The following is a 109,497-nucleotide window of genomic DNA, read 5'->3' as shown; positions in this document are numbered from 1 at the left end:
CGGTGTCGCGCGATCGCTTCACGCCGATCGATCTTGCCGAGCTGGTCGAGGAAATCGGCGAGCTCTATGAGCCGGTGGCGGAGGAGGCGGGGTTCACCTTTTCCGTCGTGGTCGAGGACCGGCCGCCGCCGCTCCGCGTCCATCGCGAGCTGCTGAGCCAGGCGCTGACCAACCTGATCGACAATGCGTTGAAGCATGCCGCCGGGGGACGCCAGGCGGTCCTGCGGCTGACCCGCGTCGCCGGCGGCTTCGCCATCCAGGTTGAGGATCGGGGCGAGGGCATCGCCCAGGCCGACCGGGCGCAGGCGATGAAGCGCTTCGGCCGGCTCGACAGCGCCCGCACCACCCCGGGGGCGGGGCTGGGCATGGCGTTGATCGAGGCGGTTGCCCGGCTTCACGGCGGGACGTTCGAATTGGCGGATAACAACCCCGGACTGATCGCCAGGATCCTGCTGCCCGATTGAATTCATCGCGTTTTCGCCCCGGTTGGCGTGGTTAACGTCTTGTCAGCACCCCTTGATCTATGGTGCTGCCCATGAAGGCGGAGCCGGGGGGCGACGCCGTAGCTGGTAGAGCGAGGGATCGAATGCTGGGCGCGGTTGTGTTTACCTATGGGATGTTGATGAGCTTCGTGCTGTCGGGGGCGTCGCGCAATCGCCGCCTGAGCCAGCCCAATCCGCGTAACCTGATCTACGTCGGCTATGTGCTGTGCGGCCTGTCGGCCGGCCTGTCGGTGATGCTGCTGGCAAGCGCGATGCTTGGCCGGGTGCCGCCGGTATTGGCCTGACTTCTTGCGATCGCGATGATCGGGGCGGCGATCGGCCGCCGCGACGAGTACAGCTATAGGCCATTGGCGCGAAAAGGTCTGATCTCGAAGAGACGCTGAACCAAGTTCAGCATGACGGCCCGTAGGAAATGTGGATGAGCGCGCCAATAAGGCCTGCCGTCATCCTGAACTTGTTTCAGGATCTCGGGCGGTAAGCGTCCTCCACGCCGGCGATACTGACGCAACCTCAGCGCGTCGGTGTTGGCAGCGCGTCGTCGTTGGCAGGGGCGAACGTCCCTACGCTGCCCGCCGGTCATGCAGCGCCGCCTCGATCCGCGCGACCAGATCGGGGATCGCCGGCGCGCGCCAGGGCTCGGCGGCCGGCGCTGCGCGGTCCAGCTTGCGCGCGATGTGCTTGATCGGGCGAGTCGCAGGGGTCATGGGCACTATTTGCGCCCGAATTGGTAAACTGGCCGTAAATCCGCACGGATTCAATGGGAACCCGTCGCTTGACACGGCGTTTGCGCGACCCTAGTTGCTCCACCTCTCCGATACACATGATTCCGGCGGCGCATCAGCGTGCTCGCCGTTCTCGTGCGTGGCGGAGTCAACGCGTCGAGATAGCGGTCGTCAGCCATGCCGATCGCTGTGGAGCTAGGAGAATATATTCATGGCACGTATCGCGGGTGTTAACATCCCGACCAACAAGCGCGTTCTGATCGCGCTTCAGTACATTCACGGCATCGGCCCCGCCAAGGCGCAGGAGCTGGTGACCAAGCTTGAGATCGCGCCCGAGCGTCGCGTCCAGGACCTGTCGGACGCCGAAGTCCTGCAGATCCGCGAGGCGATCGACGCCGAGTACACCGTCGAAGGCGATCTCCGTCGCCAGACGGCGATGAACATCAAGCGCCTGATGGATCTGGCCTGCTATCGTGGCCTGCGTCATCGCAAGGGCCTGCCGGTCCGCGGCCAGCGCACGCATACCAATGCGCGCACCCGCAAGGGCAAGGCAAAGCCGATCGCCGGCAAGAAGAAGTAAATCGTCCAGGGGGCGATTTACTCCGCCGGAGGCACCCGCGCTTTCAGTATCGCGGTTTCATCGTTGCCTCGGCGTCACTCTTGAGATTCAGGTCAGGAATACCACATGGCTCAGGCACCGCAGCGCATTCGTCGGCGCGAGCGCAAGAACATCACCGCAGGCGTCGCTCACGTGAACGCCAGCTTCAACAACACCATGATCACCATCACCGATGCGCAGGGCAATGCGATCAGCTGGTCATCGGCCGGCATGATGGGCTTCAAGGGCTCGCGCAAGTCGACCCCGTACGCGGCGCAGGTCGCGGCCGAGGACGCGGGCAAGAAGGCCGCCGAGCACGGCGTCCGTACGCTCGAGGTCGAGGTGAAGGGTCCGGGTTCGGGCCGCGAGTCGGCGCTTCGCGCGCTGCAGGCGGTCGGTTTCCAGATCACGTCGATCCGCGACGTGACCTCGATCCCGCACAACGGCGTGCGTCCGTCGAAGCGTCGCCGCGTCTGATGTGAGCGAGTTGGGGCCGCAGGGTCTCAACTTTCTCGACTTTCGCGCCGGCTGACGAGTCGGCGCTATTAATTCCGAGGCCGGCTCCCCACCGGCCTCCAACCCAGGGGAACCCCGTGGCTGTCAACGCAAAGAACTGGCAGGAACTCAAGAAGCCGAACGGCCTGGAGAAGAAGGGCGGTGACGGCAAGCGGAAGGCGACCTTCGTTGCCGAGCCGCTCGAGCGCGGCTTCGGCCTGACGCTCGGCAACGCGCTGCGCCGCGTGCTTCTCTCGTCGCTGCAGGGTGCTGCGGTGACGTCGATCAAGATCGAAAACGTTCTGCACGAGTTCTCGAGCCTCGCCGGCGTGCGCGAGGACGTGACCGACATCGTCCTGAACGTGAAGCAGGTCGCGATCCGCATGCAGGGCGAAGGCCCGAAGCGTCTCCAGCTGTCCGCCACCGGCCCGGCCGAGGTGAAGGCTGGCGACATCGCGGTGTCGGGCGATATCGAGGTGATGAACCCCGAGCTGGTCATCTGCCACCTCGACGAGGGGGCGACGCTCAACATGGAGCTGACCGCCGACGTCGGTAAGGGCTATGTCGCGGCTGCCGCGAACCGCCCGGTCGATGCGCCGATCGGCCTCATCCCCGTCGACGCGCTCTATTCGCCGGTGCGCCAGGTGTCGTACAAGGTCGATCCGACCCGCGTCGGCCAGGACCTCGACTATGACAAGCTGACGCTGACGATCGAGACCGACGGCACCGTGACCCCGGAAGACGCGGTGGCCTATGCCGGCCGCATCCTCCAGGACCAGCTGGCGCTGTTCGTCCACTTCGACGATTCGTCGATCACCCGCGTCTCGGCGCCGATCGGTCACGCCGCGGTGCCGGCGGCGGGCGAGCCTGCCGGCGACACGCAGCAGATCAACCGCTACCTCCTCAAGAAGGTGGACGAGCTCGAGCTGTCGGTGCGGTCGGCGAACTGCCTGAAGAACGACAACATCATCTACATCGGCGATCTGGTCGGCAAGACCGAGGCCGAGATGCTGCGCACCCCGAACTTCGGCCGCAAGTCGCTCAACGAGATCAAGGAAGTGCTCTCGTCGATGGGCCTGCGCCTCGGCATGGAAATCCCGGGCTGGCCGCCCGAGAACATCGAGGAAATGGCCAAGAAGCTCGAGCAGGAAATCATGGGCTGAGCCTGCACCGTGGCAAGCTCGCTTGCTGCGGAGACAGGCCAGGCCCGGCCAGCGGAGCCGAAAGCTCCGTCTGACGACGCGGGATTTACTCCCGCGTCGTGGCCGCAACTGGACCCCGGCTTCCGTCGGGGTGGCTTAAATCGGGTGGACCATCGCCTCCACCAGTCCCGGGGTTCCGTCAGACGGCCCCCTGACGAACGAAGAAGGAAATACCCATGCGTCATCGTGTTGGCGGTCGTAAGCTTCAGCGTACCTCCGCGCATCGCGCCGCTCTGTTCCGCAACATGGCGGCGGCGCTCATCAAGCATGAGCAGATCACGACCACCGTTGCCAAGGCGAAGGAACTGCGTCCCTACGTCGAGAAGCTGATCACCCTCGCCAAGAAGGGTGGCCTGTCGAACCGTCGTCTGGCGCACGCCCGCCTGCTCGACGACGCGCAGCTGGTGAAGCTGTTCGACGTGCTCGGTGAGCGTTACGCCTCGCGCAACGGCGGCTACACCCGCATCATCAAGGCTGGCATCCGCCAGTCGGATGCGTCGCCGATGGCGATCATCGAGTTCGTCGACCGCGACGTCGCCGCCAAGGGCCAGGATTCGGGCCCGGTGATGACCGACGAGGACTTCGACCAGGCTGCCTGAGACAAAGTCTCACGCGCTTGAGAACGGAGCCGCAACCCCGTAGGGTTGCGGCTCTTCTCGTTTCTGGAGACCTTCATGCGTCGTGCGCTGCTGCTCGCCCTCTGCCTCTCCGCCGCTCCCGTCCTCGCCCAGACCGCTCCGAAGGCCGCCGCACCGATGACCCGCCTCAGCTATCCCGACACCCGCCGCGTCGATCAGGTCGACGAGCAGTTCGGGGTCAAGGTCGCCGATCCCTATCGCTGGCTGGAGAACGACGTGCGCACCGATCCTGCGGTCGCCGCCTGGGTCGCCGAGCAGAACAAGGTCACCGACGCCTATCTGGCAACATTGCCCGGCCGCGACATCTTCAAGGAGCGGCTGAAGACGCTGATCGACTATGAGCGCTTCGGCACCCCGGTGAAGAAGGGCGGGCGCTATTTCTATTCGCGCAACGCGGGCCTGCAGAACCAGTCGCCGATCTACGTCCGCGATACCCTGGCGGGTGAGGGCCGGCTGCTCATCGATCCGAACATGCTGTCGAAGGATGGCGCGACCGCGCTGGGCGAGTGGCTGCCGTCGGAGGATGGCGCCAGGCTGCTCTACACCATCCAGGACGGCGGCACCGACTGGCGCACCGTCCGCGTCCTCGACGTCGCCACCGGCCAGCCGCTGCCCGACACGATCGAATGGTCGAAATTCTCGGCGTACAGCTGGGCCAAGGACGGCAGTGGCTTCTACTATTCGCGCTTCCCCGAACCCGCGAACGGCTCCAAGTTCCAGGCACTGAACGAGAATCAGGCGGTCTATTTCCACCGCATCGGCACGCCGCAGTCGGCCGACCGGCTGATCTGGTCGACCCCCGACAAGCCCAAGTGGGGCAACAGCGCCCGCGTCACCGAAGACGGCAAGTGGCTGGTCATCACCTCGACCGAAGGCACCGATCGCAAGAACGCGGTCGCGGTGCTCGACCTGACGACGCCGGGCGCGAGCCCCAAGGTGCTGATCCCCACGATCGCCAACGATTGGTCGCTGGTCGGCAATACCGGCTCCACCTTCTACTGGACGACCGATCTCGACGCGCCGCGCAAGCGCATCGTCGCGATGGATGTCGCCAAGGGGCCGGCGGTGCGCGAGATCGTGGCGCAAGATCGCTCGGTCCTCGACGGCGCCGATCTGGTCGGCGGCCAGCTGCTGCTCGACTATCTGGTCGATGTGAAGAGCGAGCCGCGCCGCTTCAGCCTCGACGGCAAGCCGCTCGGCACGGTGCCGCTGCCCGGTATCGGCTCGATCGGCGGCTTCAGCGGGTCGCAGGACGATAGCGAGACCTTCTACTCGTTCACCAGCTTCAACCAGCCGACGACGATCTATCGCTACGATGTGAAGACCGGCCAGCAGTCGGTCTGGGCCGCGCCCAAGGTTGCGTTCGACCCGAAGCAATATCAGGTCACCCAGGTCTTCTACCCGTCGAAGGACGGCGCCAAGGTCCCGATGTTCGTGGTCAAGCGCCGCGACGTCACCGGCCCCGCGCCGACGCTGCTGTACGCCTATGGCGGCTTCAACATCTCGGTGACGCCCAGCTTCTCGGCGACGCGGATCGCGTGGCTGGAACAGGGCGGGGTGCTGGCCGTCGCCAACATCCGTGGCGGTGGCGAATATGGCAACGCGTGGCACGATGCCGGGCGGCTGGCGAAGAAGCAGAACGTCTTCGACGACTTCATCGCCGCGGGCGAGTATCTGAAGAAGACGGGCGTCACCACGAAGGACGGGCTCGCCGTCCAGGGCGGGTCGAACGGCGGGCTGTTGATCGGCGCGGTCACCAACCAGCGGCCCGACCTGTTCCAAGCCGCGCTGCCGGCCGTCGGCGTCATGGACATGCTGCGCTTCGACCGCTTCACCGCCGGGCGATATTGGGTCGACGATTACGGCTATCCGTCCAAGGAGGCCGACTTCCGCACACTCTACGCCTATTCTCCCTATCACAACATCAAGGGCGGGCGCGCCTATCCGGCGGTGATGGTGCTGACTGCCGACACCGACGATCGCGTGGTGCCGGGCCACAGCTTCAAATACACCGCTGCGCTGCAGGCCGCCGACACCGGCGACAAGCCGCACATCGCCCGCATCGAGACGCGCGCCGGCCATGGCTCGGGCAAGCCGACCGACAAGGTGATCGCCGAGACGGCCGACGAATGGGCGTTCGCGGCGAAGTGGACGGGCTTGCAGGTCAAGCCGGTCCGATAAGTGGAAAATCCTCCCCCGGAGGGGGAGGGAAACCGCCGCGAAGCGGTGGTGGAGGGGTAATCTCCGGAGCAACACCGCCCTCGGCAAATACCCCTCCGTCAGCCTGCGGCTGCACACCCCCTTCCGGGGGAGGAACTAGGGGTGACCAAACGCGCCCCACCGTTTATCGGCTCGCCATGATCCAGCCTTCTGATTCGATCCTGATCGTCGACTTCGGCAGCCAGGTGACTCAGCTGATCGCCCGCCGCGTGCGCGAGGGCGGTGTCTACAGCGAAGTCGCCCCCTTCCAGTCCGCCGCAGAGGCATTCCGGCGGATGAACCCAGCCGGCGTCATCCTGTCGGGCGGCCCCGCCTCCGTCGTCGACGCGGGTAGCCCGACGATTCCCGACGAGATCCTGAACGCGGGCGTACCGTTGCTCGGCATCTGCTACGGCCAGCAGGCGCTGACCAACCAGCTCGGCGGTCGGGTGGAAAAGGGCAGCAGCGGCGAATTCGGCAGCGCCTTCATCGAGGTGACCGACGGCTGCGCGCTCTTCGATGCGCTGTGGCAGGAGGGCGAGCGCCATCAGGTGTGGATGAGCCACGGCGATAAGGTGACCGAGCTGGCGCCCGGCTTCTGCGCCGTCGCGACGTCGCCCGGCGCGCCCCATGCCGTCATCGCCAACGACGAGCGTCGCATCTACGCGATGCAGTTCCACCCGGAGGTCGTGCATACCCCCGATGGTGCCAAGCTGATCACTAATTTCGCCCGCCACGTCTGCGGCCTGAAGGGCGACTGGACGATGGCCGAATTCCGCGAGGCGAAGATCGCCGACATCCGTGCGCAGGTCGGCAAGGAAAAGGTCATCTGCGGCCTGTCGGGCGGCGTCGATTCGGCGGTGGCGGCGGTGCTGATCCACGAGGCGATCGGCGACCAGCTGACCTGCGTCTTCGTCGACCATGGCCTGATGCGCTCGGGCGAGGCCGACCAGGTCGTCAGCCTGTTCCGCAACCACTACAACATCCCGCTGATCGCGGTGAACGTCGAGACGCTGTTCATGAACGGCCTCGCCGGCGTCACCGATCCTGAGGCGAAGCGCAAGTTCATCGGCAAGACCTTCATCGACGTCTTCGAGGAGGAGGCGAGGAAGATCGGCGGTGCCGCGTTCCTGGCGCAGGGCACGCTGTATCCCGATGTGATCGAGAGCGTCAGCTTCACCGGCGGGCCGTCGGTCACGATCAAGAGCCACCACAACGTCGGTGGCCTGCCCGAGCGGATGAACATGAAGCTCGTCGAGCCGCTGCGCGAGCTGTTCAAGGACGAGGTTCGCGAGCTTGGTCGCGAGCTTGGCCTGCCCGAGGCGTTCGTCGGTCGCCACCCGTTCCCCGGTCCCGGTCTCGCCATCCGCATCCCGGGCGAGGTCAGCAAGGAGCGCTGCGACATCCTGCGCAAGGCCGACGCGATCTATCTCGAGGAGATCCGCGCGGCTGGCCTCTACGACGCGATCTGGCAGGCGTTTGCGGTGCTGCTGCCGGTCAAGACGGTCGGCGTGATGGGCGATGGCCGCACCTACGACCACGTCCTGGCGCTGCGCGCGGTGACCTCGACCGACGGCATGACCGCCGCGGTGTTCGATTTCCCCAGCGACTTCCTGCCGCGCGTGGCGACGCGGATCGTCAACGAGGTGAAGGGCGTCAACCGCGTGGTCTACGACTATACCTCGAAGCCACCGGGCACGATCGAATGGGAGTGACGCGGGTGAGGCTGCGGGGCAGCCTCACCCGCGTCACTCGGCGCTGCCATTAAGTGCTGTCCTACACGGCAGCGATGTGCCAGCGGCATGGTCGTTCTTTGAAACAGCCGTAGCCGTCCTCACCCTTCGTCGCCTTTGGCGACATATTCCCTCTCCCAGCGGGAGAGGGAAGGGGCCCGCTCGGCGAAGCCGACTGGGAAGGGTGAGGGCAGTTATAGCACGTAGGTCTTCCCATCACGCCCGCGCGCGTAGATGTCGCGACTTTTGCGAACTTCGGGTATCCCGCTACCCGCTATGCACCGTCCACGGCCGCTCGCGAAACCATTTGGTGACGATGTACTTCGTCCCCTCGACCACCGGCATGCCCTCGTGCAGCGTCAGTTCGTTGGGGCTGCCGTCAGGCTTCATGTTGTTCCACGTCAGTAACAGGCCGCGCTTGGGCGACACCTTGATCCCCGCCTGCGGAAACCAGGTCGCGCCGCCCTCCTCGACATCGTTCAGATAGATCATCGCGGTCCACGTCCGCTGGCCGCCCGACGCCTGCATCGCCGCCCAATAGCTTTCCTTGTCGTGGAAATAGTCGTGGTGGGCGCGAAACTGCTGGCCGGGGGCGTAGCGCTGGCCCTGCATCGTCTCGCCATGCTCGGGTGGGATGCCGAGCAGGTCGGCGATCGATTCGTCGATCGGCCGGATCGTCGGCGACCAGCGGTCCATGTCGCAGCTCTCGCTGGTGCGAAAGCCGGTGCCCGCGCGGTCGGACAGCAGCGTCGACGGGCGGCGATTGGCATCGATCGTCTCGATCAGTAGCCGGCACAGACCGGGATCGAGGAAGTCGTCATGATAATAGACCTGCGCTGCGCTGGCGCCGGCATTGACGACGCGGGGGTTCGCTTCGACCCGGGCGGCGACGTCGGTGCCGATCCGGGCGCGGAGCTGGATGTCGGGGGCGGGCTTGCGACGGAACATCGCGGCATCTGCCCCCGCGGCGTGCGCAAAGGCAAGAGGGTCTGGCATCGCTGCCGGACCCGCTCGCGCTTCGATCAATAGAAGATGTCGTAGACGATATCGACGACCCGGCCGGTGCGCACGTCGATCAGCATCGCATCGTCGTAATAGCGGACCCAGCGGAAGGGGCCGTAGGCCTCGGGCAGGCGATACGACCAAGGGTCGTCGAGCCAATAGCTCTGGCCCCACAGCTGCGGCGCCAGCGTCACGCCGATCGAGAAGCGGCGATAGCCATAGCCCCAGCCCGGCGGCGCATAGTAGCGCGGCAGGCGATAGGCGCGCTCGTTGCGCGACCGCCAGCTCGACCAGTCGTAGCGCCGATCCTGCCGCCAGTCGCGATCCCAGCCACCCTGGTTGCCGCGCCAGCCGTTGCCGTTGCCGGCGAAGCGATTGCCCGCCCAGCCGCCGTCGTAGCGGCCGCGGTCCTGCCAGGCATCGTCGCGGCGCTGGCGGCGGTCGAACTCGGCGCGCTCGTCGCGGCGGTCGGGGCGCAGGTCGCCGCGCCGGTCGTCACGGTTGCCGTTGCGCCAGTCGGGCCGATCGTTGCCACCGCCGCCAAAGCGCTGCTGGTCGCGCCAGACGCCGCGATCGGGGCGGTCCTGGCCGGCAGCGACGTCGGGGCGCTGCTGGCGCTGCTGGCGATCGCCGCCGTCCCAGCGCTGACCCTGGTCGCGATTGCCGCGCCACTGGCCGCGATCCTGGCGATCGAACGACTGGGCCACCGGCGCGGCGGGGGCGGGGGCGGGGCGCTCGAAACGCGGCGCCTCGGGCATGCCGGGCTGCATCTCGCGACGCTCCTCGCGCATCTGCCGCCATTCGTCGCGGCCTCGACTCTGCTCCTCGCCGGCGTTGGCGCGGCGCATCTCGCGCAGTTCGGCGCGGCGGCTCATGCCGGGGCCTTCCGGCCGCCCCTGCTCCTCCTGTGCCCAGGCCGTCGCCGGCGCCAGTGCCGTCGCCGCCAGCAGCGCCGCAAATATCTTCCTCATAACCCATCCCTCCAACGCCGGCGCACGAGCCGGCCCCGATGATGAGACGGGAATAGAGGCGTGGCGTTGAGCGGAGGCTGAATTGGTCCGTCAGCGTTCCGAAAGCTATCTGGCCGGTGGCACCAGCGCCGGCACCACGCGCGCGGCATCGGCGGGGTCGATCCCGGGCCTGGCGCCCGCCGGGATGACTTCCTCGCCGCGCAGCGCCCGGCCGGCGCGCTGAACCGCCTCGACGACGCGGGGATAGATGCCGCAGCGGCACAGGTTGGTCAGCGTGCTGCGGATCGCTTCCTCGCTGGGATCGGCATCCTTTCGGAGCAGCACCGACGCGGCCATGATGAAGCCGGGGATGCAATAGCCGCACTGCGACACATTCTCGGCGATGAAGGCGAGCTGGAGCGGGTGGTTGCGCTCGCGCGACAGCCCCTCGATCGTGGTGACGTAAGTGCCCTCTGCCTCGGCGATCGTCATCCGGCACGACGGCACCGCGCGGCCGTCGACATCGACGATGCACGCGCCGCACTGCCCCGTGCCGCAGCCATATTTGGTGCCGGTCAGGTTCGATGCGTCGCGCAGCGCCCACAGCAACGGCGTGTCGGGATCGAGGCGGTACTCGACCGGCTGGTTGTTGACGGTGAAGCGGGTCATCGCCGCGCGGGTCTAGCCATGTCCAAGCTTGCTTGCCAGCGCCCCCGCCGCCCGCCTATGCCCGTCCGCATCACGACGACACAAGAGGGCGGGGATTTCATGGTCATGCACGTAGACGCGACGTCGTCGAGCGATCCGGCGGCGGCGGGCGATGCCGCCCACGGCTATGACGCCCCCGACCTGCGCGTCTTCGTCTTCGCGCTGTTCTTCATCTTTGGCGGGATCACGTCGCTCAACGACGTCATCATCCCCAAGCTGAAGGAGCTGTTCACGCTCAACTACGCCCAGGCGTTGCTCGTCCAGTCGGCGTTCTTCGCGGCTTATGCGATCGTGTCGATCCCGGCGGCGGCGATCGTGCGGCGCGCAGGCTACATGCGCTCGGCGGTGATCGGCCTGCTCACGATGATGGTCGGCTGCCTGCTGTTCATCCCGGCCAGTTCGTCGGCGACGTTCGGCGTGTTCCTGTTCGCGCTATTCGTCCTCGCCAGCGGCATCACCATCGTCCAGGTCGTCGCCAACCCGTTGATCTCGCTGCTCGGCAAGCCCAAGACGGCGCACAGCCGCCTGACCTTCGCGCAGGCGTTCAACTCGCTCGGCACGACGATCTTCCCCTATGTCGGCTCGGTCGTGATCCTCGGCGGCCTCGCCACGATCGACCCGGCGACGCTGTCGGGCGCCGCGCTCGACGCCTATCGCGCCGCCGAGACGAAAACGGTGGTCCACACCTATCTCGGCCTCGCCGTCGCGCTGGCGATCGTCGCCGCCGTCGTGTGGACGCGGCGCAACCGGCTGCAGGAAGAGCAGAGCCACCAGGGTTCGATCCTGCAGGCGTTCAATCTGCTCGGCCGCCCGCGCTTCGGTATCGGTGCGCTGTGCATCTTCCTCTACGTCGGTGCGGAGGTCGCGATCGGCTCGCTGATCGTGAACTATCTGATGCAGCCGTCGGTGATGGGGCTGACCGACCAGGCGGCGGGCAAGCATGTGCCCTTCTACTGGGGCGGTGCGCTCGTCGGTCGCTTCATCGGCGCGTATCTGCTGACGCGGGTCTCGCCGGGCAAGGTGCTGGCCGGCGTCGCGACGGGGGCGATCGCGCTGATCCTCATTTCGGCAAACACCAGCGGGCTCGTCTCGGGCTGGACGCTGCTGGCGATCGGGCTGATGAACTCGATCATGTTCCCGACCATCTTCGCCCTGGCGAGCGAAGGGTTGGGCAAGCGTGCCGGCGAGGGATCGGGCGTCATCGCTACCGCGATCGTCGGCGGCGCGATCGTGCCGCCGCTGACCGGCCTGCTCGCCGACAGCTCGGGCAGCCTGCACTTCGCGCTGATCCTGCCGGCGGCCTGCTATGCGGTGATCCTGGCCTATGGCCTTTACGCGCGCCGCCCGGCGCCGGAAGTTGTCGCCGCCTAGGGCGTTTCGCCTAGCCTGGGCGCCGGGCGGCCAAGCGCCAGTTCGGCATCGGAAAAGCGGATCGGCGTGCGCAGCCCGGCGATCCGCTCACCCGCGACGACCATCCCGCGAGCCTGCACCTGCGGGTCGTTCAGCGCCTGTTCGACCGTGTTGATCGGCCCGGCCGGCACGCCCGCCGCCTCCAGCCGCGACAGCAGTTCGTCGCGCGGCACGGCGCGGGTGAGGGCGGTGATCGCGGCGAATAGTGCCGGCTTGTGTTCCAGCCGCTCGGCGTTGGTCGCCCATTCGTCGCGCGCTTCCAGACCGACGGCTTCGCAGAAGCGACGGAACTGGCCGTCGTTGCCGACCGCCAGGATGAACCAGCCGTCCGCCGCCTCGAACACCGCATAGGGCGAGACGTTGACGTGCGCGTTGCCGACACGCGGCGGGGTGACGCCGCTGGCGAAGTAATTGGCGGCCTGGTTGGCGAGGACGCCGGTCATGGTGTCGAGCAGCGCCATGTCGATATGCTGCCCGCGCCCGGTTCGCTCGCGCATCGCCAGCGCCGCCTGGATCGCGATGACGCTATACAGCCCGGTGAAGATGTCGGCGAACGCCACGCCCGACTTCTGCGGCGCGCCGTCCGGCTCGCCGGTCAGGTCCATGATCCCGCCCAGCCCCTGGATGATGAAGTCGTAGCCGGGGCGATGGGCGTATGGCCCGTCCTGGCCGAAGCCGGTGATCGAGCAATAGACTAGCCGCGGATTGATCGCCGACAGGCTGGGATAGTCGAGGCCGTATTTGGTGAGGCCGCCGACCTTGAAATTCTCGATGACGACATCGGCATCGGCGATCAGATCGCGGACCAGCCGTTGCCCATCGGCGGTGGTGAAGTCGGCGACGACCGATCGCTTGCCGCGGTTGGCGGCATGGTAATAGGCGGCGTCGCGCGTACCGTCGGGGTTCTCGATCCACGGCGGCCCCCAGCGGCGGGTGTCGTCGCCCTCGGGGCTTTCGACCTTGACCACATCCGCGCCGAGATCGGCGAGCACCTGTCCTGCCCATGGCCCCGCAAGGATGCGGGCCAGCTCGACGACCTTCAGGCCGGCCAGGGGGAAGCGCGATAGCCCCTCCCCTTCAGGGGAGGGGTTGGGGTGGGGCGGGGCGGCAGGCGATGCACTCTGCAAGGCATCCCCCACCCCCGTCCCCTCCCCTGAAGGGGAGGGGCGTACCTCGATCAAAACGCCGCGATCCCCGTGATCGCGCGGCCCAGGATCAGCGCATGGACGTCGTGCGCGCCTTCATAGGTGTTGACGGTTTCGAGGTTCATCAGGTGGCGCATCACGCCATATTCCCCCGAGATGCCGTTGCCGCCATGCATGTCGCGTGCGTCGCGGGCGATCGCCAGCGCCTTGCCGACATTATTGCGCTTCACCAGGCTGACCATCTCCGGTGCGAAACGACCCTCGTCCATCAGCCGGCCAACGCGCAGGCTTGCCTGCAGCCCGAGTGCGATCTCCGTCTCCATGTCGGCCAGCTTCTTCTGGTAGAGCTGGCGACCCGCCAACGCTGTGCCGAACTGGTTGCGATCGAGACCATATTGCCGCGCGGCGTGGAAGCAGAACTCGGCAGCGCCGAGCGAGCCCCAGCTGATGCCGTAGCGCGCACGATTGAGGCAGCCGAACGGCCCCTTCAGCCCTTCGACATTGGGCAGCAGGGCGTCCTCGCCGACCTCGACCTCGTCCATCATCACCATGCCGGTGATCGAGGCGCGCAGGGACAGCTTGTTCTCGATCTTGGGCGCGCTCAGGCCCTTGGCGCCCTTTTCCAGCACGAAGCCGCGGATCGCGCCGCCATGCTCGTCGCTCTTCGCCCAGACGACGAAGACGTCGGCGATCGGCGCGTTGCTAATCCACGTCTTGGCGCCCGAGATCGAATAGCCGCCGTCGATCTTCCTCGCGCGCGTCGTCATGCCGCCGGGGTCGGAACCGGCATCGGGCTCGGTCAGGCCGAAGCAGCCGATCCACTCGCCGCTCGCCAGTTTGGGCAGGTAGCGATGGCGCTGCTCCTCCGATCCATAGGCATAGATCGGGTACATTACGAGGCTCGACTGGACGCTCATCATCGAGCGATAGCCGGAGTCGATCCGCTCCACCTCGCGCGCGACCAGGCCATAGGCGACATAGCTCGCGCCGACCCCGCCATATTCCTCGGGGATCGTCGGGCCGAGCAGGCCCAGCTCGCCCATCTCGCGGAAGATCGCGGGATCGGTATGTTCCTTGGCGAACGCCTCGACGATCCGGGGGGCGAGCCGATCCTGGGCATAGCCGCGCGCGGTATCGCGAACGAGGCGTTCCTCCTCCGTCAGCTGCTCGTCGAGCAGGAACGGATCCGCCCAGTCGAACTTGCCCATGCCGGCCATGTGGTACTCTCCTTTTTCAAGGATGCGGTACGGCGTCGGGGGGTGGGGGGCAAGGGGTGGTGCTGGCCTGGACGGCCCTTGCACCCCGTTCGGCCTAAGGAGAGGCTGAGCGACGTCGAAGCCTCGTCTCGAAGGGCAGGCCTAGCCACCTGTGCCCTTCGACTGCCTGCAAGGCAGGCGCTCAGGACAGGCTTCGAGACGGCGCTTCGACTTCGCTCAGCGTCTCCTCAGCACGAACGGAGTGGGGTGTTCAGAACCCCACCCGCAACGTCACGCGCAGGTCGCGGCCCGCCAGCGGCGCGAAGTCCTTCAGGAAGCTCGCATGGCGGCGTGCGACGACATCGAAGATGTTGTTCGCGCTCAGCAACAGGCTGGTCTTGTTCGCCTTGCCCCAGGGCGAGATCGCGAGCGAGGCGTTGACCATCGTGTACTCGTTGGTCGTCGTCTCGAACGGCGCGATGCGGTTCTGGTCGAAGACATGCTCCACCTCGACACGGCCGCTCAGCGTGTCGCCCTGCGCCTCGACCCCGCCGAGTACGCGCGGCGCCGGGATCCGCGGGACAGGGCCCTGGTCGACGATCGTCGCACGAACATAATCGCCCAGGATGTCGGCGTTGATCTGATAGCTGCCGATCTGCGCAACACGCACCGAGGCATCGGCCTCGAACCCCCAGTAGCGCGCGTCGCGCTGTTGGTACTGGAAGCAGGGGAGGTCGACCGTGCGGCCGGAGGGCGCGGCGGCCGCCTGGCATATCGCGGCATCGACCTGGTTCTCGGAAATATAGTTGGTGAACCAGTTGTAATAGGCCGACGCGTCGATGCTGAAGCCGTTGCCGTGGGCGTGGATGGTGCCCTCCAGCCCCCACGACTTCTCCAGCCGGAAGTCGGGGCTGCCGAGCTCATAGGCCTGGGTGCCGGCGTGGGCGCCGTTGGCGAACAGCTCCTCGGCCGAAGGCGCGCGCTCGGTACGCGAGCCGTTGACGCCGATGCGGATCGAGTCGGTCGGGGCGTAGCTGGCCCCGAGCGAGGCCGACAGGGCTTCGAAATGCCGATCGCCGCGGAAGAAGCGGTCGTCGTCGCTGGGCGTGCGTGCGGCGAGATCGGTCAACTCGTACCGCAATCCGCCTTCGGCACGGAACGCGCCGTTGCTATACTGCTGCAGCGTGAAGAGCCCGGTCTGGTTGGTCTCGTTGCGCGGCAGGAATGCCTCGTCGCCGACGACGTTGAACTGGCGATTGAAGAACTGCGCCCCCGACGCTCCCGTCCAGCCGCCGTGATTGGCCTGGACCAGCTCGAGCCTGCCCTCCAACCCGTTGTTGTAGAAGGCGGTGCCGACCGCGCCGTCCGGCTCCAGCTCGAAATGGCGATAGCTCGCCTGACCGGCGCGGATGCGGATCCTGTCGAGGAAGCCGCCACCCGTCTCGACCTCGCCGCGCAGGTCGAGGCGGTTCTGGACGACCGACAGCCGCGGCGCCTCCTGCTCCTGGCCGATCTCGGTCGCATAGCGGATCGGCACGCCATAGAGGCTGTCGTAATGGCTATAGGCGATGCCGAGATTGCCGGTATCGGTGATGAGCGAGACGCCGGCACCCGCCGTCCAGGTGCGCGCCGCCGAATTGGGCAGGCGATCGCGCAGCGCGGCGGAGGCGGCGAAGTCGATCGGCTCGTCGGTGTCCTGCGGCTTGCCGACCTGCGACAGCGCGGCGGCGCGCGCCTGGGGCGACAGCAGATAGCCGTTGCCGGTACGCAGGTCGTCGGCCTTCAGATAGGATCCGTCGGCGTGGAGCACGATGTTCTTCGTCACCGCAACGTCGGCGGCGGCGCCGGCACTGCGCTCGGTCGCGGCCGAACCGAAGCTGGCGATGCCGTTGAAGCGATAGCCGTTCTCGGGAACGGTGCGTGGGATGCGCGTATCGATGACGTTGACGACGCCGCCCACCGCCGACGATCCGAACAGCAGCGCGGACGGGCCACGCAGGACTTCGATCCGCTCGGCGAGTAGCGGATCGATGACGACGGCGTGGTCGACGCTGGTGTTCGACACGTCGATCGAACCGATGCCATCGGTCAGTACGCGGATCCGGTCGCCCTGGAAGCCGCGCAGGATCGGCCGCGAGGCGCTGGGGCCGAACGACGTCGCCGAGACGCCGGGCTGACGTGCCAGCGTCTCGCCGATCGTCGGCCGCAACTCGCGCGTCAGCTCTTCGCCCGACAGGATCGACGTGCCCTGCAACACGTCGCGTTCGCTGGTCGTAACCGGCGCGGTGACGATCACGTCGCCACGCGGCGACGCCGGCTGGGGCGCCGGGGTAGCGGTGGTCTGCGCGACGGCAGGGGTCGCCATGGCGAGCGCCACGGTAGACAGGAGGACGGCCTTGATCATCGATATTCCCCGAACGCTTGCTTGTCGTCGGGCGCGACTAACGACCATGTAACGTTATATCAAATGAAAATGCCGTCACGCGGGTAAAGGTAACGAAGGTCACGACCCACTCGCATGGGCATTCAGCCATCCTCGATCGTGACGACCTCGATCGTCGCTTCTATCAAATCCGCTAGCTGCCGGCGCGCGACCAAGGCTGGCTCGCCGGCGACGTGACCGCGCATGAGGAGTGCAGCCGACTCGATGGCGGCAAGCCATTCGTCCGCGTGCTTACCGCTCTCCATGGTGAGCGTCAGGCAGTGACGCGTGCCTGAAAAGGTAAGGCTCGCCCATGGCCGCTCGATCGCCTGCACGATGTCGATCGATATGCCTGCGGCGATCGCCGAACGGCGGAGCGCGCTGGCCAGCAGGGGGGCTGCATCGGTGATGGCGACATTGATCACGGCCGAGCCTCCGCGATGAAGCGCTCGACCCGCTCGACCGTCTTGCGGCGCGGCTGGCGCCCCAGTCGCAGGTCGTGGACGAGCCGGGGATCGTTGACGGCAAGCCGTCCGAACTTGGTCGGTGGCATGTGCGTCGCGCGGCAAAAGCGGTTGATCTTGATGAGCAGGGACATGTGTGTGCCTTTCCGAGTCGGCTTACACGTTCCTGTTCCGTTCCCATTTCCTACTTGTCTAGGAAAATTTCCTAGGCTAGTGTTCGGGCTATGGACACCAACGATCCCCGTGCGTCTCTGCTGGCGCTGGCGACGCGCGATGGCGTCAGCCTGGCAGCCCTGTCCGACCTGATCGGGCGCAACGCGGCCTATCTCCAGCAATATGTGAAGCGCGGTACGCCGCGAGAGCTGGACCGCGAGGATCGCCGGCGGCTCTCCGACTATTTCGGGGTGGCCGAGGCGTTGCTGGGCGCGGAAGCCGGCCCGCGCTCGTTTCCCGTGCCGCGGCTCGACGTCGTCGCCTCGGCCGGCGGCGGCGCCTTCGTCGACGGCGAGGTGCTGCTGGGGACGGAGATGCTCGATCCAGCACTCGCCGCACGACTACGGTTGCGTGAGGGAAAGGCGGGGGTGATCCGCGTGCGCGGCAACTCGATGGAACCGGGACTGCTCGACGGCGACATGATCGTCGTCGATCTCGCGCGGCGGGTGCCAGGCATGCGCGGGGAGCCGTTCGTCATCCAGGTCGACGGCGTGACGATGGTCAAGCGGGTGCGTGCCGGGCTCTCGCGGATCGAGGCGACGAGCGACAATCCCGACGCGCCGCCGATTCCCGACGGCAGCATCGCGGTGATCGGCAAGGTCGTGTGGCTGATGCGCGAGCCGCGCTAGCGACAGGCGCGCCAGCCCATCGCGCCCCGATCGGCCTGGTCTAGGTGAAGGTGATCGCGGTGCGCCGCATTATAGTCGGGCGACAGCGTCGTCGCGAACAGTCGGCAGGCGCCGTCCCGCACCTCGCGCAGGAACGCAGCCTTGTCGCCGCCCTTCGTCCAATCGCGCACGACGGTTACCCGCTGGCCATCGGCCAGGCGAAAGCCGGCGATGTCGATCGCGTCGGCGGTGGCGTGCTCGCTCCAGCTTCCCTGATCGCGGCCATACATGCGGCGGCAGTTGTAGCTGCCGAAATGCTCGATGCTCGCGACGCGCGATCCGAAATGCCGCTGCGCTGCCGGTTGGACGACATTCCACTCCCACATCGCCAGCGCCGCCGCGACCGGGCAGGCGACGCCGACGTCCGCGGGTCGATAGTCGATCCGTCGTGCGCCGCCCGGGGCGAAGCGCACGGCATCGTCATACCCACATTGCGCGCCGTCTCGCCGCGGCGGTAGGGCAACGAAGCGAACGCCGGCGCGGTCCAGCAGCGCGCGACATTGCGGTGCGTCGTTCGTCAGCGCCGCCAGCTTCCGTCCGGTGAACAGGCCGATCGGCTCGCCCAGGTCGAGCGGCGTCCAGGGCAGATCCTGGGGCCGCCCCTTCGCCAGCGCCCAGACCAGAAACGCGGCGGCGAGGACCAGGGTGATTCCCACCAGCCAGCCGATGCCGCGTCGGACGGCACGCATCACCCGCGCAGCGCCGTTTCGACCGGCTCCGACAGCACGGGATAGCCCAGGCGATCCGGGATGGTGAGGATGCGCACGCCATCGCGCTCAACGATGGCGGGCGTGATGACCGGTTGCGGATGCGCCTCGGCGTCGGCGACGGCTTCGGTGAGGCTGGCGAATTGTGCGACGCGTTCGAGATTGCGGCGGGTCGGAAAGATCAGCGACAGCGTCCCCGCCGCGCTGGCCGCCAGCGCGTCAGCCGCGGTGGTCCACGTCAGCCGGGTATTCTCGGTCGCATCGACGCTGGCCTCGATCCCCTCGGGTGCGCGGGCGAGGAAGAAGCGGGTGTCGAAGACGCGGACCTTGTGGAAATCCGGCCGCCACCGCGCGAAGGGATGGAGAACCGTCAGGTCGAGCGAGCACCTCGCGGCGGCCAATGCGTCGGCGATCGGCATGCCATCATGCAACGCGGCACGCAGGCGGGTGAGGGTGGCCTTATTGGGGACCGGCGACAGTCCGAGCGGCAGGCCTACTTCCTCGATTGTCTCACGGATGGCAGCGATGCGCGCGGGCCCGTCCTCGCCAGCGCCAATCTGCTTGGCGAAAGCGACGTCGCCGGGATCGATCCTTCCACCAGGGAAGACCATCGCCCCACCGGCGAACGCCATCGCGCGCGCCCGCTCGACCATCAGCAGTTCCGGCGCGGCGCCTGCACGCTCGCGAAACAGGATGACGGTGGCGGCTGGAATGGCGTCGGTCATGTCCAGGGGCGAACGCGCGAGGCGCGGTTTGGCCGCGTGGCAGCGATGACGGAGTGGGTGGTGGAGCTGAGGGGAATCGAACCCCTGACCTCTGCAGTGCGATTGCAGCGCTCTCCCATCTGAGCTACAGCCCCGCACTCCGCCCCCGGCTTGCCGGGGAGCGACGCCATTAGCCGCCCTGACCGGGCGATGCAACAACCGTGCGGCCGACGCTCTCGAAAATTTTGTCGATCATCCGCGCCACGTTTGCGACAGGTGCCCATTTCGTATCCGTAACAACAGGAACGATCTTTCGCTCCATTCTTTTAACCGACGGCAACATGACGGCGATCAACGCGCCGCCCGCCCCGTACGAATGGAGGAACTGATGGGCTACGAACGTTATCCACGCGGCACGCGCCCCGGCGATTACTATGGTTCTCCGGACATGGATTATGGCGAAGACTACGGCAGCGGCCGCTCGGGCAGCTATAGCAGCGCCCGCGACTATGCCGCATCGGGCCAACTCGGCAATCGCGACCAGCAGGGCAGCTACGGCCAGGGCCGGTCGGGCCAGGGTCAATATGGTCAGCGCGACTATGGACGCAGCGACTATGGCCGCGGCAACGACTATGGTTCGCGCGATCAGGGCTCGAACCAGTATGGCGGCCGCGACTATGGCTTCGAACGCTATGGCCAGCGCGAGCAGTTCAATCGTGGACGCGACCAGTATGGCGCGCGCGGTTACGGCAACCAGGGCTCGCAGGGTTGGGATCGCGACGGTCAGTCGTCGTCCGAGTACCACGGCAGCTACGGTTCGGGTAGCCGTCGCTTCGAGGATTATGGCCGCAGCAAGCACGCCGATGACGATCGCTACAACGATCCCGACCAGCGCTACGAGAACCGCAACCGCAGCGGTAACCAGGGCTATGGCCAGCAGGGCCAGGGCTATGGTCGTCAGCCGCAGGGCTATGACTACGAAGACCGCGGCTTCCTGCAGCGCGCCGGCGACGAGGTCCGTTCGTGGTTCGGCGACGAGGACGCCGAGCGCCGCCGCGAGATGGATTCGCGCTTCGACGAGCGCTATTCCGGTGATCGCGACGACGACTATCGTTCGTGGCGCTCGGGCCAGGTCGCATCGTTCGACCGCGACTATCACGAATATCGCCAGGAAAACCGCACCAAGTTCGAGAATGAATTCTCGTCCTGGCGGACCAATCGCCAGACGCAGCGCGACTCGCTCGACAAGGTGAAGGAGCACATGGAAGTCGTGGGCTCCGACGGCCAGCACGTCGGCACCGTCGACAAGACGCGTGGCGACCGCATCATCCTGACCAAGAATGATAGCGATGCCGGCGGCCGCCACGACTCGATCCCGTCGAGCTGGCTGAAGTCGGTCGATGAGAAGGTCACGCTGACCAAGACCGCCGATGAGGCGAAGAAGGCGTGGCGTGACGAGGAAAACAAGTCGGCGATGTTCGGCGAGGGCGACCGCAACAACGGTGTCCAGGACCGCAACACCGGTTACGGCAACACCGGCGGTGTCGCCTCGAGCAGCAGCACCAGCGGGACGACCGCGGGCTCGAGCAGCACCACCGCCGGCGGCGCCAGTACCGGCGCACAGACGACGGACGCGGATGGTAAGGTCCTGAACAAGAGCTTTTCGGGCACCTACTGACCGCTAGGCAAACGTCGCCTCTCGAAAGAGGGATGACGGGAAAGGCTCCGGGGCGACCCGGGGCCTTTCTTTTGCTTCGCCGAGCGGCCACGACGAACCGCAAGACGATCACGAACGAGGAGAAGATGATGGCGAAGGCTTGGGTGCTGGCGTCGCGGCCGAACGGGATGCCGACGGCGGAAAACTTTCGGCTGGAAGAGCTGCCGAACCGTGAACTGGCGGACGGAGAGGTTCGCGTCACCAATCGCTGGCTGTCGGTCGATCCCTACATGCGCGGCCGGATGAACGACGTGAAGAGCTATGCTCCGCCGTTCCAGCTCGACCAGCCGATGCAGGGCGGGGCGGTTGGCGAGGTCGTCGAAAGCCGGTCCGATCAATTCAAGCCGGGTGACATGGTGCAGCACATGGAGGGCTGGCGCGACGAGGCGGTGATGAAGGCGGAGGCGGTCCGTCCGCTGCCCCAGCTCGACGTGCCGCCCCAGGCGTTTCTCGGCCAGCTCGGGATGCCGGGAATGACCGCCTATGTCGGGCTGACGCGTATCGCCGAGGTGAAGGAGGGCGACACGGTGTTCGTCTCCGCCGCCGCCGGTGCGGTGGGCTCGACGGTCGTGCAGATCGCGAAGGCGATGGGGTGCCATGTCATCGGATCGGCCGGTGGTCCCGATAAATGCGCCTGGGTCCAGTCGCTCGGGGCCGATGCGGTGATCGACTACAAGGGTGACGTGCCGGTCGTGAAAGCGTTGGGCGAGGTCGCCCGCAACGGTATCGACGTCTATTTCGACAATGTCGGTGGCGAGCATCTCGACGCGGCGCTGGCGCACTGCCGCCAGGGTGCGCGCTTCGCGATCTGCGGCATGATCGACGTCTACAACACCGCCGAGCCGACCAAGCTGCGCTATCTGCCGCGGATCATCGCGACGCGCGCGCGCATCCAGGGGTTCCTGGTCAGCGATCATGTCGACTGCGCGGCGGAATTCTACCGCGACATGGGCGGCTGGCTCAGCGACGGCAAGCTGAAGGCACAGGAGACGGTCGTCGACGGTCTTGGCCGGATGCCGGAGGCGTTCCTGGGGCTGTTTCAGGGCGGGAACACCGGAAAGATGCTGGTTCGCGTTTGATCCTGTCAGGGCAGCTCCTCCCCCGGAGGGGGCGGTGGCAGCCGTCAGCCTGACCGAGGGGTATTATCCGCGGGCGATGGTGCTCGTGGAGACTACCCCTCCACCACCGCTATGCGGCGGTCCCCCTCCCCCTCCGGGGAGGATTTTTACGTCCCCGCTGGCGGGTCGATCGGACCCGAGAAGGTATCGCACCGCGCGGGATCGCCGGTCTGATAGCCGCGCTGTAGCCAGTACATCCGCTGCGCCGAGGTGCCGTGGGTGAAGCTGTCGGGAACGACGCGGCCCTGCGCTTCCTTCTGCAACGTATCGTCGCCGATCGCACGCGCGGCGGTTAGGCCCTCCTCCAGGTCGCCCGGATCCATGCGCGAGCGGTTCACCGCGGCCCAGACGCCGGCGTAGCAGTCCGCCTGAAGCTCGAGCCGGACCGAGGCGGCATTGCCCTCGCGCTCGCCCGACGAGCGCTGGACACGCTGCACCTGCTCCGACGTGCCGAGCAGGTTCTGGATATGGTGGCCGAACTCGTGCGCGATGACATAGTCCTGCGCGAAGTCGCCTTGCGCACCGAAGCGTCCGGCCAGTTCGTTGAAGAAGCTGGTGTCGAGATAGATGCCCTCGTCGGTCGGGCAATAGAAGGGACCCATCGCCGACTGCGCCGCGCCGCAGCCCGACTGGCCCGTGCCGCCGTAAAAGACGAGCTTCGGTGCGTCGAAACGCTGGCCCGAGCGGGCGAAAAGCGCTTCCCACGTCTTGTCGGCCGAGCTGAAGGCGTTGCACGCCGCCTTGCTTTGCGCATCGACGGCGCAGGCGCTGGCGGCATTGTCGGGCGAGCCGCCCTGGCGACTGCCGACCTGTGCGGGGCCGCCCGTCTGGTTACCGCCACCGAGCATGCCGCCGAGATTGCCCAACCCGCCGAACACCGCGAACAGCAGCAGGACGACGACGATGCCGCCGCAGCCGAAGCGGCTGCCAATCAGCGGCAGAAGGCCGAACAGCAGGCCACCGCCACCACCGCCGCCAAGGCCACCGAAACTCTCGCCGCGCTGGTCCTCGACCTGAATGTTGGGATCATAATCGTCGAGGCGCATCGGCTTGGTCCCTTTTCCCTGTGAGGCAGAAATGCGCCGCGTGGCTCCGGGTTGCAAGGCTGGCGAACAGGCCGCAGGAGCGGGGGCGAAGGAGAAGCGCGATGTTCCTGAAGGGCAAGACGGCGATCGTAACGGGTTCCACCTCGGGCATCGGCCTCGCCTATGCACGGGCGCTGGCGGCGGAGGGCGCGGCGGTGACGATCAACGGCTTCGGCGATGCCGACGCCATCGAGAGGGCACGCACCGAGCTGGAAGCGACGAGCGGGGCGCCGGCGCGCTACGACGCCGCCGACATGACCAAGCCCGAACAGATCGCGGCGATGGTCGAGGCGACCGCGGCGGCGCAGGGCGGGGTCGACATCCTGATCAACAACGCCGGTATCCAGCATGTCGCGCGGATCGAGGATTTTCCGGGAGAGAAGATGGAGGCGATCATCGCAATCAACCTCACCTCCGCCTGGTATGCGATGCAGGCGGTGGTGCCGCTGATGAAGAAGGCGGGGTGGGGGCGGATCATCTCCACCGCGTCGGCGCATAGCCTGGTCGCGAGCCCCAACAAGTCGGCCTATGTCATGGCGAAGCACGGGCTGGTCGGGCTGACCAAGACGATCGCGCTGGAGACGGCGGCGAACGGCGTGACGGTGAACTGCATCTCGCCGGGCTATGTCTGGACGCCGCTGGTCGAGGCACAGATCCCAGACACGATGGCGTCGCGCGGGCTGACGCGCGAGCAGGTGATGAACGACGTGCTGCTGGCCGCGCAGCCGACCAAGGAGTTCGTGACGCCCGAGCAGGTGGCGGCACTGGCGCTGTTCCTATGCCGTGACGAAGCGGCATCGATGACGGGGGCGAACCTGTCGATGGATGGCGGCTGGACGGCGGCTTGAGACCGGCTGAGCGCTGCTTACAAGAGGTAGCGGTAAAGCGATTTTGTCGAAGACGTTAGCCTTGCGTTTGGCAAACTGAAAACGCCGATCTTAGTTAGACTCTCACTATTTGGTACGAAGATATAGCATCTGGACGACCCGAATCCCTATGATATGTTCCTGGCGTTCCCGGTGCTCGCTCAGCGCGTGACCGGGTGGCGACGGCTCAAGCCAAGAGTGGCGGGTCGTCAGGGAGAATGCCCCCCGGGATAGCCGGGTGGCGATGGGGGGATGCGATGTTGAAGGACCCGTTGAATCTCGAACTCCGTTCGGGTGCATGCCGTCGGATGTTGGCCGTCGCGTTGCTGGCTACGTCCGCCTGGACTCAGCCCGTGCTGGCCCAGGCAATGACGCCGGCCGATGCGTCGCGCGCTCAGTCGCCGGCCCAGCAGGCTGCGGCATCGTCCAGCCCGACCCAGGAGGCGGCTGAACGAAGCGGCGATGATACGAGCGGCGGTGACATCGTCGTCACCGGCTTTCGCGCCGCACTGGAGGGTGCGATCGACACCAAGCGCCGCTCGGCCAACATCATCGACGCCATCAAGGCGGACGACATGGCGAGCTTTCCTGATGCGAACCTCGCGGAATCGATTCAGCGTATCCCCGGCGTCTCGATCCAGCGCGACGCTGGCGAAGGCCGCAACGTCACCGTTCGCGGTCTGGGCGGCGACTTCGTTCGCACGCTGCTGAACGGGATCGAGGCCTTTTCGGCGACCACGGGGTCGACGCTGGGCGTGGTAGCCGGCATCAACCGCACACGCGGCTTCGACTATTCGACCTTCGCCTCCGAGCTGTTCAGCGGGGTAACCGTCAGCAAGTCGCAATCGGCCGACATGGACGAAGGCTCGCTTGCCGCAACCATCGACCTGCAAACCGCCAAGCCCTTCGACAAGAAGGGCGTTCGCGGTGCGGTGTCCGTGCAAGGCGCCTATTACGACGCCAACAAGTCGTACGCGCCACGCCTCGCCGGTTTGCTCAGCGCCACCTCCGGATCCTTCGGTGCCCTGATCTCCGGTGCCTACAGCAAACGCCGCGCACAGGAAGAGGGATATAGCGACACGTCGCAGTCCGATTACTCCGACGCGCTCAACGGCTTCTGCGGTCGGGCCACCGACGACCCGAACCAGGCCGGCAGCCAGGTCATCAACACGGCGATCCCCTTCGTCAACACGTTGTCGGGTGCCGGCAACCGACCGGCGAACCAGTGCTTCTCGGGCAAGCCGTCGGACCCGACTGCCTATTCGAAGATCAATCAGCCCAACGTCTTCCTACCGCGAAATCCCGGCCTTGGTCGCTTCGAGCTCGATCAGGAACGCATCGGGCTGACCGCGGCACTGCAATATGTGCCCTCGAGCGATACCAAGGTGACGCTGGATGCGGTTTATTCGCAGTTCAAGCAGGACCGCCGCGATTATGCGCTGTCGCTCGCGTCGAATAATCGGAACGTGAACGGCGCATCGGCTGCCTTTCCGCTATTTGCCGGCCGTGTCGACTCGCAGATCATCGACGTCAACGTCGATCCGAACGGTCAAGTCGACTATATGAAGTTGAACAACGTCGACATCAAGCACATCCAGGAGGTTACCAGGTCTACCACCAAGACGTATGAGATCGGACTGACCTTCGAGCAGAATATCGGTGACCGGCTGAAGCTGCGCGCTCGGGCGGGTAAGGCGGGGTCGGACTATAACCAGCCCTATACCGTGCTGATATCGTACGACGGGTTCAACAAGGACGGCTATATCTGGGATGCGCGCAACGATCCGCGTCGGCCGCTGATCAACTATGGCTACGACGTCACCAACCTGGCCAACGTCACCTTTACCAACGCCGGGACCGGGCTGACCCCTGACATCCGCGTCGTCCGTGCCGGCGTGAGGAACGACCTGACGACCGGCGCCCTCGATGCGGAATATGAGCTGACCAATGCGTTGAGCCTGAAGGTTGGCGGAATGTACAAGAAGTTCCGCTTCGTTTCGACGCAGGACCAGCGCTTCTTCGCCAACAACGGTCCGCCTTGCGTGGTCAGCGCCTCTAACAACGCGGCGGTAGCGGGGAGCCCGCCCGCTGCCTGCGCCGGCTACTCGACCTTCAACCTCGCGCAGTTCGCCAGCGATTTCCCGACGCTCGAATCGCTCAGCCAGACGCTGACCGGTTTCGGGCGGCAACTCGACCTGCCGGCGGGTTCGGTCACCAGCTTCGTCGTGCCTGACGTGCAGGCGTTCATCGACAAGGTCGGTGTCACCTGCAACTGCGCCAACAAATACGGCGACTTCCGTCTGAGCTACGTCACGGCGCTCGGCAACAATCGTCGCGTCGGAGAGGACGACAAGGCGCTGTATGCCCAGCTGAACTTCGACGTCGACGTGCTCGGCGGGCGTCAGCTGCGGGGCAATGCGGGCGTGCGCTACGTCAAGACCGACGTCGCATCGACCGGCTATACGTCGGCGACGTCGCAGATCACGGTGCCCAACAGCTATACCGACTGGCTGCCGTCTCTGAACGCTTCGATCGACGTCGTCCCCAACCTGATGGCACGCTTCGCCTTCGCGAAGGTCATGGCGCGACCGGGCTTCAACGCGCTGACGCCCGGTGGGTCGGTTAATACTACCTTCGGCGCGCAGTCGGCGACGATCGGTAATCCGTTGCTCGATCCATACCGTGCCAAAAACTATGACCTGAGCTTCGAATATTATCCGCAGAAGGGCGCCTTCTATGGCGTCGCACTATTCTACAAGGACATCGGGTCGACGATCCAGAATCTGGCGGCGCAAGAAGCGTACAGCAATACCGGTTTGCCGCTAAGCCTGCTGCCGGCGGGACAGGACGGTACGACGATCTATACCGTGACCCGGTTCCGCAACACCTCGGGCGGATCGATCAAAGGCGTCGAGGTCAATATCCAGCAGCCCTTCACTTTCCTGCCCGGAGCCCTGAAGAAATTCGGTTTCGCGGGAAACTATACTTATGTGCAGTCGCGCGTGCTCTACTATCTGTCTGCGGGGCTGACGGCGACGACGACGTACGACCAATTCATCAACGTCTCGCCGAATTCCGTGAATGCCACGCTGTTTTACGATGACAATCGCTTCTCGACGCGGGTGTCGGTGGCTTATCGAGACGCCTATCTGACGGCGCTACCCTTCAAGGCGGAAGTACCCGACGGCAACTACAGCTATTCGACGACCAACGTGGACGCGAACATCTCGTACAAGATTGTGCCGGGACTGACGCTGACGCTCGACATGCTGAACCTGACCAATCAGGCAGCGGACCAATATAGCGGGGCGATCCGCAAGGCTCAGCGCGTCTACAGCGTCACTGGGCGTCAGTTCTTCCTGGGGGCGTCGTTCAGCTTTTGATAAAGGTCGCCATCCCGCCGCTGCCGCGCGGCAGCGGCGGGGGGGACATGACGAGGACGAGCGGTACGGGGGCGGTGGCGGCGACCGCAGGAAGGGCGGCCTTCCACTTGTCGCCGTCGAGGCCGATGACGGTGATGCGACCGGCGTTGGCCTCGCGTACCGCGAGCAGATAGGAGCGGGGGCGCTTCATCAGCTTGGGATGGTCGAGCATCGACAGGCCGGCGATGCGGGCGGCTTCCTTCACGAAGTGGATGCAGTTGCGCTTGCCGAGATTGTAGCGGCCATCGCCGAGCCGATCGTCCCAGCCAGCGATCAGGGCGAGGATGCGGGCATATTGCGCGTCGGTGAGGACGACCGAGAATTGCGCGTCGCTGCCCTCGACATAGGTCGGCTTCACGATATCGAGCTTGCCCGGCACGCTGCCCATCAGCAGCGCCGGCGTGACCGCCTTCGCGGTGAAGCCGATGTTCGCCTCGACCGGCAGGCCGCCCGCATCGGGAGCGCCGCGCAGGGTAAAGAAGGCGTGGGGAAAGCTGCTGCCGAACTCATGGCTCCAGAAGGTGATTGTCACGCCTGCCGCCGCCGGCGTCGCGGTGAAGCAGAGGGCGAGAGCGGCAAGCAACATGCGGAACATGCGTGGTATTCTAACGCGGCGCAGGTGGTCGGCAACGGCCATCACATCACCTGCCCCGGCGCAAGCGGCAACGCGTCCTCTCGCTTTTCGGGGCGGATGTAGATCGAGCTGAGCTGCGGGAATTGAGTGTGGAGCGTGGCTTCGATGCGCTCGATCAACGTTTCGCCCTCGGCCATCGTCAGCGCGTCGTCGAAATCGGCGCTGATCGCGACGAAGATGCTGTCGGGCGCGGTGTGGATGGTGCGGACATGGTTGACCGCGGTGATGCCGGGCTGGCCTTCGACCACGCGGCGGACCTCGGCGACGATCCGTGGGTCGGCGCGCTCGCCGATCAGGAGGCCCTTCGCTTCCCGCGCAAGCAGGATGGCGACGACGCCGAGGATTAGGCCGATGAGGATCGACGCGGCGCCGTCGATGCGGGGATCGTTGAACGCATGGCTGGCCCAGACCGCGGCGGCGGCGACGACCAGCCCAGCGAGGGCGGCCGAATCCTCGAACAGGACGATGAAGCCGGCAGGGTCCTTCGACCGGCGGATCGCCTGCCACCAACCCTCGTCGCCCTTCGACGCGGCGAATTCGCGCACCGCGATGGTCCAGGAAGAGCCCTCCAGCAGGAAGGCGATGCCGAGGACGATATAGTTGACCAGCGGGTCGCGCAGCGGCTCGGGATCCTTGATGTGCAGCCAGCCCTCGTAGACCGAGACGCCGGCACCGACCGCGAAGATCAGGATCGCGACGACGAACGCCCAGAAATACAGCTCGCGGCCGTAGCCGAACGGGTGCGCGGCGTCGGCGGGGCGCTTGGCGCGGTGCTGGCCGTAGAGCAGCAGGATCTGGTTGCCGCTGTCGACGAGGCTGTGGACGCCCTCGGTCAGCATCGCCGACGACCCGGTGATCGCCGCCGCGACGAACTTGGCGATGGCGATGCCGACGTTGGCGGCGAGCGCGCCGTACAGGACGATATTCTCGCGGATGCGGGCGGTGAGGGTCGACATGTCAGGGCTCAACGCGCGGGGCGTGGTTGAGGTGCTATCGGCTGGCGGATCACGAACAACGGCAATGCCCGCCAGTGCTGAAAGCACCGGCGGGCACCTTTCCTCCCCAGGAAAGTCGGTGTCTCAGCCGAGGCGGCCGAGGCGGTGGTAGAGATTGGAGAATTTGGACGAGCGCGGATCGTCGGCGATCGTCCGGACATAGGCGGCGACGGCTTCCTTCATCAGGCCGAAGTCCTCGGTCGAGAAGACGGCGCGGCTGCGGGCGGGTTCGGTGGTCATGTCTTCGTCTCCTTTCGTCAGGCGGCTTGCTGGGTGAACTGGGCGGTCTCGGTCGACTCCGCGAGTGCGGTGGTGCTGCTGGCACCGCCCGCCACCGCCTGGGCGACCTGGTCGAAATAGCCGGTGCCGACCTCGCGCTGGTGGCGCGTCGCGGTGTAGCCGATCGCCTCGCTGGCGAATTCGGCCTGTTGCAGCTCCGAATAGGCCGCCATGCCGCGATCGCGATAGCCGTGTGCAAGCTGGTACATGCCGTGGTTGAGGCTGTGGAAGCCGGCCAGCGTCACGAATTGGAACTTGTAGCCCATCGCACCCAGCTCGCGCTGGAAACGGGCGATGTCGTCGGTGTCGAGGTTCGCCGCCCAGTTGAAGCTGGGCGAACAATTGTACGCCAGCATCTTGTTGGGATGCTCCTTCTTGATCGCCTCGGCGAAGCGGCGGGCGTCGTTGAGATCAGGGTGCGACGTTTCCCACCACAGGAGATCGGCGTGCTCGGCGAAGGCCAGGCCGCGCTTGATGCAATGGTCGACGCCGGTGCCGTCCTTCAGGCGGAAGAAGCCTTCCGGCGTTCGCTCGCCGGTCAGGAATTCATGGTCGCGCTCGTCGACGTCGCTGGTGATGAGGCGGGCGCTTTCGGCATCGGTACGGGCGCAGATTACCGTCGGCACGCCCGATACGTCGGCGGCGAGGCGGGCGGCGTCGAGGTTGCGGATGTGCGCCTGCGTCGGGATCAGGACCTTGCCGCCGAGATGGCCGCACTTCTTCTCGCTCGCCAGCTGGTCCTCATAGTGAACGCCAGCGGCGCCGGCAGCGATATAGGCCTTCATGATCTCGAAGCAGTTGAGCGGGCCGCCGAAACCGGCCTCGGCATCGGCGACGATGGGGGCGAACCAGTCGCGGGTCGCGCCGCCTTCGGCGTGCTCGATCTGGTCGGCGCGCTGCAGCGCATTGTTGATGCGGCGGCACAGGTCGGGGCCGGCATTGGCGGGATAGAGCGACTGGTCGGGGTACATGGCGCCGGCGGTGTTGGCGTCGGCGGCGACCTGCCAGCCCGACAGATAGATCGCCTGAAGCCCGGCGCGGACCTGCTGCATCGCCTGGTTGCCGCTCATCGCGCCGAGCGAGTGGACGTAATCCTCGGTGCGCAGCAGCTCCCACAGTTTCAGGGCGCCGCGGCGGGCGAGGGTGTGCTCGATCGGGACCGAGCCGCGCAGGCGAGCGACGTCGTCGGCGGTGTAGGGGCGGGTGATGCCGTCGAAGCGGCCGGGCGGGGCGGGGATCAGATCGTCGAAGGTCACAGGCACTTCCTTTTACAAAACACGTTGGCTGTGACCGCGAATGTTGAGACTCTTCACACTCGAAGCAATCTGCTTCACAGGTATGACGCGGTAAGGGGGTCGAACGTTGAGAGCGCCCGTTTTGTCATGGTGTAAACAATTGACAAACGCCTGACGTCCGGCTTCGATCGGCCCAACGAGTAGGGAACGTGAGCGACGATGGCCGAGCGCAAGCTGATGGCGGGACATGCGGTGCGGCGGCTGCGGCGTACCCAGGGGCTGAGCCAGGTGGCCATGGCCGAGATGCTGACGATCAGCCCCAGCTATCTCAACCTGGTCGAGCGCAACCAGCGGCCGGTGACGGCGACGCTGCTGGTCCGGCTGGCCGAGACGTTCGGTTTCGACGCGCGCGCGCTGGCGGCGAGCGAGCCGGGCGGTGGCGCCGAGGCGATGCGGCGGCGGCTGGCCGACCCGATGTTTGCCGACCTGGAGATCGATCGCACCGAGTTGGGAGAATGGCTGGCGGCGGCGCCCGGTGGGGCGGAGGCGTTCGCCAGGGTGTTCGACCGGCTGGGCGGACGCGGCGCCGCGGCACCCGGCGTCGACGATCCGGCGGCGCTGGTGCGGCGCGAGATCGAGCGGTGGCGAAATTATTTCCCCGACCTCGATGCCGGCGCGGAGACGCTGGCCGACGAGCTGCGTCTGGGGGCGGGCGACCTATATGGCGCGGTCGCCGAGCGGTTGCGGGTCAAGCACAGCCTGTCGATCAGGGTGCTGCCCGTCGACGTGATGCCCGACGTGCTGCGGCGGCTGGACCTTCACGCGCGTCAGCTGCAATTGTCGGAAGTTCTCGACCCTGCGGCGCGGACCTTCGCCGTGGCCTTCCAGCTGGCCCAGATCGAAGCGCGGGGCGAGATCGATGCGCTGGCGCGCGGCGCGGACTTCACCGACCGGACGGCGGAACGATTGTTCCGGCGACACCTGGCCGCCTATTGGGCCGCAGCGTTGATGATGCCCTATGCGCGGTTCCTGCGGGCGTGCGAGGCGACGGGCTATGACGTCGAGCTGCTCGAGCGCCGGTTCGGTGCGGGGTACGAGCAGGTGGCGCATCGCTTGACGACGCTGAGCCGGGTCGGTGCGCGCGGCTTGCCGTTCTTCATGATCCGCATCGACCGCGCGGGGCAGGCGTCGAAACGCTATGCCGGAGCGAGTGCGGCGGCGCTGGTCGAGGCGGAGGGGCGATGTCCGCTCTGGGCGCTGCACCACGCGTTCGACCGGCCGGGCACGGGGATCGCGCAGCTCGTCGAGATTAAGGCGGGCGGGGCGGTCCAGCGCTATCTGACGCTGTCGCGCACGGTCGTACCACAGGGTAGGCGATTGGGCACGCCCGAGGCAATGTTCGCGATCGGGCTCGGAGTAGAGGCCGCGCTGGCGACGTCGCTGGCGGCGGCGCGCGGGATCGACCTGGGCGCGCGAGCAGTCGCCATCGGCCCCGGCTGTCGCGCATGTCTTCGCCCCGACTGCGCGCAACGGTCCGCGGCGCCTGCGGGCCGAGCGTTAGCGATCAACGATCGCGAACGTAGGGCTACTGCACTGACCTTTATTGGGGATTAAGGGTGCGGCACCGTACGGAGACTTCGATTTATTGATCGAGTGATGAAAAAAAATCCGACTAGACCCGCTTTGATGGTTAATTCCTGATTGAGGCGGCCGCGGAAGTGATGATAACGTAAGACTTATTGCAGCGTATCCGTTCATCGTCTGCGGGGGGAGAAAGCCGATGATCGATGCCACCGAGGGGGCTCGGCGCATGATCCTGGTGGTGGAAGATAACGAGTTGCTCCAGATGACCACGGTGGACATCTTGTGCGACGCGGGTCTCGACGTGATCTCGGTCAACAATGCCGATCAAGCAATGGATGCTCTGCGAACCCGCGACGACATCTTCGCGGTATTTACCGACGTGGATATGCCGGGGTCAATGGACGGCATTCAGCTGGCGCGTATCATCGAAAAGCAATGGCCGATGATCCGAACCGTGCTGACGTCGGGCGGACCACCGCCGCCGCACGGTGCGCTGCCGGTGCAGGCGGTATTTTATCAGAAACCGTATGACAGCAATGAGGTTCTGGCCGCGCTCGCGAGATAGGATCGAGCGGCGATCGCTGGCGTTCAGGCCCCGGCAGCGGACAGGCGGTCGAGCTGATCCTGGGTCAGCATCAGATCCATCGCCGGCATCAGGTCATTTAGCTGTTCGACGCTGGTGGCGCTGGCGATCGGGCCGGTGACGCCGGGCTGGGCCATCAGCCAGGCTAGCGCGATCTGGGCAAGCGTTGCGCCGGTATCGGCGGCGACGTCGTCCATCGCGGCCAGGACACTCGCGCCCTTGCCGTGGAGAAGGTCGGCCATGCCACCGCCGCGCACGCTCTTCGCGAGATCGGCGTCGCTGCGATACTTGCCGGTCAGGAAGCCGGAGGCGACGCCGTAATAGGGCAGCACCGCGATATTCTCGGTGACGCAATAATCCTGCAACTCGCCCTCGAACTTGTGGCGGCTCACCAGATTATATTCGGGCTGGAGCACGTGATAGCGCGGCAGGCCGTCGCGCCTGGCGATGTCGATCGCGCGCTTCAGGCGCATCGCGTGAAAATTGGACGCGCCGATGACGCGGACCTTGCCGGCGTCGATCAGCCGACCGAACGCACCGAGGACATCCTCCTGCGGCACATCCTCGTCATCGCGATGCGCGTAATAGAGATCGATATGGTCGGTGCCGAGGCGGCGCAGCGACGCGTCGCAGGCGGCGGCTATCGTGTCGGGGTGCAGGCCCTTTGCGCCATCGACCGGGAGCATCCCGACCTTGGTCGCGATCTGCACCGCGTCGCGCTTGCCCGATGCCTTCAGCCATTCGCCGATCATCGTCTCCGACTCGCCGCCGCGATGGCCATCGACCCAGGCGGAATAGACGTCGGCGGTATCGATCATCGTGCCACCGCCGGCGACGAAAGCGTCGAGCACCGCAAAGCTGGCGGTGCGATTGGCGGTCCAACCGAAGACGTTGCCGCCGAGCACAAGCGGGGCGATGTGGAGGTCGGTCGCGCCGAGGCGCCTCTTGGTCGGCATCAGGTCACCTGCGGCACGGAATGCAGCCGCCCCGACAGGATGCCGGGGCGGTAGGAACGTCTTAGTCGCGAACCTTTTCGCCGGCGCGGACCAGCGTGTTGCCGGTCGCATCGGCGGCACGATCGCCGGCGCGCTCCACGGCAGCACCGGTACGCTCGGCGGCGCGATCGGCGTCAGCGGCGGCGCGGTCGGTCTTCGCCTCGATCTTGTCGCCGGCACGGTCGAGTTGATCGCCGGCACGATCGAGCGAGTTGGCGGCGCTGTCCAGCGCGCGGTCGCTGGCGGCGCGGACGTCATTGACCGCATTGGTGGTCGTCGCCGCCGCGTCGGCGGCGATGGCGTTGCCGGCTTCTGCCGTCTGGTCCTGCGCCCGCTCGCTGCAGGCGGCGAGCGAACCGGCGGCGGCGATGGCGAGCAGCAGGCGGGTGGTACGCTTCATTGGTTGCACTCCCGTGATAATTCCTGTGGCGCAACGCAGGTAAAGCAGTTCGGCTCCCTGCCGCTCGTGCGTTGACCGCATATAAAGATATCTTTATATCTTGAACCCGATGACACTGGCACTCGACATATTCCGCGCCCTTGCCGACGCGACGCGGTTGCGCATCGTGGCGCTGCTGCGGTCGATGGAGCTGTCGGTGGGCGAGTTGGCGCAGGTGCTGGGGCAAAGCCAGCCGCGCGTGAGCCGGCATGTAAAAATCCTGGTCGACGCGGGACTTGCCGAGCGGCGCAAGGAGGGCAGCTGGGTGTTCGTGGCACTGTGCCGGGATGCCGCGACCGCGCCGGTCGTCGCCGCGCTCGACGCCTGGGCCAAGATCGAATCGGATCATTGGGCGGTGGCCGACGCAGCGCGGCTGACCGCGGTGCGCGCCGACCGGGCGTCGGCGGCGGCGAGCTGGTTCGAGGCGCATGCCGACCAATGGGATGCGATCCGCTCGCTCCATGTCGCGGAGAGCCAGGTCGAGGCGGCGATGCAGGCGGCGCTGGGCGACCAGCCGCTCGGCACGCTGATTGATATCGGCACCGGCACCGGGCGGATGCTGGAGCTGTTCGGCACCCGCGCCGCGCATGCGCTGGGGATCGACCGGTCGTCGGAAATGCTGCGGCTGGCGCGCGTCAAGCTCGCGGGACGGGGCAATACCGAGCTGCGCCAGGCGGACCTCTATGCGCTGCCGATGGCGGACGGCGAGGCCGACGTCGCGATCCTGCACCATGTGCTGCATTATGCGCAACAGCCGGGCGCCGCGATCGGCGAGGCGGCGCGGGTGCTGGCGCCGGGCGGGCGATTGCTGATCGTCGACTTCGCCAGCCACGACCGCGAGGAACTGCGCCAGCGCGACGCGCACGTCCGGCTCGGCTTCGGCGATGCGCAGGTAGAGGGCTGGTTCGCGAATGCGGGCCTGCGCATGGCCCGGCTCGACACGCTGGAGGGCGGCGAGCTGACGGTGAAACTTTGGCTGGGTCGCAAGACCGGCGACGTACACGAAAAGGCGAAGGCGGCATGAACACCCTGTCGGTGAACCAGCTGGAAGAGGCGCAGACCGCGCTGGCGGGGCCGCTGTATGCGGATGTCGGCGGCGACCTGGAGGTGAGCTTCGAATTCTTCCCGCCCAAGAGCGAGAAGATGGAAGAGCAGCTGTGGGACGCGATCCGCACGCTCGAGCCGCTGGGGCCGCGCTTCGTATCGGTGACCTATGGCGCGGGCGGGTCGACGCGCGAGCGCACTCACGCCACCGTGGCACGGATCCAGCGCGAGACCAGCCTGGCGGCGGCGGCGCACTTGACCTGCGTCGAGGCGACCAAGGAAGAAATCGATCAGGTCGCCGAGGAATATTGGGCGGCGGGCGTTCGCCACATCGTCGCGCTGCGTGGCGATCCGCCGCGGGCGGGCGAGAAGTACCAGACGCATCCGGGCGGGTACGAGAATGCCGCTGCACTGGTCGCGGGGCTGAAGAAGCTGCACCCGTTCGAGATTTCGGTCGCGGCCTATCCCGAATGCCACCCGGATTCGGCGGATGCGGCGGCGGACCTCGACAATCTGCGCGCGAAGATGGACGCCGGCGCGACGCGCGCGATCACGCAGTTCTTCCACGAACCCGAAACCTTCTTCCGCTATCGCGACCAGGTGGCGGCGGCGGGAATCGATGCCGAGATCGTGCCGGGCATCATGCCGGTGACGAACTTCGCCGCGGTGAAGCGGATGAGCGCGATGTGCGGGACCGAGGTGCCGGCCTGGCTGGGACGGCTGTTCGAGGGGCTCGACGATCATCCCGCCTCGCGCCAGCTGGTGGCGGCGACGATCGCCGCGGAGCTGTCGCGCCGGCTGTATGCGGGCGGGGTGAAGCAGCTGCACTTCTACACGCTGAACCGCGCCGAGCTGGCGTTCGCGATCTGTCACCTGCTGGGGGTGCGGAGCCGCGACGAGAAGGCGAAGGCGGCGGCGTAATTTACTGGCCCCTCCCCTTCAGGGGAGGGGGTGGGGTGGGGGAGGCGGGCGCTGGTCTCTGCGAGGCTCGCCCCACCCCCGACCCCTCCCCTGAAGGGGGGGGATAATGGGAAAGACGATGACCAAACGCGACCTCTTCAATGCCGCTGCGGCGGAGCGCATCCTGATCACCGACGGGGCGTTCGGGACCGAGATCCAGAACTGGAAGCTGTCCGAAGCCGATTATGCGGGCTCGCTGGCGCTGGGGCATGACCAGAAGGGCAACAACGACATTCTGGCGTTGACCAAGCCGGAGGTGCCCGAGGCGATCCACCGCGCCTATTTCGAAGCGGGGGCGGATATCGCCGAGACCAACACCTTCTCGGCGAACAAGATCAGCCAGGCCGACTATGGCGCGGAAGGGCTGGTGCGCGAGATCAACGTCGAGAGCGCCAAGCTCGCCCGGCGGATCGCCGACGAATATGAGGCGAAGGATGGGCGCCCTCGCTTCGTGGCCGGCGCGATCGGGCCGACCAACAAGACGCTGTCGCTGTCGCCCGACGTCAACGATCCCGGCTATCGCGAGATCGATTTCGATTATCTGACGCAGGTGTATCGCGAGCAGGTCGACGCGCTGCTGGAAGGCGGGGCGGACTTCATCCTGATCGAGACGGTGTTCGACACGCTCAACGCCAAGGCGGGGATCATGGCGGCGTTGCAGGCGGGCGAGGCGCTGGGCCGCGACGTGCCGATCATGCTGTCGATGACGCTGACCGACCTTAGCGGGCGCAACCTGTCGGGCCACACGGTCGAGGCGTTCTGGCATGCGGTGCGGCATGCGCGGCCGCTGACGATCGGGCTCAACTGCTCGTTCGGGGCGGAGCAGCTGCGCCCGCATGTGAAGACGCTGTCGGAGATCTGCGACACGCTGATCATGGTGTACCCCAACGCCGGCCTGCCCAACGAGCTGGGCGAATATGACGAACAGCCGGCGACGACCGCCGGGCTGGTCGGCGAATGGGCCGAGGCGGGGCAGGTCAACGTGCTCGGCGGATGCTGCGGATCGACGCCGGCGCATATCAAGGCGATCGCCGATATGGCGCGTGGCCGGGCGCCGCGGCGCGTGCCGGTGCCGGCGGTGCGGACGCGGCTGGCGGGGCTGGAGCCGTTCACGATGGCGGCTTGATGCAGGAAGCCCCTCCCCTTCAGGGGAGGGGTTGGGGGTGGGGCGTCGGCGTCTCACCGAGAGCGACCGTGGGCGGATAGGCCCCACCCCAACCCCTCCCCTGAAGGGGTGGGGCTAACGATGAAGAACCCATGACCACCCAATCCTCCACCCATTTCGTCAACGTCGGCGAGCGGACCAACGTCACCGGATCGGCGGCGTTCAAGAAGCTCATCATGGCGGGCGACTATCCCAAGGCGGTCGAGGTCGCACGCAACCAGGTGGAGAATGGCGCGCAGGTCATCGACGTCAACATGGACGAAGGCCTGCTTGACGCGCACCACGCGATGACGACGTTCCTGAAGCTGATCGCCGCGGAGCCCGACATCGCCCGCGTGCCGGTGATGATCGACAGTTCCAAGTGGGACGTGATCGAGGCGGGGCTGAAGTGCGTGTCGGGCAAGCCGATCGTCAATTCGATCAGCATGAAGGAGGGCGAGGAGCAGTTCCTGGCCCATGCCCGAAAGTGCATGGCCTATGGCGCGGCGGTGGTCGTCATGGCCTTCGACGAGACGGGCCAGGCGGACACCAAGGAGCGCAAGGTCGAGATCTGCGAGCGTGCCTACAAGCTGTTGACCGGGATCGGCTTTCCGCCCGAGGATATCATTTTCGACCCCAATGTCTTCGCGGTGGCGACGGGGATCGAGGAGCACAACAACTACGGCGTCGACTTCATCGAGGCATGCCGCGAAATCAAGGCGCGCTGCCCGCACGTCCATATCTCGGGCGGGCTGTCGAACCTGTCGTTCAGCTTCCGCGGCAACGAGCCCGTGCGCCGCGCGATGCACTCGGTGTTCCTCTATTATGCCATCCCCGCGGGCATGGACATGGCGATCGTCAACGCCGGGCAGCTCGACGTCTATGATGCGATCGATTCCGAGCTGCGCCAGGCGTGCGAGGACGTGGTGCTCAACCGCGACCCCGAGGCCGGCGACCGGCTGGTGGCGCTGGCTGAACGCTTCCGCGGCACCGATGCGGTGGCGGAGAAGGCGGCGGCCGAGTGGCGCAGCCTGGAGGTCACCAAGCGGCTGGAATATGCGCTGGTGAAGGGCATCGACGCGCATGTCGTCGAGGACACCGAGGAATGCCGCCAGCAGTTCGCGAGGCCGATCGAGGTGATCGAGGGCCCGCTGATGGACGGGATGAACGTCGTCGGCGACCTGTTCGGCAGCGGCAAGATGTTCCTGCCGCAGGTGGTGAAATCCGCGCGCGTCATGAAGAAGGCGGTGGCGCACCTGCTGCCCTTCATCGAGGCGGCGAAGGAGCCGGGCGCCAAGGGCAAGGGCCGGATCGTGATGGCGACCGTGAAGGGCGACGTCCATGATATCGGCAAGAACATCGTCGGCGTCGTGCTGCAGTGTAACGGCTTCGAGGTGATCGACCTGGGCGTGATGGTGCCCTGGTCGAAGATCCTGGAGGCGGCGAACGAGAACGACGCGGACATGATCGGGCTCAGCGGCCTCATCACCCCCAGCCTCGACGAGATGGTGACGGTGGGCGAGGAGATGCAGCGCGCGGGCATGACGATGCCGCTGCTGATCGGCGGCGCGACGACGTCGAAGGTCCACACCGCGCTGCGCATCTCGCCGGCGTATCAGGGGCCGGTGGTCCATGTCCTCGACGCCAGCCGTGCGGTGGGCGTGGCGACGACGCTGGTCAGCGACACCGGACGTGACGCCTATGTCGCGGGGATCGCTGCGGATTATCAGGCGGTGCGCGATGCGCGCGAGGGCAAGGGGCAGAACGCGCTGCTGCCGCTCGACGTTGCGCGCCAGCGTGGCTTCGCGGCGGACATGGCGCTGAAGGCGCCGCCGGCGAAGCAGCCCGGCATCCATGTGTTCGATGACTGGGATCTCGCCGACCTGGTCGAATATATCGACTGGACGCCGTTCTTCCGCGCCTGGGAACTGGCGGGGACGTACCCTGCGATCCTGAAGGACGAGGTAGTCGGCGAAAGCGCGAGCGGACTCTATGCCGACGCGCGCGCGATGCTGGAGAAGATCGTCGCCGAGAAGTGGCTGACGGCGCGGGGCGTTGCCGGGCTGTGGCCGTGCCATCGTCACGACGACGACGTGTGGATCAACGACAAGCATAGCGACGATCACCGTTCGCCCGACGGCGCGGCGATCCCTGAGGGCTTTCACGTTCCCGATCTGAACCGCGGCAACGATCATTCGACGCGGCTGCCGTTCCTGCGCCAGCAGATCGCGAAGCGGGAGGGCCGGGCGAACATGTGTCTGGCCGATTTCATCGATCCCAAGGGCGACTGGATGGGCGGCTTCGCGGTTGGCATCCACGGCATCGAGCCGCATCTGGAGCGGTATCGGGCGGCGCACGACGACTATAACGACATCCTGTTGAAGGCGCTGGCGGATCGCCTGGCGGAAGCGTTCGCGGAAGCGCTCCATGCCCATGTCCGTCGCGAACTGTGGGGCTATGCGCCCGACGAGCAGCTGACCAACGAGGCGCTGGTCCGCGAACAGTATCGCGGTATCCGGCCGGCCCCGGGTTATCCGGCGTGCCCCGAGCACTCGCTGAAGCGGACGCTGTTCGACCTGCTCGATGCGGAGGAGAACGTCGGGCTGGAGCTGACCGAGAGCTTCGCGATGTTGCCGACCGCGGCGGTGAGCGGCTTCTATTTCGGGCATGCGCAGGCGGAATATTTCGGCGTGGCGCGAATCGGCGAGGATCAGGTCGCGGACTATGCCGCGCGGCGCGGGGTGGACCAGGCGCAGGCGGTGCGCTGGCTGCGACCGAATCTGGATTGAGGGAAATGCTCCCTCTCCCAGCGGGAGAGGGAAGGGGCCCGCTCGGCGAAGCCGAGTGGGAAGGGTGAGGGCAGCAGTCCAAACTCGGCGGCCCTTGCGGACCGTCCTCACACATGCCGCCTTCCGGCGGCTGTTCCCTCTCCCGGTGAGAGAGGGAAGGTGGGCGACGCCCCCACAAGCTCGTCATGCTGAACTTGGTTCAGCATCTGCCGGCGAGGGAGCGTGCCCTTTCAGCAAGATGCTGAAACGAGTTCAGCATGACGGTTAGGGTGTTGGGGGGAGGGGGGTGCCCTCCCCTTGAGCGTTACTTCGAGACGATGGTCACGCCGTGGGCCGACCACTGCTCGACGGTCTCGCAGAGCGTCGCGGGCAGCGTCTTGTCCTTGGCGACGACCGGGCTGGTCGTGCGCGGCATGCAGATGCGCGCCTCGGGCGACTTCAGGACGCTGGCGGGCATGGTCACGATCTTGGGCTTGGTGGCACCGGCCGAGGCGGCGGCGGTGAGGGCGAAGGCGGCGACGGCGGCGGAAAAAGCGGTTGCGATGCGGGTCATGGTTGGTCTCCCTAGGATGAAATCATCCACCGTTGTTCGGTGTGCCCAACACATTGCATCGCTCGTGCCAGTTTTAGAAAACGCTCTAAAACAACGACTTACGAGAAATCTGCGCTGCGCCCCCGCGGTGGTTGGCGCCGACTACGCGTGTAAACCACCAATGATTGGCGTCAGCTGCGCCGGTCGAGCAGCGCCCGGTCGCGTGTCAGTCTGGGCTTGACGACCGGGATGGTCAGCATCGTGCTCATCACCGCCATCAGCAGCAGCGCGGTAAAGGTTTCGTTGGTGATGATCTTCTTGTCCAACAGGATGTTGACGAAGATGATCATGATGAGCGCCTTGGTCTGGAGCAGCCAGCCGATCGTCATCGCCTCGCCCGGCCGCCATTTGAGGATACGCCCGGCGAGGCCGACGCCCGCCAGCTTGCCGCCGACCGACGCCGCCAGTAGCAGCGCCGCCGCGCCGAAGACCGCGGTGCCGCCGACGCTCCACTGCGTCTTGAGCCCGGTCGACAGGAAGAACACCGGCATCATCGCGAGCAGCACGAAGCCGCGAAAGCGATCCAATCGTTCCTGATCGTACCAGCGGGCGTCGAGCACCGCGCCCGACAGGAAGGCGCCGACCATGAAGTGCAGCCCCGCCCAGTCCGCCGCGAAGCCGCAGGCGGCGAGCCAGATCAGGCTAATATACCAGCGATCATCCTCTGCGATCTTCGCCATCAGCCGGCGGACGGCGACGGTGGCGAACGCAAAGCCGACGAGGAAGCCCGCCTGTCGCCCCACGCGGTCCCAATCGAGCAGGATCAGCGCGAGGACGCCCCAGATCATCACGTCGTCGAGGCTGGCATAGCGCAGGATGCGCTGGCCGAAGGCGCTGCGCAGGACCTCGAGCTTTTCGAGGAACAGGACCAGGATCGGCAGGGCGGTGACCGCGCAGGCCATGCCGATGCCGAGCACGACCTGCCATGTCGCACCGTTGGGGCCGGCCCAGCCCGGCGTGCGGAGCAGCAGCATCGCGGCGAGGCTGCCGGTGACGAGCGGGACGATCAGCGCCAGGCCGGCGGCGGTGCCGGTTTCGCCGCGGCGGCGCCATGCCTCGGTCAGGTCGAGCTCGATGCCCGCGACCCAGACGAACATCATCACCGCCCAGGTGGCGAGACCGGTCAGCGACTGGACGGTCACGGGGGTGAAGACGGTGGCGTAATAGGCCGGAAACAGCGCGCCGAGCACGCCCGGGCCGAGCAGGATGCCACCGATGATCTGCACCACGACGAGCGGCGCCCAATGGTCGGTCCGCGCGAGGCGCCAGACCAGATAGGGCACGGTGAAGATGATGAGCAGCGCCAGGAGGAATACCTCCATCGGCGACATGGCGTGCATGGCGTCGGATCCCCCTCCGGTGTGTTGCGAGGGATAGCGGGACGCGGGAGCGGGGCAAGGGGGTTGGTGTCGACGCAGCGGCGGTGGGCCCCACTTCATGACGTGGAGCGTCGCTCGCGGAGCCATGGATCCCGGCTCTAGGCCGGGATGACGGCATTATTGTCGGCAGGTGTCGGCGGGGCCGGGGTCCAGATCGAGGCAACGGCCGTCGAGGCCGGTGACGGGCAGGCCGATCGTTGCCGCCAGCGTTGGAACGATGTCGACGGTCTCGACCGACAGCGGCTGTTCGAACGGCGTCATGCCGCGGCGCCAGAAGAGCATCGGCACGCGGCGGTCGTAATCCCAGGGGCTGCCGTGCGTTTCGACATAACCGGGCGCGGGCTTCTCGATCGTCGTCACGCGCGGCTTGAGAAGGATGAGGAGGTCGCCCGAGCGATCGGGGTCGAACGAGGCGCGCGCCTTTTCCAGCAGCGTCCAGGTGTCGGGCGGGGTGGTCGGCATCGGCTGCGCGGCGATCTGGGCACGGGTGAGGGCGGCGGCGACCTGGGGCATCGCGGCGTAGATCGCCTGCGTCGCGGCCAGCACCTTCGCCTTGGTGGCGGCGGGCAGGTCCTGGTCGACGTAGATGTCGCCCTCCGCCGACAGCAGCGGGTTGGCCTTCAGGCCGAGGCGCTGCTGGACGATCGCGCCCACCGCCTTGCTCTGCGCCTCGGGCGAGACATGCGCTTCCATCGGCATCGCGCGCTGGACCTGGCGCTCGACGGCGTCGTGGGCGCCGTGATCGGCGGTGAGGACCAGCTCGTAATCGACGCCGGTCTGGTCGAGCACGTCGAGGAAGCTGCCGAGCGCCTGGTCGAGCTGCGCCTGCTGGATGCACATCTCGGTGCCCTGGGTGCCGAAGCTGTGGCCGATGTAATCGGTGGCGGACAGGCCGATCGAGATGATGTCGGTCTGCGGCCCCTTGCCGAGGCCCATGTCCTGAATGAGGCCGGCGGCGATCGCGAGGACCGCTGCGTCGGAGGCGGGCGAGGCGCGGAAGGCCTTGGCATCGCCAGCGGCACGCTCGAACCGGCCCTGGCCGATCGTCACGCTGTCCGCCTGGACCGCGCGGTCGAGTGGCTTGCAGAAGCCGGGAAGGGGAAAGGCGGCCTGCGGCTGGGCGAGCAGCGCGGCGACGGCGGCCTTGCCGCGGGTGATCGCGCGCGGTTCGGCGCGTCCCGCATAGCTGACATAGGTCTTGCCGTCCCACCACCACAGCTCGTCGACCTTGTGGCCGCCCATCATCACCGCGGCGCGATCCTTGCCCGCGACCGAGACGACGCGGGTGCGCGGGTCGGCGGTCTTCATCATCTCGCCCATCGTCGGCACCTTCAGATGCTTGGCGCTGACGGTGTAGCTGTCGTGGGTCGATCCGGTGACGCTTTCATCCTCGGAGCAATAGACGATCTTGTCGGGACGGCCGGCGCGCTGGTCGACCCAGTTGTTGGCGACGATGCCGGTGTGCGCGGGGCGCATGCCGGTCAGGATCGTCGAGTGGCCGGGGCACGTTTCGGTCGCGGCGTGGCTTTGATAGCCCGAGGGAAAGACGCCGCCGGTCGCGATCAGCCGGGCGAGGCCGTCGGTATAGCGGGTGCGATATTGCGCGAAGAGGTCGGCGGCGAACTGGTCGACCGAGATGGCGACGATCAGCTTGGGCGGGCCGCTGGGGGCCGGTGCCCGGGTGGGAGCGGGCGCCGCCTGCTGCGCAAGGGCGGGGGCGGCCGCGCCGAGGAGGAGGAGGGCGGCGGCGATCAGCGACTTGTTGGCCAGCGACTTCATGGCACGTCCTTGGTGGCGGCGGTTCGCCGGGCTATGGGTTGGCGATGATCCCGAGGCAAGCATTGCTCGCGCTGCTTTACGCGCTGATGACGTTGATAGTGGCGGAGGGCGGTGCGGCGGCACAAGGGACACGGCACCTGACCTATCGGCTGGTGCCCGAGACGGCAAGGCCGGCGCCGGGCGGCAGCGTCGAGATCGCGCTGGTCGCGACGCCCGAGGCCGGGTGGCACGGCTATTGGAAGAACGGCGGCGATGCGGGCGTCGAGACGACGCTGGCGTGGACGCTGCCGGGCGGCGTGACCGCGGGGCCGCTACGCTATCCGGTGCCGGGGCGGCTGATCGTCGCGGGGCTGATGAATTATGTGTATGAAAAGCCCTTCGTCCAGTTCGTGTCGCTGACGCTGCCCAAGGGGATCGCGCCGGGCACGACGCTGCCGATCAGCGTCAAGGCGGATTACCTGGTCTGCACCACCGAGATCTGCGTGCCCGAGACGCAGACGCTGGCGATCGAGCTGGTCGCGGGCGACGGCGCGATCGATCCGGCGACGCGGGCGCGGTTCGACCAGTGGCGGCAGGCGCTGCCCAAGCCGCTGGGGTCGCCCGCGACCTATCAGATCGAGGGCAGTGCGTTTCGACTGGGCGTGCCGTTCCCGACCGACGCGGCGCTGGGTGAGGCCTATTTCTTTCCGCTGGCGAGCGGCGCGATCGACTATGCGGCGCCGCAGTCCGTGGCGCGCGCCGGCGACCGGCTGGTGATCGCGACCAAGAAGGCGAGCGTCGGGACGGCGCCGGCGACGCTGGAGGGCGTCCTGGCGGTGGGCGAGGGCAGGGGCTTCGCGCTGACCGCCACGCCCGGGGTGGTGCCGGCGGCGAGCGGTGGCAGCGGCGCAGCGGCCGCAGGCTGGTCGACGGCGCTGATCGCCTTTGCCGGTGCGCTGATCGGCGGCGTGCTGCTCAACATCATGCCCTGCGTCTTCCCGATCCTGAGCCTGAAGGCGCTGAGCCTGGCGCGCTCGGGGGAGAGCGAGGCGGCGGCGCGGCGCGATGCGCTGGCCTATACCGCCGGGGTGGTCCTGGTGTGCGTGGGGCTGGGGGCCGGGCTGCTGGCGCTGCGCGCGGGCGGGGCGACGGTGGGCTGGGCGTTCCAGTTACAGGACCCGCGCGTGATCCTGGTGCTGCTACTGCTGGTGGTCGCAATCGCGCTGAACCTCGCCGGGCTGTTCGAGCTGCCGACGCCGCGCTTCGCTGGCGAGAGCGGGGCGATGGGGGCGTTCGGGACGGGGGCGCTGGCGGCGTTCGTGGCGACGCCGTGTACCGGGCCGTTCATGGGCGCGGCGCTGGGGGCGGCGCTGGTGTTGCCGACCGCGGCGGCGATGCTGATTTTCGCCGGGCTGGGCCTGGGCATTGCGCTGCCGTTCCTGTTGCTTGGTTTCGTGCCCGCGCTGCGGCGGCTGCTGCCCCGGCCGGGGGCGTGGATGAACACGTTCCGTCACATCCTGTCGGTGCCGATGTGGCTGACCGCGCTGGCGCTCGGCTGGGTGCTGGGGCGGCAGGCGGGGGTCGACGGGCTGGTGATCGGCCTGGCCGCCGCGCTGCTCGCGGGGCTGGGACTGTGGTGGACGGGCGCGCTGCAGGCGAAGGGGCGCAGCCGCGCCTGGGCGCCGGGGCTGGTCGCGCTGGTCGTGGCGCTGGGGGCGGGCGTGCTGGTCAAGGCGGCGCCGGCCAGCGCGGCGCAGGCGACGGCGGCGGTGCCGGGCGCCGAGCCGTTCAGCGAGGCGCGGCTCGCGGCGCTGCGCGCGGAAGGACGGCCGGTGTTCGCCTATTTTACTGCCGACTGGTGTCTGACGTGCAAAGTCAACGAGAAGGCGGCGATCGAGACGGCGACGACCGCCGACGCGTTCGGCAAGGGCAAGGTGGCGGTGCTGGTCGGCGACTGGACCGATGGCGATCCGGCCTTGGGTCGCTTCATCGAGCGGCACAATCGCGCCGGTGTGCCGTTGTATCTGTGGTATAAACCCGGCGCGACCGACGCGCGCGTGCTGCCGCAGGTGCTGACGCCCGGCATGCTCGCCGCGCTGCCGACCGAATGAGGGAGAGATGGTAATGCGTAACCTGTTCCTTGCCGCCGCCTCGCTGGCGGTCGTCGTCGCCAGCCCCGGCGCGGCACAGCAGCAGACCGGGCGACCGGCGGGCAATTTCCGGCTGACCGACATGGACGGCAAGGTCGTTCGCCTGAGCGACTACAAGGGCAAGATGGTGGTGCTGGAGTGGAGCAACCCCGGCTGCCCCTTCGTCCAGAAACATTATGCCAGCGGCAACATGCAGGCGACCCAGGCGAAGGCCAGGGCGGCGGGTGCGGCGTGGCTGACGATCAATTCGGGCGCACCGGGCAAGCAGGGCTACATGACCGGGCCCGAGGCCAAGGCCTGGGTCGCCAAGGAAAAGGCGGTGCCGACCGATTATCTGCTCGATCCCGCGGGCCGCGTCGGGCGCGGTTATGGCGCCAAGACGACACCCCATGTGTACGTGATCGCGCCCGATGGTCGGCTGGTCTACCAGGGCGGGATCGACGACAAGCCCACCGCCGATGCGGCCGACATCGCCGGCGCGAAGAATTACGTGCTGGCGGCGATCGGCGAGGTGAAGGCGGGCAAGCCGGTGAAGGTTGCGGAGACGCGGCCTTATGGGTGCTCGGTGAAATACGCGGGGTAGGGCCGGGGGACGCGGTCGGCGTCACCCTCACCCTTCCCTCGCCGCTGCGCGGCGCGGGCCCCTTCCCTCTCCCAGCGGGAGGGGGGAGGGAGGCGCGAAGCGCCGGAAGGGTGAGGGTGTCTGTTTGACGTGTCATCCTGAACTTGGTTCAGGATCTCTGGGTGAGGGAAGGTGACCTCGCCGGGAGATGCTGAACCGAGTTCAGCATGACGGATTCTTTGGCGAGGCTCGCCTATTCCGCGTTGGCCGGCAGGGGGCGCCAGCCGGCGGGGCCGAGCACCTCGATCGGACGGTAGCGCACCTTGTAGGCCATGCGCTGCGAGCCCTTCACCCAATAGCCGAGATAGAGATACGGCAGCCCGAGATCGCGGGCACGGGTGATGTGGTCCATGATGATGACGTTGCCGAGCCCGGCGCGGGTTTCGTCTTCGGCGTCGAAGAAGCTGTAGATCATCGACAATCCGTCGACCTGGCGATCGGTGAGGCAGGCGCCGATCAGCTTGCCGCGCGCGCCGCCGATCGAGGGCAGGCGATATTCGACGATCATCGAATTGACCGGCGAATGCTCGATCATGTCGGCGTAATCGTCCTCGTCCATCCCGGCCATGCCGCCGGTCGGATGCCGCGCCGACAGGTAGCGGCGAAGCAACTGATATTGCTCGTCGGTCGCCCAGGGGCGGCACACCGATACCTCGAGGTCGGCGTTGCGGCGCATCAGCTTGCGCTGGGTATTGTTGGCGACGAAGTCATGGGTGACGACGCGCACCGACACGCAAGCGGTGCAGCCCGCACAGGACGGGCGATAGGCGACGCCCTGGCTGCGGCGGAAACCGATCCTGCCGAGCGCGTCGTTCAGCTCCGCGGCATGCGGGCCGGTCAGTTCGGTAAAAACCTTCCGCTCCTGCTTCCCCGGCAGATAGGGGCAGGGCGATGGGCTGGTGACGAAAAAGCGCGGGAAACGGAAGGGCGCGGTCACCGCCGATAGGCCTCACTGGTTGGCAGGTCGTTCGCGCTTATGGAACGTGGCGACCCGGCTGGGAAGCGGGGATTAGACGCGAAGATGGTAAAAGAGGGTTACCGGTACGCGATTTCGTCCGATCGGACGCTGGCTGGCCCGCGACCCCCACGCATGTCATCCTGAACGTGTTTCAGGATCTGGTGGTGAGTGCCCGTCTCCTCGCGACGAGATGCTGAACCGAGTTCAGCATGACGGGTTTGGCGGCGGCAGTATCGCTCGCGTCTGCCCCTCCACCACCGCCTTCGGCGGCGGTCCCCCTCCCCCAGCGAGCTGGGGGAGGATTCGGTTACGCCAGCTCCACCGTGCTCGTTTCATACCCCGCAGTGCGCAGCGCTTCGACGAGGCGTTCGAGATGCGCGCGGTCGCGGGCTTCGCATTCGATGTCGGTAATCAGGCCCTTCGCCGGCAGCGTCGTGAAGACGCGCTGGTGATAGACCTCGATGATGTTGACGCGTTCCTGGTCGAAGATGCGTGCGACGTTGTAGAGCGCGCCGGGCTGGTCCTGCAGGCGGATGCGCAGGCGCGCGAGGCGGCCGGAGCGGGCGAGGTCGCGCAGCAGGACGTTGGCGAGCAGCCGCGTGTCGATGTTGCCGCCGCACAGGACGATGCCGACGGTCTTGCCCTTGAAGCGATCGGGATGCTGGAGCAGCGCGGCGAGGCCGGCGGCCCCGGCGCCCTCGACCACCGTCTTCTCGATCTGAAGCAGCAGGCTGACCGACTCCTCCAGCGCGCGCTCGGGGACCAGCAGGATGTCGTCGACGAGCGCATGGACCATCTGCGCGGTGATGCCGCCCGGCTCCTTGACCGCGATACCTTCGGCCAGCGTGTCGCCGGCGCAGGGCATGCTGGTGCCGTTGATGCGGTTGTACATCGAGGGAAACAGTTCCGCCTCGACGCCGATCACCTCGACCGGATGGCTGTGCGCCTTGGCGACGGTGGCCATGCCGCTGATGAGGCCGCCGCCGCCGATCGGGGTGATGAAGGTGTCGATCGCCGGCACGTCCTCCAGCATCTCGATCGCGGTGGTGCCGGCGCCGGCGATGATGCGCGGATCGTCGAAGGGGTGCACGAAGGTGAAGCCGCGTTCCGCCTCCAGCTCGCGCGCATGGGCATAGGCGGCGTCGAAGGTGTCGCCGTGCAGCACCACGTTGGCGCCATGACCCTCGGTCTGGACGACCTTAACCGTCGGCGTGGTGGTGGGCATCACGATCGTCGCGGGCACGCCAAGGCGCTTGGCGTTATAGGCCAGGCCCTGGGCGTGGTTGCCCGCCGATGCGGCGATGACGCCCTTGGCCTTGGCCTCGTCGGACAAGAGCAGCAGCGTGTTGAGCGCGCCGCGCTCCTTGTAGGCGGCGGTGAACTGGAGGTTCTCGAACTTCAGCCAGACGGTGGCGCCGGTCAGGTCGGACAGCGTCTTCGACAGCAACGTCGGCGTGCGGACGATCGCATCGCGGATCCGGGCGTGGGCGGCGCGGACGTCGTCGATCGAGACGGGCAGGTCGGTAGCCGTAGCGGCAAGCTTGGTAGCCATAGGCGCCTGCGACTAGACCGATCTGGCGGGCGGGGCAAACCTCGCTTAAGCGCGGTGGCCATGATGAAAGCTATCTTGCTCGCGGGCCTCGGTTTCGCGATCGCAGCTCCGGCGGGAGCCGACTCGCTGGTCGACAACGTCAACGGAATGACGATCACCAAGGACGGGCGCGTGACGCGCTTTACCGGGTTGGTGATGACGCCCGACGGCAGGGTCGTGAAGCTGTTGGGTGCAAAGGACAAACGCCCCGATCGGCTCGACTGGCGGGCGGACATGAAGGGCCGGGTGCTGCTGCCCGGCTTCATCGATGCGCACGGCCATGTGATGGAACTGGGCTTTCGCGCGCTCGAGCTCGACCTGTCCGATGCCAAGTCGCTGGAGGAGGCGAAGGCGCGGATCGCGGCCTATGCCGCGGCGAACCCGGAGCGGCGCTGGATCCTGGGCGGCGGCTGGAATCAGGAGGCGTGGCGACTCGGGCGCTTTCCGACCGCCGCCGATCTTGCGGGGCTGGCGGGCGACCGTGCGATCTGGCTGTCGCGGGCGGACGGCCATGCCAGCTGGGCCAATGCGGCGGCGATGAAGGCGGCGGGCGTCACCGCCAAGAGCGTGTCGCCGCCGGGCGGGCGGATCGAGATGGCGGGCGGCCAGCCGAGCGGCGTCTTCGTCGATGCGGCGCAGGATCTGGTGCAGAAGGCGGTGCCGCAGCCGCTGGGCAAGGATCGCAACACCGCGTTCCTGCGCGCGCAAGCGCAACTGCTGAGCGACGGCATCACCGCGACCAGCGACATGGGCACCTCGCTCGACGATTGGCTGACCTATCGGCGGATGGGCGACGCGGGCAACCTGCGCGTGCGGATCATGAGTTACGCGATGGGCGTCGACACCGCGGTGCGCGTCGGCGGCACCGGCCCGACGCCGTGGCTGTACGACGACCGGCTGAAGATGGGCGGGGTGAAGCTGTACGCCGACGGCGCGCTGGGATCGCGCGGCGCGTGGCTGAAGGCGCCGTACAGCGACGCACCGGGCCAGTCGGGGCAGGGCTTCATGGCCGACGACGTGATCCGCAACCTGATGAGCCGCGCGGCGATGGACGGCTATCAGGTCGCGGTGCACGCGATCGGCGACCGCGCCAACGCCCAGGTGCTGGGCGCGATCGAGGAGCTGGCGCTGACCTATGACGGCGACCGGCGCTGGCGGATCGAACATGCCCAGGTCGTCGATCCCGCCGACCTCAGCCGGTTCGGCAAGCACGGCATCGTCGCATCGATGCAGCCGACGCATGCCACCAGCGACCGGACGATGGCGGAGGCGCGGCTAGGCCAGGCGCGGTTGGCGGGTGCCTATGCGTGGAAGACGATGCTGGGCAACGGCGCGACGCTGGCGTTCGGATCGGACTATCCGGTCGAGAAGCCCAACCCGTTCGCCGGCTGGGCCGCGGCGTTCACGCGGCAGGATGCGAGCGGCCAGCCGTTCGGCGGCTGGCGCCCCGAGGAGGCGGTGACGCGCGAGCAGGCATGGTGGGCGTTCACCGGCGCGGGCGCCTATGCGGGCTTCGCCGAAAAGAAGTTCGGGACGCTGGAGCCGGGGCAGCGGGCGGATTTCATCATCGTCGACCGCGATCCGACGCTGGCGGGTCCGAGCGACCTGCGCGCGACGAAGGTCGAGGAGACGTGGGTCGGCGGGGTCAAGGTGTTCGAGCGGAAGTAAGTAGTTAGCGATAGCCGGCTTCGCGCTGATGTCGGACAGCCAGTATCATCACTGTGTCTCGAGTGGCGTCGTAACGATATCGAGCCACATAGCCGCTCGATCCGAACGGGATTACCAGTTCCCGCGTGTCGTTTGGGGCCGGCCTGCCGATCAGCGGACGAGTCTTGAGACTGACAAGGCGGCTGGCGATGGCAGCGCTCGCTCTCAGACTGGCTGGCTCGTCATGCTGAGCGAGAAAATCGAGGCAACGTGCAACGCCGCGCGCGGCTTTTTCGGTCAGGATCAGGTGTGGCAAGGTGGAACCGGTCGCCCTGGCTCCCAGCCGGTGAGCCACGCCACCATTTCGTCACTCGTCAAATGGAGGCCGGTTCGCTCATACTCCGCCAGAGATTCGAGTGCTTCGCGATCGAACGATGCGCGGGCATTCGCGCGGTCGACATAGGCGGTGACGGCTTCGTAAAGCGCCGTTTCGAGTGAAATCTCGGCCTCTTCGGCAGCGCGTACGAGTTGGGCATGAAGATCGTCGTCGATGCTGAGTGCTGCGGCCATGACCGAAACAAGCTAATCTCTTTATGTGAGGAGAACAAGAAAGGCCGCGGCGCCGTGAGGCGGCCGCGGCCTTTGCGTATCCCCCACGGGGCGAGGGGAAAGGAAATTCAGGCGACCGCGGCAGTGGCCACTTCCTCGGGTTCGCGCAGCACATAGCCGCGGCCCCAGACGGTCTCGATGTAGTTCTCGCCGTCGCACGCCAGGCTGAGCTTCTTGCGCAGCTTGCAGATGAAGACGTCGATGATCTTGAGTTCGGGCTCGTCCATGCCGCCGTAGAGATGATTGAGGAACATCTCCTTGGTCAGCGTCGTGCCCTTGCGGAGCGAGAGGAGCTCCAGCATCGCATATTCCTTGCCCGTCAGGTGGACGCGGCTGCCGTCGACCTCCACGGTCTTGGCATCGAGGTTCACCGCCAGCTTGCCGGTGCGGATCACCGATTGCGAATGGCCCTTCGAGCGGCGGACGACGGCCTGGATGCGCGCTACCAGTTCCTCGCGATGGAACGGCTTCGTCACATAGTCGTCGGCGCCGAAGCCGAAGCTGCGCACCTTCGAATCCATCTCGTTGATGCCCGACAGGATCAGCACCGGCGTCGACACGCGGGCGACGCGCAGCTTCTTCAGCACGTCATAGCCGTGCATGTCCGGCAGATTGAGATCGAGCAGGATGATGTCGTAGTCGTACAGTTTGCCGAGATCGAGGCCTTCTTCGCCGAGATCGGTCGTGTAGACGTTGAAGCCCTCGGCCCCCAGCATCAGCTCGATGGCCTTGGCCGTCGTCGGCTCGTCCTCGATCAGAAGCACCCGCATCGCGTCGTTCCTTCATGGGCGACAGCGACCGGCTATCCCTTACCGGTCGGTGTGGCCTTGGATCATTAACCAAACGACATCTGAAGGCAAAAGGTTAATTTCCGCTTAATCGAGCTTACCCGCCGAGTCGCGCTCCGGCGAATCGACTCCTAGCAGCGTGCGATGGCGCGCGCGGGGAATATCCTCGCCCAGCACCTCACGCAGATAGAGGCTGCGCACCAGCGTATAGATGACGACGAGCAGCGCGGCGGAGAAGAACAGGCCGAAGATACCGAAGATTACGCCGATGCCGATGATCGCGAAGACGGTGATCGCCGGGGGAATCGCGATCACGCGCTTCTGGACATAGGGGGTGATGAAGTTGGTCTGGATCAGCCGCACGATCGCATAGGTGGCGAGCGCGCCGATCAGCGGCCCCGTGCCCTTGGTCGCGGCGAGGCCGAGCGCGGGCAGCATCGCGGCGGTGGGGCCGACATAAGGGATGAACTCGCTGAGCCCCGCAAGCAGGCCGAGCGCCGCCGCCGAGGGAACGCCGGAGAACCACAGGCCGAGCCCGATCAGCACGCCCATCGACGTCATCAGGATCAGCGACGAGCGCAGCCACAGCCGAAGCACCGAGCCGACGTCGAACAGCGCATCCTCTGCCGCCTGCCGCTTCGACGGCGGGATCAGGTAGAGGAAGCCGCGCTCGTAGAGCTTGGGATCGCCGGCGAAAAACAGCGCGCCCACGAGGAGCAGGATGAAGTTGAGCAAAAGCTCGCCGGCGCCCTGGACGAGGCCGCCGACATCCTGCGCCACGCGGCTGCCGGCATAGGCCTGGCGCACCGCATCGACGAACTTCGCGCCGACCGGCGACTGCGAGAGATAGGCAGCGAGCTGGTCGAGCAGGCTGGGCAGCCGTTCGACGAGGACGTTGAGCTGTTCGCGGAACTGAACGCCGAACAGCCAGAACAGGAAGGCGACGAAGCCGATCGCGGTGGCCATGCCGAGCCCGAGTGCGGGTTTCTTGGGGACGCCCAGCTTGTCGCGATAGAGCGCCGCGACCGAGTGGATCGCGATCGCGCCGAGCATCGACCCGAAGACGAGGATCAGCAGGTTGCCGGCGCGATAGAGCGCGGCGGCGACCCCGCCGATCAGCAGGATGTAGAGCAGGCGGCGGATGAAGCGCGCGTCGTCGGCATCGGGCGCGAGCCGGCCGCGAGGGGGTGCGGTGTCGGGCGGGGCGCTGGGGCGCGGTTCATCGTCGCTCATCGTTCACCGTCTGGCAGATCGCCGTCGCGCGCGACAGAGCATGGATCGTACAGGCGGGCGGCGAGGAAGGCGATCAGCGCCTCGACGCGCGCCGGTCGCAGTGCGCTGGGCGGGGTGAGCAGGTGGAGGCCGATCGGGGCGGGGGTCCATTGCTGCAGGATCGGGACCAGCCGGCCCGCCTCGATCTCCCGCCCGACGATGAAGCCCGGCAGGCGGGCGATGCCGAGCCCTGCGACGAGCGCCGGGACCAGCGCGTCGCCGCTGTTGGCGACGAGCGGACCGTTGGGCACGATCGACACCGGTCCGTCGGGGCCGGTGAGGCGCCACGGCCCGGGCGCATTGGCGTAGCCGAGCAGGCGGTGGCGGGCGAGCTCGGCGGGATCGCGCGGCGTGCCCGCGGCGGCGAGATAGGCGGGCGCGGCGACGATGTGGCTGGCGATCGAGCAGAGCCGGCGTGCGCGCAGGCTGCTGTCGGGCAGGTCGCCGATGCGCAGCGCGATGTCGAACCCCTCGGCGACGATGTCGACGCGCGCGTCGGAGAGGTGGAGGTCGATCTCGATCTCGGGATGCGCGACGAGGAAGTCGGCGACGAGCGGTGCGACGTTGCCGAGGCCGAAGCTCATCGGCGCGGCGAGGCGGATGCGGCCCGCGGGGCGGTCGGCGGCGCTCAGCGCGGCTTCATGCGCCGCTTCGGCATCGGCGAGCAGGCGGGTGGCGTGCTCGGCGAGCGGTCGTCCCGCCTCGGTCAGCGTCAGGCGACGCGAGGTGCGGTGGAACAGCGCCTGGCCGATGCTGGCTTCCAGCCGGGCGATCGCCTTCGACACGGTGCCCTTGCTGACGCCGATCGCGGTGGCGGCGCCGCTGAACGAGCCGTGGCGAACGACGCTGGCGAAGATCGCCCAGGCCTCGGTGTCGGGGAGGTTCATGCGGCGGTCCTGCCGCGCGAGAGATGCTGAAACGAGTTCAGCATGACGGTTGGGGAGAGGTCGTCATGCCGACCTTGTTTCAGCATCCCGCCAGGCGAGCAACCCGAAACGATCCGTTTCCGTGGTTTCCGTTTACGCGCCCCAAGCAAGGCCTATCTTGAATGGCAATCGACCCGCGCGTCGCATCCCTTCGCGGGCGTCGGCGTTCAGGCCGCTGTTCCAGGTGAAGGACCCATCGTGATGACTAAGGTGCTCGTGCTCTATTATTCGTCCTACGGCCATATCGAGAAGATGGCCGATGCCATGGCCGAGGGCGCCAAGGCGGGCGGAGCGGAGGTGGATATCCGTCGGGTCGCTGAGACGGCACCGGCGGAGGTCGTGAAGGCCGCCGGCTTCAAGGCAGACACGCTGCATGCCGAGATCGAATCGCCCGACAAGCTGGCCGAGTATGATGCGATCATCGTCGGGGCGCCGACGCGTTACGGCCGGATGCCTAGCCAGATGGCAGCGTTCTGGGACACCACCGGCGGGCTGTGGATGAAGGGCGCACTGGTCGGCAAGATCGGCGGCGCGTTCACCTCGACCGCCAGCCAGCATGGCGGGCAGGAGACGACGCTGTTCTCGATCCTGACCAACCTGCTGCATCACGGCATGACGATCGTCGGGCTGGACTATGGCTATCAGGGTCAGATGGGCGTCGACGAGGTCAAGGGCGGGACGCCCTACGGCGCCTCGACCCTCGCCGATGGCGACGGCAGCCGCCAGCCGTCGGCGGTCGAGCTGGACGGCGCCCGCTATCAGGGCAAGCGGATCGCCGAGCTGGCGGCGAAGGTGAAGGGGTAAGACCTGATCCATCCTCTCCCGCCAGGGGCAGGTGGCGTGCACCGCACGACGGAGGGGGAGGAAGCAATGCACCATTGATAGCGCTTCGCTTCCCTCCCCCTCCGTCAGCCTATCGGCTGCCACCTCCCCCTGGCGGGGGAGGATTGCGTCAATTGCGATTGAAGTCGAACCAGCCGCGGCGTTCACCGGCCGGATAGGCCGGGCGGGCACGGCTGACCGGGGCGACACCTCGCGACGTCATCGGGGTATCGCGGCGCAGCTCGGCGTTCTCGCGTTCCAGTTCGGCGATGCGGGCGCCGTGGATGTCAGTACCCTGGCTCGCGGTGCGGCGCAGCTCCGCATTCTCGCGCTCCAATTCGGCGATGCGCGCGTCGCGCTCGCCGGCGCGGGTGTCGACGGTGCTGCGCGCCTCGGCGAGGCGAGCGTCGGCGTCCTTGCGCGCGGCGGCATGGGCGTCGCGCTCGGCGGCGTAGCGCTCCTTCCACTTGCGGCCGCCGGGATGGCTGGCGAGGCCGAGCAGCCAGCCGGCGATCAACGCCAGCGCCAAGGCCGCGAACTGGGTGGGGGTGGTGAACAACATCGTCGCGAACTCCCTGTTACGGGAGGATAACGATGTGGTGAGGCGCGGGTTTCACCGGATCGCTTTGGCGACTTTCCCCCTCCCTGCAAGGGAGGGGGCAGGGGGCGGGTCGTCGCCGCTGGCGATCCGCTCTGCGAGGCTCTTCACCCACCCCCGGCCCCTCCCTTGCAGGGAGGGGGGAAGAAGGCCTTACACGCCGCTCTTGAAGGCGTCGCTGATCGAGCAGGCGGCGGGGCCGAGGATGACGACGAACAACGTCGGCAGGATGAACAGGATCAGCGGCACCGTCATGATCGCGGGCAGGCGCGCGGCCTTTTCCTCGGCGCGCATCATGCGCTCGTTGCGGAATTCGGCGGACAGCACGCGCAACGCGCTGGCGAGCGGGGTGCCGTATTTCTCGGTCTGGATCATCGTCGTGACGACGCCCTTGACCGCATCGAGATCGACGCGGGTCGCAAGGTTCTCGAACGCCTGGCGCCGCTCGGTCAGGAAGCCCAGCTCGATCGCGGTCAGCGAGAATTCGTCGCCCAGTTCGGGATAGGCGCGGCCCAGTTCCTTCGACACGCGGTGGAAGGCGGCATCGACGGTCAGGCCGGCCTCGGCGCAGATGACGAGCAGGTCGAGCGCGTCGGGAAGACCCTTGCGGATCGCGTCCGAGCGCTTCTGGATCTTGTTCTTCAGGAAGATGTCGGGCGCTTTGTAGCTCAGGATGAAGCTGACCGCGACGATGCCGTAGCGCTTGAGCGGGCTGTACGTCGCGAACATCTCGGTGCCGTAGACCAGGAACAGCATCGTGCCGCCGAACACGATCGGCAGGACGAGCCGGCCGAAGATCACCGCGACCGCCCAATCCTTCGACCGGATGCCGGCCTGCATCAGCTTGAGCTGCGCCTGCTTCAGCTGGCTGTCCTGCAGCACCTGCATCGACACCAGCAGCGAGCGCATCTTGTCGGCGGTGTCGTTGCGCTGGACCAGCTTGGCGCGGCGCTTCGTCGAGGCGGTGATGCCCGCCTTCAGCTGTTCGCGCCGGTCGTTCAGCGCCTTGACGCGCTTGGCCATCGGATCCTTGACCGACGTGGCGGCATAGATCGCGATCATCACGGCGAACGCCGCGACGCCCGACAGCACCGTCGCCACCCAGTATACATCGACGCCCAGAAGCGTCGGACCAGCCGCAGGGTTCATCGCAAATGCTTCCTAGATCTCGAAGTTGACCATCTTCGCCATGATGAAGGCGCCGATGCCCATCCACAGCAGCCCGCCAAGCCCGGCGACCATCAGCCGCTGGTCGACGAAGAAGCCCTGCATGTAATTGTCGTTGATCATCCAGATCATGCCGAACACGATGAACGGCAGCGATCCGACGATGTAGGCCGATGCCTTCGATTCCGACGACATCGCCTTGATCTTAAGCTTCATCTGGCCGCGCTGGCGCAGCACCGTGGCGAGGTTCGACAGCGTTTCGGCCAGATTGCCGCCGGTCTCGCGCTGGATCGCGATGGTGATGACGAAGAACTGGAATTCGGGCGTGCCGAGGCGATCGGCGGTGTCCTGAAGCGCAGAGTCCATCGACTTGCCGATCTTCATCTTGTCGGACACCATACGGAATTCCTCGCCGACAGGGCCTTCCAGCTCGTTGCCGACGACGCCGATGGTCTCCGAGATCGGCAGGCCCGACCGCAGGCCTCGGACGAGCAGCTCGATCGCGTCGGGAAACTTGGCGGTGAACCGCGCGATGCGGCGCTTGATGAGATAGTTGACGGCGAAATGCGGCAGGCCGGCGCCGACGACGAGGCCGAGGAACATCGCCAGCAGGAACGGCAGCCCCTTGAACGTCAACAGCAGCGCAACGACCGCGACCAGGCCTGCGCTCGCCATGCCGTACTGGCCGACGGTGTAATCCTTGCCGGTCATCGCCAGCCGCTTGGCGAGCTGCGCCGGATTCGGCAGCAGGCGGCCGAAGGCAACGTCGGTCTTGCTCTGCGGACCGCTGTTCGAGATGTTGCGCGAATGGCTTTCGACCACCGCCTCGACGTGGCGGTTGCGGACCGCCGACAGGCGACGGCTCGACGCCTTCTGCGCCGACGGCCCAGCGAGCGCGAACAGCAGGCAGCCGAGCACGACCATCGCGCCGGCGGAAATCAACAGGACGGGCATCAGGTCCATGGGCTCAACCCAGCCTTTCGATACGTGGGCGGCCGCCCCCCGGGCGGGGAGCGGCGCCGGTCACTTCTGCGGCTTCTTGGCGAGGAAGCCCGACAGGCCGCCGATCAGCGACTTGCCCTGCTTCTTCTTGGGCTTGCCCGCTTCCATGGCGTCGCTCGCCGCGATCTGGCGGGCGAGGTCGACGAGCGCTGAGACCGTCTTCGAATTCTTGCCCGCTTCGGCCAGGGGCTTGCCCAGCTTGGCGGCCTGGGCGGCGAGCTTCTGGTCGAACGGAATGACGTGGTCGACCTTGCGCTCGATCGAGCTTTCAAAGTCCTTGCGGCTGATCTCGATCTGCGCGCCGGGATGCACGCGGTTGGCGATCAGCGTCGTCTGCGTCTGCGGCGCATTGGCGCGCAGCCACGACAGGATGCGGATTGTGTCGCGCGCCGCCGCCAGCGTCAGCTCGGTGACGACCACCGCCGTGTGGATGTCGCTCATCAGATGCGGATGCTGGACCAGCATCGGGCGCGGCAGATCGACGACGGTGCATTCGAACGCGGCGCGCATCTCCTCCTGCAGCTGGTAGAAGGCGGCGCCGTCGGTGACGAGCGGCTGGTTGATCGGCGCTTCGGCGGACAGCACCGCGAGCATCTCCGACGCCTTCACCATCGCACGCTCGATGAAGAGCCCGTCGATGCGGCTGGGGTTCTCGATCGCGTCGGTGAGACCGCGGCCAGGCTCCAGATCGAGGCACAGCGCGCCCGTCCCGAAGTGGACGTCGAGGTCGAGCAGCGCGGTCGAGCGCTTGTGGTGCGACGACAGGATCCAGGCGAGCGAGCTCGCCACCGTCGAGGCGCCGACGCCGCCGCGCGTACCGATCACCGCTACCGAGGTGTGCGGCTGTTCGGCGGCCGAGCTGTCGACCAGCTTGGGCGCGTTGATGATCGCCTGGGCATGGCCGAAGCTTTCGCGCAGCATGTCCGGGTGGATCGGCTTCAGCAGGTAATCCTGGATGCCGCTGGCGACGAGGTCGCGATAAAGGCGCACGTCGTTGACCTGGCCGGCGGCGATCACGATCGTCCCCGGCTCGCACACCTCGGCGAGCGAGTTGATGTCGGTCAGCGGGTCACCCGACTCCGCCAGGTCGACGAACAGGATCTGCGGGCTGGCCGCGACCGACAGCGACTGGACGGCGTTGCGCAGCCCACCCTTCTGCACCTGGTCGGGCGACCAGCTATATTCGGCGACGACCGCGCGCACCGCCTCGGCGGTGGTCTCGTCGCAGACGAAGGCGGCATAGGGGGCGCGGGTGGCCGCGCCCGGCTTCCACGGAGCGTTCATCTTACTTGCCTCCCGCCACGCCGGCCGCCTGGACCGCGGTTCCGCCACGCCCGGTCGGCGCGGCCTTGCGATATTCCTCGATCGCGCGACCGCGGATGACCGGGTCGAGATAGCCAACGCTCGAGCTGCCGTGGACGAGGTCGGTCGGGCGGGCGACCATGGCCGCCAGGTTGCTGTTCACCGAGCATCCCTGGTTCGACGAGGTGTTGCTGTCGAATTCGTTGCTGGCGTCGCGGCTCCAGTCGGGGCAGCCCGGCACGGTGGCGCGCGATCGCGAGACGACGACCCGCAGCGTGCCCGGCGTGACCGGCGCGCGGCTGACCGCGGGCGGCTCGCCGAGCAGCAGGCCGTATTCGCCGACGACGGCGGCGACCTGGCGCTCGGCACCCGTCGCGACGCGGTTGGGATCGTCGACCGACACGGTGTCGCCGAAGCCGAGGCGCATCGCGCCGAGCCAGCCGTTCAGTCGCTCGCTTTCACCATTGGCGAGCAGGCCGCCGCTGGTGGCGAGGTCGAGCGCGTAGTCGGCGCGGGTCACGACCGGCTGGTGGACCGACTCGAGGCCGCGGTTGCGCGTACCCATGCACCCGCCGAGCAGAAGCGCGGGGAGGGCCGCGGCGAGGATTAGCGAAGATTTCGTCATCGGGCGACGTCCTTGTCGGAAAGATCAGTTCGAGAAGCCGGGTGCGGGGCTGGCGGCCTTGCGCTTGTCGAGCCCACGCGCGTCGGCGCGGGGCGCCGGTGCGGGCATCAGCGGCGACGGCGTCGGTGCGACCGGGGCGACCGCGCCGGCGGTCGGCACCGGCGCGTCGCCGGCCATCGTCGGCACCGGGCGCTTGGCGCCGGTGGTGCCGCTGCCCAGCTCGCCCAGCAGCACGCGCTGCAGGTCGGTCGGCGCCTTGTAGCCGTCGGTCGGCAGGACGATGTCCGACGCGTTGTTCACCGGCTTCACCAGATAGGGGGTGATGACGATGACGAGTTCGGTTTCGTTGCGGATGAAGCCGTTCGACCGGAACAGCGCACCCAGGATCGGCAGGTTGCCGAGCCCCGGCGTCTTCTCGATCGAGTTGTTGTGCGAATTCGACAGCAGGCCCGAGATCATCATGCTCTGGCCCGAGCCGAGTTCGACCGTGGTTTCGGTGCGGCGGGTCAGCAGGCCGGGGATGCGGGTGCCGCCGAGCGTGACCGCGTTCGAATAGTCGAGCTGCGACACTTCGGGGCGGACGCGCAGCGAGATGCGGCCGTCGGCCAGCACGGTCGGCGTGTAGGCGAGGCCAATGCCGTACTGCTTGAATTCGACCGATACGGCGCCCAGCCCCTGCGAGATCGGGATCGGCAGCTCGCCGCCCGCCAAGAAGGTGCCGGTTTCACCTGAGATCGCGGTGAGGTTCGGGTTGGCGAGCGTCGTCACCTGGCCGATCGTCTCACCCAGATCGAGGGCGTTGATGACGTCGACGCCAAGCAGGCGGCCGGCAAGACCGATCGTTGCGCCCACCGCGCCCTTGCTGGGGAAGGTGAAGAGCTTGTTGCCGGGATAGGCGCCATTGGCGTCGACCGGGATCGCATTGCCAGCGGCATCGACCGGCGCGCCGTTGATGAAGCCCGCAGGCGGATTGCCCGGCACGGTGCTGATCGCGCCCTGGCGACCCTGAGCGATCCCAAACAGGAAACCGCCCGACGCGTCGCGCGTCGTCAGGTTGCTGTTGATGTTCTTGGCGAAGCCGCGGCTGACCTCGGCGATGCGGACCTGCAGGTTGACCTGGAGCGGGGTCGCCGTCTTCAGCCGCGAGAGCACCTTGGTGCCGTCGCCGACCATCGCCTGGACCAGCCGCTCGGCCTCCGCGCCGTCTTCGGGCGTGGCGACGGTGCCGGTGAGCAGGACGATGCCGTTGAGCGGCGTTGCGGTGACGTGCGCCTCGGGCATCGCCAGCGCCAGCATCGACTGGAGCGAGTCGAAGTTGTTGCCGACGCGGACCACTGACGAGAACACCACGGCGCCCGACTTGGTCGTGGCCGAGATCGTCGTCTCGCCGCCCTTCTTGCCGAACACGTAGAGCTGGGTGGGCGAGCGGACTTGGACGTCGGCGATCGAATCGTCGGCGATGAAGATGTCGCTCATCGGGCGGGCAAGGGTGACGAGCTTGCCGCGGCCGGTGGCGACCTGAACCACCGACGAGGCGGCGGGGGCGCGCATGGCGGCGGTGGCGGCGGCGGTGCCCGCGGTCTTCACCGACTGGGCGCCGACCGGGCTGCCGGCGGTCGCGGCGAGCGCGACGGCCAGCGACAGGCCGATGGCGGTGATGGGCGTGCGCATCTTAGTTCTTCCCCCCGACCGGAACGGCCGTCACGTTGCTGCCGCGCGCGACGCGCACGACGGGTCCTTGGATCGCCACGCCGGTGGCGGCGGCGCTGCCCATGGTGGCCATGCCCGGGCCGCCGCCCGCGACCTGGGTCTTGCCGGGCACCGTGCTGCGCTGGAAGCGCGAGACGTCGGCGCCGGTGGCGAAGGTGGCGGCGCGCTCCTGCGGGCTGCTGGCGAGCTGGCGCATCAGCGCCTTTTCGCCCTGCGCGTCGCCCGGTGCCTTCACCGCGCCCGAGGCGATCGCCTCTTCGAGTTCCGACGAGCTGTCGGCGAGCGGGCGGAGCGTCAGCGACAGGTTGCCGAGCGTCTGGCCGACGGCGATCTGCTCGGCCATCCGCGGCGTCGCTTCGAGCGTGACGCTGGAGAAGGTGCGGACCACGGTCTTGCCGTTCTCGTCGACCTGGTTGTCGGTACGCTGGTCGGTGGCGAGCACGCGCAGGTTGCGCAGGATCGTCTCCGACACCTTGAGCGGGGCGCCATCGCCGCCGCCCGACACCGACTGGGTCAGGACGAGGTCGATGCGATCGCCCGGAAAGACGAAGCCGGCGACGCCGTTCTGCGCGCTGACCGACACGGTGATGGCGCGCATCCCCGGCCCGAGCGCGGCGGCGAGGAAGCCGCGGTCGCCAGGCTTGACCAGCGCGCCCTGGGTGACGGGCTGGCCGGCGGTGATCGCGTTGCGGACCACGGTGCCCTGCAACGACTTCAGGTCGGTGCCGGCGCGCAGATAATAGGCGCCGTCGAGCAGCTCCTTGGGCCAGGGCTGAAACTTCAGCGCGGTGGCGTCGAGGATGGTGCCGACGGGCAGGGCGCGGGTGGCGACCAGCACTTCGGGGCCATCGACGGGCGGCGCGACCGGCAGGCCGGCGGCGGCCGCCTGCGGCGCGGCGGCGCCGACGATCAGCGTCCGGGCGAAGAAGGCGGTGAGTGCCGCGACGAACAAAGCGCCCACCAGCAGAACGAGCTTGCGACTATCCATGGGTCATCGGGCCTTTCGAAGCGCCGGTGGTTGATCCGGGCTTAAGCATCACGAGAATTGATTAAGGATCGGTTCGCGCAGGGAAATTAGCGCAGCGACGGCGATGGCGACGCCGTACGGCACCTCCATCGGCGGGGTGTCGTCGCGGCGGCGGGACCGCCACGCGTGCACCACCAGCATCGCCGCCGTCAGCACGCCGCCGCCAACCGACATGACGATCAGCAGCGACATGAACTGCCCGACCGGCATCCACAGCGAGAGGGCGACGATCATCTTGACGTCGCCGCCGCCCATCCAGCCGCGCGCGAACGCGAAGCCGAACAGCAGCAGCATCGCCGCCGCCAGCGCCAGCTGCCCGGCGACGTCGGGCGAGAGGCTGAGCCCGATCGACCACCAAAAGACCGGCGCCATCAGGGCGATGGCGGCGTTCTTCCAGTTCGCGATCTGGCGCGTGCGGATATCCTCGATCCCCGCCGAGACGACGAGCAGGGCGAGGATGCCGAGCAGGACGAGGGGAAGATGGGTCGTCATGTGGTAAACGACCTAGACGGAATGGCTTTCGAAACCGTAACCAAGGCATCGATATGGCTCGATCGGATCCCACAGGCGACGTGAGCGAGGCGCGCCGCCGTCTGCCGGACAGGGCGACGATTAGCCGCTGGACCACGCCCGACGGCTGGCCGCTGCGCCGGTTCGACTGGCCGGCGACCGGCACCCGCGGGCGGATCATGGTGCAAGGCGGGCGCGGCGATTTCATCGAGAAATATCTCGAGACGTTCGCGCATTTCCATGGCCTGGGCTGGCAGGTGACGGCGTTCGACTGGCGCGGGCAGGGCGGATCGGGGCGGCTGAGCCGCGACGCCAACGTCGGGCATGCGACCGACTTCGCGCCGTGGATCGCCGACCTCGCCGCGCTCTGGGCGCAATGGCGGGGCGAAGGCACGGGGCCGGCGGTGCTGCTGGGGCATTCGATGGGCGGCTATCTGGCGTTGCGGGCGATGGCGGAGGGCGCGGTGACGCCCGACGCGGCGATCCTCGTCGCGCCCATGCTGGGGCTGAAGGCGCCGATGGGCGCGCGATTCGGTGCGGCGATCGCGCGCTGGATGGCGGCGCGCGGCGATCCGGCGCGCGCGGCGTGGAAGACCAACGAGCGGCCCGGTGGGCTGGCGAATCGCGCGGCGCTGCTGACCGGCGACGCGGCGCGCTATGCCGACGAGCTGTGGTGGCACGATGCCGAGCCGACGCTGCGGCTGGGGCCGCCGAGCTGGAGCTGGCTGGCGCAGGCGTTTGCGGGCACGCTGGCGCTGGAGGCCGACCCGCGGCTGGCGACCCTCAGGGTGCCGACGCTGATGCTGGTTGCCGATCGCGACCGGCTGGTCGATGCGCGCGCCGCGATCCGCGTCGCCACACGCCTGCCCGATGCCGAGCTGGTCCGGTTCGGGCCCGAGTCGGCGCACGAAATCCTGCGCGAGCGCGACGCCGTGCGTGACCGCGCGTTCGCCGCGATCGACGCTTTCCTCGACGCCAAGGCGCCTGTCACCGAATGACGTACGACATCATCATCACCGGGGCCGGCATCGCCGGTGCCAGCCTAGCCGCCGAACTGGCACCGCATGCGCGCGTGCTGGTGCTGGAGGGCGAGGACGTCGCCGGCTATCACGCGACCGGGCGGTCCGCGGCCTTCTGGTCGGAAACCTATGGCGGGCCGGCGATCCAGCCGTTGACCTCGGTGTCGGGCGGGCCATTGCGCGACGGCGGCTTCCTGCAACCGCTGGGTTCACTCCATGTCGGGCGCGCGGAGGACGAGGCGAAGGCTGACGCCTTCGTCGCCTCGTTCGCGGGATCGGGGGTCGACCTTCACCGCGTTGATCCGGCGGCCGAGGTGCCGGGCCTGCGATCGGACTGGACGGTGGGCGTCGCCGAGCCGAGCTGCGCGTACATCGATGTCGCCGGGCTCCACGCCGACTGTATCGCGCGGGCGAAGCGGGCGGGGGCGGAGTTTCGCACCGGCGCCGAGGTGCAGCGGGGCGAGCGGCGCGACGGGCAGTGGCAGGTCGAGACGGCGGCGGGGCGCTTTGCGGCGCCGGTGTTGGTCGATGCGGCAGGCGCCTGGGCCGATCCGGTGGCGAGCCGCTGCGGGGTACGGCCGCTGGGGATCCAGCCCTATCGCCGCACGCTCGTGCAGCTGCGGATCGATCCGCCGGTGCCCGAGACGGTGCCGCACGTCGCCGACATCAACGGGCGCTTCTATTTCAAGCCCGAGGCGGGCGGGAAGCTGTGGCTGAGCCCGCACGACGAGACGCCGACCGATCCGTGCGATGCTGCGCCCGAGGAGCTGGACGTCGCGATCGCGATCGATCGGCTGGAGCAGGTGGTCGACTGGCGGATCGCGGCGGTCGAGCGGCGCTGGGCCGGCCTGCGCAGTTTCGCACCCGATCGGCTGCCGGTGTACGGCTTCGACGCGCGCGCGCCGGGGTTCTTCTGGTTCGCGGGGCAGGGTGGGTTCGGCATCCAGACCGCGCCGGCGGCGGCGCTGCTGGGCGCGGCGGTGATCCTGGGGACCGAGCCGCCGGCGACGCTGGACCCGGCAAATTATACGCCGGCGCGGTTCGGGTAGTATCTCGATCCTCCCCCGCCAGGGGGAGGTGGCACGCCGCAGGCGTGACGGAGGGGGAGGACGGCCAACGGCCTCTGTGGCTTACCTCCCCCTCCGTCGGCTTCGCCGCCACCTCCCCCTGGCGGGGGAGGATTACGTAAGGCTTACGACAGCCTGCGCGCCAGTTCCTTGTTCACCCCAAGCGCGATCAGCGTGCCGAGCGCGCCCGACAGCAGATAGCCGCCCGCCGCCAGCAGGCCGAAGTTGCTCGCGAGGATCAGCGCCACCAGCGGCGCGAAGCCGGCGCCGACCAGCCAGGCGAGGTCCGACGTCAGCGCTGCGCCGGTGTATCGGCGAGCGGTGGCGAAGTTGGCGGCGACGGCGCCCGACGACTGGCCGAACGCGATGCCGAGCAGGATGAAGCCGGCGACCATGAACACGATCTCACCCGTCGCGCCGCCGTTGAGCAGTTGCGGCGCGAAGCCGCTGAACGCCGCGATGCCCGCCGCTGAGGCACCGAGCAGGTAACGGCGGCCGATGCGGTCGGCGAGATAGCCCGACGCGACGACCGAGGCGGTGCCGACGACGCCGCCGATGATCTCGATCCCCAGGAAGCGCGCCGCGCCCTCCTGCGTGAACAGCACGACCCACGACAGCGGGAAGACGGTGACCATGTGGAACAGCGCGAAGCTGGCCAGCGGGGCGAAGGCGCCGATGACGATATTGCGCCAGTCGCTGCGCACCGTGTCGATGACGCGCGACGGCTCCAGCTCCTTGGTCTCGAACAGCGCGGTATATTCGGGCGTCGACACCATCCGCAGCCGCGCGAACAGCGCGACGACGTTGATCGCGAAGGCGACGAAGAACGGGTAGCGCCAGCCCCAGCTGAGGAAATCGGCATCGGACAGCGTGGTGACGAAGAAGGCGAACAGCGCGCTGGCGACGATCAGGCCGAGCGGGGCGCCGAGCTGCGGGATCATCGCGTACCAGCCGCGCTTGTTCTCGGGCGCGTTGAGCGCGAGCAGCGACGACAGGCCGTCCCACTGGCCGCCGAGCGCGATCCCCTGGCCGATGCGGAAGACGGCGAGCAGGATCGCCGACCAGACGCCGATCGTCTCGTACCCCGGCAGGAACGCGACCGCGGCGGTCGATCCGCCGAGCAGGAACAGCGCGATCGTCAGCTTGGTGCCGCGCCCCAGCGAGGCGTCGATGCCGAGGAACACCAGCGACCCGATCGGCCGCGCGACGAAGGCGAGCGCGAAGATCGCGAAGGAATAGAAGGTGCCGGTCAGCTGGTCGACATAGGGGAACACCAGCCGCGGGAACACGAGCACCGAGGCGATCGCGTAGACGAAGAAGTCGAAGAACTCTGACGTGCGACCGATGACGACGCCGATCGCGATCTCGCCGGGGGCGACGTGGCCATGGTCGCGCCGCGTGTTGATCGCGCGGGCGTCTCGCTCGGCCGTATGGGATGCAGTCTGCGCGGTCATGGGCCTCGTCCTGTCGACCGACATGCCGGTCTTATTGTGCGCCTCATGCCCGATGATGCCCGACCTGCGCGATTGGACAAAATGTCCAATGTCGCAGTGCAGCATCGAGGCGTAGCGCCCGATCCATGGCTCGTCCGCTAACCCTCTTGCGCAGCGCCGCGGTGCTGCCGCTGGCCCTGCTCGCCGGCTGCGACATGGTGGTCATGAACCCCATGGGCGACGTCGCGCTTCAACAGCGCAACCTCGTCATCTTCGCCACCGCCCTGATGCTGCTGATCGTGATCCCGGTGATCGCGCTGGTCGGCATCTTCGCGTGGAAGTACCGCGCGAGCAACCAGGACGCGGCCTATGATCCCGACTGGGACCATTCGACCGCGCTGGAGCTGGTGATCTGGTCGGCACCGCTGCTGATCGTGATCTGCCTTGGCGCCGTGACGTGGACGGGCACCCACCTGCTCGATCCCTATCGCCCGATCGAGCGGATCGCCAAACACCGGCCGGTCGCGTCCGGCGTCAAGCCGCTCGAAGTGCAGGTCGTCGCGCTCGATTGGAAGTGGCTGTTCATCTACCCGGAATATGGCTTCGCGACGGTCAACGAACTGGCAGCGCCGGTTGACAGGCCGATCCGGTTCCGCCTGACCTCGTCGAGCGTGATGAACGCGTTCTACGTGCCGACGCTGGCGGGCATGATCTACACGATGCCGTCGATGGAGACGAAGCTTCACGCCGTCATCAACAAGCAGGGCGATTACGCAGGCTTCTCGGCCAACTACAGCGGCGCCGGCTTCTCGGGCATGCGCTTCCGCTTCTACGGCATGGACGACCGCGGCTTCGCCGACTGGGTCGCCCGCAACAAGGCCGGGCAGGGGGCGCTGAACCGAGCGACCTATCTGCAGCTGGAGAAGCCGAGCGAGAAGGTGCCGGTGATGCGCTTCGCGTCGGCCGATCCGGGTCTGTTCGATGCCGTCGTCAACCAGTGCGTGCGACCCGGCACGACGTGCATGAACCAGATGATGCGCCGCGACGCGGGCGATCCCGCGGCGATGAAGACGATGCCGGGCATGGCCGCGAAACCGCAGCCGCATTCGCCGCTGACCGGCGGCGACGCGGGCGAGGCGCCGCCCAAAAATCCTCGCGACATCCAGCAGCGCAGCAACGCGTCCCCGTCCAACCCGACGACCATGTGATCGGCACGACCATGCAGACAGTCACTTCCCCCGCCCTCAGCCCGATTTTCGGGCGCTTCACGATCGAATCGCTGCCGCTGCACGAACCGATCGTCGTCGGCACCTTCGCGATGGTCGCGTTCGGCGGCGTCGTGCTGCTGGCGGTGATCACCAAGTTCAAGCTGTGGGGCTATCTTTGGACCGAATGGTTCACGTCGGTCGACCACAAGAAGATCGGGATCATGTACATGATCCTGGGCATCGTCATGCTGCTGCGCGGCTTTTCCGACGCGATCATGATGCGGCTTCAGCAGGCGATGGCGTTCGGCGGATCCGAAGGATATCTGAACGCGCACCACTATGACCAGGTGTTCACCGCACACGGCGTCATCATGATCTTCTTCGTCGCGATGCCGATCGTGACCGGGCTGATGAATTACATCGTCCCGCTGCAGATCGGCGCGCGCGACGTGTCGTTCCCGTTCCTCAACAACTTCAGCTTCTGGATGACCGCCGGTGGCGCCGTCATCATCATGATGAGCCTGTTCGTCGGCGAGTTTGCGCAGACCGGCTGGCTGGCGATGCCGCCGCTGTCGGGGATCGCGGCGAGCCCGGGGGTCGGCGTCGACTATTATATCTGGGCGCTGCAGGTGGCGGGCGTCGGCACCTTGCTGTCGGGGGTCAATCTGATCGCGACGATCGTCAAGATGCGCGCGCCGGGCATGACGATGATGAAGATGCCGGTCTTCTGCTGGACCGCGCTGTGCACCAACGTGCTGATCGTCGCCGCCTTCCCGGTGCTGACCGCGGTGCTCGCGCTACTCAGCCTCGACCGCTACGTCGACACCGCCTTCTTCACGAACACGCTCGGCGGCAACCCGATGATGTACGTGAACCTGATCTGGATCTGGGGCCACCCCGAGGTGTACATCCTGATCCTGCCGATGTTCGGCGTGTTCAGCGAAGTCGTCTCGACCTTCTCGGGCAAGCGCCTGTTCGGCTATACGTCGATGATCTACGCGACGCTGGTCATCACCATCCTGGCGTACCTGGTCTGGCTGCACCACTTCTTCACGATGGGGTCGGGCGCCAGCGTCAACAGCTTCTTCGGTATCACGACGATGATCATCTCGATCCCGACGGGCGCCAAGATCTTCAACTGGCTGTTCACCATGTATCGCGGCCGGGTCCGCTTCGAGCTGCCGATGATGTGGGCGATCGCGTTCATGATTACCTTCACGCTGGGTGGGATGACGGGCGTGCTGCTGGCGGTGCCGCCGGCGGACTTCGTTCTCCACAACTCGCTGTTCCTGGTGGCGCATTTCCACAACGTCATTATCGGCGGGGTGCTGTTCGGCGCGTTCGCAGCGATCAACTACTGGTGGCCCAAGGCGTTCGGCTTCAAGCTCGATACGGTGTGGGGCAAGCGGTCGTTCTGGCTGTGGGTGTCGGGCTTCTACTTCGCCTTCATGCCGCTCTACGTGCTCGGCCTGATGGGCGTGACGCGTCGCCTGCGCACCTTCGACGATCCGTCGTTCCAGATCTGGTTCATCATCGCAGGCTTCGGCGCGCTCCTGATCGCGCTCGGTATCGCCGCGATGCTGATCCAGTTCGCGGTGAGCATCCGCGACCGCGAGAAGCTGCGTGACGTCACCGGCGATCCATGGAACGGACGCACGCTGGAATGGGCCACCTCGTCGCCGCCGCCCGACTATAACTTCGCGTTCACCCCGGTCGTCCACGACAACGACGCCTGGGCGGACATGAAGCTGCGCGGGTACGAGCGTCCGGTCACCGGCTATCGCGACATTCACATGCCCAGCAACACCGGCGCCGGCGTGATCCTGGCGGGGCTGAGCGTCGGCATCGGCGTCGGCATGATCTGGTACGTCTGGTGGCTGGTGGCGGTGTCGTTCTTCGCGCTGGTCGCGGTCGCGATCGGCCACAGCTTCAACTATGCGCGCGATTTCCACATCCCGGCGGCGACCGTCACCGTCACCGAGGAAAAGCGCACCGCCGCCCTTGCCGGAGCCGCCCTGTGAGCCAGCCCGCCGCCTATACCATCGACGACTTCCACCTGGCGGAAGAGCCGCATCATCCGGAGGGGTCGAGCACCATGCTCGGCTTCTGGATCTACCTGATGAGCGACTGCCTGATCTTCGCGATGCTGTTCGCGACGTACGGCGTCCTCGGCACTAGCTATGCCGGCGGGCCGACCCCGCGCGAGCTGTTCGACCTGCCGCTGGTCGCGGTGAACACGGCGATGCTGCTGTTCTCGTCGATCACCTACGGCTTCGCGATGCTGGCGATGGTCGACGGCAAGAAGGGCGCCACGCAGGCGTGGCTGCTGGTCACCGCGGTGTTCGGCCTCGCCTTCCTTGGCATCGAGCTCTACGAGTTCAACCACCTGATCCACGAGGGCGCCGGCCCCTGGACCAGCGCGTTCCTATCGTCGTTCTTCACGCTGGTCGGCACCCACGGGCTTCACGTCACCTTCGGCATCGTCTGGCTGGTGACGCTGGTGGTGCAGGTGCAGAAGCGCGGGCTGATTCCGGCCAACCGCCGGCGGCTGATGTGCCTCAGCCTGTTCTGGCACTTCCTCGACGTCATCTGGATCGGCGTCTTCACCTTCGTCTATCTGATGGGCATGCTGCGATGAGCGCTCCGACCGACCACGGCCACGGCCACCACGACGATCACGGGCATCACGACGAGGGCGCCCACGGATCGCGCAAGGAATATTGGATCGGCTTCCTGCTGTCGGTCGTGATGACCGCCATCCCGTTCTGGCTGGTCATGACCCAGCCGATCGGCAAGCAGGCGATCGCGATGACCATCATGCTGTTCGCCGCGGCGCAGATGATCGTCCACATGATCTTCTTCCTCCACATGAACCGAAAGGCGGAAGGGGGCTGGTCGATCATGGCGCTGATCTTCACCGTGGTGATCGTGGTGATCGCGCTGTCGGGATCGCTGTGGGTGATGTACCACATGAACGAGAACATGATGCCGACGATGGACATGAGCCAGATGGGATGAAGCGCGCCGGACTCGCCGTCGCCTGGATCGCGCTGATCCTCGCGCTTGTCGCGCTGGGCGCGTGGCAGGTCCAGCGGCTGGCGTGGAAGCGCGCGCTGATCGCGCAGGTCGACGGACGGCTGGCCGCCGGACCGGTGGCGGCGCCGGCCACGGCCGGATCCGACGACGCCTATCGACGCGTCGTCGCGACGGGGACGTACCGGCCCGGTGCCGATACATTGGTGCAGGCATCGACGATCCGCGGCCCCGGTTGGTGGGTGCTGACCCCGCTCGACGGGACGACTGTCGGCACCATCCTGGTCAACCGCGGCTATGTGGCGAAGCGCGCCGCGCCGCCGCCACCCGCCGGCCTGACCCGTGTTACCGGCCTGCTGCGGCTGACGGAGCCCAAGGGCGGTTTCCTGCGCAGCAACGATCCCGGCGCCGATCGCTGGTATTCGCGTGACGTCGCGGCGATCGCCGCCAAGCGCGGGCTGCGGCGTACCGCACCCTATTTTATCGACGCCGCCGAGACCACGCCCGGCGGGCCGATCGGCGGGCTGACCATCGTCAGCTTTCCCAACAACCATCTGGTCTATGCGATCACCTGGTTCGTGCTCGCCGGCATGGCGGCGGCTGGCTTCGTCTATTGGTTGAGGATAGCGCGGCGGGCGTGACCAACGTCCGTCCCCCCTGGCTGCCGATCGGCGAGGTCGCCGGCCACGACAACATGCTGCTGCTGGTCCAGCTGCGCTGGCTGGCGGTGGCGGGGCAGCTGGTGACGATCCTGCTGACCCAGCTGGCGTTCGACATCCACCTGCCGATGGTGGCGATGCTGGGCGTGCTCGGCGCGCTGGTGATGCTGAACGGCGTCAGCCTGATCCTGCTGCGCAGCGGGGGGCGCATCACCAACGAGGTATTGTCCGGCGCGCTGCTGCTCGATGTCGCGGCGCTGTCGGCGCAGTTGTATCTCAGCGGCGGCGCGACCAATCCGTTCGTGTCGCTGTTCCTGCTTCAGGTCGTCTTGGGATCGGTGCTGCTCGATCGCTGGTCGAGCTGGATGCTGGTGGTGGTGACGACGCTCGCCTTCGCGCTGCTGACGCGCTTCTATCAGCCGATCACGCTGCCGCCGTCGATCATGCTCAGCCTGTTCGCGCTGCACATCCAGGGAATGTGGGTGTGCTTCGCGCTGGTCGCGGTGCTGCTGGTGATGTTCGTCACGCGGATCAACGCCAATCTGCGCGAGCAGGACCGCCGGTTCGCCGACATTCGCCGCCAGGCGGTGGAGGAGGAGCATATCGTTCGCATCGGCCTGCTCGCGTCGGGCGCGGCGCACGAGCTGGGAACGCCGCTCGCCTCGCTGTCGGTGATCCTGGGCGACTGGAAGCGGATGCCCGCAATCACGCGCGACCCCGAGCTGCTGCGCGATGTGGAGGACATGCAGGCCGAGGTGATGCGCTGCAAGGCGATCGTCACCGGCATCCTGATGTCGTCGGGTGATCCGCGCGGCGAAGCGTCGACGCAGACGAGCGTGCGCGTGCTGTTCGATCGCATCGTCGCCGACTGGGCCGCGGCGCGCGATCGGAACGTCCGCTACGCCGATGCATTCGGCGAGGATGTGCGCATCGCTTCCGACGTCGTCCTGCAACAGGCGGTCGTCAACCTGCTCGACAATGCCGCCGAGGCCGCGGCGTCGGCGATCGACGTGACGCTGGCGCGCGACGGCGACGCGCTGACGCTGACGGTCGGCGACGACGGTCGCGGCTTCGCGGCCGAGCAGCTGGAAAAGCTGGGCAAGCCGTACAACAGCAGCAAGGCGGAGCAGGGCCACGGCCTGGGGCTGTTCCTGGTCAGCAATGTGACGCGCCAGCTGGGTGGCACGCTGTCGGTGACCAACCGCAACCGGGGGGCGGCGGTGACGATTCGCCTGCCGCTCGACACGATCAGGACGGGCGACGATGGCCGATAAGCCGCTGCTGCTGATCGTCGAGGACGATCCGGTCTTCGCGCGGACGCTGCAACGCTCGTTCGAGCGGCGCGGTTACGGCGTCGAGGTGGCGGCGGGGCCCGCGGAGATGGATGTGCTGATCGCCGCGCAGACGCCGACGCATGCGGTGGTCGACCTGAAGCTGGGGGTGGCGTCGGGGCTGACCTGCGTCGAGACGCTCCACGCGCATGATCCAGCGACGATCATCGTCGTGCTGACGGGTTATGCCAGCATCGCCACCGCGGTGCAGGCGATCAAGCTTGGCGCGACATCCTACCTCGCCAAACCCGCCAATACCGACGAGATCGAGCGCGCGTTCGGCATGACCGCGGGCGACGCCGAGGTGCCAATCGACGGCCGCCAGACCTCGATCAAGACGATCGAATGGGAACGCATCAACGAGGTGCTGTCGGAGACGGGATTCAACATCTCCGAAACCGCACGTCGGCTGGGCATGCACCGCCGCACGCTGGCGCGAAAGCTGGAGAAGCGGCGGATCAACTGACGGTCAGCCGCGGCGGTTGCGCCCCCGCGTCATCGGATCGGGCTTGGCGGGCGGGGTCCAGCCTGCGGGGCGCTCGACCTGCTGGCGGCTGGTGCCGAGGCCCATCGCGCCTGGCTGCTGGCGGGTCAGGCCGGAGGGATCGGCGGCGGCGGCGTCCCGCTCCGTCGCGCCGCCGCGGATCAGGTTGATCCGGTCGCGCAGTCGCGACGCCAGCTCGAAATCGAGCGCCGCGGCGGCGGCCTCCATCTGCTGGCGAAGGTTTTCGATCGTTTCGGGCATCATCCCGCCAACGCGCGGCTAGGCGGCGTCGTTCAATATCCCTTCGATCGCGTCGCCGGTCAGCCCGAACGTCGCCGCCAGCGCCGCGAGCGAGGCGCCGCGCCGGGCGAGGAGGCGGATACGGTCCTCGTCGACGACGACCGAATAGCCGGTGGTGTCGCGCTGCTCGCGGACGACATCCTTGCGGCCGGATCCGCGCTGGCGGCTGGCGGCGGCGGCGTGGGGGTCCTTTTCGGCGAGCGCGGCCAGTTCGGTGCGGCGTGCCTCGCGCTGCTGCTCACGCTCGACCGCCGCTGCCTCGCGCGCGGCGGCGCGAGCATCGATCCGCGTCAACAGCCCCTCGGCGCCGCCCGACGCCCGGCGGGCCGGCGGCGTCGTGCTCGGCAATCCCCAACTCTTGTCCGCCATGCTTGCCCTCCCTCGCCCTAGGCGGGGAGCGGTTAGCGCCGACGCGCCAGGTTCGCCAGTGGCCGAGGCCGCACGAAAACATACATGGATTGCTACCGCCGCGATGCGCTAGGCGCGCCGGCGAAAGGGATGGCGATGGCGGACGACGACTATGTGTACGACGAGGCGACCGGCGAATGGGTGCCTGCGAGCGATCTGGCGGCCCGCGCCGAGGCCGCGGATGTCGTCGAGGTGCGCGACGCGGTCGGCAATCTGCTGGCCGACGGCGACCAGGTGACGCTGATCAAGGACCTGGAGGTCAAGGGCGCCGGCCAGACGCTGAAGCGCGGCACGCTGATCAAGTCGATCCGCCTGACCGGCGACGCGCAGGAGATCGACTGCCGCTTCGACGGGATCAAGGGACTGGTGCTGCGCGCCGAGTTCGTGCGGAAGCGCTGATGGCGCGGCCCAAGCCGGCGTTGCCCGATGCCGCCGCAATCCTGGCGCTGGCGGATGGCGAGGGGCGGCTGGCGGTACGGGTGTCGCCCAGCGCCTCGGCGGATGCGATCCTGTTGCCCGATGGGGACGGCGTGCTCGCGGTCCGCATCACCGCGCCGCCGGTCGATGGCGCCGCCAACGAGGCGGTGCTGAGGCTGGTGGCGACGGCGCTCGATCGGCCGGTGTCGCGGTTGGCGCTGATCCGCGGTGCGACGGGGCGCAACAAGATGATCCAGCTGATCGACTGATCGACCGCCCGCCGACGTCACGCCTGGGCCAGCGACGAGTCGATGACCCGGCCGATGTCGATCAGCGCCTCGGACATCTGCCGCGACAAATCGCGTACCTCTTCGGCGACCGCCGCAAAGCCGCGACCCTCGTCGCCGAGGCGGGCGGCCTCGATGCTGGCGTTGAAGGCGACGATGCGGTTGCGCGACGAGATGCGCGCGACGGTATCGACCATCATTCCCGCACGTCGCGTGATTTCCGCACGTTTCTCGCTTTCCGCCGTCAGCCGGCGTTCGGACGTGACGTCGGCGAAGGTCAGGACGACGGTGTCGTCGGCGGCGGGGTTGAAGGTGATTTCAAAGACCTTGCCGTCGTCGAAGTGGTGATCGAACGTGCGTGCATGGCCTGCCCGCGCCCAGCTGCGGTGATTGGCAAGGATGCCGGCGATCCGTTCGGGCGGCCAGCCGGTGAACCGCCCCACACAGGCGAGATAGTCGGCGAGCGTCGAGCCAATTGTGATCGCCTCCGCCGGAAAGCCGAAGATGCGGCTGACATGCGCATTGATCACGCAGATCGTCTCGTCGCGATCATAGACGACGATGCCGTGGCGCAGATGCTCCATGACGGTGGCAAGCTGCCAAGCGGCATCCAGGGGTAGGGGCTTCGCTGCGGTCATTTGTAACCCACGTTATGCAAGCCGGCATTAAATCTTACTTAATTTCGATGTGATGAACGGAAATCCTCGCCGACGCGACAAAAAGCTATTCCATGTCAAAGACATATTGGCTGCCCTGCGCATGATTCAGATAGTGCCGATCGCTAAGACCCTGCTGGCGGGTAGACGCATTTTCCTGGCGCAGAGCGATGCCGTCGTCGCGACGCGGACGGTTGCGGCGATCACCGGCGCCGGGGGCGCGGTATCGGGTCCTTATGCGACCGCCGCCGAAGGGCTGGCGGGCTTCGCCAGCCTGGGGCGGACCGCCGATGCGGCGGTCGTCGACCTGCAGCTTCGCGACGCCGGCGCCTGTCGCATCGCCGACGTGCTGCGTCGGTCTGGCGTTCCGATCGTCTTCCTGCGCAACGGAAGTGCCGAGGTGCCAGCGCGGTTTCGCACCTGCCCCGTGCTGACGAGGCCGACGACCGACCATCAGCTGGTGCAGACCCTCGCCCGTCTGCTCGATCCCGCGGCGATGATCGTCGAGGCCCGCGCCTCCGCCTGAGCGAACGTCACGGCTCTCGCGATTGCGTGGGATGTGCTATCCGCTCGCGCTGACGAGGATTTTACGGGCGGGACGATCGATGGTGGCTGAACGGGCCGAAGACGCGAAGATCGGCATAAACGGTCTGGACGACATATTGGGCGGTGGCCTCGAACGCGGTCGAACCTATCTGCTCGAAGGTGCGCCCGGCGCCGGCAAGACGACGATCGCGATGCAGTTCCTGATGCAGGGCGCGGCGGCCGATGAAAGCTGCCTCTACGTCACGCTGTCGGAGACCGAGGACGAATTGCTCGCAACCGCGCGATCGCACGGTTGGGACATGAGCGGCATCGAAATCTACGAACTCGTGCCGCCCGAAAACCTGCTCGACGAGGACCAGCAGCAAAGCCTGCTCTATTCCTCCGACCTCGAGTTGGGCGAGACGACGCGACGCATCTTCGAGGCGTTCGAACGGATCAAGCCGAGACGGGTGGTCCTCGACAGCCTGTCGGAAATCCGGCTGCTTGCGCAGAGCTCGCTTCGTTATCGCCGCCAGGTTCTGGCGCTGAAGCATTATTTCTCGCGCAGCGGCGTCACCGTCCTGATGCTCGACGATCTGACGTCGGACGTGAACGACAAGACGGTGCATTCGATCGCGCACGGGGTGGTTCGGCTCGACGAGCTGGCGCCCGAATATGGCGGCGATCGGCGGCGCCTGCGCGTGACCAAGTATCGCGGACGCCGGTTCCGCGGCGGCTATCACGACTTCGCGATCGAAACCGGCGGCGTCCGCGTCTTTCCGCGGCTGGTGTCGGCCGAGCATCGCCACCCGTTCGACCGCGACATGTTGACGACCGATTCGGCGGAGCTGAACGGCCTGCTGGGCGGCGGTGTCGACCGCGGGTCGAGCCTTCTGGTGCTGGGGCCGGCGGGCACGGGTAAGTCGATCCTTGCGCTGACCTTCGTCAAGACCGCGGTCGAGCGTGGTGAGACGGCGGCGATGTTCGTCTTCGACGAAGAGGTCGGCATGCTGATCCAGCGTTCGCTGGGGCTTGGCATCGACCTTCAGGCGATGGTCGACAGCAAGAAGCTGGTGCTCGAACAGATCGACGCGGCTGAACTGACGCCGGGCGAATTTTCCGAGCGGGTGCGCCAGTGCGTCGAGGTCGCGGGCGCGCGTACCGTCGTCGTCGACAGCCTCAACGGCTATCAGGCATCGATGCCCGGCGAGCAGGCACTGATCCTGCACATGCACGAATTGCTGCAATATCTGAACCGGCGGGGGGCGACCACGATCCTGACGGTGGCGCAGCATGGGTTGGTCGGCGACATGCGATCGCCGGTCGACGTTACCTATTTGGCCGACACGGTGATCCTGCTGCGCTATTTCGAGGCGGCCGGACGCGTCCGCCGGGCAATATCGGTGGTCAAGAAGCGAATGGGCTTTCACGAGGATACGATCCGCGAGTACCAGATCGGTGGGCGCGGCATGACGCTTGGCGAGCCACTGACCAAATTCCAGGGCGTGTTGCGCGGTGTGCCGACGCTGGTCGGCGACGCCGTCCTGTTGAAGCGCGAATCGGCCTGACGTGAAGCGGTCGACAGTCTCCGAGCGCGCGCTGGTGCTCGCGCCGCGCGGCCGCGACGCCGCCGTTGCGACCGCGATGATGGTCGAGGCGGGGATCGAGGCGACCGCCTGCGCATCGCTGTCGGATCTGATCCGGCGGCTCGACGAGGGCGCCGCGTTCGTCGTCGTGACCGAGGAGGCGATCGCGACCGCCAATCTGGCGCCGCTGTCGGCGTGGCTCGGCGACCAGGAGGAATGGTCCGACCTGCCGTTCGTGCTGCTGACGACGCGCGGCGGCGGGCTGGAACGCAACCCGGCGGCGGCGCGGCATCTCGACGTGCTGGGCAACGTCACGTTTCTGGAGCGGCCGTTCCACCCGACGACGCTCATCAGCCTTGCCCGGTCGGCGCTTCGCGGTCGCCGCCGCCAATATGAGGCGCGGGCGCGGTTGCTGGCGCTCCGCAGCAGCGAGCAACGCTTCCGCACGCTGTTCGACACGATGGACGAGGGCTTCTGCGTCATCCGCTTCATCGATGGCGAGCATGGCCCGCTGAGCGATTACGTCCACGTCCAGGCCAATGCCGCGCTGGAACGCCATGCAGGCATGGTCGATGTGGTCGGCAAGACCGCGCGCGAGCTGGTGCCCGACGAAGCGGACGATTGGATCGCGATCTGTCGCCAGGTGCTGGTGACCGGCGAGGCGGCGCGGTTCGAGCGCGAGTTGGAAGCGACGGGCCGCATCCTGGCGCTGTCGGCGTTTCGCGTCGAGGGAACCGGGCATCCCGAGGTGGCCGTCGTCTTTCAGGACATGACCGACCGCAAGCGCGCCGAGATCGAGCTGCGCGAACTCAACGATACGCTCGAGGGCCGGATCGCCGATGCGGTGGCGGAGCGGGAAGCGGCGGCGGCACAGCTGGTCGAGGCGCAGAAGCTGGAGACACTGGGCCAGCTGACCGGCGGCGTCGCCCACGACGTCAATAACCTGCTGACGCCGATCACCGGCGCGCTCGACCTGCTCCAGCATAAATATGCCGCCGACGATCCGCGCGCGGCGCGCTGGATCGACGGCGCGCTGCAATCGGCGGAGCGGGCGCGGCTGCTGGTCAGCCGGCTGCTCGGCTTCGCCCGGCGCCAGGCGCTGGAGACGCGTGCCGTCGACGTCGCGGCGCTGCTCGACGGGATGCGCGATCTGGTGGCGAGCTCGATCGGCGCTGGCATCGAGCTGCGCGTCCAGCCCGCGGCGACGCTGCCGCCGGCGGTCGCCGATCCCAACCAGCTCGAACTCGCGCTGCTCAACCTGTGCGTCAACGCGCGCGACGCGATGCCCGATGGCGGGTCGATCAGCATCGCGGCCGATCGGGTGGTCGTTGGCCCCGACGAGCATGCGGGGCTGGCCGCGGGCATCTATGTCCGACTGTCGGTGGTCGATACCGGCGTCGGCATGGACAAGACGACGCTCGCGCGGGCGATCGAGCCATTCTATTCGACCAAGGACGTCGGCAAGGGCACCGGCCTAGGCCTGTCGATGGTCCACGGGCTGGCGGCGCAGATGGGCGGTGCGTTCGTGCTGGACAGCGTCGTCGGCAAGGGCACGCGAGCCGACCTGTACCTGCCGGTCTCCGCCGACGCCGCGCCGACGACGGCGCGGACGACGCGCGAGGTGAAGGTCAGCCGGCCGCTCGCGATCTTGCTGGTCGACGACGAGCAGCTGGTGCGCGACGGGACCGCGGAAATGCTGCGCAACATGGGGCACAGCGTGACCGCCGAGGACAGCGCCAAGCGCGGCTTGGCACGCCTGGAGGCGGGCGAGCATTTCGATGCGATCGTGACCGATTACATGATGCCGGGGATGAACGGCGCGCAGCTTGCCGCCGCCGTCCAGCGGCACACGCCCGACCTGCCGGTGCTGGTCATCACCGGCTATGCCGGCGGCGATCTGGAGATCGGCCTGCCGCATCTGTCGAAGCCCTTTCGCCGTGCCGACCTGGCGGCGGCGCTCGAGCGGCTGATCGGCGAGGCGAGCAACGTCGTCGTCTTTCGCCAGCGCTGAGGTGGCGGCCGGTATCAGCGATGCCGGCTTCCCAAATCGCGCATCGCTTCCCATCTTGCGGCGATGAGTGACGACCTGAACCGCCTGGGCCTGCTCGACGACGAGGACATCGAGCTGGACGAGGCAGCGCTGGTACTGGCGTGCCTCGATCACCCGGAGGCCGACCCGACCGGCTATTGGGACGAGCTGGATGCGATCGAGGCGCGGCTTGATGCGATCGGCGCCGATGCCGAGACCGCGGTCGAGCGGGCCGATGCGCTCGCCGAGGTGCTGGCGGGCGAATATGGCTTCGGCGGCGATGCCAAGACCTATGACGATCCCGCCAACGCCGACCTGATCCGCGTCATCGACCGGCGTCGCGGGCTGCCGGTCAGCCTGTCGATCCTGTGGGTGGCGCTGGCGCGGCGGCTGGGCTGGAGTGCCGACATCCTCGACGTGCCCGGCCATGTCCTGGTGCTGATCGGGCGCGAAGCCGCGCCGGTGATCGTCGACCCGTTTGCGGGCGGTGCGCGGGTCAGTGCCGAGCGGCTCGGCGCACTGGTCGAGGCGGCGGCGGCGAACGGGCCGGCGGTGACCCATGTCGCGGCGATGCCCAATCGCGCCGTCCTGGTCCGCCTGCTCCAGAACCAGGCGTCGCGCGCCGAGGCGGCGGGCAAGGGGCGCCGCGCGCTCGACCTGTACACGCGCATGACGGTGGTCGCCCCCGACTATGCCCATGGCTGGTGGGAGCGGGCGCGGCTGGAGCTGGTCGACGGCGAGGTCGCGGCGGGGCGCGCCAGCCTGGGCGCGATCCTGGAGATCACGCGGGATACGGTGTTGCGCCAGCGCGTGACCCAGTTGTTGGCGGCGTTGTCGTCAGACTGACCGCGCGCGCCGGACGTGGCGGCGCGACAGCGTGGCGATGTCGGCGATGCCGGCCAGCGCCAGGTCGCGCGCGATCTCGTCGGTCAGCAGCGTCAGCGCGCGGTCGACGCCCGCCTCGCCGCCCGCAGCCAGGCCATAGAGGTATGGGCGACCGATCGAGCAGGCGGTCGCCCCCAGCGCCAGCGCCTTGACGACATCGGTGCCGCGACGGATGCCGCCGTCGCAGATGACGTCGGGCGCAGCGCCGAGGGCATCGCGCACGGCGGCGATCTGGTCCACCGGGGCGGCGGCGCCGTCGAGCTGGCGCCCGCCGTGGTTGGAGATCATCACCCCGGTGGCGCCCGACGCGATCGATCGCCGGGCATCGTCGGGCGTCATCACGCCCTTGATCGCGAGCGGCCCGCCCCACTCGCGCGCCAGCCACTCGACGTCGCGCCAACAGACCGAGCGGTCGAACTGGCCGCCGATGTAGTCGAACAGGCTCATCGGCCCGCCCGCCAGCACGTCGAGCTTGTGGCTGACGTTGGCGAGGTCGAACTTCGATCCGCCGAGCGCGGGCAGCGACCAGGCCGGGTGCGCGGCGAAGCTGAGCAGCGAGCGCAGCGTCAGCCGTGGCGGCAGCGACAGGCCGCTGACCCGATCGCGCTCGCGATTGCCCGCCACCGGCGTGTCGACGGTCAACGCCAGGCCGTGGAAGCCGGCATCGCGGCACCGGGCGACGAATTCGGCGGTCAGCCCGCGATCCTTGAAGATGTAGATCTGGAATATCTTGGGACCGGCATGGGCATGGGCGAGGTCTTCCAGACGGGTCGTCCCCATCGTCGACAGGGCATAGACCAGGCCGTGCCGTGCCGCCGCCCTCGCCACGGCAAGCTCGGCATCGGCATGGAACATCCGCGTCAGGCCGGTCGGCGACAGCATCAGCGGCCATTGCGACGGCTGGCCGAAGATCGTCGTCGCGGTGCGGATCGACGACACGTCGCTGAGGACGTCGGGCAGCAGCTCGTAATCGGAAAACGCCGCGGCATTCCGGCGCAGCGACCATTCGTCGTCGGCGCCGCCGTCGATATAGTCGAAGATCGGCCCGGGCAGCCGCCGGCGCGCCAGCCGGCGCAGGTCGGCGATGTTGTTGGCGCGGTCCAGTCCCCTCACGTCGTGGCGCGACCGTCAGGGCAGGACGGTGAACAGCAACGGCTGCTGATCGCCGACGTGGTCGAGCAGCTGGCCGAGCAGCGGTGCGGGCGTCAGGACGAAGGCATCGGCGTCGAGCCGGTGGACACCGTCGACACGGATCAGGAAATCGGCGGCGAGGTCGGCATCGACATTCCCCGCGACCCAGGTCGTCCCGCCAGCGATCCACGATCGCACCTGACCCGGCGCGGTGAAGGCTGGGCCTGCGATTAGGGAAAAACCCTGCTGGCCCGGTAGCGCCTGGTTGCCGTCCATCAGCGACAGGTCGATGCGGTCGCCATTCGCGAAATCGAGGATTCGATCGGCGGTCGCGGCGGTGGTCCCGCTGTCGCTCGCCGAGACGAAGACGAAGCGGTCGGCGCCGCCGCCACCCCGCATCACGTCGCGGCCGCCGCCACCGACGATCGCGTCGTCGCCCGCCATCCCCGTCAGGACGTCACCGGCGCCGCTGCCGACGACGGTCAGGTCGAGCGTGCCCGGCGGGCCGTAGTGGGGATCGCGCGGATCGGCGAGGCCCGAGACGAAGCCGCTCGCCAGATCGGTCTCGATCGCCGCCTGCTCGCTGGCCGACAGCCATCCCGGCAGGCCGAGCCCGTCGACATAGGTCGTCGGCCAATGCGCCGCGACGGGGTTCAGCGCGGCGCCGGCGCCTTCGAGCCCGGTAAAGGCCGGCAGCAGATAGGCGACGCCGACGCGATCGGTGCCGCCGTTCGACAGCGTCGGGTCGTTGCGCGCGCTATAGCCCGTGAAGAAGGCGTCGAGCGTGTGTGGATCGAGCCCATAATGGGTTTCCGCATGGACGCCCCAGTTGGGCACGCCGAAGCCGGTGAAGTCCGCGCGCGCTGCGACCGCCGCCTGGCCATGCGCCGCGATCGCCTCGGCCGCGACGACCTGGCTGTATCCGGCGCCCAGCGAATGGCCGGTGACGTGCAGCGTCGCGCCGGCGTAGCGCGGATCGCTCCACAGCGTTTCGAACAGCGCGGCGGAGCGAAGCGCTTCGGGACTGATGATGCCGGCGCCGATCAGATTGCCCTGAACGAAATCGCTCGCACCCTCGGCCCCTGCGAAGGCGAGGACCACGTCGGTCACGCGCCCGGCGGCGTCGCGCTTCTCGACGATGCCGCCGAAGAACAGGCCGTCGTCCGACCGCTCGATCCGCGCCTCGCCCCAGCCGCCGCGCAGCAGGATCGGCGGCGCCGACGCCTCCTTGTTCAGCAGCTGCCACGCCGCGCCGAAATAGACGAGCTCCTGCAGTGTCGTCGACATGCATCTCTCCCCGGCCGCCGCGTCTGCGCTTTGTCTGTCGCCGGCCTTCGACGATCATAACGCCAGTTGCGGTCGCGGCGCACCATGCCGTCCGGATCATATGCTGTGCCGCAACCCGAGGGAGGCGGCGCGATCCTACAGCGCTTCGGCCTCGCCGGTGTCGCCGATCGCGAGCAGGATCTGTTCCTCCTCCAGATCGAGTTCGCGGGTCAGCGTCGCCAGCGTTTCGCCGTCGAGCTGGTCGCGGCGTTCCTTCAGCTGGAGCCGGGCGCTCTGGATGCCCTCCAGCTTGCGGCGCAGCATCGCCTCGAGCCGGGTGCGGTCGATGTCGGTGCCCGTCGCGGCGCGCGTCGCCGCGGCCTTGCGCTCGCGGAACAGGCGAAGCACCTCGTCGGTGGTGGTCGCGCCCTGCGTGTCGATGCCCTGGCCGGCGATGGCGGCAGCGACGATCTCGCGCGCGGCGATCGTTGCCTCGTTGACTTCGCCGATGTCGGGATCGCGCAGGTCGAACCAGCCGATCAGCCATTTCAGCGTCGTGCCCTGGATCACCAGCGTCGAGAAGATCGCGCAGAAGGCGAGGAAGACGATCAGGTCACGACCCTGGAAATTGGTCGGTAACGCCAGCGCCGCCGCCAGGCTGACGACGCCGCGCATCCCGGCCCAGGAGATGATCGTCGGATAGCTCAATGGCGGGCTGAAGGGCTCGCCCCGGATCACCGCGACGAGCGCCGACGCGGGGTAGAAGGTCACGAACACCCAGACGATGCGCGCGACGATCAGCACTGCCGACGTCGCGCCGCCGAGCAGCAACAGCTCGGTCAGGCTGTACTCGGTCAGCCGGTCGACGATCTCGCGCAGCTGCAGCCCGACCAGCAGGAACACCATGCTCGCCAGGATGAATTCGACCAGCTCCCACGCGCTGACCGCCTGGAGCCGGGTGCGTGCCGCCAGCCGCAGCTGGGCACGGCCGATCAGCCCGCCGCACGCCACCGCCGCCAGCACGCCCGATCCCTCGATCCATTCGGCGACGAGATAGCTGACGAAGCCCGCCAGGAACGACACCATGATCTCGAGGAAGCGATCCTTCAGCCGCAGCATCAGCCAGTTGGCCGCCTTGCCGGCGGCGAGGCCGACCAAAACGCCGACCAGCGCGGTGAGGGCGAACGAGCCCACCACCTCGCCAGTGCCGATCGAGCCGAGCAGCGCAGCGCTGATCCCCAGCTTGTAGAGCACCAGCGCCGAGGCATCGTTGACCAGGCTTTCGCCCTCCAGCACCGCGACGATGCGCTTGGGCAGGCGAAAGCGCTTGAGGACTGAGGTGGCGGCGACGGCGTCGGGCGGAGCGACGATCGCGCCCAGCACGATCGCGGCGGGCCAGCCGAGGCCGGGGATCAGCTCGCGCGCGGCGAAGGCGACCGCGCCAGCGGTGAACAGCACCGCTCCGAAGGCGAGGCTGACGATGAAGACGATGTTCGACTTGAACAGGTTCCAGTCGGTGCGCAGCGCGCTTGCCTGCAGCAGCGGCGGCAGGAACAGCGCCAGCGCCAGTTCGGGATCGAGGCGCAGGTGCGGCAGCGCGGGCACGAACGCCAGCACCATCCCGCCGAGGACGAGCAGCACTGCCGCAGGGACCTGAAGCCAGCGGGCCGCGACGGTCAGCGCCAGCGCCGCCGACAGCATGACGAGGATGAGTTCGAAGACGTGCATAACGACAATGCGCCTCGTATCCCGCCCGAAGGCGGGATACGAGGCGCCGATCAGGCCGGCAACGGGGGCATGAGGGGCTGCCGCCGTTGCGGGGCCGTCACTTCCCCTTCTGTCCCGAGGCGCTCTCGACGGCGCTGCCCGCGGACTTCAGATCCTTGCCCGCACCCTCGACGGTGTTGCAGGCGGAGAGCGCCAGCGCGCCGATGAGTGCCGTGGCCAGTGCAAGCTTGCCGGTCATGGGTCTTCTCCTGTCATTTCGTGAACGTGGCGGCGGACCCCGATACGCCGGGCCCGCCGCCGGTACTCAGCGCACCCGGCGGCGGAGGGCCGTCGTTGCACCAAAGGCGGAAGCGGCGGCGCCGACCAGCAGCGCCAGGACCAGAACGAACGAGGTGCTCGCGGCGGCGCCGGCCGCAGCGTCGGCGGCCGACTTGGCGGTGGCGATCGCCTTGGTCTTCGTCTCCTGGAAATCGGCCTTCGCGCGCGCGACCTGCTGCGCGGCCTCGGGGCGGCTGATCTTGCGCTGCGCGGCGACGATGTCGATCACGCGGCTCTCGGCACGAGCGCCGTCGGTGCCGCCGCGGGCCATCGCCGGCAGCTGGCGCGCGATCTCGGCCTGGGCCTGCTCGGGCGTCATCTGCGCGGGATCGGCCGGGGCATCGGACAGGTAGCGCGACGCTTCCTGACGCACGTCGTTGGCATCGACGCCGGCGACCTGCGCGACGCGCGGCGCCGCGGCGCCGACGGTCGAGCCGGCGGCGGTGGCGACCGTGCCGACGGTGCGGAACGCGCCGCCGATGATACCGCCGACCGCGGTGGTCAGCAGGTACAGCGTCAGGATCAGCGTCACGCCCCACACGACCAGGCCGTGGATGAGCGCGTCGAAGCGGTCGCTCACGCCGGACGCGCTGGCGGCGGCATAGCCACCCGCGCCCAGCGCGATGACGGTGCTGATGAGCCAGTAGAGGCCCGCGCCGATGCCGAAGCCCGCCGCGCCCGGCGTCGTGCCCTCGACCGGATCGACCATCGACAGGCCGATCCCTGCGCCCAGGATGCCGAGCAGCAGCTGCACCGCCACGGCGATGACGACGCCTGCGAAGATCGCGCCCCAGGAAACGCGGCGACCGGCACGGACGATTGCGCCGTTCTCGATCGGCACCATGCCGGTTGTCACGTTGGTAGCCATATTCACTCCTGTTTCTGTGATGTCTTGTTGGTTTTCGGCTTCGCGGCGCGCTTTTCGCTGCGACCCTTGCGGATCGCATCGTCGTCGCCGATCAGCTTGCCGATCGTCTCACTCGCCGCCGCCTTGGCGCGGCGGGTGACGGGATCCTCGCTCATGCCGATTTCTCCCGGGTTGGGGCGAACGAGTCGCCGTCGAAGCCGCGCGCCCGCGCCCAGGCCGCTGCTGCGGTCCGGCGATTGACGCCGATCTTGGCGTAGATGCGGGCGACGTGGTTGCGCACCGTATTGCCCGACACGCCGAGCGCACGGGCGATACTCTTGTCGTCCAGGCCGCGGCAGATTTGCGCCAGCACTTCCCGCTCGCGCGCGGTGAGGGCGGAGATGCCGACGCCATGGTCGTCGGGTGACGGCGCGCGCAGCCGGGCTAGCTTGTCCATGATCGAGCGGCTGAACCAGCTGGTGTCCTTCATCACCGCCTCGATCGCCTCGACCAGTTCCATCTCGGTCGCCTTGCGCTGGGTGATGTCCTGGAACGCCCACAGCAGGCAGGCGCCGTCGCCCAGCGTAATCGGCTCGGTCGACACGATGCAGTCGATCTCGCCGCGGTCCTTGGTGCCGAGCCGCGCCTCGACCCCGCGCAGCGGTTGGTCGTCGTCGAGCAGCGCCTCGATAGACGTGCGAACCTCGTCGTTCGCCCACAGGCCCAGGTCGCCGAGCGACCGGCCTACGACCTCGGTCGAATCGAAGCCGGTCAGCGCGCAGAAGCTGGCGTTGACCTCGCACAGCAAATGGCCGTCGCGTGCGCCGATTGCCATCGGCACCGGCGCCATCTCGAAGGTGCGGGTAAAGCGTTCCTCGCTGTGGCGCAGCGCCGCCTCCGCCTTCCGCCGTGGTTCGAGGTCGGCGAAGGTGAACAGCATGCAGGGCTCATTGCCCATGTCGATCGGCTGGCCGGCGACGATCACCAGCTTCGTGCCGCCCTGCGGCAAGGCAAGCTCGGCTTCCATCTGCGGGATCGTCCGTCCCTCGGCCAGCCGCTCCTTGGCGAGGTCGATGCGTTCGGCGCCGTGGAAGACGTCGATCTCATAGACCGTCCGGCACAGCACCTGATCCTTGGCGTAGCCGGTCATGTCGAGGAAACCCTGGTTGACCTTGACGAAGCGCCGATCGGCCAGGCGGCAGATGACGGCGGGGGCGGGGTTGGCGTTGAACGATTGTTCGAAGCGGTCCTCCGCCTCGAACTGCGCGGTCACGTCCTGGATGACCATCACGACGCACGACGGCGCGCCGTCGTCTTCCTCGTTGATGACCAGGCTGCGCACCTGATGGACCCAGCGCGGTTCGTCGTCGCCGGCGGCCATGACCTCGACGACAACCTCGGAAAATGCTTCGCCTGCGGCGACGCGCTCGACCGGATAGTCGTCCGCCGACAGCCGATGATTGTTGCGATAGCGCAGCTTGAAGCGCTTGCGATAATCGTCGACCGTCGCGCCTAGGTCTTCCAGCCGCTCGACACCATGCATCGCCAGGGCGGCCGGATTGGCCCAGAGCAGGCTCTGATCGGGATCGATCAGCAGCACGCCCTCGTCCAATCCCGCGACGATCTGACGCAGGTGGCGAAGCGCGACGGTGTCGCGCAGCGAGGTGAGCGGCTGGGTCACGGGACGCTCAGTCGCGACGCCCGTGGATCAGCCACGCGAGGGCATAGCCGATGAGGCCGGCCGCGGTCGCCGCCGCGATCGCGACGCCTTCGTTGCCACGGACCGCCTGCGCGGCGGAGTCGGCGCGGACGCGTACCTCGTCGGCGGCCTGATGCAGCGCGTCGCTGGTCTTTTCGCGAGCATGCTCGATCACGCCCGGCGCCGTTTCGGCGACGTCCGACGCTACCGACTGGGCGCGGCCGTACAGGTTCTCGGCACCGCCGGCCACCTGATCGACGACGCCCGCGACCTGCCAGTCGCGGCTCTCGACGACGTCGCCGACGGTCTTTTCGATCTTGCCGCCGACGTAGCGCGCGCCGCCGTGGATTTCGTGCTTGTTCATGTCTGCGCTCCTGCGAGGGGAAGGCGTAGGAGGGTCGGCGGTCAGCCGATGACGCCGCAGCCGGCGGCGGCCTTCCCGACTTCCAGCGGGACCTTCGGGTCCTTGATCTCGCCGGCGACCCAGATCAGGTCGCTGACGGTCAGCTGGCCCGGCGTGGTGTCGTCGCGGCGATAGGCCTTGGCGGCATCGCCGAGCTGCATCAGCTGGCCGAGCGACAGGTTGCGCTGCAGCCGATCGCCGACGCATTGCGAGCGCTGGGCATCGAGGCCGTAACGCTCGAGCCCCATCGCGATACGCTGGGACGGGGCGGCACAGGCAGCGACGCACAGCGCCGTGCCCAAGGCAAGGACATGGAATTTCACCGGTTTCTCCTTAAACCGGTGCATTCGTGCGACCGATCCGGCCGTACTAACTTTTGATAGTGATTAGTGTTCCTGGTATTTTTGCAGGAGCCTACTAGTCTTTACCTACCTCGCCGCGGGCGCGGGCGCGGGCGGCATAGAGCGAGGCGAAGCGCTCGTGCAGGCTGCGCTGGGCCGCGCCGCCGCTGCGCTCGGCCATCCGCCGATGCCAGGCGCTGCGCTGCTCCAGATAATCCCGTTCAGTTTCCAAGAACATGCTCGTCGCCATGATGCTTCTCCACTCCGCCAGCAAGGCTAGCAGAGCCGCAATGGGGTGCGCACGGATGTAAAAGTACCAGCCTATGGTATCTCGGCTAGTGCGTGGTCGGGCAAGCGGCGGAAGCAGCGTGCCTCGTGATCGTCGACCAGCCCGCACGCCTGCATCCAAGCATAGACGATGACCGGGCCGACGAACGTAAAGCCGCGCTTCTTCAGCGCCGTCGACAAAGCCTCGGACTCGGGCGAGCGGCTGCGCGGCGGGCCGCCGTCGGACACGATCGGCCGGCCGCCGACCGCGTTCCAGACGAAGGTCGCGAAATCCTCGCCGGCCGCCTCCATCGCCAGATAGGCGCGGGCGTTGCGGATCGTCGCTTCGATTTTGGCGCGTGATCGGACGATGCCCGCATTGCCGAGCAGTCGCTCGATGTCGTCCTCGTCGAACCGGGCGACGGTGACGGGGTCGAACCCAGCGAACGCCGCGCGAAAGGCGTCGCGCTTGCGCAGGATCGTGATCCAGGCGAGCCCCGCCTGAAAGCCGTCGAGTATCAGCTTTTCCCACAAGGCTCGGCCGTCATGCTCGGGCACGCCCCATTCGGTGTCGTGATAGGCGGCGAGCAGCGGGTCGCTTTCGGCCCATCGGCAGCGGGGGAGGCGGGGATCGTGCGACATGGCGGCGGCCCGGTCCCGGCTATTGCCGCACGTAGCGGAAGTACCAGATTTTAGGCATACACTGATGCAATCCTCGCATATTTTCGGGCATTTCTCTTCGATGATAGGCCGCAATCTCGTACTGAACAATCACCCGGTAAGCACGGGTATCAAATTAGGGTACCTCAGTTCACCATCCGCATCCCGGCGGGAAGCGACGGCGCGTCCGTCAGTCGATAGCCAGGCGGAAGCGGGGGGGTGTCATTGGCAGGGCGCTTCGCCTGAGACTTGGCGACCAGCTGCGTCGGGCCACCCTCAACGAGCCCTTTGCCCGCCGTGCGCGCTGCCTTCATTTCGTCGCGGACCATGCTTTGACGATCCTCGTCGTCCGCCTTTTTCCAGTCGTCCGACTTCACCAACGCGTCCAAGCGATGCTTGGCCTCGTCGCCCACCGCCACCTGAAGCCGATCATATTCCGCAGGCGTCCACTCCACCCGCTTGCCATCGACCTTTCGGAAGCGGGCAGGCGCGCTGACGGTCACGCCAGCATCAACCAGCGCCGCAATCGTCTTGTCGTTGCGTGCCGTGCCTTTCCAGATCGGGGAGACAATATCCGGCCCCACCCCGCCGTCAGACTCGACAGGATCGCCAAAGACGTCCCGCTTGGGAAACAGGTTGTCCGATAGACCGGGTACCCGCGAGCGAATGCGATCCATAGGCGCCCGAGCCTCGCGAATGACGGGGTCAGTCGTGCGGGCAACCTGAGCCACCAACGCAGGCACGGCGACCGCGCCAGCCGTCCGCGATACGAAGTCTTGCCAATAGCGGTCAGGGTCGCCCAGCGCCTCCGCAATGCCGCTGACGCCGGTAAGCCACGTCTTGGAGGCGAGGTTGTTGAGAATGGCCGCGGTGACGAGGACGCCAGACTTTTCGCGTTGCCGCTCGGTCATGTGCGAGCCCAGGTCTACCATGTCAGCCATGGTGCCCATGGTGGTAGAGAAGGGATCGAGGCGGCGATAGCTGTAATACTCGTCGCCCACCCGGACGCTGTAGGGTTGCCAGCCATCGGCCAGCATCAGGCGCTTGGCGCTCTCGTCAGCAGGCCCGCCGCCGGTGATTCGACCATCAAGCGCGGCCTCGTAGAACATGGCCCCGATGCCCGTTCCGACCAGGGCGCGGGCAACGGCCATGTCCCGACGCGCTCCGCCTGCCAACACTTCCTTGCGCCAGTCGCGAAGCAGAGGCGCGGCCGGCGACCGCTCCACCGCGAATTTCAGGAGGTTCGTGGGCGTGCGAACGAACGGGATCAGGAATTTCATCAGCATGCTGGAATTGGAGACGCCCGCAATTTTGCTTGATACCGGGCCGAGCGGCGCCTGAAACGTGAGATAGCGCGCATAATCCTGCGCCTTATCGAGCATTTCGTCTGTGGGGTTCTCGACCAACTCGGCCGCGCGCTGGCGGAGCGCCGACCCGCGAAGACCTTCCCGGTTCGCCATGCGCATCGCAAGGCCCGTCAGCTCCATGCGACGCGCCATGCCCTTGAACAGCTCGTCCTCCGCGCCGAGCAAGCGGGTAGGGGTGCGGATAATCTCGCCAGCGACGCCGGGGATCGCCTTGTATTGCTGCGTCTCCACCTTCGTCACGTTGTCCGGGGAGTCGCCGGTACGGAAGGTGCGAACGGCATCACGAAGCCCCTCCTTGGTGCCTTGGATCAGACCAGCGAACCGGGCAGGCACTTCCGAGAACAGCACGCGGTCCTGATCGACCCGAACGCCGAACCCCAGCTTTCCCGCTACGCGCTCGCCGGTCTGTCGCACCGCGCCCACAGCCGCCGCAGCGGCATGCTCGGGGAGCTGCGCGAGTGACGTGAGGGTATTCGACAGGATGTTGGTGGCGTGCGTCTGGGGGCCGGAGAGCAGAGCGTTGATGTAGTATTCCATCGCCATGTCGCGCGTTCGGGCGCGCAGCGACTTCACGGCAAAGCGGTTGATCCCCCCCGGCGAAGTGCCGGCGGCTTCCAAGTCAACGATCCGCTCGGCAACCTCCTTGAGACGCGCGCTACCGCCGGCAATATCGCCCAAGGTGGGCAGCACCCGCCCGACCTGTCGAGCGTCGGCGGTCTGACGGAACTGTTGCAGCGCACGGCCAGCCTCGGCCGTCATGCCGGACACCTGTTCTTGGATCGCGGCATGACGCAACCATGCCTCCCGGAAGGCAGCTTCCGCCTCGTCGCCGGGATTTTCCGTGCGGCTGATCCGCTTGGCCATGTTCACCAGATCGGTAGCCGATCGAGCGAGTATCTGGCGTGCGGCCAGCGCCTCTTCCGCGTTGAAAGCCTGCCCCTTGCGGCGTTTCAGCAGATCGTCCGCCGTCATGCCCAGCTCGTTGGCCAGGCTCTCCGTCTCCGCGTGAGTGATCCTTCCACGGCGGGCAGCGTCAAAGCCGCCCGTCACCTGTTCGGTCTGGACGAGCGCGCGCTTGATCGCCTGCGGGCTGTCGAGCTTGTCGAGGCGGATATTACCCGCAAGGTTCGGGGCGTTCTCGCCCCATTCCTCGTAAGCTCGCACCGGAGCCGCATTGGCGTCGAGATCGGCCATATCGACGGGGGCGGCGCGGTCCTCCGACAGCGGGGCGCCTTGATCGCGAGCGCGCTCCACGTCGTAGCGCTGTTGCCGAGCAGCGTTGAAGCGATCGACCTCGGGCAAATCCTCCGACAGGAACGAGCGATTGCGCCCGCTGTGCGTCGCCTCCAAGGCGTCAAGAAATTCGTCCACCGTCGGCCGCTCGGCGTGATCGGGGAAATACCCTGCTTCCCAGGCACGCTGCGCCGCCTCATCGTAGCTCATGCCGTCATTCGCGACGAGCGGACCAAAGCGCTTCTCGCCCTCCGCGAAGTCCATGCCCTTGCGCGGGGTGTTGTCGATACCGCTGTGGGCCAGCTCGCCGCCCTGCGCCTTCACGCCGCCTTGCGAGCGCAGCCATGTCACCAGATCGGCAGGGCCGCGCTTTGGAATGGGCGTGCCGGTGTTGGCGTTCGGGAGCGTGCGGCGATCAAGGGTGCTGGCCTCGTCCCCGGCTTTTACTGGCGCATAGCGCCCCGCCTCGATCCGGGCGGCCTCGTCTACGCCATCAACCGTGTTGGCAGGAAGGGGCAGCACATCGCGGGAGGATAGCCGCTCGGCATCCGCCAGCCGCTCGGCGCGGGTGGCATCAGCCGTTAGAGGACGCGGCGCGGTGCCGTCAGCGTTACCGGCCATCTCCGGTCCAGTGAGGGTAGGGCGCTCGTCAGAAGCCCGCATATCAATGCTATCGCGCTCACGGGCTACGAGCTGCATACCGTCAGGCAGCGCCGGCAATGCCCCGGCCTCCGCATCGATCGGGGGCAGCGTCTTGTTGTCGAACGAGGACACCACCCAGCGCTTGACCGGGCCGTTATGGTCAGGGGAGACGACGGCGCGATATTGGTCGTTCTCCAATACCCAGCGGCCCGACCCGTCTGAGGGCTTTTCACGTACCGGCAGCGAGGCGATAATTTCCGGCAGGCGTTCCGCCGCCGCCGGGTCTTCATCAAGCACGCGTTTCACGCCGTACCGGTCATTGCCCCATACGAGATCGAGATTGCCCGCCTCGGGATGCTTCACGGCTGCGGGAATGTCCCCCGTGCCGTCCGCCTCCATGCGTGCAAGCGCCTCGTCCCATTTGCCCGACAGCGAATGATGGACGGGGCCGAACTGCGAGATATTGGGATCAAGCCCCTTGCGCTCGCTGATTGCCTTGCGGGCTTTTGCGTTCAGGTGTGGCGCCGACAGATCAACAGCACGCCCGCCAGTCAGAGGCGGGGATGCCTGTAGTAGATCGTCAGGGATGCCGTTCGCAGCGTCCTGCGCATCGTTGCTCGCTCGTGCGCGAGCGGTGTCTAGCGCCCCATCAACAAAATCGCCCGCGGCTTGCTCGCCATCCCGCCCGGCGAGCTTGCTGAATGGCTTACCCGCAACGGCGGCGAGCTTAGGGGCCAACACGCCCAGGCCAACGCCCAGCGTCGCACCGACAGGCGCACCAATAGCCGCGCCCTTGGCACGCTGCTCTGTCGTTTCACCAGCGCCAGCGCCCGCCAAGCCGCCTTCAATGCCGCCGGTCAGCGCCATTCGGTTCAGGACTGCGCGTCGCGCCGCCGATCGTGCTGCAATGCGCGTGCTGCCCTCCAGAAGCGCCCTGCGCGCGGCAGCATAGCCAACGCCCTCCACGGACGCGCCAGGCGTCACCAGCCCGCTCGCAAGCTGCCCGCCGAACCGGTAATAGGGGTGCGTCGCATCGTCGTTCGCGAGGATGGAGCGGTTCTGTTCGAGGTTGTTGGCGTAGATGTCGCCAAACCGTCGATCACTGCCCCACACGTTCTCGCGCTCGCTGCCCGGCAAGAGCGAGTCTACGACCGCTCCCGCCTCATCGAGCATATTGATAGGGTCAGCGAAGCCGCGCAGCGCGGCGCCCGTCCGTCCGTCGCCCAGATCAGTCAGGACACGAGGCGCCGCCATGTACTGGACTTCACTGCCAGCCTTTTGGTCGCGGTTGCGTGCCGCGTACTGCTTGCGAACGGTGTCTGGGTTGACCTGAAACCCGTTCGCCTTCGCATAGGCAATCAGATCCTCCGGCTTGGAGGACATGTCCTGCCAGATGTCGATATAGCCCTTCTCGACCTCCGGCTTGAGCCCCTGAAACGGTGTGGGATCGTCCCAGAATACCGCTTGGCCGTTCGCTTCCGTGCCAGCCTCAGGCGCCTTCCACGGATCGGGGTTGCCTTGGCGATAGCTCTTCGGCGTCTGGAACGAGCCGGCGAATGCCCCGCGTCGGTTGAGACGCGCTAGCCGCTCTTCCTGTGTATAGTCCTGCAACCGCTGCTGATCGCCACGCAGGTACTCGGGCGTCGATAGGCCAAGGCCCGCGTGTAGGATGGCCCTGCCTGTATCCTGATCGCCGTTGAGAACTGACGCCACTGGACGGCCATACGTCTCCGAGCCGTTAGGGGTGACCGTCGCGCCAGGCTGCACGTTCGGCACCAACGCTGACCGCGCCAGCTCGCCAAGGCGAACCGTTGAGCCGTCCGATGCGCGGCCGGTCTGATCCAACTCGAACGCATCGACGCCGAGAAGACGGGCGTTGCGGCCATCCGATAGCCGGAAGGTGTCGCCGTCATGCGCTTGGCCCGTGGCGTTGAGGGCCTGCGCGGGCTCATTGTCCTGTCTCCGCCCCTTCCGCTTACGCTGCGTCGGCTCGACGCGGGAGAAGCCAGGCGGAAGGGGAGGAAGCGCCATGCGGTTCTATCTCAGTGGACGGTGAGGGGGGCGGGGTGGATGAACAGGCCCGCGCCTGAAGCAGCGGCGTCGCGTTCCTCGTGGATCGACAGCAGCGCCCCGCTCAACAGCGAGAAGTTGCGCAGCGCGCGTTCGGCAACATCGCGGGTGACGCTGAAGCGGAAGCAGGCGACGGCTACGGTACGGTCTATCGGGTCGGCATCGCCGTTCTCAATGACGCTCGCAGCCCAAGCCACGCTTTCCGCATACGCAATATCTGCTTCTCGGCGGCTCTGCTCGACATGGCCCTTGATGCCATCGACAAACGCACCCGGCAGGATCGCGCAAAGCGAGAGGCTAGCCAGCTCGCCGGAATCGGGGCCGATCCCCATCGCAGCCACAAGCCCGGCGGTTCTCGTCTCAGCCCATCCCAGCGCAATGCTGGTGGCCGTCACCACGTCACGCCAGCGCGTCGCGAGGGTTTCGCCAGCCTCTTCCATGGCGGCAAAATCCTCGTCAGTTGCGAGCTGATAATCCTCAATATTCATCGCACCGCCTCCACCCATTTGCCGCCTCGGGCGACGTGCAACTTGCCTTGACCATCCTGCGCGACCGCCTCACCCGGCCTGATCTTCACGGGGCGCGGCCCGCTTGAAACCCCGGAGCCGGAGCCGGAGCCTGAGCCAGCCCCACGAATGGGGGTGCGGTTGCGACGGTCAATGATGCTGGCAGTGTTCGCGACGCGCGCACGCTTTGCGGCGATGGCCGCTTCCTGATCGGCGGGGGCAAATTCGGCGCGCGTTTCCGAATAGTCTGCATTCCCCTGCGCCTGACGGAGGCGGTAGGGGTGCAATTCCTCTTCGCGATCCTCGCGGTTCAGCGACGAATAGACCTCGTTGAACCGGTCCCCCGATGCCTGCGCCAAAGCCAGCGATGCGAGCTTCCGTGCCGCCTTCAGCTGCTCAGGCTTGCCGCTTTCCACCAGCCCACGAATTGACGTCAGCGTATCGGCCGGCATATCAGACCCGGCCAACTGCTTTGATCCGTCATCAAGGGCGGTAAGCGCCCGCTGTGGGTCGTTTGCGGTCAGCGCCGAGATGACGCCGCCAGCGGTGTTCCGCATCACGTCCAAGCCGCCTTGGCGGTAGGACTTCTGAGCCGCGTCAATGGGATCGAGAAAATCGGGGAAGTTGCCCCGCAGATAGTTGTAACCCGCGGCGTTCGGCGCGGCCGACACCTTGGCGAACGCGTCGAAGAACTGCTGTTTACGCGTCGCCGCCGCCTGCTTCTCGGCAAGTTGAGCATCGAGGCGCATCTGATCGGTTTGAATGCGTGATTGCTCGTTTTCGAGCGCCTGTCCCTGCTGACGCAAACGCATCCCGTCGCGGATGGGCGACAAATCCAGCTGCGTCAGCATCCGTTGGTAATCGTAAGCCTGAGGCATCAGAAAGCCCTCACACGTGAGCCGCTACCACCGCCAAGGATCGTCCCGGCCAGCTGCGCAGCGTCGTTGAGCGTGGTTCGGGTAACATTGCCCTTGGCAATCTGACCGCCCGCTATCGCAGCCCCTTGATCCCCGAGAAGCTGGCCGATGTTGCTGGCGACGTTGATGGCTTCGGTGCCCGCCCCAGCCGCCGAGTTTGCGCCGATCGTCGTCAACCCATTGAGGCGGGTGAATTGATTGCTGATGAGGTTCGCCAGCGTGTCGGCCCGGAAGCGCGCCAGGCTGTTATTCGTGTTGCCGCCGCGCAAACCGCCGGTTGCGGACGCGTTCTGGAGGATCGCTTCCTCACCTTGGCGAACCGTCGTCGTAAACTCGGGCGTCGTCAGAAGCGCGTTCACGGCATCCTGTTGGCCGGTCGTACCGTTCAAGCCGATCAGGCTCATTTGGGCGGCCAGAGCCTTGTTACCCGCATCCATGTAGGGTTGGCGAAGGGTGACGCTCTGGTCCCGCGCCGATCGCTGCTCGGCAATCGCCTGCTGCGCGGCATTGGCCTGCGTCTGGGCGGCCAGCTGCGCGCCCTTGGCGGACTGCTTTGCGCCGGTAATCCCGCCCATCACATCGCCGATGAGATTCCCAACGAAGCTCATCGCACGACCTCCGGGTCACCGGTTTCGTCCATGGCGGGGCTCGGTGGCGGCTCAACCTCGTCGGCGCCTGCGGACTTCACCTCCGGCACGTTTTTGAACCCGGCGGTTTTGAGCATGTCAGGAAGCTCGTAGAACGGGACGCTTGCCGCCAGCACCATCCCGGCCAACCCCTTCGCCCGCGCGATCAACTCAGGATCGTTCATGCGCAGCGCGGCAATCATGGTGTCGGTGACCTCGGTGGACTCCTTGCCCTTCACCAACGCCTGTTTGCGGGCGCGAAGCTGCTCCAATGCCGCGGCCTGCTCGCCGTGGTTCATCAGCCCCAGAAAATCCAGCGCGGCACTGACGTTGCGGTGGCGCTGGCTGGGATTACCCATCTGAGGCGCGACCGCAGCAAGACGATCGGGGTAGGTCGTCAGATCAACGATGTTTGCCGCTGTCGGCTTCGTCAGAACCGCCCCAACGGCGTTGTTCCAGTCGGCTTCTTGAGCCTGCGCTACAACTTGCTGGAGAATGTCCGAACTGATCACCATGCGCAGCATCCACAAAAACGGGACACGCTGCCGGGGGCGTCTTACTCGGACGGGTATTTGGATACCCTAAAGCGCTAGCGACAACAAGGATTTTTAACGGTTCTCGGCGCCAGACCGCGATAGTTGCGAGCGAAAGCAAAGGCTGACAGATTGCACCCATGCGCACCGGCTGGGCAATCATCATCGCAGCGATAATCGTGGGACTGTCAGGCGTCGTCGGCGCGCGCCAGTACCGGCCTGATTATTCCCTCACCAATCTCGGGGCAGGCGCCACCATGAGGCTCGACAACCGCTCAGGTGACATGATCGGCTGTGTACGCTTCGCGTGCCGTGACGTGGTGCGCAACGGACGTCCGCTGCCAGCCCCGACATTCTCGGCGCGGGAGCAAGGCTTGCCGCCGCTTCCGCCGGGATCACGGCTGGTACAGTAAACCCGTCAGCGGGACGCCAGACGCACTCCGACGCCGCCGGAGGGAACCCCATCTCCGGCCGCAAAGAAGACGGCTCCGCGCCGCTCTAGCTCTTCACGCAGCGCATCAACGGTGCGTTGTAGTGAACTGCCCCCGCGCTCAAAGGCGCTGATCGTTGACGGGCGCAGATCAGTAGCCGCCGCCAGATCAGCAATGGACACGTTGAGGCCTGCCCGGGCCATGCGGCATTGTTCGGAAGTCATCATGCCCTACCGCAAATAAATAACGCTGAGGCTGTTGACAACCCCTATCACAGCGTTAGTTTGTAACGGTCTTCTCGGAAGACGGCCCGGCGGGGCGCTACCAACGCCACCGCCGAGCCTCATCGCAACCCTTGTTCGGAAGGGACACGACTATGACCGCACGTACCATGAAGGTGCGCGAGACGCTACGCGCTCTCGGCACTGTCACCCTCTACATTTTCGGCGCCGCCGCGATCGGGACCGGCCTCGCGCTGGTCGCTGACGCCAACGTCACCGCCCTCACGATGGGGGCGCTGTAATGGCTCTCACCATGCCCCGCTTCCCCGCTCCGGCGGGGAGCCTCGCCGCCGCCGCCCAGGCGCCTGCTGACCCCAGCCGTCGTGCCCTGATCGGCGGCGTTGGCGTTGCCGCTGTGCTGGTCGCCAGTGCCGCCACGATGCCCGCCATTACGACCCTCGCGCCAAGCGCGTTCGACAAGGCAGAGGCGGAGTACCGAGCCGCGATCAAGCGCTTTAACGGCCTGCCCCACGATTACGAGCGGACCCACCCCGAAGCCCACGAGCGCGAAATGGCCGCGATGATCGCAGCAACTCAACGCGCCGAAACGGCTCCGATCGCGAATTGGCAGGAATTTGCCCGTTCATTCGCCCTCGCCACCGACAACGGCGAGAGCGAGCCGGGCGAGCGCGCTACGGCGCACCTCTTCGCTGCCTTGCAGCGCCTCGCGAAGCAGGAGGGCTGAGCGATGGACACGAACACCACTCGTCGCCAGCTGCTCCGCATTGGCACCAGCGCCGCCGCCTATGCGGCTGGCGCGGCGATCGTCGCTGGCTGCGTTGCCGTTGCCACTCAGGCCAAGGGGGAGGCAGCGGCGATCAGCCCCGGCCTCGCCAAGCTTCTAGCCGACTACGACCGCCACGACGCTCGCCTAGACCATTTCTACGAGACGGTCTGGAACCCGGTGTGTGACGCGCATCGTGCCGAGCTGGATGCGATCCACAACCGGCCCCCGCTGGTGGTCGAGTATCCGTCCTATCGTCACCGCTTCGACGGCGTGTCGGCAGCGGGGTCGTTCAGCACCGCCAACAAGCACGACGTCATTCGCTGCAAGGGCATCGTCGGCGTTGCGAGAGACAAGCAGTCGGCTGACCCGCAGTGGCAGCAGCTCTATCGTGCGGCACGTCGGATTGTGGCGCGCGTGAAGGCGGATGAGCGTGACGAGGCAAGGCTTGAGCGCAAGTATGGCTTCGCCACCCTGCGCGCCCGCGAGAGCGAGCTATCCCAGCCGACGTGCGAAGATGCCCAAGCTATCCGGCAATTCCCCTGCGCGAGCATCGCAGACCTCCGAGCCAAGCTGACGCACCTTGAACGCATCGGGCTTCGGGAGGCGGATGGAGGCGAAGCCCTCGACCTCGTCATCGCCGGCCTCGACAGCATCGAAGGGAGGGCATGAGCATGGCTCGCATCGCCCGACGCGGCAACGTCCGCGCCATCCGCCCCGGCCTGTCCATCCCGCAACAAAGGGACGAGGACAACGCCTGCATCACCACTGCTCGCCTCGTTTCGGTGTTCGCAGCAAGCGCGCACCGGCTGGCACAGTCCGCCCCCAACAGTGAAGATCATTACGTAGCGGAGCATATGGCAGGGATGGGGCACAAGCTGCCTCGCAACAACCTCCGACTGCTCGTCACGCCGCAACAGCCGAAAGAGGAATGGTTCAGACTCGCCTACAAAGACTATTGCGTGGCGAAGGGCGTTCGCGACCTGGCCGAAGCACGCTTCTCCCGCGCTTGGTGTCTCGACCAATGGGACAAAGGCGATCGAGCGGAGGCGCTGCGCAGCGAGCGTGACCGGGCGCAAGCCGCGCTCGACATCGTTATCCTCGACGCACTGCGCACGCCGGTCACACGCAAATGGGACATCGCGATCAAGCAGCAGATGGTCGGAAAGCGTGAGTGGGCGGCGAAATACCGCCCCGAAATGCAGGCCATCATTGATGAGGAAGCGGCCCGCCTCGCGTCCAAGCCGCGACGCTCGCGAAAGGAGGCGGGCAAATGAGCCAGATGCAATCCCGCATCGCACAGGGGGCGGCTTCGGCCGCTCCCTTCATCCCCGCCGAATGGCTAGCAGCATGGTCCGATAACGGCGGCATCGTCGTTCTCACCGGTGACCGCTTGTTCGTCAGCAGGCTTCCTCAGGTCGACAACGAGGCCGGACGCATCCTCAACAGCCTGAGGGCCGCTGTGTGGCCCAAGGCGCATGCTGAGGCACTGGCGGACTATCTGCTGCGCCGATCGCACGGGGAGACGCTGTAATGGCTAGCAGAGCCCTACGCGCCCTCCCGGCGGCATCACTCGACCAGATGCTCGCCGCGATCCCCAGCCTGCCGCGTCCGGTCCTTTCGCGGCTGGTATCCCGCATGATCGACCATCTGGACGAGCTGGATGGCGACACCGACCTTGAGCCCGAGGTGGATTGCTGTTCGGCTGGTGACGACGGATGCGGCGTCATTCTTATGCATGGGCTCCGCTATTGGGGAGCGGCCCAAGAAGAGCCCTAGCCGCTCAGCTTTCACGCCGAAATAGGGTGCCCTTAACTGCATGCCTTAGATCAGTCGGGGGGGCCTTTGAGCCTGTCGCTGGTTCTTAAATCAGGAGAACCACCATGCCCGACCAAAATGACTCGCAAAAACCATCAAACGACGACACCGCTAGGCGCCCGTTTAATCCGGATAGCGGCGAGGACGAGAGCAGCATTGAAGATGGCAACGGCAATCCGACCCGTGAAGACCAGAAGCCTTTAGGTGGGCAGTCTTCGGATCAGGGTGATGGCAGCTCGTCCGAGGATGCTCATAAGACCGAGAATCTTACGAAGGCGGGTCGTAAAAATTTCGACCCCAACGCCGGGCAAGAATGAGTGAGCCATTCTCCCGATCCCAACACAACCACTGACGGAAGGCCTTCAGGCGGAACGAGCGGCACCGAAGACTATGGTGCGCTAGAAAAGAGCGATGAAGCCAACAGGGCTGGTCACCGTCAAGAGGATGCGGCACGCCCACCTTCGAAAAGCACCCAATTCAAAGGGAACACCGCGAATGAAACGTCAGCCCAATAAGCCTGGCGGCGGGTATCTGGCCTCGGGCCAGCCGCGGCCAGTTGCCGATCTCCAAGCAGTGCAGAACCAGGCGGTCGTCAGCCCAGACGACTATCCGGACTCGGCAGGCGTCCCCCACGATTTGGCGGTGGAAACCGGGATTGCAGACGATCCAGCGGTCGTGACACCTTCGGTTGACCAGAAGACTAACGCCTGATCCGTGCCTGAAGCCGTTTCCAACCTCGCTCATCTTCCGGAAAAAAGTTGAGCAGCGTCACCGCATTCATCGTCGGCTTGGGTATTGGATACCGAGCCCGGCATTTCGAGCAGTAGAAATGCCGCATCACCCCAGCTTCGAGCGCCTGAGGCCATCGCCACACCCGCGCCCAGCCGGATACCTGCCAAGCGTCCAGCACAGCCGTGTGATGGCAATGGCCGTTAGCGCAGGTCAGGTGAATGTTTACGCCGTGCCGCGCAAAATCGTGGAGGGTGTCGAACTTCTTTGCGCCCATGACCGGTCAAAGCGGAAGCCGCATCTGCTGGCGCTCGCTGGCCAAGGGCGCCCCCTCCAGGCTGGCGACGATCGCCTCGGCGAGGTCAGCCGCCGCTTGTTCTCGGACGCGCGCGCTGGGGGCCGCCAGACCGAGGCGGGTGATAGGTGACGCGGACAGGATCACGGATGTGAGCAACGAATCAGGGGTCATCATGACCCCGATGTTCTCTTATTGTTCTGACATGTCTAGGGGCTATGCGGTCAGTGGCTCGGCGCGCTGATCAGGTTTTGATAGCAAGCCGCGATCTGCTGGAAGCGCTCGACGCCCGCCTCATCATCCGCCAGCGCAAGCGCGCCAATACGCTCGGCAAGCCACCGCGGGCCGTCGTCACCGAGCAGCCGCTGGATCGCCAAGGCCTCGGCCATGCGGAAGTTGATAATCATGCCCTAACTCCCGAACCGAAAGGCCGCCGGGATCACTCCCGGCGGCCTCCACGCGCCTTCATCGGGGTCGAATTAGGCGAACGTGACCTTGGCGGCCGACTTGCGACGACGCGCAACCGCACCGACCATGCCGAAGCCAACCAGCATCATCGCCCAGGTGGCCGGCTCCGGAACCGCGCCCGTGGTGGTGATCGACAAGGTAGCAGAACGCAGCGAGCCGACATCGCCACCATTGTCATCGTTGATATACAGGTTCCACGTTCCGTTCGCGCTCAGGCCGTTGAAGATGGCGAGTGACGATCCATACGGGCCCGACACGTTCGGAATTGCCTCATTCGCGCCATCGCTACCTGAATAATTGCTCGGCTTGTACGTCCCAGACGCGTTGACACCAGCATCGGCTAGAGAATTAGCCGCTGATTGGCTAAAAGTATAAGTAACGGCATTCAAATTGCTGCTGCTACCCGCGTCAGACATCAACATCACATTCTGACCCGTAGGGCCAGTCAGAAGGATGTCCAAGTCGTCGGAAAACGTGTGAGTCAGGCCGGTGAGCGTAAACGTGACTGCGGTGATCGTCCCAACCTGGCCCGATACGTTAAACGCAATCGGGTAGGTCGATGCAGGACCTGAAGTGCCTGTACCAGGAATGGTGTACGGACCCGAAACGGTGAAGTCTGTCGCGATAGCCGGCGACGCGATGACCGCGGTAGCCGCAAGCGCAGCGCCAAAGATGAAGCGCATAAATCCCCCTGTGTTGCCCCCGGCGTGAATATTCACGCCTGAAACAAGCGGTTAACCGTCCGATACACTACGTGATTGGACAAAAGCGACATTGTTTCAGATTGGGACAGAACATTAAGAATGTAAGGCACAATGCACCTTGGGCTTGCGTGAGATCATCGCACCCGCGTCGGAAACACCGGACCTCGGACCCTCATCTGATCGGCAGGATACGGGCGTTGAAGGCGGCGAACGTCGTCTAGCGAGCCGTTTAGCCAAGTTGACCAGTCGTCTGGGTAAAGGATCGTGACCATCGCCTTGGGATGGATCGGCGCCACCAGCTCATTGGCGTCGCAGGTGACCATCGCGAAGCCGTTGCCGGCAGCTGTGCGCTGCCAAAACCCTGCCACCGCAAAGACGGGCTGATCGGTCACGCTGAACCACATCTCGCCTTTCAGCGGCGGCTTACCATCGCCCAGGTCGTGCTTCTCGGGGGTGAACTCCGCAAATTCCGTCAGGGGAACCAGACAGCGGTTCTCTGGACGCTCCGCGAGCCGCGTCCATTGAGTAAGTGCCAGATTGCGGACGTTGGTCATCGGCCACTTGGCGCCGCCGCCCAGGACATCCCAGCCCATGACATCGATTCCGCGGGCGCCGCCTTGCTCGCGCACCACGTAGGCCCGACTCTTTGGGCGCAGTTCCTTAGGATCGAAGCGATTGTCGCGCGGCTTATCGGTCAGCCAGCCGGCGCCGAATCGCTCGTGCAGCGTCTCAGGCTCGCCAGCGAAGCGCGCGCGGTTGCACATCGCTCAGCTTACGCCCTCGGTTTTGGCCGAAGGCGATGACTTCCTTTCGGCCTCCGCCCTCGTGACCTCCCCGCCTCCGAGCAATGCACGGATACTCCCTACAAGTTCGGGGAGGCTGAAGGGCTTCTTGAGGACGATGCTGCCAGGGACACCTTCGCTCGCAAAGTCGGTGTAGCTGTCACCGGTTACGTAGACGATGGGCAAATCAGGCTTGATCTCGCGTGCACATCTCGCGATCTCCCACCCATCGATGCCGCCGCCAAGGCGGATGTCGGCAACCAGCACATCAACGGCGTAGGCTTCACTGCCGAGAGCGTGGAGCGCTTCGCCGCTGTTGCGGGCGCTCACGACGCTGTAGCCGCGATCCGCAAGAGCATCCTCCAGGACCATCAAAACCGTTGGATCGTCCTCCACGGCCAGCACGGTGATTGCGTCGGATGGAATCATCATTGGCTCGGGATAGCCTGCATGTATGAAGGTCGAATGCATGATGGCCCGCCACGCGGCCAATCATTGCTTAGGCGACGTCGCCCAGATCATCGATCGATAGCGAACCACCGGATTCAAGATCAGCCGGCGGCTCGATCGCAGCGAGGATGGCGTCAAGATCATCGGCGGTAAGCCCGCTTTCCTCGTCCACATGGTCGCCCGCGTTGAAGGTCGCTCGAAAACGGCGGAGGTGGTCGAGGGCTGCGCTGAGCGTTTCATCCATGATGAGCAGCCTAAAGCGCTCAAGCGGCTGGACAAGGGCGTAATCAGTGCCTGCACGACCGCGGGCACGCATCGGCAACCCCTCATACCAAAGGACGATCGCTGCTCGGCTCAATGCCGCCAGTGAGCTTGGACAACAGATCCACTGCAAAGCTTTCTGAGGGCACCGGGAGAGCGGACGCCAATGCAGGTCCAATGACCCACGCCATGTTTCCCGCCCCGTGGGGGTTTGAACGGGTGCGACGGCGCAAGAGGCCCAGTGTGCTCACGCGGGTCCGCACCGACGACACCGCCAAACCCATCTCGTCAGCGATAGCCGCAGCGGTAGAGCCTGCCGCGTAGAGCATGGCCAATCGGCGATCTTGGTCAGAAGTCCATTTCATCGTCGGCATCCCCCATCCTCACTACCCGAATAATGAACCTAGCTTGGGAAGGGATTAAGACGACGCGTGCCGATCGACGAGAAGAGCCGTCAGCTTCTCAGCTGACGGCCCCCCTCAACCTAACGGGGTCAAAGCGTTAGGCGAAGGTAGCGGCGGTGCTCCGACGACGGTAACGCGACGCTGCGCCGATCATGCCGAAGCCAACGAGCATCATCGCCCAAGTAGCGGGTTCGGGGACAGCAGGAGCAACTCCACCGATCGACATCGTAGCGCTGCTGGAATACGCCGAGCTACCGGTCGAGTTGAACGAGATAGTCAATGTCGATGCAGTAGCACCGACGCCAAGGTTGGTATCGATCAGCGAGCCAAAGACCTTGAATGAACCTGACGTAGTGATGCCAGGAGTGTCAGAAAACGTCACTGTCTGAACGGTGGTGCCTGAGAAGTTGTAGGTGCCGCCATTGCCATCGCTAAAGACGAACAGGTCGGTCAGGGTCTGCGCCAGCACCGTACCCACGGTCTTGGAGAAATTGATGCTACCGTTTAGCGTGCCGGTGCGGCCACTCGCTGCACTGAGATCGCCAGAGCCCGTGACCTGGAAAGTACCGCCGTTGAACACGGAGTAGGTGACAGGAGTGGTGCTGAGATTGACAGCCGGCGAAAAAAGGTGCGCCGATGAAACCGATCCGCTCGTGACTGTGGTAACGGCATTCGCTGGAGCAGCGATGACGGCCGACGACGCGACCAGAACGGCAAAACACAACTTCCTCATGGAAAATCCCCGCGTAGAATGACGCCCCTGTTTGGCGCGGCAAAAGTGGTGCAGGCAATCCGAGAAGCATCGTGCGCGGTGGCACGTCCTTCCCCAAAGCCCCCGATGACCACCCGCTCTCCCTGAGACGGCCGATCAATTAATCACACGTTGAGCTTACCAACGGGACTTGTCGCGTGGAATTTCATGACAAACCAGCGACGTGCCGGATCGGGACGCAAAAGCGTACGTGTGCAAAGGGACGCAGCGGGCTGGATATGCCCTTGATACGCTCGGGGTGGCGTCCGGTATTGACGCGATAGCGGAACGTCCGCTTTCGGCGATCGCCTCGGCATCAGCGGACGGCCGATCGTGGTGGGAAGAGGCTGTTACGCTGCGGAAAAATAGCGGCCCCTTCACTTTCGCGGCCACCGCAGAATGCGTGGGAAGCGCCAGATAAGCACAGCGCCAGCCGCGTAAGCGAGGAGCGCAAGTGGAGCATAAGAGGTGAAGGCCTCGGACTTGGCCGCCAAACATCGCTCCTCAGCTTCGAGAGATGCGCAGTCTCCAAGGGTTGTGACTGTAAGAACGGCCAAAAGCACGATTAGCGCTCCCCCGGCAACCAGAAATATTTTGAGTGTGCGCCCCATCGTGAATCTTTCCGTCTTTCGCGCTGTTGTGGCAGCCTAACCGTTGCATCCGGATGTCGGCAATTGGGGCGATAGCGGAACGTCCGCTTTCGGGCGACGCCTCGGCATCAGCGGACGGCCGATCGTGGTGGAAAGCGGACGTTAGCAATCAGCGTGTTGAACCCGCTGGTGAAACCTCGATCAGGCTCGTCGTGACCGTCAGCGTGCTCGGGCACTCCATCACCTTGGGTTCGACGCTGTCATCAGCATGCAGCACTCCTTGCACACGGACAATCGTCCAAGGTGCCAGCGAGGCAAGTTTCCCTGTGCTGTCGTCAGCCCACATGCAAAAATTTGCTCGGCTGGGACCAAATGCATGCGCGCGGGCAGCGGCGGAAAGCCATAGAATTGGAGGTGAACCGCCCGTAAATCGCCTCTCTACAGCCGCGCGGACGCTCACCCTTTGGCCGATGAGCGCTGTCCTGTGCTTCTGCAAGTCGCGGTATGTCAGATCGCGCTTGAGCCAAGGCCGAACACCCGCGCAGCCTGAGGTGAGAAGCAGGGCTGCGATTAACAAAGACGCTCTCATGCTTGAACACTACCGAGCTACCGAATGTCAGCAAGTGGGGCGTAAGCGGACGGTCCGCTTTCGGGCAGCGACCAGGCATAGCCGGGCGACGCATCCTGGGGGGGGGGGGGGGAGTCGCCGTCTGTCCGGTTGCCTCCGAACAATGATATAAACTGCGGCCCCCCGAGAAAGCGATCACGGGGCTTTGCCCCAAGGTGGGCGGGGTACAACAAGTATATTTCGCATTATTGTGCCGATGCTCATCATGGAGTCGTCTTATGGGGAGTGCTGTTCGGTTGGCCATTAGCCTCATCGCAGTTGTAGGATTGATCATGCTGGCAAGCCCAGGACGGGCCGACGAACAACTCGCATTCAGGATGTGCTCGATGGAGCATGTTGCTCAGGAGCTAGAACGGGCCGATCGCCCGATGAGCGATCTTCGGCGCTACGAGGTACTGTCTAACCTGACAGGCTACGTATATGAACGGCACTGCCGTTTGAGCGACCCAAAGACGGTCGCGACTGTGTACGGGCTGATCGCAAGCGATAAGCCGTATGTGAGGTTTTGGGGAGCAGGAATCGCTCGATCGGTCGTGAACAAACGTGCTTCAATCGCGCGATTGCGATCTGCTCAACGTCGCTACGGGCGCGATCGCGGCGCAATCAATGCATATGACGCCATGACAGCCACTATAAAGGCGCTCGGCCAACGCTGAGGATCCCTGTGTTTCGCATTTGGACCGACAGCGGAACGTCCGCCTTCAGCCGACGCGCATAGCGGACCGCACGACCGTTCCTGGTGGGAAGCAGAAGGTCCGCTTAGCATCCACCATCGAGGAAGACAGGCATATGGTCGGCGAGCTCCAGCGATGCCCGATCAGCAGTGATGTGCGCTACGGCGCCATATTGTCCAAGTGCGGAGAACACCTTTATCAACTCGTCGAAGGCAGCTTCACTCGTCTTGCTCAATCCCGTCACGATTACTCGAAGGGGCAAAGCCCCCTCAATGTTGTCACCAACAATCATCGAGTTAACCAGGGCCGGGATGCTCTCTCCATGCCAATCAGAAGCGCCCAGCCTTCGCAAGAACGCGTTGTAGAAGTCCGCTGGCGTGTTCCAATGTCGGGCATCAAGTTCGACGACGTTCATGGGTCATGCTTTCCAGCTACCGGCTTTGCATGCTGGATCATCGGCAGCTTTCGGGCAAGCTGGTGGCAGCCCAAAACGTCTTTGATTGGGGCGATAGCGGAACGTCCGCTTTCGGACGACGGGGCAGCGAACCGGACGACCGTTCCTGGTGGTTTGCAGACTCTCCGCTTTCGGCGCTAAGTTCGCGATAGCGGACATCCCAGAGGCAACTATGCGTCGTGAGATTTGGTTCTACAAACTTCTGTGGAGCTACATTCCCTGCCATTGGAAAGGCTGGGCGGTCATAGCTGCCGCTGTTTGTTTCGTGGACCTCGGATCGAGCCTCGGCCAATCCACCCTGGATCATTTCGGCTACCCCGAGGCGGATTGGGTCCCATTTCTGCTGCTGTTTTTCCCAGCTTGGATTGCGCTCCTTGTGATTGCAAAGCGGCATAGCTGAACATCGGCAGCTATCGGGAATGTGCGGAGCCATGCCACGCAGTATCGATTGGGGCGATAGCGGAACGTCCGCTTTCGGGCGCCGCCCTGGCGTGGCCGGACGACCGATCCTGGTGGGTTAGCTGCCGTCCGGGTTCCACCAACGGCGGAAGAACGCCTGCCGCGCGGACACTCGCTCCCGATGCTCTGCCGCTGCCCGCTCTTGATAGTCGGAACGGCTGTAACCAGCCGCCCAGCGGTAAAGAGACACGAGCATGATGGCGAACATCCCTGCGCCACCGAGCGCCAGAACGCCAAGGACGAGCGGATCGTCGTGCGAAGAGCCCAAACTCTCAAGAGCGGCGACGGCCGCTAGGCTCAAGAAGACCGGAACACCCCAGACGAGGCGCTGCGCGAAAGCGAACACCGGATTATATCTACGGCTCGCCCAATCTCGATCCATCCAGTTGATCAGCGCACGAAGCATGACGGTCGGCTCCCTCGCGGATGTCTTAGCTCGTCCCACCAACGTCCGCTATTGGGGCGATAGCGGAATGTCCGCTTTCCCGCGCGAAGCCCTTGAACCAGCCGTTCGTTCATGGCCTTGGACGACGTCGAGGTGGCTCCCCACAACCTGGCGCCGGATCGTTCATCAACCGCATCTTCAGCACTGTCCGCTAAAGCCGGGAGAATGCGATTATCTGTTCTTGGTGGGCGGTCCGACATTCGGCGCCCTCTTCTATGGATGGCAGGCGTGGGATAGAGCCCATTGGTGGCGTTCAGCCGAAGCCGTGACGGTTGGCAGCGACTACTCGGAGGCAGAGCGTCTCGATGATCGCAGGCCGTTCGCATCGTTGAGGTTACGCCCTTTCACCGATGCCAGGTCCGGTCGGTATACGAAGGTGCGGATTGATTACGCCGATGCTGCAGGCCGGCACCATCAAGCGACAGTGATCCGAGTGGTCACTCGCGGCAAAACGGTGATGCCCACCATGCGGATTTTCTACGATACCCGCGATCCAGACCGCGTAAATCTTGATGGCCTGAGGAGCGCTGCTTTTTTGTGCGTCTTCTGGGTGAGCTGCCCCCTTCTGAGTGGTCCATCGACTATGACAGTCTGGATCAAGGAAGGGACGACGAATGCCTTCGAAGAAGCACAAGCCCGAGGAGA

General features: G+C 66.7%; 116 protein-coding genes and 1 tRNA gene (1 of these 117 only partly in view). 48 read left to right on the top strand and 69 right to left on the bottom strand.

Going from position 1 to position 109,497, the window contains the following annotated elements:
• Both GGQ80_RS16460 and GGQ80_RS16455 read left to right on the top strand, forming a co-directional pair.
• Positions 1 to 464: the 3' portion of a sensor histidine kinase gene (locus GGQ80_RS16460; protein ID WP_183986864.1), read on the top strand. Its footprint begins 874 nt before the window's first position; 464 of the gene's 1,338 nt are visible here — the last part of the coding sequence; its start codon lies beyond the left edge, outside the window; the stop codon is at positions 462 to 464.
• 122 nt (positions 465 to 586) lie between these two features.
• A complete protein-coding gene (locus GGQ80_RS16455; protein WP_183986862.1) occupies positions 587 to 787 on the top strand; it encodes a hypothetical protein in 201 nt (66 codons plus the stop codon).
• Between the two features lie 276 nt (positions 788 to 1,063).
• On the opposite strand, the gene GGQ80_RS16450 is transcribed toward GGQ80_RS16455, so the two are convergent.
• Positions 1,064 to 1,207: a hypothetical protein gene (locus GGQ80_RS16450; RefSeq protein WP_183986860.1), complete on the bottom strand. Its 144-nt coding sequence runs from the start codon at positions 1,205 to 1,207 to the stop codon at positions 1,064 to 1,066.
• 229 nt (positions 1,208 to 1,436) lie between these two features.
• On the opposite strand from GGQ80_RS16450, the gene rpsM reads away from it, so the two are divergent.
• From rpsM to guaA, 6 genes are all read left to right on the top strand, one after another.
• Entirely contained in the window at positions 1,437 to 1,805 is a 369-nt protein-coding gene (gene rpsM / locus GGQ80_RS16445; RefSeq protein ID WP_183986858.1) for a 30S ribosomal protein S13, read from the top strand.
• Between the two features lie 105 nt (positions 1,806 to 1,910).
• Positions 1,911 to 2,300, top strand: coding sequence for a 30S ribosomal protein S11 (rpsK, locus tag GGQ80_RS16440; protein WP_019516037.1), 390 nt, complete (start codon positions 1,911 to 1,913; stop codon positions 2,298 to 2,300).
• A 116-nt stretch (positions 2,301 to 2,416) separates the two neighbouring features.
• Complete coding sequence (locus GGQ80_RS16435; RefSeq protein WP_183986856.1) at positions 2,417 to 3,481, top strand: DNA-directed RNA polymerase subunit alpha; 1,065 nt, start codon at positions 2,417 to 2,419, stop codon at positions 3,479 to 3,481.
• A 215-nt stretch (positions 3,482 to 3,696) separates the two neighbouring features.
• Entirely contained in the window at positions 3,697 to 4,119 is a 423-nt protein-coding gene (gene rplQ, locus GGQ80_RS16430; RefSeq protein WP_183986854.1) for a 50S ribosomal protein L17, read from the top strand.
• Positions 4,120 to 4,194: 75 nt separating this feature from the next.
• Positions 4,195 to 6,339: a prolyl oligopeptidase family serine peptidase gene (locus GGQ80_RS16425; protein ID WP_183986852.1), complete on the top strand. Its 2,145-nt coding sequence runs from the start codon at positions 4,195 to 4,197 to the stop codon at positions 6,337 to 6,339.
• 176 nt (positions 6,340 to 6,515) lie between these two features.
• Positions 6,516 to 8,072, top strand: coding sequence for a glutamine-hydrolyzing GMP synthase (gene guaA, locus GGQ80_RS16420; protein ID WP_183986850.1), 1,557 nt, complete (start codon positions 6,516 to 6,518; stop codon positions 8,070 to 8,072).
• A 285-nt stretch (positions 8,073 to 8,357) separates the two neighbouring features.
• Here guaA and GGQ80_RS16415 read toward each other — a convergent pair whose 3' ends face one another.
• The 3 genes from GGQ80_RS16415 to GGQ80_RS16405 all read right to left on the bottom strand — a co-directional run bounded on the left by GGQ80_RS16415 (position 8,358) and on the right by GGQ80_RS16405 (position 10,711).
• The gene (locus tag GGQ80_RS16415) at positions 8,358 to 9,038 is read right to left on the bottom strand and encodes a 2OG-Fe(II) oxygenase (RefSeq protein WP_183986848.1); all 681 of its coding nucleotides are present in this window, start codon (positions 9,036 to 9,038) and stop codon (positions 8,358 to 8,360) included.
• Positions 9,039 to 9,112: 74 nt separating this feature from the next.
• Positions 9,113 to 10,063 carry an RcnB family protein gene (locus GGQ80_RS16410; protein WP_183986846.1) on the bottom strand — a complete coding sequence of 317 codons (951 nt, stop codon included), beginning with the start codon at positions 10,061 to 10,063 and terminating at the stop codon, positions 9,113 to 9,115.
• A 105-nt stretch (positions 10,064 to 10,168) separates the two neighbouring features.
• A complete protein-coding gene (locus tag GGQ80_RS16405) occupies positions 10,169 to 10,711 on the bottom strand; it encodes a (2Fe-2S)-binding protein (protein WP_183986844.1) in 543 nt (180 codons plus the stop codon).
• A gap of 99 nt (positions 10,712 to 10,810) precedes the next feature.
• Between GGQ80_RS16405 and GGQ80_RS16400 the strand changes: the two genes are divergently transcribed.
• Positions 10,811 to 12,121 carry a sugar MFS transporter gene (locus GGQ80_RS16400; RefSeq protein ID WP_183986842.1) on the top strand — a complete coding sequence of 437 codons (1,311 nt, stop codon included), beginning with the start codon at positions 10,811 to 10,813 and terminating at the stop codon, positions 12,119 to 12,121.
• Here GGQ80_RS16400 and GGQ80_RS16395 read toward each other — a convergent pair.
• The 5 genes from GGQ80_RS16395 to GGQ80_RS16375 form a co-directional block, all read right to left on the bottom strand.
• Positions 12,118 to 13,212 (bottom strand): CaiB/BaiF CoA transferase family protein, encoded by a 1,095-nt coding sequence (locus tag GGQ80_RS16395; RefSeq protein ID WP_246347157.1) that lies wholly within the window; start codon positions 13,210 to 13,212, stop codon positions 12,118 to 12,120. The two genes, GGQ80_RS16400 and GGQ80_RS16395, sit on opposite strands and share 4 nt — an antisense overlap.
• Positions 13,213 to 13,337: 125 nt before the next feature.
• Positions 13,338 to 14,522 carry an acyl-CoA dehydrogenase gene (locus tag GGQ80_RS16390; RefSeq protein WP_183986838.1) on the bottom strand — a complete coding sequence of 395 codons (1,185 nt, stop codon included), beginning with the start codon at positions 14,520 to 14,522 and terminating at the stop codon, positions 13,338 to 13,340.
• A gap of 250 nt (positions 14,523 to 14,772) precedes the next feature.
• The gene (locus GGQ80_RS16385; protein ID WP_183986836.1) at positions 14,773 to 16,905 is read right to left on the bottom strand and encodes a TonB-dependent receptor; all 2,133 of its coding nucleotides are present in this window, start codon (positions 16,903 to 16,905) and stop codon (positions 14,773 to 14,775) included.
• A 122-nt stretch (positions 16,906 to 17,027) separates the two neighbouring features.
• Entirely contained in the window at positions 17,028 to 17,348 is a 321-nt protein-coding gene (locus tag GGQ80_RS16380; protein WP_183986834.1) for a hypothetical protein, read from the bottom strand.
• Positions 17,345 to 17,521: a hypothetical protein gene (locus GGQ80_RS16375; RefSeq protein WP_183986832.1), complete on the bottom strand. Its 177-nt coding sequence runs from the start codon at positions 17,519 to 17,521 to the stop codon at positions 17,345 to 17,347. Before GGQ80_RS16375 ends, GGQ80_RS16380 begins: the two co-directional genes overlap by 4 nt.
• Before the next feature lie 90 nt (positions 17,522 to 17,611).
• On the opposite strand from GGQ80_RS16375, the gene GGQ80_RS16370 reads away from it, so the two are divergent.
• Positions 17,612 to 18,229: a S24 family peptidase gene (locus tag GGQ80_RS16370; RefSeq protein ID WP_183986830.1), complete on the top strand. Its 618-nt coding sequence runs from the start codon at positions 17,612 to 17,614 to the stop codon at positions 18,227 to 18,229.
• On the opposite strand, the gene GGQ80_RS16365 is transcribed toward GGQ80_RS16370, so the two are convergent.
• From GGQ80_RS16365 to GGQ80_RS16350, 4 genes are all read right to left on the bottom strand, one after another.
• The gene (locus tag GGQ80_RS16365; RefSeq protein ID WP_183986828.1) at positions 18,226 to 18,957 is read right to left on the bottom strand and encodes an extensin-like domain-containing protein; all 732 of its coding nucleotides are present in this window, start codon (positions 18,955 to 18,957) and stop codon (positions 18,226 to 18,228) included. The two genes, GGQ80_RS16370 and GGQ80_RS16365, sit on opposite strands and share 4 nt — an antisense overlap.
• Positions 18,957 to 19,700: an NUDIX hydrolase gene (locus GGQ80_RS16360; protein ID WP_183986826.1), complete on the bottom strand. Its 744-nt coding sequence runs from the start codon at positions 19,698 to 19,700 to the stop codon at positions 18,957 to 18,959. Before GGQ80_RS16360 ends, GGQ80_RS16365 begins: the two co-directional genes overlap by 1 nt.
• Before the next feature lie 58 nt (positions 19,701 to 19,758).
• Positions 19,759 to 19,834 (bottom strand) — tRNA-Ala (locus tag GGQ80_RS16355).
• Between the two features lie 35 nt (positions 19,835 to 19,869).
• Positions 19,870 to 20,034: a hypothetical protein gene (locus GGQ80_RS16350; protein ID WP_183986824.1), complete on the bottom strand. Its 165-nt coding sequence runs from the start codon at positions 20,032 to 20,034 to the stop codon at positions 19,870 to 19,872.
• Positions 20,035 to 20,067: 33 nt separating this feature from the next.
• Here GGQ80_RS16350 and GGQ80_RS16345 point away from each other — a divergent pair, with 33 nt between their 5' ends.
• Positions 20,068 to 21,357: a DUF2171 domain-containing protein gene (locus tag GGQ80_RS16345; RefSeq protein WP_183986822.1), complete on the top strand. Its 1,290-nt coding sequence runs from the start codon at positions 20,068 to 20,070 to the stop codon at positions 21,355 to 21,357.
• Between the two features lie 125 nt (positions 21,358 to 21,482).
• Entirely contained in the window at positions 21,483 to 22,475 is a 993-nt protein-coding gene (locus tag GGQ80_RS16340; protein WP_183986820.1) for an NADP-dependent oxidoreductase, read from the top strand.
• 146 nt (positions 22,476 to 22,621) lie between these two features.
• On the opposite strand, the gene ypfJ is transcribed toward GGQ80_RS16340, so the two are convergent.
• Positions 22,622 to 23,560, bottom strand: a complete 939-nt coding sequence (gene ypfJ / locus GGQ80_RS16335) for a KPN_02809 family neutral zinc metallopeptidase (protein WP_183986818.1) — start codon at positions 23,558 to 23,560, stop codon at positions 22,622 to 22,624.
• Between the two features lie 101 nt (positions 23,561 to 23,661).
• Here ypfJ and GGQ80_RS16330 point away from each other — a divergent pair, with 101 nt between their 5' ends.
• A complete protein-coding gene (locus tag GGQ80_RS16330; protein WP_183986816.1) occupies positions 23,662 to 24,447 on the top strand; it encodes a 3-hydroxybutyrate dehydrogenase in 786 nt (261 codons plus the stop codon).
• Positions 24,448 to 24,773: 326 nt separating this feature from the next.
• Positions 24,774 to 27,848, top strand: coding sequence for a TonB-dependent receptor (locus GGQ80_RS16325; RefSeq protein ID WP_221364452.1), 3,075 nt, complete (start codon positions 24,774 to 24,776; stop codon positions 27,846 to 27,848).
• Here the strand turns inward: GGQ80_RS16325 and GGQ80_RS16320 are convergent.
• From GGQ80_RS16320 to aceA, 4 genes are all read right to left on the bottom strand, one after another.
• Positions 27,838 to 28,482 (bottom strand): hypothetical protein, encoded by a 645-nt coding sequence (locus tag GGQ80_RS16320; protein ID WP_183986814.1) that lies wholly within the window; start codon positions 28,480 to 28,482, stop codon positions 27,838 to 27,840. The two genes, GGQ80_RS16325 and GGQ80_RS16320, sit on opposite strands and share 11 nt — an antisense overlap.
• 41 nt (positions 28,483 to 28,523) lie before the next feature.
• Positions 28,524 to 29,477: a cation diffusion facilitator family transporter gene (locus tag GGQ80_RS16315; protein ID WP_183986812.1), complete on the bottom strand. Its 954-nt coding sequence runs from the start codon at positions 29,475 to 29,477 to the stop codon at positions 28,524 to 28,526.
• 123 nt (positions 29,478 to 29,600) lie between these two features.
• Entirely contained in the window at positions 29,601 to 29,756 is a 156-nt protein-coding gene (locus GGQ80_RS16310) for a hypothetical protein (protein WP_183986810.1), read from the bottom strand.
• Positions 29,757 to 29,773: 17 nt separating this feature from the next.
• On the bottom strand, positions 29,774 to 31,051 hold the full coding sequence (aceA, locus tag GGQ80_RS16305; protein WP_425506076.1) for an isocitrate lyase: 1,278 nt from the start codon (positions 31,049 to 31,051) through the stop codon (positions 29,774 to 29,776).
• A 198-nt stretch (positions 31,052 to 31,249) separates the two neighbouring features.
• Here aceA and GGQ80_RS16300 point away from each other — a divergent pair, with 198 nt between their 5' ends.
• Both GGQ80_RS16300 and GGQ80_RS16295 read left to right on the top strand, forming a co-directional pair.
• The gene (locus GGQ80_RS16300) at positions 31,250 to 32,644 is read left to right on the top strand and encodes a helix-turn-helix domain-containing protein (RefSeq protein ID WP_183986806.1); all 1,395 of its coding nucleotides are present in this window, start codon (positions 31,250 to 31,252) and stop codon (positions 32,642 to 32,644) included.
• A 166-nt stretch (positions 32,645 to 32,810) separates the two neighbouring features.
• On the top strand, positions 32,811 to 33,179 hold the full coding sequence (locus tag GGQ80_RS16295) for a response regulator (RefSeq protein ID WP_183986804.1): 369 nt from the start codon (positions 32,811 to 32,813) through the stop codon (positions 33,177 to 33,179).
• Between the two features lie 23 nt (positions 33,180 to 33,202).
• On the opposite strand, the gene GGQ80_RS16290 is transcribed toward GGQ80_RS16295, so the two are convergent.
• Positions 33,203 to 34,153 carry an aldo/keto reductase gene (locus tag GGQ80_RS16290; RefSeq protein WP_183986802.1) on the bottom strand — a complete coding sequence of 317 codons (951 nt, stop codon included), beginning with the start codon at positions 34,151 to 34,153 and terminating at the stop codon, positions 33,203 to 33,205.
• A 61-nt stretch (positions 34,154 to 34,214) separates the two neighbouring features.
• Positions 34,215 to 34,592: a hypothetical protein gene (locus GGQ80_RS16285; protein ID WP_183986800.1), complete on the bottom strand. Its 378-nt coding sequence runs from the start codon at positions 34,590 to 34,592 to the stop codon at positions 34,215 to 34,217.
• 109 nt (positions 34,593 to 34,701) lie between these two features.
• Here GGQ80_RS16285 and GGQ80_RS16280 point away from each other — a divergent pair, with 109 nt between their 5' ends.
• The 4 genes from GGQ80_RS16280 to metH all read left to right on the top strand — a co-directional run bounded on the left by GGQ80_RS16280 (position 34,702) and on the right by metH (position 40,568).
• Complete coding sequence (locus tag GGQ80_RS16280; RefSeq protein WP_183986935.1) at positions 34,702 to 35,655, top strand: ArsR/SmtB family transcription factor; 954 nt, start codon at positions 34,702 to 34,704, stop codon at positions 35,653 to 35,655.
• Complete coding sequence (gene metF / locus GGQ80_RS16275) at positions 35,652 to 36,596, top strand: methylenetetrahydrofolate reductase [NAD(P)H] (RefSeq protein ID WP_183986798.1); 945 nt, start codon at positions 35,652 to 35,654, stop codon at positions 36,594 to 36,596. Before GGQ80_RS16280 ends, metF begins: the two co-directional genes overlap by 4 nt.
• Before the next feature lie 118 nt (positions 36,597 to 36,714).
• Positions 36,715 to 37,761 carry a homocysteine S-methyltransferase family protein gene (locus tag GGQ80_RS16270; RefSeq protein ID WP_183986796.1) on the top strand — a complete coding sequence of 349 codons (1,047 nt, stop codon included), beginning with the start codon at positions 36,715 to 36,717 and terminating at the stop codon, positions 37,759 to 37,761.
• A 131-nt stretch (positions 37,762 to 37,892) separates the two neighbouring features.
• Positions 37,893 to 40,568 (top strand): methionine synthase, encoded by a 2,676-nt coding sequence (metH, locus tag GGQ80_RS16265; RefSeq protein ID WP_183986794.1) that lies wholly within the window; start codon positions 37,893 to 37,895, stop codon positions 40,566 to 40,568.
• A 304-nt stretch (positions 40,569 to 40,872) separates the two neighbouring features.
• Here metH and GGQ80_RS16260 read toward each other — a convergent pair whose 3' ends face one another.
• From GGQ80_RS16260 to GGQ80_RS16250, 3 genes are all read right to left on the bottom strand, one after another.
• The gene (locus tag GGQ80_RS16260; RefSeq protein ID WP_183986792.1) at positions 40,873 to 41,121 is read right to left on the bottom strand and encodes a hypothetical protein; all 249 of its coding nucleotides are present in this window, start codon (positions 41,119 to 41,121) and stop codon (positions 40,873 to 40,875) included.
• 170 nt (positions 41,122 to 41,291) lie between these two features.
• Entirely contained in the window at positions 41,292 to 42,500 is a 1,209-nt protein-coding gene (locus tag GGQ80_RS16255) for a cation:proton antiporter (protein WP_183986790.1), read from the bottom strand.
• Between the two features lie 156 nt (positions 42,501 to 42,656).
• Positions 42,657 to 44,318 (bottom strand): alkaline phosphatase family protein, encoded by a 1,662-nt coding sequence (locus tag GGQ80_RS16250; RefSeq protein WP_183986788.1) that lies wholly within the window; start codon positions 44,316 to 44,318, stop codon positions 42,657 to 42,659.
• 44 nt (positions 44,319 to 44,362) lie between these two features.
• Here GGQ80_RS16250 and GGQ80_RS16245 point away from each other — a divergent pair, with 44 nt between their 5' ends.
• Positions 44,363 to 46,408, top strand: a complete 2,046-nt coding sequence (locus tag GGQ80_RS16245) for a protein-disulfide reductase DsbD family protein (RefSeq protein ID WP_183986786.1) — start codon at positions 44,363 to 44,365, stop codon at positions 46,406 to 46,408.
• 13 nt (positions 46,409 to 46,421) lie between these two features.
• Positions 46,422 to 47,030: a thioredoxin family protein gene (locus tag GGQ80_RS16240; RefSeq protein ID WP_246347153.1), complete on the top strand. Its 609-nt coding sequence runs from the start codon at positions 46,422 to 46,424 to the stop codon at positions 47,028 to 47,030.
• 232 nt (positions 47,031 to 47,262) lie between these two features.
• On the opposite strand, the gene GGQ80_RS16235 is transcribed toward GGQ80_RS16240, so the two are convergent.
• Positions 47,263 to 48,006 (bottom strand): arginyltransferase, encoded by a 744-nt coding sequence (locus tag GGQ80_RS16235; RefSeq protein ID WP_183986782.1) that lies wholly within the window; start codon positions 48,004 to 48,006, stop codon positions 47,263 to 47,265.
• Between the two features lie 328 nt (positions 48,007 to 48,334).
• A complete protein-coding gene (locus tag GGQ80_RS16230; protein ID WP_183986780.1) occupies positions 48,335 to 49,579 on the bottom strand; it encodes a threonine ammonia-lyase in 1,245 nt (414 codons plus the stop codon).
• Between the two features lie 63 nt (positions 49,580 to 49,642).
• Between GGQ80_RS16230 and GGQ80_RS16225 the strand changes: the two genes are divergently transcribed.
• On the top strand, positions 49,643 to 51,286 hold the full coding sequence (locus tag GGQ80_RS16225) for an amidohydrolase (RefSeq protein WP_183986933.1): 1,644 nt from the start codon (positions 49,643 to 49,645) through the stop codon (positions 51,284 to 51,286).
• Between the two features lie 4 nt (positions 51,287 to 51,290).
• On the opposite strand, the gene GGQ80_RS16220 is transcribed toward GGQ80_RS16225, so the two are convergent.
• The 5 genes from GGQ80_RS16220 to GGQ80_RS16200 all read right to left on the bottom strand — a co-directional run bounded on the left by GGQ80_RS16220 (position 51,291) and on the right by GGQ80_RS16200 (position 54,821).
• The gene (locus tag GGQ80_RS16220; protein WP_183986778.1) at positions 51,291 to 51,581 is read right to left on the bottom strand and encodes a type II toxin-antitoxin system RelE/ParE family toxin; all 291 of its coding nucleotides are present in this window, start codon (positions 51,579 to 51,581) and stop codon (positions 51,291 to 51,293) included.
• Positions 51,569 to 51,835 (bottom strand): CopG family transcriptional regulator, encoded by a 267-nt coding sequence (locus GGQ80_RS16215; protein WP_183986776.1) that lies wholly within the window; start codon positions 51,833 to 51,835, stop codon positions 51,569 to 51,571. Before GGQ80_RS16215 ends, GGQ80_RS16220 begins: the two co-directional genes overlap by 13 nt.
• Positions 51,836 to 51,942: 107 nt before the next feature.
• Positions 51,943 to 52,644 carry a response regulator transcription factor CtrA gene (ctrA, locus tag GGQ80_RS16210; RefSeq protein ID WP_183986774.1) on the bottom strand — a complete coding sequence of 234 codons (702 nt, stop codon included), beginning with the start codon at positions 52,642 to 52,644 and terminating at the stop codon, positions 51,943 to 51,945.
• A 105-nt stretch (positions 52,645 to 52,749) separates the two neighbouring features.
• The gene (locus GGQ80_RS16205; RefSeq protein ID WP_183986772.1) at positions 52,750 to 53,895 is read right to left on the bottom strand and encodes an AI-2E family transporter; all 1,146 of its coding nucleotides are present in this window, start codon (positions 53,893 to 53,895) and stop codon (positions 52,750 to 52,752) included.
• Positions 53,892 to 54,821 (bottom strand): LysR family transcriptional regulator, encoded by a 930-nt coding sequence (locus tag GGQ80_RS16200; RefSeq protein WP_183986770.1) that lies wholly within the window; start codon positions 54,819 to 54,821, stop codon positions 53,892 to 53,894. The genes GGQ80_RS16205 and GGQ80_RS16200 overlap by 4 nt, the downstream gene beginning before the upstream one ends.
• A gap of 240 nt (positions 54,822 to 55,061) precedes the next feature.
• On the opposite strand from GGQ80_RS16200, the gene wrbA reads away from it, so the two are divergent.
• Positions 55,062 to 55,664, top strand: a complete 603-nt coding sequence (gene wrbA / locus GGQ80_RS16195) for an NAD(P)H:quinone oxidoreductase (RefSeq protein ID WP_183986768.1) — start codon at positions 55,062 to 55,064, stop codon at positions 55,662 to 55,664.
• Positions 55,665 to 55,812: 148 nt separating this feature from the next.
• On the opposite strand, the gene GGQ80_RS16190 is transcribed toward wrbA, so the two are convergent.
• The 8 genes from GGQ80_RS16190 to GGQ80_RS16155 all read right to left on the bottom strand — a co-directional run bounded on the left by GGQ80_RS16190 (position 55,813) and on the right by GGQ80_RS16155 (position 63,605).
• The gene (locus tag GGQ80_RS16190; RefSeq protein WP_183986766.1) at positions 55,813 to 56,244 is read right to left on the bottom strand and encodes a hypothetical protein; all 432 of its coding nucleotides are present in this window, start codon (positions 56,242 to 56,244) and stop codon (positions 55,813 to 55,815) included.
• 189 nt (positions 56,245 to 56,433) lie between these two features.
• Positions 56,434 to 57,429: a type II secretion system F family protein gene (locus GGQ80_RS16185; RefSeq protein WP_183986763.1), complete on the bottom strand. Its 996-nt coding sequence runs from the start codon at positions 57,427 to 57,429 to the stop codon at positions 56,434 to 56,436.
• 12 nt (positions 57,430 to 57,441) lie between these two features.
• Positions 57,442 to 58,410: a type II secretion system F family protein gene (locus GGQ80_RS16180; RefSeq protein ID WP_183986761.1), complete on the bottom strand. Its 969-nt coding sequence runs from the start codon at positions 58,408 to 58,410 to the stop codon at positions 57,442 to 57,444.
• 60 nt (positions 58,411 to 58,470) lie between these two features.
• A complete protein-coding gene (locus GGQ80_RS16175; protein WP_183986759.1) occupies positions 58,471 to 59,733 on the bottom strand; it encodes a CpaE/TadZ family protein in 1,263 nt (420 codons plus the stop codon).
• Position 59,734: 1 nt separating this feature from the next.
• Positions 59,735 to 60,376: a CpaD family pilus assembly lipoprotein gene (locus GGQ80_RS16170; protein WP_183986757.1), complete on the bottom strand. Its 642-nt coding sequence runs from the start codon at positions 60,374 to 60,376 to the stop codon at positions 59,735 to 59,737.
• Between the two features lie 24 nt (positions 60,377 to 60,400).
• Positions 60,401 to 62,047 (bottom strand): type II and III secretion system protein family protein, encoded by a 1,647-nt coding sequence (locus GGQ80_RS16165; protein ID WP_183986755.1) that lies wholly within the window; start codon positions 62,045 to 62,047, stop codon positions 60,401 to 60,403.
• A gap of 1 nt (position 62,048) precedes the next feature.
• Positions 62,049 to 63,074, bottom strand: coding sequence for a Flp pilus assembly protein CpaB (gene cpaB / locus GGQ80_RS16160; protein ID WP_183986754.1), 1,026 nt, complete (start codon positions 63,072 to 63,074; stop codon positions 62,049 to 62,051).
• Positions 63,075 to 63,122: 48 nt separating this feature from the next.
• Positions 63,123 to 63,605 carry an A24 family peptidase gene (locus GGQ80_RS16155; RefSeq protein ID WP_183986752.1) on the bottom strand — a complete coding sequence of 161 codons (483 nt, stop codon included), beginning with the start codon at positions 63,603 to 63,605 and terminating at the stop codon, positions 63,123 to 63,125.
• Positions 63,606 to 63,658: 53 nt separating this feature from the next.
• On the opposite strand from GGQ80_RS16155, the gene GGQ80_RS16150 reads away from it, so the two are divergent.
• The gene (locus tag GGQ80_RS16150; protein WP_183986750.1) at positions 63,659 to 64,621 is read left to right on the top strand and encodes an alpha/beta fold hydrolase; all 963 of its coding nucleotides are present in this window, start codon (positions 63,659 to 63,661) and stop codon (positions 64,619 to 64,621) included.
• On the top strand, positions 64,618 to 65,691 hold the full coding sequence (locus GGQ80_RS16145) for an NAD(P)/FAD-dependent oxidoreductase (RefSeq protein ID WP_183986748.1): 1,074 nt from the start codon (positions 64,618 to 64,620) through the stop codon (positions 65,689 to 65,691). The genes GGQ80_RS16150 and GGQ80_RS16145 overlap by 4 nt, the downstream gene beginning before the upstream one ends.
• Positions 65,692 to 65,834: 143 nt before the next feature.
• On the opposite strand, the gene GGQ80_RS16140 is transcribed toward GGQ80_RS16145, so the two are convergent.
• Positions 65,835 to 67,163: an MFS transporter gene (locus GGQ80_RS16140; RefSeq protein ID WP_183986747.1), complete on the bottom strand. Its 1,329-nt coding sequence runs from the start codon at positions 67,161 to 67,163 to the stop codon at positions 65,835 to 65,837.
• Between the two features lie 125 nt (positions 67,164 to 67,288).
• On the opposite strand from GGQ80_RS16140, the gene cyoA reads away from it, so the two are divergent.
• From cyoA to GGQ80_RS16105, 7 genes are all read left to right on the top strand, one after another.
• Positions 67,289 to 68,350 carry a ubiquinol oxidase subunit II gene (gene cyoA / locus GGQ80_RS16135; RefSeq protein WP_183986745.1) on the top strand — a complete coding sequence of 354 codons (1,062 nt, stop codon included), beginning with the start codon at positions 67,289 to 67,291 and terminating at the stop codon, positions 68,348 to 68,350.
• A gap of 11 nt (positions 68,351 to 68,361) precedes the next feature.
• Positions 68,362 to 70,371, top strand: coding sequence for a cytochrome o ubiquinol oxidase subunit I (gene cyoB, locus GGQ80_RS16130; RefSeq protein ID WP_183986743.1), 2,010 nt, complete (start codon positions 68,362 to 68,364; stop codon positions 70,369 to 70,371).
• 74 nt (positions 70,372 to 70,445) lie between these two features.
• Positions 70,446 to 70,988 (top strand): cytochrome o ubiquinol oxidase subunit III, encoded by a 543-nt coding sequence (gene cyoC, locus GGQ80_RS16125; RefSeq protein ID WP_183986932.1) that lies wholly within the window; start codon positions 70,446 to 70,448, stop codon positions 70,986 to 70,988.
• Complete coding sequence (cyoD, locus tag GGQ80_RS16120) at positions 70,985 to 71,368, top strand: cytochrome o ubiquinol oxidase subunit IV (RefSeq protein WP_183986742.1); 384 nt, start codon at positions 70,985 to 70,987, stop codon at positions 71,366 to 71,368. Before cyoC ends, cyoD begins: the two co-directional genes overlap by 4 nt.
• Entirely contained in the window at positions 71,365 to 72,024 is a 660-nt protein-coding gene (locus GGQ80_RS16115; protein WP_183986739.1) for an SURF1 family protein, read from the top strand. Before cyoD ends, GGQ80_RS16115 begins: the two co-directional genes overlap by 4 nt.
• A gap of 53 nt (positions 72,025 to 72,077) precedes the next feature.
• Positions 72,078 to 73,316 (top strand): ATP-binding protein, encoded by a 1,239-nt coding sequence (locus GGQ80_RS16110; RefSeq protein WP_183986930.1) that lies wholly within the window; start codon positions 72,078 to 72,080, stop codon positions 73,314 to 73,316.
• The gene (locus GGQ80_RS16105; protein ID WP_183986737.1) at positions 73,306 to 73,839 is read left to right on the top strand and encodes a response regulator transcription factor; all 534 of its coding nucleotides are present in this window, start codon (positions 73,306 to 73,308) and stop codon (positions 73,837 to 73,839) included. Before GGQ80_RS16110 ends, GGQ80_RS16105 begins: the two co-directional genes overlap by 11 nt.
• 3 nt (positions 73,840 to 73,842) lie before the next feature.
• Here the strand turns inward: GGQ80_RS16105 and GGQ80_RS16100 are convergent, their stop codons facing one another.
• Positions 73,843 to 74,118 carry a UvrB/UvrC motif-containing protein gene (locus GGQ80_RS16100; protein ID WP_183986735.1) on the bottom strand — a complete coding sequence of 92 codons (276 nt, stop codon included), beginning with the start codon at positions 74,116 to 74,118 and terminating at the stop codon, positions 73,843 to 73,845.
• 18 nt (positions 74,119 to 74,136) lie between these two features.
• Positions 74,137 to 74,526 (bottom strand): hypothetical protein, encoded by a 390-nt coding sequence (locus GGQ80_RS16095; protein WP_183986733.1) that lies wholly within the window; start codon positions 74,524 to 74,526, stop codon positions 74,137 to 74,139.
• Between the two features lie 135 nt (positions 74,527 to 74,661).
• On the opposite strand from GGQ80_RS16095, the gene GGQ80_RS16090 reads away from it, so the two are divergent.
• Together GGQ80_RS16090 and GGQ80_RS16085 are read left to right on the top strand one after the other, a co-directional pair.
• The gene (locus GGQ80_RS16090) at positions 74,662 to 74,964 is read left to right on the top strand and encodes an alkylphosphonate utilization protein (protein WP_183986927.1); all 303 of its coding nucleotides are present in this window, start codon (positions 74,662 to 74,664) and stop codon (positions 74,962 to 74,964) included.
• Positions 74,964 to 75,251, top strand: a complete 288-nt coding sequence (locus GGQ80_RS16085) for a DUF167 domain-containing protein (protein ID WP_183986731.1) — start codon at positions 74,964 to 74,966, stop codon at positions 75,249 to 75,251. Before GGQ80_RS16090 ends, GGQ80_RS16085 begins: the two co-directional genes overlap by 1 nt.
• Before the next feature lie 17 nt (positions 75,252 to 75,268).
• On the opposite strand, the gene GGQ80_RS16080 is transcribed toward GGQ80_RS16085, so the two are convergent.
• Complete coding sequence (locus GGQ80_RS16080; protein WP_183986729.1) at positions 75,269 to 75,907, bottom strand: PAS-domain containing protein; 639 nt, start codon at positions 75,905 to 75,907, stop codon at positions 75,269 to 75,271.
• Positions 75,908 to 76,028: 121 nt separating this feature from the next.
• Between GGQ80_RS16080 and GGQ80_RS16075 the strand changes: the two genes are divergently transcribed.
• The 4 genes from GGQ80_RS16075 to GGQ80_RS16060 all read left to right on the top strand — a co-directional run bounded on the left by GGQ80_RS16075 (position 76,029) and on the right by GGQ80_RS16060 (position 80,911).
• A complete protein-coding gene (locus GGQ80_RS16075) occupies positions 76,029 to 76,451 on the top strand; it encodes a response regulator (protein WP_183986727.1) in 423 nt (140 codons plus the stop codon).
• 79 nt (positions 76,452 to 76,530) lie between these two features.
• On the top strand, positions 76,531 to 78,018 hold the full coding sequence (locus GGQ80_RS16070) for an ATPase domain-containing protein (RefSeq protein ID WP_183986725.1): 1,488 nt from the start codon (positions 76,531 to 76,533) through the stop codon (positions 78,016 to 78,018).
• Between the two features lies 1 nt (position 78,019).
• Positions 78,020 to 80,047 carry a hybrid sensor histidine kinase/response regulator gene (locus GGQ80_RS16065; RefSeq protein ID WP_343051077.1) on the top strand — a complete coding sequence of 676 codons (2,028 nt, stop codon included), beginning with the start codon at positions 78,020 to 78,022 and terminating at the stop codon, positions 80,045 to 80,047.
• Between the two features lie 63 nt (positions 80,048 to 80,110).
• Positions 80,111 to 80,911, top strand: coding sequence for a SirB1 family protein (locus GGQ80_RS16060; protein WP_183986723.1), 801 nt, complete (start codon positions 80,111 to 80,113; stop codon positions 80,909 to 80,911).
• Here the strand turns inward: GGQ80_RS16060 and GGQ80_RS16055 are convergent.
• The 16 genes from GGQ80_RS16055 to GGQ80_RS15980 form a co-directional block, all read right to left on the bottom strand.
• Positions 80,903 to 82,063 (bottom strand): alpha-hydroxy-acid oxidizing protein, encoded by a 1,161-nt coding sequence (locus GGQ80_RS16055; protein WP_183986721.1) that lies wholly within the window; start codon positions 82,061 to 82,063, stop codon positions 80,903 to 80,905. The two genes, GGQ80_RS16060 and GGQ80_RS16055, sit on opposite strands and share 9 nt — an antisense overlap.
• Positions 82,064 to 82,078: 15 nt before the next feature.
• Positions 82,079 to 83,368, bottom strand: a complete 1,290-nt coding sequence (locus GGQ80_RS16050; RefSeq protein WP_183986719.1) for a M10 family metallopeptidase C-terminal domain-containing protein — start codon at positions 83,366 to 83,368, stop codon at positions 82,079 to 82,081.
• A 135-nt stretch (positions 83,369 to 83,503) separates the two neighbouring features.
• Positions 83,504 to 85,075, bottom strand: coding sequence for a Na+/H+ antiporter (locus tag GGQ80_RS16045; protein ID WP_183986717.1), 1,572 nt, complete (start codon positions 85,073 to 85,075; stop codon positions 83,504 to 83,506).
• Between the two features lie 97 nt (positions 85,076 to 85,172).
• On the bottom strand, positions 85,173 to 85,313 hold the full coding sequence (locus GGQ80_RS16040) for an entericidin A/B family lipoprotein (protein ID WP_183986715.1): 141 nt from the start codon (positions 85,311 to 85,313) through the stop codon (positions 85,173 to 85,175).
• A 66-nt stretch (positions 85,314 to 85,379) separates the two neighbouring features.
• Positions 85,380 to 86,261, bottom strand: a complete 882-nt coding sequence (locus GGQ80_RS16035; RefSeq protein ID WP_183986713.1) for a hypothetical protein — start codon at positions 86,259 to 86,261, stop codon at positions 85,380 to 85,382.
• 2 nt (positions 86,262 to 86,263) lie between these two features.
• Complete coding sequence (locus GGQ80_RS16030) at positions 86,264 to 86,416, bottom strand: hypothetical protein (RefSeq protein ID WP_183986711.1); 153 nt, start codon at positions 86,414 to 86,416, stop codon at positions 86,264 to 86,266.
• Positions 86,413 to 87,921 carry a PAS domain S-box protein gene (locus GGQ80_RS16025; protein WP_183986709.1) on the bottom strand — a complete coding sequence of 503 codons (1,509 nt, stop codon included), beginning with the start codon at positions 87,919 to 87,921 and terminating at the stop codon, positions 86,413 to 86,415. The genes GGQ80_RS16030 and GGQ80_RS16025 overlap by 4 nt, the downstream gene beginning before the upstream one ends.
• Before the next feature lie 7 nt (positions 87,922 to 87,928).
• Positions 87,929 to 88,303 carry a CsbD family protein gene (locus GGQ80_RS16020; RefSeq protein ID WP_183986707.1) on the bottom strand — a complete coding sequence of 125 codons (375 nt, stop codon included), beginning with the start codon at positions 88,301 to 88,303 and terminating at the stop codon, positions 87,929 to 87,931.
• Between the two features lie 41 nt (positions 88,304 to 88,344).
• Positions 88,345 to 88,665 carry a hypothetical protein gene (locus tag GGQ80_RS16015; RefSeq protein ID WP_183986705.1) on the bottom strand — a complete coding sequence of 107 codons (321 nt, stop codon included), beginning with the start codon at positions 88,663 to 88,665 and terminating at the stop codon, positions 88,345 to 88,347.
• A gap of 94 nt (positions 88,666 to 88,759) precedes the next feature.
• Positions 88,760 to 88,921, bottom strand: a complete 162-nt coding sequence (locus GGQ80_RS16010) for a hypothetical protein (protein WP_183986703.1) — start codon at positions 88,919 to 88,921, stop codon at positions 88,760 to 88,762.
• A gap of 83 nt (positions 88,922 to 89,004) precedes the next feature.
• Complete coding sequence (locus GGQ80_RS16005; RefSeq protein ID WP_183986701.1) at positions 89,005 to 89,592, bottom strand: DNA-3-methyladenine glycosylase I; 588 nt, start codon at positions 89,590 to 89,592, stop codon at positions 89,005 to 89,007.
• Between the two features lie 164 nt (positions 89,593 to 89,756).
• Positions 89,757 to 94,883 (bottom strand): thermonuclease family protein, encoded by a 5,127-nt coding sequence (locus GGQ80_RS16000; RefSeq protein WP_183986699.1) that lies wholly within the window; start codon positions 94,881 to 94,883, stop codon positions 89,757 to 89,759.
• Positions 94,884 to 94,894: 11 nt separating this feature from the next.
• Positions 94,895 to 95,410, bottom strand: coding sequence for a hypothetical protein (locus tag GGQ80_RS15995; protein ID WP_183986697.1), 516 nt, complete (start codon positions 95,408 to 95,410; stop codon positions 94,895 to 94,897).
• Entirely contained in the window at positions 95,407 to 96,306 is a 900-nt protein-coding gene (locus GGQ80_RS15990) for a hypothetical protein (protein ID WP_221364451.1), read from the bottom strand. Before GGQ80_RS15990 ends, GGQ80_RS15995 begins: the two co-directional genes overlap by 4 nt.
• The gene (locus GGQ80_RS15985) at positions 96,306 to 96,953 is read right to left on the bottom strand and encodes a hypothetical protein (RefSeq protein WP_183986693.1); all 648 of its coding nucleotides are present in this window, start codon (positions 96,951 to 96,953) and stop codon (positions 96,306 to 96,308) included. Before GGQ80_RS15985 ends, GGQ80_RS15990 begins: the two co-directional genes overlap by 1 nt.
• Positions 96,950 to 97,486: a hypothetical protein gene (locus GGQ80_RS15980; protein WP_183986691.1), complete on the bottom strand. Its 537-nt coding sequence runs from the start codon at positions 97,484 to 97,486 to the stop codon at positions 96,950 to 96,952. Before GGQ80_RS15980 ends, GGQ80_RS15985 begins: the two co-directional genes overlap by 4 nt.
• Positions 97,487 to 97,644: 158 nt before the next feature.
• On the opposite strand from GGQ80_RS15980, the gene GGQ80_RS15975 reads away from it, so the two are divergent.
• Positions 97,645 to 97,917, top strand: a complete 273-nt coding sequence (locus GGQ80_RS15975) for a hypothetical protein (RefSeq protein WP_183986689.1) — start codon at positions 97,645 to 97,647, stop codon at positions 97,915 to 97,917.
• Positions 97,918 to 97,922: 5 nt separating this feature from the next.
• On the opposite strand, the gene GGQ80_RS15970 is transcribed toward GGQ80_RS15975, so the two are convergent.
• Positions 97,923 to 98,162 (bottom strand): helix-turn-helix domain-containing protein, encoded by a 240-nt coding sequence (locus GGQ80_RS15970; RefSeq protein ID WP_183986687.1) that lies wholly within the window; start codon positions 98,160 to 98,162, stop codon positions 97,923 to 97,925.
• 149 nt (positions 98,163 to 98,311) lie between these two features.
• Between GGQ80_RS15970 and GGQ80_RS15965 the strand changes: the two genes are divergently transcribed.
• From GGQ80_RS15965 to GGQ80_RS15945, 5 genes are read left to right on the top strand one after another with little or no spacing between them, the layout of a single operon-like run.
• Positions 98,312 to 98,458 carry a hypothetical protein gene (locus tag GGQ80_RS15965; RefSeq protein ID WP_183986685.1) on the top strand — a complete coding sequence of 49 codons (147 nt, stop codon included), beginning with the start codon at positions 98,312 to 98,314 and terminating at the stop codon, positions 98,456 to 98,458.
• Positions 98,458 to 98,901, top strand: coding sequence for a hypothetical protein (locus GGQ80_RS15960; protein ID WP_183986683.1), 444 nt, complete (start codon positions 98,458 to 98,460; stop codon positions 98,899 to 98,901). Before GGQ80_RS15965 ends, GGQ80_RS15960 begins: the two co-directional genes overlap by 1 nt.
• A 3-nt stretch (positions 98,902 to 98,904) precedes the next feature.
• Positions 98,905 to 99,612 (top strand): hypothetical protein, encoded by a 708-nt coding sequence (locus tag GGQ80_RS15955; RefSeq protein ID WP_183986681.1) that lies wholly within the window; start codon positions 98,905 to 98,907, stop codon positions 99,610 to 99,612.
• Between the two features lie 2 nt (positions 99,613 to 99,614).
• The gene (locus GGQ80_RS15950; RefSeq protein ID WP_183986679.1) at positions 99,615 to 100,217 is read left to right on the top strand and encodes a hypothetical protein; all 603 of its coding nucleotides are present in this window, start codon (positions 99,615 to 99,617) and stop codon (positions 100,215 to 100,217) included.
• The gene (locus GGQ80_RS15945) at positions 100,214 to 100,474 is read left to right on the top strand and encodes a hypothetical protein (protein WP_183986677.1); all 261 of its coding nucleotides are present in this window, start codon (positions 100,214 to 100,216) and stop codon (positions 100,472 to 100,474) included. The genes GGQ80_RS15950 and GGQ80_RS15945 overlap by 4 nt, the downstream gene beginning before the upstream one ends.
• Positions 100,475 to 100,509: 35 nt before the next feature.
• Here GGQ80_RS15945 and GGQ80_RS15940 read toward each other — a convergent pair whose 3' ends face one another.
• Complete coding sequence (locus GGQ80_RS15940) at positions 100,510 to 100,680, bottom strand: hypothetical protein (RefSeq protein ID WP_183986675.1); 171 nt, start codon at positions 100,678 to 100,680, stop codon at positions 100,510 to 100,512.
• 143 nt (positions 100,681 to 100,823) lie between these two features.
• On the opposite strand from GGQ80_RS15940, the gene GGQ80_RS15935 reads away from it, so the two are divergent.
• Positions 100,824 to 101,075 (top strand): hypothetical protein, encoded by a 252-nt coding sequence (locus tag GGQ80_RS15935; protein ID WP_183986673.1) that lies wholly within the window; start codon positions 100,824 to 100,826, stop codon positions 101,073 to 101,075.
• A gap of 178 nt (positions 101,076 to 101,253) precedes the next feature.
• Positions 101,254 to 101,469, top strand: a complete 216-nt coding sequence (locus tag GGQ80_RS15930; protein ID WP_183986671.1) for a hypothetical protein — start codon at positions 101,254 to 101,256, stop codon at positions 101,467 to 101,469.
• Between the two features lie 301 nt (positions 101,470 to 101,770).
• Here GGQ80_RS15930 and GGQ80_RS18845 read toward each other — a convergent pair whose 3' ends face one another.
• The 9 genes from GGQ80_RS18845 to GGQ80_RS15885 form a co-directional block, all read right to left on the bottom strand.
• The gene (locus GGQ80_RS18845) at positions 101,771 to 101,956 is read right to left on the bottom strand and encodes a DUF6771 family protein (protein ID WP_425506077.1); all 186 of its coding nucleotides are present in this window, start codon (positions 101,954 to 101,956) and stop codon (positions 101,771 to 101,773) included.
• A 50-nt stretch (positions 101,957 to 102,006) separates the two neighbouring features.
• Positions 102,007 to 102,171, bottom strand: a complete 165-nt coding sequence (locus tag GGQ80_RS15925; protein ID WP_221364450.1) for a DUF6961 family protein — start codon at positions 102,169 to 102,171, stop codon at positions 102,007 to 102,009.
• A gap of 90 nt (positions 102,172 to 102,261) precedes the next feature.
• Positions 102,262 to 102,933, bottom strand: a complete 672-nt coding sequence (locus tag GGQ80_RS18530; RefSeq protein ID WP_246347152.1) for a PEPxxWA-CTERM sorting domain-containing protein — start codon at positions 102,931 to 102,933, stop codon at positions 102,262 to 102,264.
• Between the two features lie 155 nt (positions 102,934 to 103,088).
• Positions 103,089 to 103,718, bottom strand: a complete 630-nt coding sequence (locus tag GGQ80_RS15915) for an SOS response-associated peptidase family protein (RefSeq protein ID WP_183986667.1) — start codon at positions 103,716 to 103,718, stop codon at positions 103,089 to 103,091.
• Between the two features lie 3 nt (positions 103,719 to 103,721).
• Positions 103,722 to 104,207: a response regulator gene (locus GGQ80_RS15910; RefSeq protein ID WP_183986665.1), complete on the bottom strand. Its 486-nt coding sequence runs from the start codon at positions 104,205 to 104,207 to the stop codon at positions 103,722 to 103,724.
• Between the two features lie 28 nt (positions 104,208 to 104,235).
• Positions 104,236 to 104,430 carry a hypothetical protein gene (locus tag GGQ80_RS15905; protein WP_183986663.1) on the bottom strand — a complete coding sequence of 65 codons (195 nt, stop codon included), beginning with the start codon at positions 104,428 to 104,430 and terminating at the stop codon, positions 104,236 to 104,238.
• Between the two features lie 518 nt (positions 104,431 to 104,948).
• Complete coding sequence (locus GGQ80_RS15900) at positions 104,949 to 105,584, bottom strand: PEPxxWA-CTERM sorting domain-containing protein (RefSeq protein WP_183986661.1); 636 nt, start codon at positions 105,582 to 105,584, stop codon at positions 104,949 to 104,951.
• 1,995 nt (positions 105,585 to 107,579) lie between these two features.
• Positions 107,580 to 107,909 carry a barstar family protein gene (locus tag GGQ80_RS15890; RefSeq protein WP_183986657.1) on the bottom strand — a complete coding sequence of 110 codons (330 nt, stop codon included), beginning with the start codon at positions 107,907 to 107,909 and terminating at the stop codon, positions 107,580 to 107,582.
• A gap of 556 nt (positions 107,910 to 108,465) precedes the next feature.
• Positions 108,466 to 108,813 carry a hypothetical protein gene (locus GGQ80_RS15885; protein WP_183986655.1) on the bottom strand — a complete coding sequence of 116 codons (348 nt, stop codon included), beginning with the start codon at positions 108,811 to 108,813 and terminating at the stop codon, positions 108,466 to 108,468.
• On the opposite strand from GGQ80_RS15885, the gene GGQ80_RS18345 reads away from it, so the two are divergent.
• Positions 108,812 to 109,497: hypothetical protein (locus GGQ80_RS18345; protein WP_221364449.1), on the top strand; the 686-nt coding region annotated here is incomplete at its 3' end. The two genes, GGQ80_RS15885 and GGQ80_RS18345, sit on opposite strands and share 2 nt — an antisense overlap.

The organism is Sphingomonas jinjuensis, from assembly GCF_014197105.1.
GTDB lineage: Bacteria > Pseudomonadota > Alphaproteobacteria > Sphingomonadales > Sphingomonadaceae > Sphingomonas > Sphingomonas jinjuensis.
The sequence above is the reverse complement of the archived record's forward strand: the minus strand, read 5'-3'. Positions and strand labels throughout refer to the sequence as shown.

Coding starts and splice junctions, on each gene's coding strand:
- GGQ80_RS15965 (WP_183986685.1), top strand. CDS start 98,312: ATGACCGCACGTACCATGAAGGTGCGCGAGACGCTACGCGCTCTCGGC.
- GGQ80_RS16045 (WP_183986717.1), bottom strand. CDS start 85,075: ATGCACGTCTTCGAACTCATCCTCGTCATGCTGTCGGCGGCGCTGGCG.
- GGQ80_RS16075 (WP_183986727.1), top strand. CDS start 76,029: ATGATTCAGATAGTGCCGATCGCTAAGACCCTGCTGGCGGGTAGACGC.
- GGQ80_RS16060 (WP_183986723.1), top strand. CDS start 80,111: ATGAGTGACGACCTGAACCGCCTGGGCCTGCTCGACGACGAGGACATC.
- GGQ80_RS16005 (WP_183986701.1), bottom strand. CDS start 89,592: ATGTCGCACGATCCCCGCCTCCCCCGCTGCCGATGGGCCGAAAGCGAC.
- GGQ80_RS16185 (WP_183986763.1), bottom strand. CDS start 57,429: ATGAACCCTGCGGCTGGTCCGACGCTTCTGGGCGTCGATGTATACTGG.
- GGQ80_RS16170 (WP_183986757.1), bottom strand. CDS start 60,376: ATGACGAAATCTTCGCTAATCCTCGCCGCGGCCCTCCCCGCGCTTCTG.
- GGQ80_RS16155 (WP_183986752.1), bottom strand. CDS start 63,605: ATGACGACCCATCTTCCCCTCGTCCTGCTCGGCATCCTCGCCCTGCTC.
- GGQ80_RS15985 (WP_183986693.1), bottom strand. CDS start 96,953: ATGAGCTTCGTTGGGAATCTCATCGGCGATGTGATGGGCGGGATTACC.
- GGQ80_RS16415 (WP_183986848.1), bottom strand. CDS start 9,038: ATGTTCCGTCGCAAGCCCGCCCCCGACATCCAGCTCCGCGCCCGGATC.
- GGQ80_RS15975 (WP_183986689.1), top strand. CDS start 97,645: ATGCGCACCGGCTGGGCAATCATCATCGCAGCGATAATCGTGGGACTG.
- GGQ80_RS16295 (WP_183986804.1), top strand. CDS start 32,811: ATGATCGATGCCACCGAGGGGGCTCGGCGCATGATCCTGGTGGTGGAA.
- GGQ80_RS16100 (WP_183986735.1), bottom strand. CDS start 74,118: ATGCCCGAAACGATCGAAAACCTTCGCCAGCAGATGGAGGCCGCCGCC.
- GGQ80_RS15890 (WP_183986657.1), bottom strand. CDS start 107,909: ATGAACGTCGTCGAACTTGATGCCCGACATTGGAACACGCCAGCGGAC.
- GGQ80_RS16050 (WP_183986719.1), bottom strand. CDS start 83,368: ATGTCGACGACACTGCAGGAGCTCGTCTATTTCGGCGCGGCGTGGCAG.
- GGQ80_RS15980 (WP_183986691.1), bottom strand. CDS start 97,486: ATGGTGATCAGTTCGGACATTCTCCAGCAAGTTGTAGCGCAGGCTCAA.
- GGQ80_RS16300 (WP_183986806.1), top strand. CDS start 31,250: ATGGCCGAGCGCAAGCTGATGGCGGGACATGCGGTGCGGCGGCTGCGG.
- GGQ80_RS16255 (WP_183986790.1), bottom strand. CDS start 42,500: ATGCACGCCATGTCGCCGATGGAGGTATTCCTCCTGGCGCTGCTCATC.
- cyoA (WP_183986745.1), top strand. CDS start 67,289: ATGGCTCGTCCGCTAACCCTCTTGCGCAGCGCCGCGGTGCTGCCGCTG.
- cyoB (WP_183986743.1), top strand. CDS start 68,362: ATGCAGACAGTCACTTCCCCCGCCCTCAGCCCGATTTTCGGGCGCTTC.
- GGQ80_RS16010 (WP_183986703.1), bottom strand. CDS start 88,921: ATGTTCTTGGAAACTGAACGGGATTATCTGGAGCAGCGCAGCGCCTGG.
- GGQ80_RS16165 (WP_183986755.1), bottom strand. CDS start 62,047: ATGCGCACGCCCATCACCGCCATCGGCCTGTCGCTGGCCGTCGCGCTC.
- GGQ80_RS16285 (WP_183986800.1), bottom strand. CDS start 34,592: ATGAAGCGTACCACCCGCCTGCTGCTCGCCATCGCCGCCGCCGGTTCG.
- GGQ80_RS18530 (WP_246347152.1), bottom strand. CDS start 102,933: ATGCGCTTCATCTTTGGCGCTGCGCTTGCGGCTACCGCGGTCATCGCG.
- rpsK (WP_019516037.1), top strand. CDS start 1,911: ATGGCTCAGGCACCGCAGCGCATTCGTCGGCGCGAGCGCAAGAACATC.
- GGQ80_RS15990 (WP_221364451.1), bottom strand. CDS start 96,306: ATGCCTCAGGCTTACGATTACCAACGGATGCTGACGCAGCTGGATTTG.
- metH (WP_183986794.1), top strand. CDS start 37,893: ATGACCACCCAATCCTCCACCCATTTCGTCAACGTCGGCGAGCGGACC.
- GGQ80_RS16035 (WP_183986713.1), bottom strand. CDS start 86,261: ATGGCTACCAACGTGACAACCGGCATGGTGCCGATCGAGAACGGCGCA.
- cpaB (WP_183986754.1), bottom strand. CDS start 63,074: ATGGATAGTCGCAAGCTCGTTCTGCTGGTGGGCGCTTTGTTCGTCGCG.
- GGQ80_RS16405 (WP_183986844.1), bottom strand. CDS start 10,711: ATGACCCGCTTCACCGTCAACAACCAGCCGGTCGAGTACCGCCTCGAT.
- GGQ80_RS16310 (WP_183986810.1), bottom strand. CDS start 29,756: ATGACCACCGAACCCGCCCGCAGCCGCGCCGTCTTCTCGACCGAGGAC.
- GGQ80_RS16070 (WP_183986725.1), top strand. CDS start 76,531: ATGGTGGCTGAACGGGCCGAAGACGCGAAGATCGGCATAAACGGTCTG.
- GGQ80_RS16455 (WP_183986862.1), top strand. CDS start 587: ATGCTGGGCGCGGTTGTGTTTACCTATGGGATGTTGATGAGCTTCGTG.
- GGQ80_RS16340 (WP_183986820.1), top strand. CDS start 21,483: ATGATGGCGAAGGCTTGGGTGCTGGCGTCGCGGCCGAACGGGATGCCG.
- GGQ80_RS16020 (WP_183986707.1), bottom strand. CDS start 88,303: ATGAACAAGCACGAAATCCACGGCGGCGCGCGCTACGTCGGCGGCAAG.
- GGQ80_RS16410 (WP_183986846.1), bottom strand. CDS start 10,063: ATGAGGAAGATATTTGCGGCGCTGCTGGCGGCGACGGCACTGGCGCCG.
- GGQ80_RS15945 (WP_183986677.1), top strand. CDS start 100,214: ATGAGCCAGATGCAATCCCGCATCGCACAGGGGGCGGCTTCGGCCGCT.
- GGQ80_RS16425 (WP_183986852.1), top strand. CDS start 4,195: ATGCGTCGTGCGCTGCTGCTCGCCCTCTGCCTCTCCGCCGCTCCCGTC.
- GGQ80_RS16270 (WP_183986796.1), top strand. CDS start 36,715: ATGACCAAACGCGACCTCTTCAATGCCGCTGCGGCGGAGCGCATCCTG.
- GGQ80_RS16215 (WP_183986776.1), bottom strand. CDS start 51,835: ATGGCCGCAGCACTCAGCATCGACGACGATCTTCATGCCCAACTCGTA.
- GGQ80_RS16450 (WP_183986860.1), bottom strand. CDS start 1,207: ATGACCCCTGCGACTCGCCCGATCAAGCACATCGCGCGCAAGCTGGAC.
- GGQ80_RS15900 (WP_183986661.1), bottom strand. CDS start 105,584: ATGAGGAAGTTGTGTTTTGCCGTTCTGGTCGCGTCGTCGGCCGTCATC.
- GGQ80_RS16085 (WP_183986731.1), top strand. CDS start 74,964: ATGGCGCGGCCCAAGCCGGCGTTGCCCGATGCCGCCGCAATCCTGGCG.
- GGQ80_RS15905 (WP_183986663.1), bottom strand. CDS start 104,430: ATGGATGAAACGCTCAGCGCAGCCCTCGACCACCTCCGCCGTTTTCGA.
- rplQ (WP_183986854.1), top strand. CDS start 3,697: ATGCGTCATCGTGTTGGCGGTCGTAAGCTTCAGCGTACCTCCGCGCAT.
- GGQ80_RS15910 (WP_183986665.1), bottom strand. CDS start 104,207: ATGCATTCGACCTTCATACATGCAGGCTATCCCGAGCCAATGATGATT.
- GGQ80_RS16260 (WP_183986792.1), bottom strand. CDS start 41,121: ATGACCCGCATCGCAACCGCTTTTTCCGCCGCCGTCGCCGCCTTCGCC.
- GGQ80_RS16370 (WP_183986830.1), top strand. CDS start 17,612: ATGGACACCAACGATCCCCGTGCGTCTCTGCTGGCGCTGGCGACGCGC.
- GGQ80_RS16330 (WP_183986816.1), top strand. CDS start 23,662: ATGTTCCTGAAGGGCAAGACGGCGATCGTAACGGGTTCCACCTCGGGC.
- GGQ80_RS16360 (WP_183986826.1), bottom strand. CDS start 19,700: ATGACCGACGCCATTCCAGCCGCCACCGTCATCCTGTTTCGCGAGCGT.
- ctrA (WP_183986774.1), bottom strand. CDS start 52,644: ATGCGGGTGCTTCTGATCGAGGACGAGCCGACGACGGCCAAGGCCATC.
- GGQ80_RS16190 (WP_183986766.1), bottom strand. CDS start 56,244: ATGTTGTTCACCACCCCCACCCAGTTCGCGGCCTTGGCGCTGGCGTTG.
- GGQ80_RS15925 (WP_221364450.1), bottom strand. CDS start 102,171: ATGGCCGAGGCCTTGGCGATCCAGCGGCTGCTCGGTGACGACGGCCCG.
- GGQ80_RS18845 (WP_425506077.1), bottom strand. CDS start 101,956: ATGACCCCTGATTCGTTGCTCACATCCGTGATCCTGTCCGCGTCACCT.
- GGQ80_RS16365 (WP_183986828.1), bottom strand. CDS start 18,957: ATGCGTGCCGTCCGACGCGGCATCGGCTGGCTGGTGGGAATCACCCTG.
- GGQ80_RS16315 (WP_183986812.1), bottom strand. CDS start 29,477: ATGTCGACCCTCACCGCCCGCATCCGCGAGAATATCGTCCTGTACGGC.
- GGQ80_RS16280 (WP_183986935.1), top strand. CDS start 34,702: ATGACACTGGCACTCGACATATTCCGCGCCCTTGCCGACGCGACGCGG.
- GGQ80_RS16345 (WP_183986822.1), top strand. CDS start 20,068: ATGGGCTACGAACGTTATCCACGCGGCACGCGCCCCGGCGATTACTAT.
- GGQ80_RS16115 (WP_183986739.1), top strand. CDS start 71,365: ATGAAGCGCGCCGGACTCGCCGTCGCCTGGATCGCGCTGATCCTCGCG.
- GGQ80_RS16095 (WP_183986733.1), bottom strand. CDS start 74,526: ATGGCGGACAAGAGTTGGGGATTGCCGAGCACGACGCCGCCGGCCCGC.
- GGQ80_RS16110 (WP_183986930.1), top strand. CDS start 72,078: ATGCTGCTGCTGGTCCAGCTGCGCTGGCTGGCGGTGGCGGGGCAGCTG.
- GGQ80_RS15950 (WP_183986679.1), top strand. CDS start 99,615: ATGGCTCGCATCGCCCGACGCGGCAACGTCCGCGCCATCCGCCCCGGC.
- GGQ80_RS16090 (WP_183986927.1), top strand. CDS start 74,662: ATGGCGGACGACGACTATGTGTACGACGAGGCGACCGGCGAATGGGTG.
- GGQ80_RS16175 (WP_183986759.1), bottom strand. CDS start 59,733: ATGAACGCTCCGTGGAAGCCGGGCGCGGCCACCCGCGCCCCCTATGCC.
- GGQ80_RS16145 (WP_183986748.1), top strand. CDS start 64,618: ATGACGTACGACATCATCATCACCGGGGCCGGCATCGCCGGTGCCAGC.
- GGQ80_RS16240 (WP_246347153.1), top strand. CDS start 46,422: ATGCGTAACCTGTTCCTTGCCGCCGCCTCGCTGGCGGTCGTCGTCGCC.
- cyoC (WP_183986932.1), top strand. CDS start 70,446: ATGCTCGGCTTCTGGATCTACCTGATGAGCGACTGCCTGATCTTCGCG.
- GGQ80_RS16200 (WP_183986770.1), bottom strand. CDS start 54,821: ATGAACCTCCCCGACACCGAGGCCTGGGCGATCTTCGCCAGCGTCGTT.
- metF (WP_183986798.1), top strand. CDS start 35,652: ATGAACACCCTGTCGGTGAACCAGCTGGAAGAGGCGCAGACCGCGCTG.
- GGQ80_RS16290 (WP_183986802.1), bottom strand. CDS start 34,153: ATGCCGACCAAGAGGCGCCTCGGCGCGACCGACCTCCACATCGCCCCG.
- GGQ80_RS15960 (WP_183986683.1), top strand. CDS start 98,458: ATGGCTCTCACCATGCCCCGCTTCCCCGCTCCGGCGGGGAGCCTCGCC.
- GGQ80_RS16205 (WP_183986772.1), bottom strand. CDS start 53,895: ATGAGCGACGATGAACCGCGCCCCAGCGCCCCGCCCGACACCGCACCC.
- GGQ80_RS16230 (WP_183986780.1), bottom strand. CDS start 49,579: ATGGCTACCAAGCTTGCCGCTACGGCTACCGACCTGCCCGTCTCGATC.
- GGQ80_RS15935 (WP_183986673.1), top strand. CDS start 100,824: ATGCCCGACCAAAATGACTCGCAAAAACCATCAAACGACGACACCGCT.
- GGQ80_RS15995 (WP_183986697.1), bottom strand. CDS start 95,410: ATGAATATTGAGGATTATCAGCTCGCAACTGACGAGGATTTTGCCGCC.
- GGQ80_RS15885 (WP_183986655.1), bottom strand. CDS start 108,813: ATGCTTCGTGCGCTGATCAACTGGATGGATCGAGATTGGGCGAGCCGT.
- GGQ80_RS16375 (WP_183986832.1), bottom strand. CDS start 17,521: ATGTCCCTGCTCATCAAGATCAACCGCTTTTGCCGCGCGACGCACATG.
- GGQ80_RS16030 (WP_183986711.1), bottom strand. CDS start 86,416: ATGAGCGAGGATCCCGTCACCCGCCGCGCCAAGGCGGCGGCGAGTGAG.
- GGQ80_RS16000 (WP_183986699.1), bottom strand. CDS start 94,883: ATGGCGCTTCCTCCCCTTCCGCCTGGCTTCTCCCGCGTCGAGCCGACG.
- GGQ80_RS16140 (WP_183986747.1), bottom strand. CDS start 67,163: ATGACCGCGCAGACTGCATCCCATACGGCCGAGCGAGACGCCCGCGCG.
- GGQ80_RS16040 (WP_183986715.1), bottom strand. CDS start 85,313: ATGACCGGCAAGCTTGCACTGGCCACGGCACTCATCGGCGCGCTGGCG.
- GGQ80_RS16245 (WP_183986786.1), top strand. CDS start 44,363: ATGATCCCGAGGCAAGCATTGCTCGCGCTGCTTTACGCGCTGATGACG.
- wrbA (WP_183986768.1), top strand. CDS start 55,062: ATGACTAAGGTGCTCGTGCTCTATTATTCGTCCTACGGCCATATCGAG.
- rpsM (WP_183986858.1), top strand. CDS start 1,437: ATGGCACGTATCGCGGGTGTTAACATCCCGACCAACAAGCGCGTTCTG.
- ypfJ (WP_183986818.1), bottom strand. CDS start 23,560: ATGCGCCTCGACGATTATGATCCCAACATTCAGGTCGAGGACCAGCGC.
- guaA (WP_183986850.1), top strand. CDS start 6,516: ATGATCCAGCCTTCTGATTCGATCCTGATCGTCGACTTCGGCAGCCAG.
- GGQ80_RS16390 (WP_183986838.1), bottom strand. CDS start 14,522: ATGGCCGGCATGGGCAAGTTCGACTGGGCGGATCCGTTCCTGCTCGAC.
- GGQ80_RS16080 (WP_183986729.1), bottom strand. CDS start 75,907: ATGACCGCAGCGAAGCCCCTACCCCTGGATGCCGCTTGGCAGCTTGCC.
- GGQ80_RS16400 (WP_183986842.1), top strand. CDS start 10,811: ATGGTCATGCACGTAGACGCGACGTCGTCGAGCGATCCGGCGGCGGCG.
- GGQ80_RS15955 (WP_183986681.1), top strand. CDS start 98,905: ATGGACACGAACACCACTCGTCGCCAGCTGCTCCGCATTGGCACCAGC.
- GGQ80_RS16225 (WP_183986933.1), top strand. CDS start 49,643: ATGAAAGCTATCTTGCTCGCGGGCCTCGGTTTCGCGATCGCAGCTCCG.
- cyoD (WP_183986742.1), top strand. CDS start 70,985: ATGAGCGCTCCGACCGACCACGGCCACGGCCACCACGACGATCACGGG.
- GGQ80_RS15970 (WP_183986687.1), bottom strand. CDS start 98,162: ATGATGACTTCCGAACAATGCCGCATGGCCCGGGCAGGCCTCAACGTG.
- GGQ80_RS16320 (WP_183986814.1), bottom strand. CDS start 28,482: ATGTTCCGCATGTTGCTTGCCGCTCTCGCCCTCTGCTTCACCGCGACG.
- GGQ80_RS16150 (WP_183986750.1), top strand. CDS start 63,659: ATGGCTCGATCGGATCCCACAGGCGACGTGAGCGAGGCGCGCCGCCGT.
- GGQ80_RS15915 (WP_183986667.1), bottom strand. CDS start 103,718: ATGTGCAACCGCGCGCGCTTCGCTGGCGAGCCTGAGACGCTGCACGAG.
- GGQ80_RS15940 (WP_183986675.1), bottom strand. CDS start 100,680: ATGCATAAGAATGACGCCGCATCCGTCGTCACCAGCCGAACAGCAATC.
- GGQ80_RS16180 (WP_183986761.1), bottom strand. CDS start 58,410: ATGGACCTGATGCCCGTCCTGTTGATTTCCGCCGGCGCGATGGTCGTG.
- GGQ80_RS16385 (WP_183986836.1), bottom strand. CDS start 16,905: ATGATCAAGGCCGTCCTCCTGTCTACCGTGGCGCTCGCCATGGCGACC.
- GGQ80_RS16250 (WP_183986788.1), bottom strand. CDS start 44,318: ATGAAGTCGCTGGCCAACAAGTCGCTGATCGCCGCCGCCCTCCTCCTC.
- GGQ80_RS16105 (WP_183986737.1), top strand. CDS start 73,306: ATGGCCGATAAGCCGCTGCTGCTGATCGTCGAGGACGATCCGGTCTTC.
- GGQ80_RS16325 (WP_221364452.1), top strand. CDS start 24,774: ATGTTGGCCGTCGCGTTGCTGGCTACGTCCGCCTGGACTCAGCCCGTG.
- GGQ80_RS15930 (WP_183986671.1), top strand. CDS start 101,254: ATGAAACGTCAGCCCAATAAGCCTGGCGGCGGGTATCTGGCCTCGGGC.